This is a genomic window from Bacillus sp. EB106-02-03-XG38 (genome assembly GCF_058792175.1).
Window position 1 is genome coordinate 677,246 of record NZ_JBYTED010000003.1, and the last position, 113,790, is coordinate 791,035.

131 protein-coding genes, 3 riboswitches and 1 other annotated feature (1 of these 135 running past the window's edge) are annotated in these 113,790 nt (G+C 35.9%); of the genes, 89 read left to right on the plus strand and 42 right to left on the minus strand.

Annotated features, from left to right (window positions below; translation table 11 throughout):
• Positions 1-172: 172 nt before the first annotated feature.
• The 3 genes from rnz (at position 173) to sdaAA (ending at position 3,289) form a co-directional block, all read left to right on the plus strand.
• Entirely contained in the window at positions 173-1,096 is a 924-nt protein-coding gene (gene rnz, locus AC3WTI_RS18085; protein ID WP_087956884.1) for a ribonuclease Z, read from the plus strand.
• Between the two features lie 635 nt (positions 1,097-1,731).
• Positions 1,732-2,391 carry an L-serine ammonia-lyase, iron-sulfur-dependent subunit beta gene (gene sdaAB, locus AC3WTI_RS18090; RefSeq protein ID WP_087956883.1) on the plus strand — a complete coding sequence of 220 codons (660 nt, stop codon included), beginning with the start codon at positions 1,732-1,734 and terminating at the stop codon, positions 2,389-2,391.
• Between the two features lie 19 nt (positions 2,392-2,410).
• Entirely contained in the window at positions 2,411-3,289 is an 879-nt protein-coding gene (gene sdaAA / locus AC3WTI_RS18095) for an L-serine ammonia-lyase, iron-sulfur-dependent, subunit alpha (RefSeq protein WP_087956882.1), read from the plus strand.
• A 204-nt stretch (positions 3,290-3,493) separates the two neighbouring features.
• Here the strand turns inward: sdaAA and proI are convergent, their stop codons facing one another.
• Complete coding sequence (proI, locus tag AC3WTI_RS18100) at positions 3,494-4,333, minus strand: pyrroline-5-carboxylate reductase ProI (protein WP_087956881.1); 840 nt, start codon at positions 4,331-4,333, stop codon at positions 3,494-3,496.
• Between the two features lie 165 nt (positions 4,334-4,498).
• Here proI and AC3WTI_RS18105 point away from each other — a divergent pair, with 165 nt between their 5' ends.
• Together AC3WTI_RS18105 and AC3WTI_RS18110 are read left to right on the plus strand one after the other, a co-directional pair.
• Entirely contained in the window at positions 4,499-5,452 is a 954-nt protein-coding gene (locus tag AC3WTI_RS18105) for an MBL fold metallo-hydrolase (protein ID WP_087956880.1), read from the plus strand.
• 9 nt (positions 5,453-5,461) lie between these two features.
• The gene (locus AC3WTI_RS18110) at positions 5,462-6,256 is read left to right on the plus strand and encodes an SDR family oxidoreductase (protein ID WP_097841195.1); all 795 of its coding nucleotides are present in this window, start codon (positions 5,462-5,464) and stop codon (positions 6,254-6,256) included.
• Positions 6,257-6,286: 30 nt separating this feature from the next.
• Here AC3WTI_RS18110 and AC3WTI_RS18115 read toward each other — a convergent pair whose 3' ends face one another.
• Positions 6,287-6,472 carry a YqzH family protein gene (locus AC3WTI_RS18115; protein WP_001003210.1) on the minus strand — a complete coding sequence of 62 codons (186 nt, stop codon included), beginning with the start codon at positions 6,470-6,472 and terminating at the stop codon, positions 6,287-6,289.
• Positions 6,473-6,695: 223 nt separating this feature from the next.
• Here AC3WTI_RS18115 and argC point away from each other — a divergent pair, with 223 nt between their 5' ends.
• From argC to AC3WTI_RS18150, 7 genes are all read left to right on the plus strand, one after another.
• Complete coding sequence (gene argC, locus AC3WTI_RS18120; protein WP_087956878.1) at positions 6,696-7,733, plus strand: N-acetyl-gamma-glutamyl-phosphate reductase; 1,038 nt, start codon at positions 6,696-6,698, stop codon at positions 7,731-7,733.
• Between the two features lie 10 nt (positions 7,734-7,743).
• Positions 7,744-8,967 carry a bifunctional glutamate N-acetyltransferase/amino-acid acetyltransferase ArgJ gene (gene argJ, locus AC3WTI_RS18125; RefSeq protein WP_142305866.1) on the plus strand — a complete coding sequence of 408 codons (1,224 nt, stop codon included), beginning with the start codon at positions 7,744-7,746 and terminating at the stop codon, positions 8,965-8,967.
• Positions 8,968-8,978: 11 nt separating this feature from the next.
• A complete protein-coding gene (argB, locus tag AC3WTI_RS18130) occupies positions 8,979-9,746 on the plus strand; it encodes an acetylglutamate kinase (RefSeq protein ID WP_087956876.1) in 768 nt (255 codons plus the stop codon).
• Complete coding sequence (gene argD, locus AC3WTI_RS18135; RefSeq protein ID WP_087956875.1) at positions 9,743-10,903, plus strand: acetylornithine transaminase; 1,161 nt, start codon at positions 9,743-9,745, stop codon at positions 10,901-10,903. The genes argB and argD overlap by 4 nt, the downstream gene beginning before the upstream one ends.
• Positions 10,904-10,915: 12 nt before the next feature.
• Positions 10,916-11,866 carry an ornithine carbamoyltransferase gene (gene argF / locus AC3WTI_RS18140; RefSeq protein ID WP_087956874.1) on the plus strand — a complete coding sequence of 317 codons (951 nt, stop codon included), beginning with the start codon at positions 10,916-10,918 and terminating at the stop codon, positions 11,864-11,866.
• 177 nt (positions 11,867-12,043) lie between these two features.
• Complete coding sequence (locus AC3WTI_RS18145) at positions 12,044-12,604, plus strand: DUF2062 domain-containing protein (RefSeq protein WP_087956873.1); 561 nt, start codon at positions 12,044-12,046, stop codon at positions 12,602-12,604.
• Between the two features lie 58 nt (positions 12,605-12,662).
• Positions 12,663-12,869, plus strand: coding sequence for a hypothetical protein (locus AC3WTI_RS18150; RefSeq protein ID WP_087956872.1), 207 nt, complete (start codon positions 12,663-12,665; stop codon positions 12,867-12,869).
• A gap of 24 nt (positions 12,870-12,893) precedes the next feature.
• Here the strand turns inward: AC3WTI_RS18150 and AC3WTI_RS18155 are convergent, their stop codons facing one another.
• Positions 12,894-13,340: a MarR family winged helix-turn-helix transcriptional regulator gene (locus AC3WTI_RS18155; RefSeq protein WP_000445817.1), complete on the minus strand. Its 447-nt coding sequence runs from the start codon at positions 13,338-13,340 to the stop codon at positions 12,894-12,896.
• A gap of 72 nt (positions 13,341-13,412) precedes the next feature.
• The gene (locus AC3WTI_RS18160; protein ID WP_087956871.1) at positions 13,413-14,192 is read right to left on the minus strand and encodes a GDSL-type esterase/lipase family protein; all 780 of its coding nucleotides are present in this window, start codon (positions 14,190-14,192) and stop codon (positions 13,413-13,415) included.
• Between the two features lie 365 nt (positions 14,193-14,557).
• On the opposite strand from AC3WTI_RS18160, the gene cpdB reads away from it, so the two are divergent.
• Positions 14,558-16,951, plus strand: a complete 2,394-nt coding sequence (gene cpdB / locus AC3WTI_RS18165) for a bifunctional 2',3'-cyclic-nucleotide 2'-phosphodiesterase/3'-nucleotidase (protein WP_087956870.1) — start codon at positions 14,558-14,560, stop codon at positions 16,949-16,951.
• Between the two features lie 49 nt (positions 16,952-17,000).
• Here cpdB and nhaC read toward each other — a convergent pair whose 3' ends face one another.
• Positions 17,001-18,374, minus strand: a complete 1,374-nt coding sequence (gene nhaC / locus AC3WTI_RS18170; RefSeq protein WP_087956869.1) for a Na+/H+ antiporter NhaC — start codon at positions 18,372-18,374, stop codon at positions 17,001-17,003.
• Positions 18,375-18,651: 277 nt separating this feature from the next.
• Positions 18,652-18,872: a binding site (T-box leader), on the minus strand.
• Positions 18,873-19,012: 140 nt separating this feature from the next.
• On the opposite strand from nhaC, the gene AC3WTI_RS18175 reads away from it, so the two are divergent.
• From AC3WTI_RS18175 to AC3WTI_RS18210, 8 genes are all read left to right on the plus strand, one after another.
• Entirely contained in the window at positions 19,013-19,369 is a 357-nt protein-coding gene (locus AC3WTI_RS18175) for a hypothetical protein (protein WP_142286695.1), read from the plus strand.
• Positions 19,370-19,491: 122 nt separating this feature from the next.
• Entirely contained in the window at positions 19,492-20,880 is a 1,389-nt protein-coding gene (gene bioA / locus AC3WTI_RS18180) for an adenosylmethionine--8-amino-7-oxononanoate transaminase (protein ID WP_087956867.1), read from the plus strand.
• Complete coding sequence (bioD, locus tag AC3WTI_RS18185) at positions 20,880-21,608, plus strand: ATP-dependent dethiobiotin synthetase BioD (RefSeq protein WP_097841192.1); 729 nt, start codon at positions 20,880-20,882, stop codon at positions 21,606-21,608. Before bioA ends, bioD begins: the two co-directional genes overlap by 1 nt.
• The gene (bioF, locus tag AC3WTI_RS18190) at positions 21,574-22,761 is read left to right on the plus strand and encodes an 8-amino-7-oxononanoate synthase (RefSeq protein WP_097841191.1); all 1,188 of its coding nucleotides are present in this window, start codon (positions 21,574-21,576) and stop codon (positions 22,759-22,761) included. Before bioD ends, bioF begins: the two co-directional genes overlap by 35 nt.
• On the plus strand, positions 22,758-23,498 hold the full coding sequence (locus tag AC3WTI_RS18195) for an alpha/beta fold hydrolase (protein WP_087956864.1): 741 nt from the start codon (positions 22,758-22,760) through the stop codon (positions 23,496-23,498). Before bioF ends, AC3WTI_RS18195 begins: the two co-directional genes overlap by 4 nt.
• The gene (bioC, locus tag AC3WTI_RS18200; protein ID WP_097841190.1) at positions 23,464-24,273 is read left to right on the plus strand and encodes a malonyl-ACP O-methyltransferase BioC; all 810 of its coding nucleotides are present in this window, start codon (positions 23,464-23,466) and stop codon (positions 24,271-24,273) included. The genes AC3WTI_RS18195 and bioC overlap by 35 nt, the downstream gene beginning before the upstream one ends.
• 1 nt (position 24,274) lies before the next feature.
• Complete coding sequence (gene bioB / locus AC3WTI_RS18205; RefSeq protein ID WP_087956862.1) at positions 24,275-25,273, plus strand: biotin synthase; 999 nt, start codon at positions 24,275-24,277, stop codon at positions 25,271-25,273.
• A 179-nt stretch (positions 25,274-25,452) separates the two neighbouring features.
• The gene (locus tag AC3WTI_RS18210) at positions 25,453-25,773 is read left to right on the plus strand and encodes a hypothetical protein (protein ID WP_000549778.1); all 321 of its coding nucleotides are present in this window, start codon (positions 25,453-25,455) and stop codon (positions 25,771-25,773) included.
• A gap of 24 nt (positions 25,774-25,797) precedes the next feature.
• Here AC3WTI_RS18210 and ribH read toward each other — a convergent pair whose 3' ends face one another.
• From ribH to AC3WTI_RS18235, 5 genes are all read right to left on the minus strand, one after another.
• Positions 25,798-26,259, minus strand: coding sequence for a 6,7-dimethyl-8-ribityllumazine synthase (gene ribH / locus AC3WTI_RS18215; protein WP_000230900.1), 462 nt, complete (start codon positions 26,257-26,259; stop codon positions 25,798-25,800).
• 18 nt (positions 26,260-26,277) lie between these two features.
• Complete coding sequence (gene ribBA / locus AC3WTI_RS18220) at positions 26,278-27,471, minus strand: bifunctional 3,4-dihydroxy-2-butanone 4-phosphate synthase/GTP cyclohydrolase II (protein ID WP_087956861.1); 1,194 nt, start codon at positions 27,469-27,471, stop codon at positions 26,278-26,280.
• A gap of 12 nt (positions 27,472-27,483) precedes the next feature.
• A complete protein-coding gene (gene ribE / locus AC3WTI_RS18225) occupies positions 27,484-28,128 on the minus strand; it encodes a riboflavin synthase (protein WP_087956860.1) in 645 nt (214 codons plus the stop codon).
• Positions 28,110-29,222 carry a bifunctional diaminohydroxyphosphoribosylaminopyrimidine deaminase/5-amino-6-(5-phosphoribosylamino)uracil reductase RibD gene (gene ribD, locus AC3WTI_RS18230; protein WP_087956859.1) on the minus strand — a complete coding sequence of 371 codons (1,113 nt, stop codon included), beginning with the start codon at positions 29,220-29,222 and terminating at the stop codon, positions 28,110-28,112. Before ribD ends, ribE begins: the two co-directional genes overlap by 19 nt.
• Before the next feature lie 311 nt (positions 29,223-29,533).
• Positions 29,534-29,677: riboswitch (FMN riboswitch) on the minus strand.
• 189 nt (positions 29,678-29,866) lie between these two features.
• Positions 29,867-30,073: a CDGSH iron-sulfur domain-containing protein gene (locus AC3WTI_RS18235; RefSeq protein ID WP_001151582.1), complete on the minus strand. Its 207-nt coding sequence runs from the start codon at positions 30,071-30,073 to the stop codon at positions 29,867-29,869.
• Positions 30,074-30,212: 139 nt separating this feature from the next.
• Here AC3WTI_RS18235 and AC3WTI_RS18240 point away from each other — a divergent pair, with 139 nt between their 5' ends.
• On the plus strand, positions 30,213-30,458 hold the full coding sequence (locus AC3WTI_RS18240; protein ID WP_492304387.1) for a YqkC family protein: 246 nt from the start codon (positions 30,213-30,215) through the stop codon (positions 30,456-30,458).
• Between the two features lie 10 nt (positions 30,459-30,468).
• Here AC3WTI_RS18240 and AC3WTI_RS18245 read toward each other — a convergent pair whose 3' ends face one another.
• Positions 30,469-31,392 (minus strand): alpha/beta hydrolase, encoded by a 924-nt coding sequence (locus AC3WTI_RS18245; RefSeq protein ID WP_097841189.1) that lies wholly within the window; start codon positions 31,390-31,392, stop codon positions 30,469-30,471.
• Between the two features lie 81 nt (positions 31,393-31,473).
• On the opposite strand from AC3WTI_RS18245, the gene AC3WTI_RS18250 reads away from it, so the two are divergent.
• Both AC3WTI_RS18250 and AC3WTI_RS18255 read left to right on the plus strand, forming a co-directional pair.
• On the plus strand, positions 31,474-31,953 hold the full coding sequence (locus AC3WTI_RS18250; protein WP_087956857.1) for a GNAT family N-acetyltransferase: 480 nt from the start codon (positions 31,474-31,476) through the stop codon (positions 31,951-31,953).
• Between the two features lie 102 nt (positions 31,954-32,055).
• Positions 32,056-32,919, plus strand: a complete 864-nt coding sequence (locus AC3WTI_RS18255) for a LacI family DNA-binding transcriptional regulator (RefSeq protein ID WP_097841188.1) — start codon at positions 32,056-32,058, stop codon at positions 32,917-32,919.
• Positions 32,920-32,942: 23 nt separating this feature from the next.
• Here AC3WTI_RS18255 and AC3WTI_RS18260 read toward each other — a convergent pair whose 3' ends face one another.
• Positions 32,943-34,262, minus strand: a complete 1,320-nt coding sequence (locus AC3WTI_RS18260; protein WP_087956855.1) for a Na+/H+ antiporter family protein — start codon at positions 34,260-34,262, stop codon at positions 32,943-32,945.
• A gap of 182 nt (positions 34,263-34,444) precedes the next feature.
• Positions 34,445-35,443 (minus strand): alpha/beta fold hydrolase, encoded by a 999-nt coding sequence (locus tag AC3WTI_RS18265; RefSeq protein WP_087956854.1) that lies wholly within the window; start codon positions 35,441-35,443, stop codon positions 34,445-34,447.
• A 121-nt stretch (positions 35,444-35,564) separates the two neighbouring features.
• Between AC3WTI_RS18265 and AC3WTI_RS18270 the strand changes: the two genes are divergently transcribed.
• Entirely contained in the window at positions 35,565-36,017 is a 453-nt protein-coding gene (locus AC3WTI_RS18270; protein ID WP_087956853.1) for a ribbon-helix-helix domain-containing protein, read from the plus strand.
• A gap of 83 nt (positions 36,018-36,100) precedes the next feature.
• On the opposite strand, the gene AC3WTI_RS18275 is transcribed toward AC3WTI_RS18270, so the two are convergent.
• Positions 36,101-37,690: a bifunctional metallophosphatase/5'-nucleotidase gene (locus AC3WTI_RS18275; protein ID WP_097841187.1), complete on the minus strand. Its 1,590-nt coding sequence runs from the start codon at positions 37,688-37,690 to the stop codon at positions 36,101-36,103.
• Positions 37,691-37,891: 201 nt separating this feature from the next.
• On the opposite strand from AC3WTI_RS18275, the gene AC3WTI_RS18280 reads away from it, so the two are divergent.
• The 3 genes from AC3WTI_RS18280 (at position 37,892) to AC3WTI_RS18290 (ending at position 39,698) form a co-directional block, all read left to right on the plus strand.
• On the plus strand, positions 37,892-38,155 hold the full coding sequence (locus AC3WTI_RS18280; RefSeq protein ID WP_142286696.1) for a YqkE family protein: 264 nt from the start codon (positions 37,892-37,894) through the stop codon (positions 38,153-38,155).
• A 68-nt stretch (positions 38,156-38,223) separates the two neighbouring features.
• Positions 38,224-38,748: a GrpB family protein gene (locus tag AC3WTI_RS18285; protein WP_087956851.1), complete on the plus strand. Its 525-nt coding sequence runs from the start codon at positions 38,224-38,226 to the stop codon at positions 38,746-38,748.
• Between the two features lie 122 nt (positions 38,749-38,870).
• Positions 38,871-39,698, plus strand: a complete 828-nt coding sequence (locus AC3WTI_RS18290) for an aldo/keto reductase (RefSeq protein WP_087956850.1) — start codon at positions 38,871-38,873, stop codon at positions 39,696-39,698.
• 29 nt (positions 39,699-39,727) lie between these two features.
• Here the strand turns inward: AC3WTI_RS18290 and AC3WTI_RS18295 are convergent, their stop codons facing one another.
• The gene (locus tag AC3WTI_RS18295; protein ID WP_097841186.1) at positions 39,728-40,642 is read right to left on the minus strand and encodes an aldo/keto reductase; all 915 of its coding nucleotides are present in this window, start codon (positions 40,640-40,642) and stop codon (positions 39,728-39,730) included.
• A gap of 53 nt (positions 40,643-40,695) precedes the next feature.
• Entirely contained in the window at positions 40,696-40,824 is a 129-nt protein-coding gene (gene mciZ / locus AC3WTI_RS18300; RefSeq protein ID WP_087956848.1) for a Z-ring formation inhibitor MciZ, read from the minus strand.
• A 74-nt stretch (positions 40,825-40,898) separates the two neighbouring features.
• Between mciZ and AC3WTI_RS18305 the strand changes: the two genes are divergently transcribed.
• A complete protein-coding gene (locus tag AC3WTI_RS18305) occupies positions 40,899-41,438 on the plus strand; it encodes an NUDIX hydrolase (RefSeq protein ID WP_087956847.1) in 540 nt (179 codons plus the stop codon).
• A gap of 24 nt (positions 41,439-41,462) precedes the next feature.
• Here AC3WTI_RS18305 and AC3WTI_RS18310 read toward each other — a convergent pair whose 3' ends face one another.
• Positions 41,463-42,014, minus strand: a complete 552-nt coding sequence (locus AC3WTI_RS18310; protein WP_048530917.1) for a GNAT family N-acetyltransferase — start codon at positions 42,012-42,014, stop codon at positions 41,463-41,465.
• Between the two features lie 154 nt (positions 42,015-42,168).
• On the opposite strand from AC3WTI_RS18310, the gene spoIIM reads away from it, so the two are divergent.
• From spoIIM to corA, 9 genes are all read left to right on the plus strand, one after another.
• Positions 42,169-42,786 carry a stage II sporulation protein M gene (spoIIM, locus tag AC3WTI_RS18315; protein WP_229200852.1) on the plus strand — a complete coding sequence of 206 codons (618 nt, stop codon included), beginning with the start codon at positions 42,169-42,171 and terminating at the stop codon, positions 42,784-42,786.
• Between the two features lie 106 nt (positions 42,787-42,892).
• Entirely contained in the window at positions 42,893-43,348 is a 456-nt protein-coding gene (gene fur / locus AC3WTI_RS18320) for a ferric iron uptake transcriptional regulator (protein ID WP_000392655.1), read from the plus strand.
• Positions 43,349-43,451: 103 nt separating this feature from the next.
• Positions 43,452-43,682 carry a YqzK family protein gene (locus AC3WTI_RS18325; protein ID WP_001250432.1) on the plus strand — a complete coding sequence of 77 codons (231 nt, stop codon included), beginning with the start codon at positions 43,452-43,454 and terminating at the stop codon, positions 43,680-43,682.
• Between the two features lie 6 nt (positions 43,683-43,688).
• Positions 43,689-44,579 (plus strand): site-specific tyrosine recombinase XerD, encoded by an 891-nt coding sequence (xerD, locus tag AC3WTI_RS18330; protein WP_000390084.1) that lies wholly within the window; start codon positions 43,689-43,691, stop codon positions 44,577-44,579.
• A 144-nt stretch (positions 44,580-44,723) separates the two neighbouring features.
• On the plus strand, positions 44,724-45,467 hold the full coding sequence (locus AC3WTI_RS18335; RefSeq protein ID WP_002107764.1) for a FixH family protein: 744 nt from the start codon (positions 44,724-44,726) through the stop codon (positions 45,465-45,467).
• Between the two features lie 552 nt (positions 45,468-46,019).
• On the plus strand, positions 46,020-47,204 hold the full coding sequence (gene deoB, locus AC3WTI_RS18340) for a phosphopentomutase (protein WP_001046083.1): 1,185 nt from the start codon (positions 46,020-46,022) through the stop codon (positions 47,202-47,204).
• A 12-nt stretch (positions 47,205-47,216) separates the two neighbouring features.
• Positions 47,217-48,038 carry a purine-nucleoside phosphorylase gene (locus AC3WTI_RS18345; RefSeq protein ID WP_087956844.1) on the plus strand — a complete coding sequence of 274 codons (822 nt, stop codon included), beginning with the start codon at positions 47,217-47,219 and terminating at the stop codon, positions 48,036-48,038.
• 7 nt (positions 48,039-48,045) lie between these two features.
• Positions 48,046-49,350, plus strand: coding sequence for a pyrimidine-nucleoside phosphorylase (locus tag AC3WTI_RS18350; protein WP_087956843.1), 1,305 nt, complete (start codon positions 48,046-48,048; stop codon positions 49,348-49,350).
• A gap of 62 nt (positions 49,351-49,412) precedes the next feature.
• A complete protein-coding gene (gene corA, locus AC3WTI_RS18355; RefSeq protein ID WP_048531869.1) occupies positions 49,413-50,375 on the plus strand; it encodes a magnesium/cobalt transporter CorA in 963 nt (320 codons plus the stop codon).
• A 34-nt stretch (positions 50,376-50,409) separates the two neighbouring features.
• Here corA and AC3WTI_RS18360 read toward each other — a convergent pair whose 3' ends face one another.
• Positions 50,410-51,699, minus strand: coding sequence for an NCS2 family permease (locus tag AC3WTI_RS18360; protein WP_087956842.1), 1,290 nt, complete (start codon positions 51,697-51,699; stop codon positions 50,410-50,412).
• A gap of 134 nt (positions 51,700-51,833) precedes the next feature.
• Entirely contained in the window at positions 51,834-52,505 is a 672-nt protein-coding gene (locus tag AC3WTI_RS18365) for an SIMPL domain-containing protein (RefSeq protein ID WP_087956841.1), read from the minus strand.
• 159 nt (positions 52,506-52,664) lie between these two features.
• Between AC3WTI_RS18365 and AC3WTI_RS18370 the strand changes: the two genes are divergently transcribed.
• Positions 52,665-53,084, plus strand: coding sequence for a MarR family winged helix-turn-helix transcriptional regulator (locus tag AC3WTI_RS18370; protein WP_001003313.1), 420 nt, complete (start codon positions 52,665-52,667; stop codon positions 53,082-53,084).
• Positions 53,085-53,186: 102 nt separating this feature from the next.
• Positions 53,187-53,732, plus strand: a complete 546-nt coding sequence (locus tag AC3WTI_RS18375; protein ID WP_087956840.1) for a hypothetical protein — start codon at positions 53,187-53,189, stop codon at positions 53,730-53,732.
• A 24-nt stretch (positions 53,733-53,756) separates the two neighbouring features.
• Here AC3WTI_RS18375 and AC3WTI_RS18380 read toward each other — a convergent pair whose 3' ends face one another.
• The 4 genes from AC3WTI_RS18380 to AC3WTI_RS18395 are packed head-to-tail and all read right to left on the minus strand — an operon-like array spanning position 53,757 to position 57,154.
• Positions 53,757-54,821, minus strand: coding sequence for an ABC-2 transporter permease (locus tag AC3WTI_RS18380; protein ID WP_087956839.1), 1,065 nt, complete (start codon positions 54,819-54,821; stop codon positions 53,757-53,759).
• 12 nt (positions 54,822-54,833) lie between these two features.
• Complete coding sequence (locus tag AC3WTI_RS18385) at positions 54,834-55,898, minus strand: ABC transporter permease subunit (protein WP_097841185.1); 1,065 nt, start codon at positions 55,896-55,898, stop codon at positions 54,834-54,836.
• Complete coding sequence (locus AC3WTI_RS18390; RefSeq protein WP_071757338.1) at positions 55,888-56,769, minus strand: ABC transporter ATP-binding protein; 882 nt, start codon at positions 56,767-56,769, stop codon at positions 55,888-55,890. Before AC3WTI_RS18390 ends, AC3WTI_RS18385 begins: the two co-directional genes overlap by 11 nt.
• Complete coding sequence (locus AC3WTI_RS18395; protein ID WP_000548032.1) at positions 56,735-57,154, minus strand: GntR family transcriptional regulator; 420 nt, start codon at positions 57,152-57,154, stop codon at positions 56,735-56,737. Before AC3WTI_RS18395 ends, AC3WTI_RS18390 begins: the two co-directional genes overlap by 35 nt.
• Before the next feature lie 166 nt (positions 57,155-57,320).
• On the opposite strand from AC3WTI_RS18395, the gene dacF reads away from it, so the two are divergent.
• The 14 genes from dacF (at position 57,321) to AC3WTI_RS18465 (ending at position 67,940) form a co-directional block, all read left to right on the plus strand.
• The gene (gene dacF / locus AC3WTI_RS18400; RefSeq protein WP_097841184.1) at positions 57,321-58,511 is read left to right on the plus strand and encodes a serine-type D-Ala-D-Ala carboxypeptidase DacF; all 1,191 of its coding nucleotides are present in this window, start codon (positions 57,321-57,323) and stop codon (positions 58,509-58,511) included.
• Positions 58,512-58,682: 171 nt separating this feature from the next.
• The gene (spoIIAA, locus tag AC3WTI_RS18405; RefSeq protein ID WP_048530890.1) at positions 58,683-59,033 is read left to right on the plus strand and encodes an anti-sigma F factor antagonist; all 351 of its coding nucleotides are present in this window, start codon (positions 58,683-58,685) and stop codon (positions 59,031-59,033) included.
• Positions 59,034-59,474: an anti-sigma F factor gene (gene spoIIAB, locus AC3WTI_RS18410; protein WP_001243399.1), complete on the plus strand. Its 441-nt coding sequence runs from the start codon at positions 59,034-59,036 to the stop codon at positions 59,472-59,474.
• Between the two features lie 12 nt (positions 59,475-59,486).
• Positions 59,487-60,245, plus strand: a complete 759-nt coding sequence (sigF, locus tag AC3WTI_RS18415) for an RNA polymerase sporulation sigma factor SigF (RefSeq protein ID WP_000350734.1) — start codon at positions 59,487-59,489, stop codon at positions 60,243-60,245.
• Positions 60,246-60,380: 135 nt separating this feature from the next.
• Positions 60,381-61,907, plus strand: a complete 1,527-nt coding sequence (locus AC3WTI_RS18420; protein ID WP_097841183.1) for a sodium-dependent transporter — start codon at positions 60,381-60,383, stop codon at positions 61,905-61,907.
• Positions 61,907-62,005 carry a methionine/alanine import family NSS transporter small subunit gene (locus AC3WTI_RS18425; protein WP_087956835.1) on the plus strand — a complete coding sequence of 33 codons (99 nt, stop codon included), beginning with the start codon at positions 61,907-61,909 and terminating at the stop codon, positions 62,003-62,005. The genes AC3WTI_RS18420 and AC3WTI_RS18425 overlap by 1 nt, the downstream gene beginning before the upstream one ends.
• A gap of 115 nt (positions 62,006-62,120) precedes the next feature.
• Positions 62,121-62,741: a stage V sporulation protein SpoVAA gene (gene spoVAA, locus AC3WTI_RS18430; RefSeq protein ID WP_087956834.1), complete on the plus strand. Its 621-nt coding sequence runs from the start codon at positions 62,121-62,123 to the stop codon at positions 62,739-62,741.
• Positions 62,734-63,150: a stage V sporulation protein SpoVAB gene (spoVAB, locus tag AC3WTI_RS18435; RefSeq protein WP_000572939.1), complete on the plus strand. Its 417-nt coding sequence runs from the start codon at positions 62,734-62,736 to the stop codon at positions 63,148-63,150. Before spoVAA ends, spoVAB begins: the two co-directional genes overlap by 8 nt.
• 14 nt (positions 63,151-63,164) lie before the next feature.
• Positions 63,165-63,623, plus strand: a complete 459-nt coding sequence (gene spoVAC, locus AC3WTI_RS18440; protein WP_087956833.1) for a stage V sporulation protein AC — start codon at positions 63,165-63,167, stop codon at positions 63,621-63,623.
• A gap of 12 nt (positions 63,624-63,635) precedes the next feature.
• A complete protein-coding gene (spoVAD, locus tag AC3WTI_RS18445; protein WP_097841181.1) occupies positions 63,636-64,652 on the plus strand; it encodes a stage V sporulation protein AD in 1,017 nt (338 codons plus the stop codon).
• 3 nt (positions 64,653-64,655) lie between these two features.
• Positions 64,656-65,006, plus strand: coding sequence for a stage V sporulation protein AE (gene spoVAE, locus AC3WTI_RS18450; protein WP_087956831.1), 351 nt, complete (start codon positions 64,656-64,658; stop codon positions 65,004-65,006).
• Between the two features lie 5 nt (positions 65,007-65,011).
• Positions 65,012-65,581: a stage V sporulation protein SpoVABEA gene (gene spoVAEA, locus AC3WTI_RS18455; protein ID WP_048530877.1), complete on the plus strand. Its 570-nt coding sequence runs from the start codon at positions 65,012-65,014 to the stop codon at positions 65,579-65,581.
• Complete coding sequence (gene spoVAF / locus AC3WTI_RS18460) at positions 65,568-67,040, plus strand: spore germination protein SpoVAF (protein WP_087956830.1); 1,473 nt, start codon at positions 65,568-65,570, stop codon at positions 67,038-67,040. Before spoVAEA ends, spoVAF begins: the two co-directional genes overlap by 14 nt.
• Before the next feature lie 96 nt (positions 67,041-67,136).
• Entirely contained in the window at positions 67,137-67,940 is an 804-nt protein-coding gene (locus tag AC3WTI_RS18465; RefSeq protein ID WP_142286698.1) for a Cof-type HAD-IIB family hydrolase, read from the plus strand.
• A 30-nt stretch (positions 67,941-67,970) separates the two neighbouring features.
• Here the strand turns inward: AC3WTI_RS18465 and AC3WTI_RS18470 are convergent, their stop codons facing one another.
• Positions 67,971-68,837 carry a DUF1002 domain-containing protein gene (locus tag AC3WTI_RS18470; RefSeq protein ID WP_048530871.1) on the minus strand — a complete coding sequence of 289 codons (867 nt, stop codon included), beginning with the start codon at positions 68,835-68,837 and terminating at the stop codon, positions 67,971-67,973.
• A 187-nt stretch (positions 68,838-69,024) separates the two neighbouring features.
• On the opposite strand from AC3WTI_RS18470, the gene AC3WTI_RS18475 reads away from it, so the two are divergent.
• The 3 genes from AC3WTI_RS18475 to ribT all read left to right on the plus strand — a co-directional run bounded on the left by AC3WTI_RS18475 (position 69,025) and on the right by ribT (position 70,301).
• Entirely contained in the window at positions 69,025-69,462 is a 438-nt protein-coding gene (locus AC3WTI_RS18475) for a peptidylprolyl isomerase (protein WP_048530868.1), read from the plus strand.
• A gap of 220 nt (positions 69,463-69,682) precedes the next feature.
• The gene (locus tag AC3WTI_RS18480) at positions 69,683-69,865 is read left to right on the plus strand and encodes a hypothetical protein (RefSeq protein WP_087956828.1); all 183 of its coding nucleotides are present in this window, start codon (positions 69,683-69,685) and stop codon (positions 69,863-69,865) included.
• A 67-nt stretch (positions 69,866-69,932) separates the two neighbouring features.
• Positions 69,933-70,301, plus strand: coding sequence for a GNAT family N-acetyltransferase RibT (gene ribT / locus AC3WTI_RS18485; RefSeq protein WP_087956827.1), 369 nt, complete (start codon positions 69,933-69,935; stop codon positions 70,299-70,301).
• A gap of 20 nt (positions 70,302-70,321) precedes the next feature.
• Here ribT and AC3WTI_RS18490 read toward each other — a convergent pair whose 3' ends face one another.
• On the minus strand, positions 70,322-70,840 hold the full coding sequence (locus tag AC3WTI_RS18490; RefSeq protein WP_087956826.1) for a DUF309 domain-containing protein: 519 nt from the start codon (positions 70,838-70,840) through the stop codon (positions 70,322-70,324).
• Positions 70,841-70,937: 97 nt separating this feature from the next.
• Positions 70,938-71,033, minus strand: a complete 96-nt coding sequence (locus AC3WTI_RS18495; RefSeq protein ID WP_000510194.1) for a YjcZ family sporulation protein — start codon at positions 71,031-71,033, stop codon at positions 70,938-70,940.
• A 169-nt stretch (positions 71,034-71,202) separates the two neighbouring features.
• Here AC3WTI_RS18495 and AC3WTI_RS18500 point away from each other — a divergent pair, with 169 nt between their 5' ends.
• The 6 genes from AC3WTI_RS18500 (at position 71,203) to phnF (ending at position 76,463) form a co-directional block, all read left to right on the plus strand.
• Positions 71,203-71,946: a segregation/condensation protein A gene (locus tag AC3WTI_RS18500; RefSeq protein WP_048530863.1), complete on the plus strand. Its 744-nt coding sequence runs from the start codon at positions 71,203-71,205 to the stop codon at positions 71,944-71,946.
• 158 nt (positions 71,947-72,104) lie between these two features.
• Entirely contained in the window at positions 72,105-72,677 is a 573-nt protein-coding gene (scpB, locus tag AC3WTI_RS18505; protein WP_087956825.1) for a segregation/condensation protein ScpB, read from the plus strand.
• 78 nt (positions 72,678-72,755) lie between these two features.
• Complete coding sequence (locus tag AC3WTI_RS18510) at positions 72,756-73,658, plus strand: ComEC/Rec2 family competence protein (RefSeq protein ID WP_087956824.1); 903 nt, start codon at positions 72,756-72,758, stop codon at positions 73,656-73,658.
• Positions 73,659-73,866: 208 nt separating this feature from the next.
• Complete coding sequence (gene nagA / locus AC3WTI_RS18515; protein WP_016086448.1) at positions 73,867-75,009, plus strand: N-acetylglucosamine-6-phosphate deacetylase; 1,143 nt, start codon at positions 73,867-73,869, stop codon at positions 75,007-75,009.
• Between the two features lie 4 nt (positions 75,010-75,013).
• A complete protein-coding gene (gene nagB, locus AC3WTI_RS18520) occupies positions 75,014-75,802 on the plus strand; it encodes a glucosamine-6-phosphate deaminase (protein ID WP_048530857.1) in 789 nt (262 codons plus the stop codon).
• Positions 75,732-76,463 (plus strand): phosphonate metabolism transcriptional regulator PhnF, encoded by a 732-nt coding sequence (phnF, locus tag AC3WTI_RS18525; protein WP_002194085.1) that lies wholly within the window; start codon positions 75,732-75,734, stop codon positions 76,461-76,463. The genes nagB and phnF overlap by 71 nt, the downstream gene beginning before the upstream one ends.
• Positions 76,464-76,533: 70 nt before the next feature.
• Here the strand turns inward: phnF and AC3WTI_RS18530 are convergent, their stop codons facing one another.
• Positions 76,534-77,340, minus strand: coding sequence for a Cof-type HAD-IIB family hydrolase (locus tag AC3WTI_RS18530; protein ID WP_087956823.1), 807 nt, complete (start codon positions 77,338-77,340; stop codon positions 76,534-76,536).
• 165 nt (positions 77,341-77,505) lie between these two features.
• Here AC3WTI_RS18530 and glcT point away from each other — a divergent pair, with 165 nt between their 5' ends.
• From glcT to ptsP, 4 genes are all read left to right on the plus strand, one after another.
• The gene (glcT, locus tag AC3WTI_RS18535) at positions 77,506-78,354 is read left to right on the plus strand and encodes a glucose PTS transporter transcription antiterminator GlcT (RefSeq protein WP_048530854.1); all 849 of its coding nucleotides are present in this window, start codon (positions 77,506-77,508) and stop codon (positions 78,352-78,354) included.
• 339 nt (positions 78,355-78,693) lie between these two features.
• Entirely contained in the window at positions 78,694-80,757 is a 2,064-nt protein-coding gene (gene ptsG / locus AC3WTI_RS18540) for a PTS glucose transporter subunit IIABC (protein WP_087956822.1), read from the plus strand.
• A gap of 135 nt (positions 80,758-80,892) precedes the next feature.
• On the plus strand, positions 80,893-81,156 hold the full coding sequence (gene ptsH / locus AC3WTI_RS18545; protein WP_000411080.1) for a phosphocarrier protein HPr: 264 nt from the start codon (positions 80,893-80,895) through the stop codon (positions 81,154-81,156).
• Entirely contained in the window at positions 81,156-82,868 is a 1,713-nt protein-coding gene (ptsP, locus tag AC3WTI_RS18550; protein WP_000174207.1) for a phosphoenolpyruvate--protein phosphotransferase, read from the plus strand. Before ptsH ends, ptsP begins: the two co-directional genes overlap by 1 nt.
• A gap of 98 nt (positions 82,869-82,966) precedes the next feature.
• Here ptsP and AC3WTI_RS18555 read toward each other — a convergent pair whose 3' ends face one another.
• The 3 genes from AC3WTI_RS18555 to AC3WTI_RS18565 all read right to left on the minus strand — a co-directional run bounded on the left by AC3WTI_RS18555 (position 82,967) and on the right by AC3WTI_RS18565 (position 84,644).
• The gene (locus AC3WTI_RS18555; RefSeq protein WP_087956821.1) at positions 82,967-83,326 is read right to left on the minus strand and encodes a DUF3915 domain-containing protein; all 360 of its coding nucleotides are present in this window, start codon (positions 83,324-83,326) and stop codon (positions 82,967-82,969) included.
• A 196-nt stretch (positions 83,327-83,522) separates the two neighbouring features.
• Entirely contained in the window at positions 83,523-83,741 is a 219-nt protein-coding gene (locus AC3WTI_RS18560; RefSeq protein ID WP_000100487.1) for a hypothetical protein, read from the minus strand.
• Between the two features lie 285 nt (positions 83,742-84,026).
• Positions 84,027-84,644 (minus strand): nitroreductase family protein, encoded by a 618-nt coding sequence (locus AC3WTI_RS18565; protein ID WP_000180385.1) that lies wholly within the window; start codon positions 84,642-84,644, stop codon positions 84,027-84,029.
• Positions 84,645-84,975: 331 nt separating this feature from the next.
• Here AC3WTI_RS18565 and AC3WTI_RS18570 point away from each other — a divergent pair, with 331 nt between their 5' ends.
• From AC3WTI_RS18570 to AC3WTI_RS18585, 4 genes are all read left to right on the plus strand, one after another.
• Positions 84,976-86,268, plus strand: a complete 1,293-nt coding sequence (locus tag AC3WTI_RS18570) for a GGDEF domain-containing protein (RefSeq protein WP_142305864.1) — start codon at positions 84,976-84,978, stop codon at positions 86,266-86,268.
• Between the two features lie 90 nt (positions 86,269-86,358).
• Positions 86,359-87,495, plus strand: coding sequence for a serine hydrolase domain-containing protein (locus AC3WTI_RS18575; protein ID WP_142305863.1), 1,137 nt, complete (start codon positions 86,359-86,361; stop codon positions 87,493-87,495).
• Positions 87,496-87,499: 4 nt separating this feature from the next.
• Positions 87,500-88,378, plus strand: a complete 879-nt coding sequence (locus AC3WTI_RS18580; protein WP_087956819.1) for an NAD(P)-dependent oxidoreductase — start codon at positions 87,500-87,502, stop codon at positions 88,376-88,378.
• 5 nt (positions 88,379-88,383) lie between these two features.
• A complete protein-coding gene (locus AC3WTI_RS18585; RefSeq protein ID WP_087956818.1) occupies positions 88,384-88,716 on the plus strand; it encodes a DUF3909 family protein in 333 nt (110 codons plus the stop codon).
• A gap of 43 nt (positions 88,717-88,759) precedes the next feature.
• Here the strand turns inward: AC3WTI_RS18585 and AC3WTI_RS18590 are convergent, their stop codons facing one another.
• The 6 genes from AC3WTI_RS18590 to AC3WTI_RS18615 form a co-directional block, all read right to left on the minus strand.
• Positions 88,760-89,035, minus strand: a complete 276-nt coding sequence (locus AC3WTI_RS18590) for a hypothetical protein (RefSeq protein ID WP_087956817.1) — start codon at positions 89,033-89,035, stop codon at positions 88,760-88,762.
• A gap of 303 nt (positions 89,036-89,338) precedes the next feature.
• A complete protein-coding gene (locus AC3WTI_RS18595; protein WP_097841178.1) occupies positions 89,339-89,851 on the minus strand; it encodes a 1,2-dihydroxy-3-keto-5-methylthiopentene dioxygenase in 513 nt (170 codons plus the stop codon).
• Positions 89,829-90,467: a methylthioribulose 1-phosphate dehydratase gene (locus AC3WTI_RS18600; protein WP_097841177.1), complete on the minus strand. Its 639-nt coding sequence runs from the start codon at positions 90,465-90,467 to the stop codon at positions 89,829-89,831. The genes AC3WTI_RS18595 and AC3WTI_RS18600 overlap by 23 nt, the downstream gene beginning before the upstream one ends.
• Positions 90,464-91,123, minus strand: coding sequence for a 2-hydroxy-3-keto-5-methylthiopentenyl-1-phosphate phosphatase (locus tag AC3WTI_RS18605; RefSeq protein ID WP_087956814.1), 660 nt, complete (start codon positions 91,121-91,123; stop codon positions 90,464-90,466). Before AC3WTI_RS18605 ends, AC3WTI_RS18600 begins: the two co-directional genes overlap by 4 nt.
• Positions 91,120-92,364 (minus strand): 2,3-diketo-5-methylthiopentyl-1-phosphate enolase, encoded by a 1,245-nt coding sequence (mtnW, locus tag AC3WTI_RS18610; protein ID WP_087956813.1) that lies wholly within the window; start codon positions 92,362-92,364, stop codon positions 91,120-91,122. Before mtnW ends, AC3WTI_RS18605 begins: the two co-directional genes overlap by 4 nt.
• Positions 92,365-92,428: 64 nt before the next feature.
• Positions 92,429-92,534, minus strand: a riboswitch (SAM riboswitch).
• Positions 92,535-92,598: 64 nt separating this feature from the next.
• The gene (locus AC3WTI_RS18615; protein ID WP_097841176.1) at positions 92,599-93,777 is read right to left on the minus strand and encodes a pyridoxal phosphate-dependent aminotransferase; all 1,179 of its coding nucleotides are present in this window, start codon (positions 93,775-93,777) and stop codon (positions 92,599-92,601) included.
• A gap of 14 nt (positions 93,778-93,791) precedes the next feature.
• On the opposite strand from AC3WTI_RS18615, the gene AC3WTI_RS18620 reads away from it, so the two are divergent.
• The 4 genes from AC3WTI_RS18620 to AC3WTI_RS18635 all read left to right on the plus strand — a co-directional run bounded on the left by AC3WTI_RS18620 (position 93,792) and on the right by AC3WTI_RS18635 (position 97,406).
• Positions 93,792-94,655, plus strand: a complete 864-nt coding sequence (locus tag AC3WTI_RS18620) for a carbon-nitrogen family hydrolase (RefSeq protein WP_142286706.1) — start codon at positions 93,792-93,794, stop codon at positions 94,653-94,655.
• Between the two features lie 71 nt (positions 94,656-94,726).
• Positions 94,727-94,868: riboswitch (SAM riboswitch) on the plus strand.
• A 91-nt stretch (positions 94,869-94,959) separates the two neighbouring features.
• A complete protein-coding gene (gene mtnK, locus AC3WTI_RS18625; RefSeq protein WP_097841175.1) occupies positions 94,960-96,141 on the plus strand; it encodes an S-methyl-5-thioribose kinase in 1,182 nt (393 codons plus the stop codon).
• Positions 96,138-97,199 (plus strand): S-methyl-5-thioribose-1-phosphate isomerase, encoded by a 1,062-nt coding sequence (mtnA, locus tag AC3WTI_RS18630; protein ID WP_097841174.1) that lies wholly within the window; start codon positions 96,138-96,140, stop codon positions 97,197-97,199. Before mtnK ends, mtnA begins: the two co-directional genes overlap by 4 nt.
• 69 nt (positions 97,200-97,268) lie before the next feature.
• Positions 97,269-97,406 carry a YvrJ family protein gene (locus tag AC3WTI_RS18635; protein ID WP_000393345.1) on the plus strand — a complete coding sequence of 46 codons (138 nt, stop codon included), beginning with the start codon at positions 97,269-97,271 and terminating at the stop codon, positions 97,404-97,406.
• 54 nt (positions 97,407-97,460) lie between these two features.
• Here AC3WTI_RS18635 and AC3WTI_RS18640 read toward each other — a convergent pair whose 3' ends face one another.
• Positions 97,461-98,237 (minus strand): 3-hydroxybutyrate dehydrogenase, encoded by a 777-nt coding sequence (locus AC3WTI_RS18640; protein ID WP_097841173.1) that lies wholly within the window; start codon positions 98,235-98,237, stop codon positions 97,461-97,463.
• Between the two features lie 194 nt (positions 98,238-98,431).
• Between AC3WTI_RS18640 and AC3WTI_RS18645 the strand changes: the two genes are divergently transcribed.
• From AC3WTI_RS18645 to AC3WTI_RS18660, 4 genes are read left to right on the plus strand one after another with little or no spacing between them, the layout of a single operon-like run.
• Positions 98,432-98,764: a PadR family transcriptional regulator gene (locus AC3WTI_RS18645; RefSeq protein ID WP_063263329.1), complete on the plus strand. Its 333-nt coding sequence runs from the start codon at positions 98,432-98,434 to the stop codon at positions 98,762-98,764.
• Positions 98,764-99,531: a DUF1129 domain-containing protein gene (locus tag AC3WTI_RS18650; RefSeq protein ID WP_097841172.1), complete on the plus strand. Its 768-nt coding sequence runs from the start codon at positions 98,764-98,766 to the stop codon at positions 99,529-99,531. The genes AC3WTI_RS18645 and AC3WTI_RS18650 overlap by 1 nt, the downstream gene beginning before the upstream one ends.
• Positions 99,532-99,544: 13 nt before the next feature.
• On the plus strand, positions 99,545-100,306 hold the full coding sequence (locus AC3WTI_RS18655; RefSeq protein ID WP_097841171.1) for a DUF1129 domain-containing protein: 762 nt from the start codon (positions 99,545-99,547) through the stop codon (positions 100,304-100,306).
• Positions 100,307-100,358: 52 nt separating this feature from the next.
• Positions 100,359-100,658 (plus strand): DNA-binding protein, encoded by a 300-nt coding sequence (locus AC3WTI_RS18660; protein WP_087956805.1) that lies wholly within the window; start codon positions 100,359-100,361, stop codon positions 100,656-100,658.
• A gap of 15 nt (positions 100,659-100,673) precedes the next feature.
• Here AC3WTI_RS18660 and AC3WTI_RS18665 read toward each other — a convergent pair whose 3' ends face one another.
• Entirely contained in the window at positions 100,674-101,291 is a 618-nt protein-coding gene (locus AC3WTI_RS18665; RefSeq protein ID WP_087956804.1) for an ImmA/IrrE family metallo-endopeptidase, read from the minus strand.
• A gap of 160 nt (positions 101,292-101,451) precedes the next feature.
• Between AC3WTI_RS18665 and AC3WTI_RS18670 the strand changes: the two genes are divergently transcribed.
• From AC3WTI_RS18670 to AC3WTI_RS18680, 3 genes are all read left to right on the plus strand, one after another.
• Positions 101,452-101,745 carry a DUF3928 family protein gene (locus AC3WTI_RS18670; protein ID WP_097841170.1) on the plus strand — a complete coding sequence of 98 codons (294 nt, stop codon included), beginning with the start codon at positions 101,452-101,454 and terminating at the stop codon, positions 101,743-101,745.
• Between the two features lie 111 nt (positions 101,746-101,856).
• Positions 101,857-102,306 (plus strand): NUDIX hydrolase, encoded by a 450-nt coding sequence (locus AC3WTI_RS18675; RefSeq protein ID WP_142286701.1) that lies wholly within the window; start codon positions 101,857-101,859, stop codon positions 102,304-102,306.
• 139 nt (positions 102,307-102,445) lie between these two features.
• On the plus strand, positions 102,446-103,621 hold the full coding sequence (locus AC3WTI_RS18680) for an acetyl-CoA C-acetyltransferase (protein WP_002194058.1): 1,176 nt from the start codon (positions 102,446-102,448) through the stop codon (positions 103,619-103,621).
• A gap of 85 nt (positions 103,622-103,706) precedes the next feature.
• Here AC3WTI_RS18680 and AC3WTI_RS18685 read toward each other — a convergent pair whose 3' ends face one another.
• Entirely contained in the window at positions 103,707-104,432 is a 726-nt protein-coding gene (locus tag AC3WTI_RS18685; protein ID WP_087956802.1) for an AAA family ATPase, read from the minus strand.
• Positions 104,433-104,646: 214 nt separating this feature from the next.
• Between AC3WTI_RS18685 and AC3WTI_RS18690 the strand changes: the two genes are divergently transcribed.
• Complete coding sequence (locus tag AC3WTI_RS18690; protein ID WP_097841169.1) at positions 104,647-105,375, plus strand: DUF4184 family protein; 729 nt, start codon at positions 104,647-104,649, stop codon at positions 105,373-105,375.
• A gap of 36 nt (positions 105,376-105,411) precedes the next feature.
• Entirely contained in the window at positions 105,412-106,176 is a 765-nt protein-coding gene (locus tag AC3WTI_RS18695; RefSeq protein ID WP_097841168.1) for a hypothetical protein, read from the plus strand.
• 44 nt (positions 106,177-106,220) lie between these two features.
• Here the strand turns inward: AC3WTI_RS18695 and AC3WTI_RS18700 are convergent, their stop codons facing one another.
• Complete coding sequence (locus AC3WTI_RS18700) at positions 106,221-106,652, minus strand: DUF3997 domain-containing protein (protein WP_087956799.1); 432 nt, start codon at positions 106,650-106,652, stop codon at positions 106,221-106,223.
• A 132-nt stretch (positions 106,653-106,784) separates the two neighbouring features.
• Between AC3WTI_RS18700 and AC3WTI_RS18705 the strand changes: the two genes are divergently transcribed.
• The 3 genes from AC3WTI_RS18705 to AC3WTI_RS18715 all read left to right on the plus strand — a co-directional run bounded on the left by AC3WTI_RS18705 (position 106,785) and on the right by AC3WTI_RS18715 (position 108,071).
• The gene (locus AC3WTI_RS18705) at positions 106,785-107,240 is read left to right on the plus strand and encodes an RDD family protein (RefSeq protein WP_087956798.1); all 456 of its coding nucleotides are present in this window, start codon (positions 106,785-106,787) and stop codon (positions 107,238-107,240) included.
• Between the two features lie 158 nt (positions 107,241-107,398).
• Positions 107,399-107,497: a hypothetical protein gene (locus AC3WTI_RS18710; RefSeq protein WP_000145659.1), complete on the plus strand. Its 99-nt coding sequence runs from the start codon at positions 107,399-107,401 to the stop codon at positions 107,495-107,497.
• A 64-nt stretch (positions 107,498-107,561) separates the two neighbouring features.
• On the plus strand, positions 107,562-108,071 hold the full coding sequence (locus AC3WTI_RS18715; RefSeq protein WP_087956797.1) for an SDR family NAD(P)-dependent oxidoreductase: 510 nt from the start codon (positions 107,562-107,564) through the stop codon (positions 108,069-108,071).
• 65 nt (positions 108,072-108,136) lie between these two features.
• On the opposite strand, the gene AC3WTI_RS18720 is transcribed toward AC3WTI_RS18715, so the two are convergent.
• Positions 108,137-109,237: an ABC transporter ATP-binding protein gene (locus tag AC3WTI_RS18720; protein ID WP_087956796.1), complete on the minus strand. Its 1,101-nt coding sequence runs from the start codon at positions 109,235-109,237 to the stop codon at positions 108,137-108,139.
• A gap of 260 nt (positions 109,238-109,497) precedes the next feature.
• Here AC3WTI_RS18720 and malL point away from each other — a divergent pair, with 260 nt between their 5' ends.
• Positions 109,498-111,174, plus strand: coding sequence for an oligo-1,6-glucosidase (gene malL / locus AC3WTI_RS18725; protein ID WP_087956795.1), 1,677 nt, complete (start codon positions 109,498-109,500; stop codon positions 111,172-111,174).
• Positions 111,175-111,214: 40 nt separating this feature from the next.
• Here the strand turns inward: malL and AC3WTI_RS18730 are convergent, their stop codons facing one another.
• Positions 111,215-112,975: an alpha-glycosidase gene (locus AC3WTI_RS18730; protein WP_097841167.1), complete on the minus strand. Its 1,761-nt coding sequence runs from the start codon at positions 112,973-112,975 to the stop codon at positions 111,215-111,217.
• A gap of 323 nt (positions 112,976-113,298) precedes the next feature.
• Here AC3WTI_RS18730 and AC3WTI_RS18735 point away from each other — a divergent pair, with 323 nt between their 5' ends.
• Positions 113,299-113,790: the beginning of an extracellular solute-binding protein gene (locus AC3WTI_RS18735; protein WP_087956793.1), read on the plus strand. The gene runs 768 nt beyond the window's last position; the window shows 492 of its 1,260 coding nt (coding positions 1-492); its start codon is at positions 113,299-113,301; its stop codon lies off the right edge, out of view.

Consider the following 113,790-nt stretch of genomic DNA (forward strand, 5'->3'; position numbering starts at 1 on the left):
ACATGTAGTATAATCATTTTAACACAAAACACGAACGATAGCTAAGTTTTTTGAGTATAACGTTCGTGTTATATAGTTGTCTAGATGATTGGTTATGTAAATTCGATTTGCCATTTGAAATAACATTCCGTAAGATGAAAGGTAGATTATATAAAGAGCTGGAGGAAAGAAAGTGGAATTTGTATTTTTAGGAACTGGTGCAGGTGTTCCTTCGAAAGGAAGGAATGTTTCAGCAATTGCTTTGCAATTGTTAGAAGAACGAGGACAAACTTGGTTATTTGATTGTGGCGAGGCGACGCAACATCAAATATTACATACATCAGTACGCCCACGCCGCATTGAAAAAATATTTATTACGCATTTACATGGTGATCATATTTTTGGCTTGCCTGGTTTATTAGGAAGCCGTTCATTTCAAGGAGGGACTACACCTTTAACAGTGTACGGACCAAAAGGAATTAAACAATTTATTGAAGTGGCATTATCAGTAAGTACGACACATGTAAAATATCCACTTGAAATTGTTGAGATAACAGAAGAAGGTACTGTGTTTGAAGACAATGAATTTCATGTGGAAACGAAAAGATTGTCACATGGTATTGAATGTTTTGGGTATCGTATTACAGAGAAAGATATACAAGGTGCCCTTTTAGTTGATAAATTACTGGAGATGGGTGTGAAACCAGGTCCACTCTTTAAACGTTTAAAAGATGGAGAAGTAGTTGAATTAGAAAATGGAACGATACTAAACGGAAAAGATTTTATCGGCCCGCCTCAAAAGGGAAGAGTTATTACCATTTTAGGTGATACAAGATATTGTGAAGCGAGTAGAGAGCTAGCACAAGACGCTGACGTACTTGTTCATGAAGCAACTTTCGCGGCAGAAGATGAACAACAAGCGTATGATTATTTCCATTCCACATCTAAGCAAGCTGCGAGTATTGCACTTCAGGCAAATGCAAAACGTTTAATCTTGACTCATATTAGTTCTCGTTATCAAGGAGATACATATAAGGAATTATTGAAAGAGGCAAGAGAGTTATTTTCTAATACAGAAATAGCTACGGACTTGAAATCATTTCCAGTGGAAAGATAATAATGGTATGAAAAAATGGCGACAAGAGGTTGCCGTTTTTTTATTTCTAAAAAAAATTAAAAATAAAACTGTTATCATTTTATACTTATATGGGATGAAACAGAAAGTTTTAATGATATGAAGATATAGGATAAAAACGCATAGTAGCGATTATTTAGAAAAACTGTTATATAAGTCAGACGACATACGAGTAGTACAAATGGTAAAAACAAATCGTTATTCAGAACTTTTAAAATTCAATAAAAGTAAGCGTTTTATTAAAAACAAGCTATAATGAGGGCAGATTATAATTTATCCGCTAATTGCGGGCTAATAATCATTGGGATGGACAAAATCCCTACTAATTAAAGTTTCACTTGTTTATGCTATCCTTGTAAGTGGTTCTGTGTTAAACTGTGGGTTGCTACCAGACTTTATTGTGGATTAGCTTATATTATTTTTAAATGAAGGTAATGCGAAGTTTCTTATTTATTATGGTTACTAGTATTATTTCAGGATATATTGTTTCACTATTATTCAAAAACAATCCAATTCGTACAGCGGAATAAATTCGTAGTACAACTGGAAAAGCAACCGATTTGGTAGCTTAATAGAATAGTAAAAAATTTTTTCATAGAGGTTTAGGGGGAGTTATGATGAAGTATCGCTCAGTATTTGATATTATTGGTCCAGTTATGATTGGTCCATCAAGTTCACATACAGCAGGCGCAGCAAGAATGGGGCAAGTTGCTCGCCAGCTGTTTCGTCATGAACCAGAAAGAGTAAGCATTTCATTATATGGATCATTTGCAAAGACGTATCGTGGGCATGGTACAGATGTAGCACTGATCGGTGGGATATTAGGGTTTGAAACAGATGACTTACGTATTCCAGAGGCGCTAAACATAGCAAAAGAGCGCAAAATTGAAGTGGAATTCATTGAAGAAGATGCAAATGCACCTCACCCAAATACAGCGAGAATTCGTTTGTATAAAGGTGAAGAAGAAATTGAAGTTGTTGCTTGCTCAATTGGTGGCGGTAAAATTGAAGTTGTAGAATTAAACGGGTTCGATCTTCAGTTAACAGGCACGAGTCCAGCACTACTTATTGTAAATAACGATCGCTTCGGTGCTATTGCAGCAGTCGCTTCAATCCTTGCGAAACACGAGATTAACATTAGTACAATGAGTGTTTCTCGTAAAGAAAAAGGAAGAAGAGCACTGATGGTTATTGAAACAGATGAATTATTAGCAGATGAAGTGATTGAAGAAATAAACGCGCAACAAAATATTTGTCAAGTAACTATTATGGAATAATTGCAGGGGGGACAACACCATGTTTCGGAACGCAGCGGAACTAGTGGCGCAAGCTAAAGAACAAAATGTAAAAATCGCAGAAATTATGATTCAATGTGAAATGGACACAAGAAGTATTTCACGTGAAGAAGTAATTGCTGGTATGGAAAAGAACTTAGTCGTGATGGAGCAAGCAGTAGAACGTGGTATTCGCGGAGTAAAATCACCAACTGGTTTAACTGGTGGAGATGCTGTAAAAGTTCAAACGTATATGAATAGCGGAAAAGGCTTATCTGGAGATACAATTTTGGACGCAGTGAGTAAAGCTGTTGCAACAAATGAGGTAAACGCAGCGATGGGAATTATTTGTGCAACGCCAACAGCAGGATCTGCTGGAACAGTACCAGGTGTACTATTTGCACTAAGAGAAAAATTACAGCCTACACGTGAAGAAATGATTGAATTCTTATTTACAGCAGGAGCTTTCGGCATGGTTGTTGCAAATAACGCTTGTATTTCTGGTGCAGCGGGAGGATGCCAAGCTGAGGTTGGTTCAGCAAGTGGTATGGCAGCTGCAGCTGCAGTTGAAATGGCTGGTGGAACACAAGATCAAGCAGCTACAGCGATGGCAATTTCATTAAAGAACATGCTTGGTTTAGTATGCGATCCTGTTGCAGGGCTTGTAGAAGTACCTTGCGTAAAACGTAATGCAGCAGGAGCTGCAAATGCGATGATTTCAGCTGATTTAGCATTAGCTGGCGTAACGAGTACCATTCCATGTGATGAAGTAATTGAGGCAATGTTTAGAATCGGACAAACGATGCCAGTAGCACTTCGTGAAACAGCTGAAGGTGGACTTGCGGCAACACCGACTGGTCGCCGTCTGCAAGAAGAGATTTTTGGGAAGACTAATAACTAAACAATATATGTTTATAAAAAAACGGAGCTCAAGTAAGATTGAGCTCCGTTTTTTATCCCACTTTAATGGGCAGTAAGACCCCCACCTCAAAATTCAGCGAAAGCAAAGAATTTAGGTGGAGGTCGGGCTGCCCATAAAAGTCCGATTGGTTCAACTAATAATCAGTGGGGGATGAAGAAAACCCCCACTGATTAAAGTTTCACTTTATTTTTCTTTTGTTAGTTGTTCTAATGTTTTCCCAAGATTATGTGATCGTTGTGTAGCCTGTGTAATACAAGAAATAAGCGCTTGTTGAAATTGGTGTTCTTGTAATACTTCAATGCCCGCTTCGGTCGTTCCACCAGGAGAGGTAATTTCCTTTCGCAAAATAGACGGGTGTTTTTCACTTGCTTTTAGCATTTCAGCAGCACCAATCATCGTTTGAAGAATAAGTGACTTTGCAACATCTTCTTTTAAACCAATTTTTTTTGCAGCTTCTTCCATCGCTTCTACTACGTAATAAATATAAGCAGGCCCACTTCCAGATAATGCAGTGACAGCATGCATATCTTCTTCCTCCACAACAGAGACGAGACCAATCGTTTCAAATAAAGCTATGGCAGTTTGAATATGTTCCACTGTTGCATGTTTTGATGGTGAGATAGCAGTAGCTGATTTTAAAATAGCTGCAGATGTATTTGGCATTGCACGAATAATCGGAACGTCTTTTTGAAGTAGGTTTCTAATCGAATGAGTAGAAACGCCTGCTAATAACGAAATAATAAGTAGGTTATTATGTATGTCTTCTTTAAAAGGGGTAAGCGCTTCTGCAACATCCTTCGGTTTCATTGCTAGAAAAAGAATATTTGTATTAGTAAGTAGTTCTTTTTTATTGTGTGTACCTTTGACTCCGTATTTGTTATGTAGCTCCTGCAACCTTGTCTCGTTAGAGCGATTACTTACAGTAATTTGTTCGCCTTTTACAACATTTGCATGTAACAAGCCACCGATAATAGCTTCAGCAATAGAGCCTGCACCGAGAAAGGAAATGTTTTGAATAGACATGATGTTCCTCCTTTAAATTTGGTTAGAAATTCTTATAAATGTACATACATTCGTTTTTTTATAGGAAACACCTCTTTTTATCTGAAAATAATGACAAATATATATAGAAGTTGTAAACTGAAGAAGTATTCATTTTTGAACCGGAAAGAGACAGGGGGGCTAAGCATGACGGCGATTCACCGAATGGAGATTCCTGTGCCATTTGCAGTTGAAACTGTGAATGTGTTTTTAGTTGAGGGGGAGACGTTAACATTAATTGATACAGGGACGAATACAGAAGAGGCGAGAAATGCGTTAGAAAGGCAATTAGGTACATTAGGATATACGATAGAAGATATTGAAACAGTAGTCATTACGCATCATCATGCGGATCATTGTGGGCTTTTAAATATATTTTCTGAGAAGACGAACATTATTGGACATCCTTGGAACGAGCCTTGGATCACACAAAATCCAGAATTTTTAAAGTGGTATCATGAGTTTTTTAGAGAGACGGCTTTGCAATTTGGTGTTCCAGCAGCATTTTTGAAAGACGAGGCGTTATTGACGACAAAGACACTGAAATATTCTTGTAATAGATCATTAACGCATACTGTGAGAGAGGGCGATTGTATTGATTCAATGCCTGGATTTACAGTAATTGAAACACCAGGTCATGCTTCCACTCATATTTCATTATATAGAGAATCTGATGGAATACTAATTGGAGGGGATGCTCTCATTAGTCATATTTCTTCGAATCCAATATTAGAACCACCATATGAAGGACAAACAGAAAGGGCACGCCCGTTATTACAATATAATCAAACGTTAAAGCGTTTAAGTGAAATGAATATTTCACGCATTTTATCAGGACATGGAGAAGACGTTCTAAATGTGAAACAACTTATTGAAACGAGATTACAAAAGCAAGAAACACGTGCGTTTAAAGTGCTTGAGTTATTAAAGGAAAAACCAATGACAGCATTTGAAGTATGTGTAAAACTATTTCCGGTATTATATAAGGAGCAATTGCCACTTACTATTTCAGAAACTGTTGGACAATTAGACTTTTTAGCATATAATCAACAAGTGATGATTGATGAATCTTCGCAACAACTGATTTATTATGCAAAGTAGGTGACAGCAATGACGGGACGTTTACAAAATAAAGTAATCGTCATTACAGGTGCTTCTAGTGGAATTGGAGAGCAAGTTGCAATGCAAGTTGCAGAGCTGGGGGCGACTCCAGTATTAATGGCTAGAACAGAAGAGAAATTAAAAGCGTTAGCGGACAAAATTAAAGAAACTTATAATACGCCTTGCTATTATTATGTATTAGATGTAAGTGAAGAGACGGAAGTACAATCTGTTTTTTCAAAGGTATTACAAGAAGTAGGACGTATTGATATATTAGTAAACAATGCGGGATTTGGTATTTTTAAAACGTTTGAAGAGGCGTCAATGGATGAAGTGAAAGATATGTTCCAAGTAAATGTATTTGGATTAGTAGCTTGTACGAAAGCGGTACTACCTTATATGGTGAAAAGAAACGAAGGGCATATTATTAATATTGCTTCACTTGCTGGGAAAATTGCAACTCCGAAATCGAGTGCGTATGCAGCGACGAAACATGCAGTATTAGGATTTACGAATAGTTTACGCATGGAGTTGTCTAATACAAATATTTTCGTAACAGCGATTAATCCAGGTCCGATAGATACGAACTTTTTTGAAATAGCTGATCAATCCGGTACATATGTGAAAAATATGGGACGGTACATGTTAAAACCAACATATGTTGCAGAGCAAATCGTAAAATCGATGCAAACGAAAAAGCGTGAAGTAAACTTACCGAAGTGGATGGGCATTGGTCCAAAACTGTATGCACTATTCCCAGGTTTATTTGAGCGTGTTGCAGGCAAATCATTAAGTAAAAAATAGGAGATTTCCATATGGAAATCTCCTATTTTTTTATTTTCCAGTCACATAATCGTAAACGATATCCTCAACTGCCTCGTATACATCAATCTCAGTATTTGAATGAATTATCGTTTGAATATGTTTAATTAGCATTTCCTGATCCTCATTTGACATAGGATTACATTGATATTGTTGAAAACTTTTTATTATCATTTTCTCAATTAATTTCTCATTCATGTTTTCCCCGCCTATATATATACATGTATTGTTTCATTGTACTTGAAGTGGAATAAAAAAACTACTATACACTATTTGTGTATAAAAATTCGGTAGTGTAGATTGTTTTTCTAGTAAAATTAAGTTTTTTAAGTTTATAAAATTTATAAATATTTAATTGACTCTATAAATATACAATATTATAATCATACTTAATTTAAAGAATTGATATGAGGAGGAGCATATGAAAGTCGCGATTATTGGAGCAACTGGGTATGGAGGTATTGAGTTAATTCGGCTATTAGAGCAACATCCGTATTTTTCGATAGCATCTCTTCATTCTTTTTCGCAAGTTGGCGAGTGTATAACAAATGTATATCCGTATTTTCAAAATGTACTTGTTCATACGTTACAAGAAATTGATGCGGAGGAAATAGTGAAGGAAGCAGAAATTGTATTTTTGGCAACCCCGGCAGGAGTATCAGCAGAGCTAACTCCCAAATTGTTAGAAGTAGGTTTAAAAGTAATTGACCTATCTGGAGACTTTCGTATGAAAGATCCTTTCATATATGAACAGTGGTATAAAAAGGCGGCTGCAAAAGAAGAGATTCTTAGTGAAGCTGTATATGGGTTAAGTGAATGGAAAAGGTCTGAGATACAAAATGCAAATTTAATTGCAAACCCAGGATGTTTTGCTACAGCTGCATTATTAGCGGTATTACCGTTAGTTCGTAGCCGCATAATTGATGAAGATTCTATTATTATTGATGCGAAATCAGGAGTATCTGGAGCAGGCAAAACACCAACAACAACGACTCACTTTCCTGAGTTATATGATAACTTGCGTATTTATAAAGTGAATGAGCATCAACACGTTCCCGAGATTGAGCAAATGCTTGCGGAGTGGAATGGGGAAACGAAGCCAATCACGTTTAGTACACATTTAATACCGATATCACGGGGGATTATGGTTACACTTTATGCGAAAGTAAAACGAGAAATGAAAATAGGGAAACTTCAAAAATTATATGAAGAAACGTATGAACAATCGCCTTTCATTCGAATTCGTACGCAAGGAGAGTTTCCAAGTCCGAAAGAAGTGAGGGGCTCAAATTATTGTGATATGGGGATAGCTTACGATGAAAGAACAGGAAGAGTGACAGTCGTTTCTGTTATAGACAATATGATGAAAGGTGCGGCTGGGCAAGCGATTCAAAATGCAAATATAGTAGCGGGACTAGAAGAAACAACAGGTTTACAGTATATGCCGCTTTATTTATAAGGGGGACATGATGATTAAAGTAGAGTCTATTACAAAATTAGAAAATGGTTCAATTGTAACGCCAAAAGGCTTTTCGGCAATCGGTACTGCAAATGGTTTGAAAAAAGACAAAAAGGATTTAGGTGTAATCATTTGTGAAGTGCCAGCATCATGTGCCGCCGTTTATACAACGAATCAAATACAAGCAGCCCCGTTGCAAGTAACGAAAGATAGTATAACGGCTGAGGGGAAATTGCAGGCAATTATCGTCAATAGTGGAAATGCAAATGCTTGTACAGGAACGAAAGGGTTACAAGATGCTTACGAGATGCGCACATTAGGAGCGGAACATTTTGGAGTGAAAGAAAATTACGTTGCAGTAGCTTCAACAGGTGTAATTGGTGTTCCGCTGCCGATGGATATCATCCGAAAGGGAATTGCCACTCTTATCCCGACGAAGGAAGAAAGTGATGCTCATTCTTTTTCTGAAGCGATCTTAACGACGGATCTTATAACGAAAGAAACTTGCTATGAGATGATGATTGATGAGAAGAAAGTGACGATTGCTGGTGTTGCGAAAGGTTCAGGGATGATTCATCCAAATATGGCAACAATGCTAAGTTTTATTACGACAGATGCTCATATAGAGCATGATGTATTGCAAACAGCATTATCACAAATAACGAATCATACATTTAATCAAATTACCGTAGATGGAGATACTTCTACGAATGACATGGCCCTCGTTATGGCAAGTGGATTATCAGAAACGAAACCAATCAATATGGAACATACAGATTGGGAAACTTTCGTATTTGCTTTACAGAAGGTATGTGAAGATTTAGCAAAAAAAATTGCACAAGATGGTGAAGGTGCTACGAAGTTAATAGAAGTAAATGTGCTAGGAGCGAAAGCGAATGAAGAGGCAAAGAAAATTGCAAAGCAAATAGTAGGTTCGAGTCTTGTGAAAACAGCAATACATGGTGAAGATCCAAACTGGGGGCGAATTATTAGCAGTATTGGACAAAGTGAAGTCGCGATTAACTCAAATACAATTGATATTACTCTTCAATCGATCACTGTGTTAAAAAATAGTGAACCTCAAATATTTTCTGAAGAGGAAATGAAAAAGAAATTAAAAGAACATGAAATTATGATTAATGTGTATTTACATTTAGGAGAAGAGTCGGGATCAGCTTGGGGCTGTGACTTAAGCTATGATTATGTGAAAATAAACGCTTGTTATCGTACATAAGGAGAGGGAAGATGAGCGATTATATTGTAGTGAAATGCGGCGGTAGTATGTTGGACCAATTAAATGATGTGTTTTTTGATTGCATAAAGAAATTGCAACAGAAGTATAAAGTAGTGATTGTCCATGGCGGTGGCCCAGAAATTGATGCCCAATTAAAAGATTGTAACATCAAAGTAGAAAAAAGAGATGGATTACGAGTAACACCAAGAGAAGTTATGGATATTGTTCAAATGGTGCTATGCGGAAGTACGAATAAAAAGTTTGTAATGAAGTTGCAAAGGCATAATTTACTTGCGGTAGGTTGCTCAGGGTGTGATGGCAAGTTACTTCAAGTTCAACCTGTCAGCGAAGAAATAGGATATGTGGGAGAAGTAAGTTATGTCGAAACGGCCTTACTAAAAGGATTAATAAATATGAATTATATTCCTGTTATTGCTCCGGTCGGCATAAATGATAATGAGATTTATAACATAAATGCAGATACCGCCGCAGCTGGAATTGCGGCCGCATTATCTGCAAAAGAACTCATTTTTATTACAGATGTAGATGGGGTATTACATGAAGGGAAGTTAGTAAAGAAAGCCGACGAATTTGAGATTGTTAATTTTATAGAAAACGGTGTTATTACCGGTGGGATGATTCCGAAAGTACAGGCAGCACTAGCATCATTAAAAATGGGAGTGCAAAAGGTTAGTATCGTAAATGGGACGAAGGATTTTACCGAGGTTACAGGTGAGTGTATCGGAACGACGGTAACGAGGGGCGTGAGTATTGCATGACAAGTCATCTTTTTCAAACATATGGGAGAAGAAAGGTTGAGTTTGTAAAGGGAAAAGGAACGAAAGTCATTGATAATAACAGTAAGCAATATTTAGATTTCACATCAGGAATCGGTGTATGTAATTTAGGACATTGTCATCCTACGGTTATGAAAGCTGTACAAGAGCAACTGCATAAAATATGGCATATATCTAACCTGTTTAAAAACAGCTTACAAGAAGAAGTCGCATCATTATTAACAGAAAATATAGCATTAGATTATGTGTTTTTCTGTAATAGCGGGGCAGAGGCGAATGAAGCAGCTTTGAAGTTAGCCCGTAAGCATACTGAAAAATCCCTTGTCGTAACATGCGAGCAGTCTTTTCACGGTAGAACATTCGGAACGATGAGTGCGACGGGGCAAAATAAAGTGAAAGAGGGATTTGGTCCATTACTTCCATCTTTTTTACATATTCCTTTTAACGATATTAAGGCATTGGAAGAGGTAATGAATGAAGAAGTTGCGGCAGTAATGGTAGAAGTTATTCAAGGTGAGGGAGGAGTAGTACCTGCTAATCTAGCCTTTTTGAAAGAGATTGAAATATTATGTAAGAAGTCCGGTTCCCTATTTATTATAGATGAAGTACAAACTGGAATTGGAAGAACTGGGACATTATTTGCTTACGAACAAATGGGAATACATCCTCATATCGTTACTACCGCTAAGGCGCTTGGAAATGGCATTCCAGTTGGAGCAATGATTGGCCGGAAAGAACTTGGAACATCGCTTCCTGCAGGATCACACGGTTCAACGTTTGGTGGAAATTATATTGCAATGGCTGCAGCGAAAGAAGTATTGCAAATAACTAAGAAACCATCGTTTTTAAAAGAAGTAAAGGAAAAGGGCGAGTACGTATTACAGAAGTTGCAAGAGGAATTACGACATGTCGAATGTATTCAAAATATACGTGGTAAGGGGCTTATGATTGGAATTGAGTGTACGCATGAGGTTTCAAGTTTTATAGAACAACTAGAGAAAGAAGGGCTTCTTGTATTACAAGCAGGACCTAATGTGATAAGACTATTACCACCACTTATTGTAACGAATGAAGAGTTAGAACAGGCAGTATATATGATAAAAAAAGTAGTTTGTACAAAAAACGTATCAATCATATAAGGGGGAAATTCCATGTCAACTGTACAAGTACCGAAATTAAATACGAAGGATCTTTTAACATTAGAAGAATTAACACAAGAAGAAATTATTTCTTTAATTGAATTCGCTATATATTTAAAAAAGAATAAGCAGGAGCCTTTATTACAGGGCAAAATATTAGGGCTTATCTTTGATAAACATTCAACTCGTACTCGCGTATCTTTTGAAGCAGGAATGGTACAACTCGGAGGACATGGTATGTTTTTAAGTGGGAAAGAGATGCAAATTGGAAGAGGAGAGAGCGTTTCAGATACTGCAAAAGTATTATCTCATTATATTGACGGGATCATGATACGTACATTCTCACATGCTGATGTAGAAGAGCTTGCAAAAGAATCGAGCATACCTGTGATTAACGGTTTAACGGACGATCATCATCCTTGTCAAGCATTGGCAGACTTAATGACAATATATGAAGAAAAAAATACATTTAAAGGAATAAAATTGGCTTACGTAGGTGACGGAAATAATGTATGTCATTCATTGTTGTTAGCGAGTGCGAAAGTCGGAATGCATATGACTGTTGCAACGCCTGTAGGATATGAACCGAATGAAGAGATTGTAAAAAAAGCGTTAGCGATTGCCGAGCAAACAGGAGCTGAAATTGAAATTTTGCATAACCCTGAACTAGCGGTGAATGAAGCAGATTTCATTTATACTGATGTTTGGATGAGCATGGGGCAAGAGGGAGAAGAAGAGAAATATACTTTATTTCAACCTTACCAAATCAATAAAGAACTTGTTACGCATGCGAAGCAAACGTATCGTTTCTTACACTGTTTACCTGCCCATCGTGAAGAAGAAGTAACAGGCGAGATTATAGATGGACCACAGTCTATCGTCTTTGAGCAAGCTGGTAATCGATTACATGCGCAAAAAGCATTATTAGTAAGTTTATTTAAAAATGTAGAAGAGCTTTCTTAAATGATGTGCATCTCCAATTGTTACGTACAAATAACAATTGGAGATGCACTTTTTGTATTGAAATGTCATATGTATATTTAGTTAACCATTTTGATATCATTTATAATAAAAGAAGAAACTAAATTTGTTTTTCAGAGTGTGTAAGGACATACTACATATAAAAATATAGTTAAAGAGATGATGAATTTGAAAACAACTAAGAGAAGATATTCGCTTTTTCAGCGGATGTGGAGAATGGTAAAGTTTCAATATTATAAGTTGCTTCGATCGCCAGAAGGTGCAAAGAAAGTATCATTAGGTTTTGCAATTGGTTTTGGCTTGGAGATGTTGGTTATATATACGGCATCGCTCGTATATGTAATATTTTATCCAATCGTTCGATTAGTAAAGGGATCTTTTCCAGCTGCGGTGATTGGCAATATTATTGGAAAGATTTCGTTTCTACCAGTAGTTTTATTTCCACTTGCTTATGCATTAGGGAAAATGATTTATCCATTTCATGTACAGAAAATACATCATGAACCATTTACAATATCGGATTTGTTTTCAAGTCATATTTTTACGATATTGAAGGGGTTATTGCAGAGTGAAGTGTATGTATTAATCGGAATGACGATTTTAGGAGTTGTGTTTGGTGTAGTTTCATATTTCGTGGTGCATTATCTATACGAAAAGAACCGTAAGTTACGTTTGAAGAACAGAAAAAAAAGAGTGACAGAACCGCTCGTGCAAATATAAAGAGTGTCACACTCATTTTCTCCTTTGAATATGTTTAAGAAAAAGGGGGAGAGAATGAATGTATTATTATTACGTACCTCAAGTCTATCCATATGTAAATTATTATCCGGCTTATGATAGGAATAGACAATACGAATTATATCGACAACAACAAGTACAGCAATTATCACAAATACCACCGCAACAACCTACGCAAAATCAAAAACCATATTTAACGACATGGCCATATTCAAATGTATACTATGGTAATTATTACGAATCATAAAGCTGCTTCTATTTAGAAGCAGCTTTATGCGTTTGTTTTCAAAATTAAATTTTGAATGGTTTGAAGAGAGTGAATGAGCTTTTCACGTTCTTCCTCAGATAATGTTTGGAAATTTTCTTTTAATTTGTCTAAAATGAATTGTTGATACTGATTTACTAACAATTTCCCTTCAGCTGTTAGGGAAATTAAAATGACCCGTCGATCTTTTTCGCTATAATGACGCTCTATTAGTTCTTCTTGAATCAATTTGTTTAATAGAGGTGTCATGTTAGGCCTTGAAATCGCTAGCCGCTTGCCGATTTCGGAAACTGCTAATGTGCCATTTTCATGCAGAAGTAGCAATACTTGTGTATGTGATGGCGGCATATGTCTTTGAGAAGAAAATTCTCCAGGAAGCATAAATTTGCGATAAAAAAGAGGCACTAGCGAAAGAAGATGATCAACAATACGTTCCCACTCGCGTGATTCCATATAAAGGCCCCCTTCCACTCTCATTGTAACAAAAAAGACATGTTATAAAAATAGAATTGTTTCATGGAAATTTTAATATTTGTAGGCCAACACTTTTTTTGTAAATGAATCGGCAATAATCGTATAGCCTTTGTCATTAGGGTGTACTTGGTCAAAGAGTAATTCTTTCTTATCATTAGATATTAATTTGCGAATTGGTAAAACGATAGATGGTTGATTTGCTTTTGCAATGGAATAAACGGATTCATTCCAGCCGTCTAAAAACATATCTGCATAACTTGTGATGGAGTCATCGAGTTGTAACGGGTTATAGAGTTCAGAAAGAATGAGTAAAGCATCCGGATTTTCATCTCGAACTGTCTTTACAATACTTTTTACATCCGCTTCAAAATGAGCCTTTTCTTTATTTAACATTTTAATACCATCTATAACACCGACATCTCGATTTAAACGAAATAAATTATTTCCTCCAATATTAATTGTAATGATATTTGCCGCTCTAATTTTTTGTTTTACATCTTCTGATTGAACTTTTTTAACGAGACGATCTGTTGTAAGACCATTGATACCAAGGTTTTCTACTGTAATTGGTTTATGAATTTGTGATTCTATTTGTCTCGAGGCTAATTCAGCAAATCCCCCTTGTGTCGATCCATATCCTTTGGCAAGTGAATCACCTAGTACGAGATGATAAAAGGACTCGTTTGTTTGTTTATCAATCCAACTTGGAGTAGATGTTTTTTCAGTTTTTTCTTCAGGTTCATTTTGCTTTGTCTCATCGTTCTTTTCAAAATAAGAATAAGAAATGATTAGAAGGAGGAGACAAACAATTGTTAAGATGACTTTTTTCATAATTCATCCTCCTTGTAATTGGTAATTGTATCATATTCAGCAGTATTAGCAATGTAAGGGCATATTATATGTTTATGAAAAGTTTACAATAACTTTACAGAAAATTTGTAGAAGTATGTCAAAAAATATTGACGATATGAAAGGACATTATATATGATAATGTCAGATAAGGTAAAATTCTACATAGTGGGAGCTTTATCTCCCGTTAATTGCTAGTCTTCATCAATTGGTCGTTTAAGGGGACTAATCGTTAGCGCAGGATGAAATGAAAATCGTGTATCTAATAGAAGAAAAAAGGTATGTGGTTAGAGACTAATAGAAATTCATTTCATTATTCTTTGGTAATTGTATAAGGGGGATTTTTTGTGAAAAAGTCAAAAAAAATGCTAGCTGGAGCAACTCTTGCTATAGGTGTAATAGCGCCGCAAGTATTGCCAACAACAGCTCATGCGGATGAGCAAACTGGGGAGAGTACGGTTAACTTACGAATTCTAGAAACATCAGATATTCACGTTAACTTAATGAATTACGATTATTATCAAACGAAAACCGATAATAAAGTAGGTCTCGTACAAACGGCAACACTTGTTAATAAAGCACGTGAAGAAGCGAAGAACTCTGTGTTATTTGATGATGGGGATGCATTACAAGGGACACCGCTTGGAGATTATGTAGCGAATAAAATAAATGATCCGAAGAAGCCTGTGGATCCTAGTTATACACATCCATTGTATCGTTTAATGAATTTAATGAAGTATGACGTCATTTCTCTTGGGAATCATGAATTTAACTACGGTTTAGACTATTTAAACAAAGTAATTAGTAAAACAGAGTTCCCGGTTATTAACTCGAACGTCTACAAAGATGATAAAGATAATAATGAAGAGAACGACCAAAACTACTTTAAACCATATCATGTTTTTGAAAAAGAAGTAGAAGATGAATCAGGACAAAAACAAAAAGTGAAAATTGGCGTAATGGGATTTGTTCCACCTCAAGTTATGAACTGGGATAAAGCAAATTTAGAAGGAAAAGTGAAAGCGAAAGATATAGTTGAAACAGCGAAGAAAATGGTGCCAAAAATGAAAGCTGAAGGTGCAGATGTTATCGTTGCACTAGCACATTCTGGTGTTGATAAGAGTGGCTACAACGTAGGGATGGAAAATGCTTCGTATTATTTAACAGAAGTTCCTGGTGTAGATGCAGTATTAATGGGCCATTCACATACTGAAGTGAAGGATGTATTTAATGGTGTTCCAGTTGTAATGCCTGGTGTCTTTGGAAGTAACTTAGGTATTATTGATATGCAATTGAAAAAGGTAAATGGAAAATGGGAAGTACAAAAAGAGCAATCAAAGCCGCAACTTCGTCCGATTGCTGATAGTAAAGGGAACCCATTAGTAAAATCTGATGAAAAATTAGTTAATGAAATTAAAGATGATCATCAAGCGACAATTGATTATGTGAATACAGCTGTAGGAAAAACGACAGCACCAATTAATAGTTATTTCTCATTAGTACAAGATGATCCTTCTGTACAACTTGTGACAAATGCACAGAAATGGTATGTAGAAAAGTTATTTGCTGAAAATGGACAATATAGCAAATATAAAGGAATTCCAGTCTTATCTGCAGGAGCACCATTTAAAGCAGGTGGCCGAAACGGTGCTACATATTATACGGACATTCCAGCTGGAACGTTAGCAATTAAAAACGTTGCAGATTTATATGTATATCCAAATACGTTATATGCTGTAAAAGTAAATGGGGCACAAGTGAAAGAATGGCTTGAAATGTCTGCAGGTCAGTTTAATCAAATCGATCCAAAGAAAACAGAAGAACAGCCGTTAGTAAATATAGGCTATCCTACATATAACTTCGATATTTTAGATGGCTTAAAATACGAAATTGATGTAACACAACCGGCAAAATATGATAAAGATGGTAAAGTTGTAAATGCAAATACGAATCGTATTATAAATATGACGTATGAAGGTAAACCAGTAGCTGACAATCAAGAGTTCATCGTCGCTACAAATAACTATCGTGGAAGTAGCCAAACGTTCCCAGGTGTAAGTAAAGGGGAAGTTGTATACCAATCACAAGATGAAACGCGTCAAATCATTGTGAAGTATATGCAAGAAACACCAGTTATTGATCCAGCAGCAGATAAAAATTGGACGTTTAAACCAATTGTTGCGGAAAAATTAAATACAACATTCGATTCTTCACCAAATGCACAAAAGTATATAAAGAAAGATGGGAAAATATCATATGTTGGACCATCTGAAAATGAATTTGCTAAATATGCAATTGATATAACGAAGAAGAACGATGAGGGTAAAGAAACGGGTGGAGAGAATCCAACAACACCGCCAACAGGTGAAGGAAATAATGGAGGAAATCCAACAACACCACCAACAGGTGAAGGAAATAATGGAGAAAATCCAACGACACCACCAACAGGTGAAGGAAATAATGGAGGAAATCCAACGACACCACCAACAGGTGAAGGAAATAATGGAGAAAATCCAACGACACCACCAACAAATGAAGGTAATAATGGAAATAATGCAGGATCTGGACAAACTACGACGGGGAATGAAAGCTCAAAAGAAACAACAACTGTAAGTGAAAAGAAAGAAGAGCGTGATTTACCGAAAACAGGCACAAGTGTTGTTTCTACAATTGGGGCAGGTTTAGCGTTTGTTGGAGCGGGATTACTTCTGTTATTTAGAAGAAAGAAAGCTAATAGATAGTTGAGAAATATAAAAAGGATTACCGATTCAGGTAATCCTTTTTAGTATATTATGAAATTGTCACTGCTTTTTCTTTCTTCCATGAAAGGCCAAACCCAGTGAAACCAACAATAATTGTTAAGACTGGGCAAGCTAAACAGAAAATGGCGAATGGAAGGTAATCAAATGTCGGAACGCCAAGGACGTTCGATAAGAATACACCACTTACTCCCCATGGTACGAGCGGGTTAATAACTGTACCTGCATCTTCTAGTACGCGTGATAAATTTCTACGTTCTAAACCGACTTCATCGTATTTATTAGCAAATGCTTGTCCTGTTAAAACGATGGATAAGTATTGCTCCCCAAGTAAGAAGTTTACACCAATTGCAGTTGAAGCAGTAGAAATAATTAAGCGTGTGCTATTTTTAACGAAGCTAGAGATGATATTCATCAGCTGCGTAATAATACCCATTCCTTGTAATAATCCCCCCATACAAAGAGCTAGGAAAATAAGGGCAATCGACATCATCATACTTTGTAGACCACCGCGAGATAGTAAGCTATCAATGTCTTTTATACCAGTTTTAGAAACGTAGCCGTCTTGCATAATTTTCATTAAATCAGCTAAAGAAGTGCTAGGTTTAAAAATAAAGAGAATAATAATTCCTACTACAATTCCAGCAAGCAATGTTGGAACTGCTGGAACTTTTTTAAATGCGAATAGGAACAGTAATACAATTGGAATAAGTGTAACGATAGAAATCGTTGCGTTTTTTTCTAATGTGCTAATAAAGTTTGTAAAGTCAACGTCTCCACTCGTACCGCTTCCTAAAATGAAAAATGCGATAAAAGCAATAATGAAAGCTGGAACTGTTGTCCAAAGCATGTTACGAATATGCTCAAATAGATCTACACCTGTTACAGCAGGAGCTAAGTTTGTTGTATCAGATAAAGGAGACATTTTATCTCCAAAGAATGCACCAGAAATAATTGCACCAGCGATTAGAGCTGGATCGTATCCGAGAGCACTACCCATACCCATAAAGGCAAGTCCTACAGTTGCGGCAGTTGTAAAGGCACTACCGATACTTGTTCCAACGATCGCACAAACAACAAAAACAGTTGGAACGAAAATTTTAGGAGATACAAGCTGGAAGCCGTATACCATTAAAGTTGGGATTGTTCCAGCAGCGATCCAAACACTAATTAATACACCTACAAGTAAGAAAATAAAAATTGATGGAATACCAGCTGAAATACTACTAACCATTCCTTTTTCCATAGTAGACCAAGAGATTTTTTTCATAAATCCAAATGCTAATAAAAGTACGATACCAAATAAAATTGGGATGTGTGGTGAAACTTCTAATTGAATAACACTAAAGCCAATACAGAAAAAGATAAATAATGTTAATAGAACAGATTCAATTTTTGAAACCATTGTTTTTCCCTCCTAAGTAATCTAAAATAGCTCTTTTTTATATAAAATTCGCCAATATTGTTTATTTCCTTCTAAATTTTAGAATTTTGTGACAAATTACCGGTAATTGTTGATCCTTCAATATGATACGGAAATGATTGGATAAAAAAACGTCCCTGCATATAAATATGCAGGGACGAAGAAATCGCGGTACCACCCTAGCTTGTGAAATGAATGTATCACAAAATAAAGGGTCGTATGATATACGCTAATAAAATAAAAACGCCCCTGCAATATATGCAGGGACGAAAAATTCGCGGTACCACCCTAAATTGTGAAACAGTTTCGTTTCACCACTCTTTAGATATAACGGTCTATAACCGTCTTTCACTACTCCTTACGTTTCGCAAAAGAAGCTCTAGGGGGTAATTCATAATTCGCTCTGTACTGGTTCGCACCGACCACCAGCTCTCTGAAATCAGAAATCGAAATACTACTAAATCCTATCAATGCCGATTCATATGATGTTAGTTAAATTTTTATCATATATTCATCATACATGTCAATAAAAATGTGTAATATTTTTTTAGGGAAATAAAGGAGATAGGTTTTAACACCGAAAAATGTGCGTTATAATGAATTTGAAAGGGGAGGAAAGAGTGAAGAAAAAAATAATTCTTTTTACCACCTTACTAGTCATTGGCGGAAGTGCTGGAATTTACACGGCTTTTGCAGCTGAATCAGAGCAGGCAAAGCAAAAGCAAATGCAGCAGTCAGAAGTGAAGAAAGCGAAAGAAGCTGAAGAGAAGAAGTCGATGGAAAAAGTAGCTGAGAAACTAGGGGTTTCTACGGAAGGAAAAACAAAAGAAGAGGTTACGAAAGAAGTAAATACTGCGAGATTTGAGAAGCGCCATGATTTATTGATTGAACATGCAAAACAACTTGGAATTGATACAGAAGGAAAAAAAGATGAAGAGATTATTTTAGAAATTGGAAAGATACAACATGGAAAGTAGAACAACCTATCGTATGATAGGTTGTTCTTTTTTAAGAACTATTTGATTTAAAAATAATTGACAGTCATTTAGTTTTAATGTTAACTGTATTTATAAACTAGTTAACATTAGGGGTGACAATTGTGACTTTTAGTAAGAGTACGACTGACAAACCATCTTATACATATGAAGAATTATCGGAGAAAAACAAAGCCTATGTATGGCACCCATTTACACAAATGAAGGATTATTTAGAAGAAGATCCTGTCATTATTGAACGTGGAGAGGGAAGAAAGCTATACGATACAAATGGAAATGAATATTGGGACGGTGTTTCGTCTATTTGGTTAAATGTTCATGGGCATCAAGTACCGGAACTAGATGAGGCAATTCATAAACAATTAAATAAAATTGCCCATTCTACTATGCTAGGACTTGCTAACGTTCCATCTATTTTATTAGCAGAAAAAATAATTGAAGTTGTTCCAGAAGGTTTAAAGAAAGTATTTTATTCAGACTCTGGTTCTAGCGCTGTTGAAATTGCAATTAAGATGGCCTTTCAATATTGGCAGCATAAAGGAAAACCGAAGAAACAAAGATTTGTTACATTAAAAGAAGCGTATCATGGTGATACAATTGGAGCTGTTTCAGTAGGAGCAATAGACTTGTTTCACCAAGTGTATAGTTCACTTTTATTTGAAGCAATTAAAATGCCTTACCCATATACATATCGTTCTCCATATGGAAATAATAAGGAGGAAATTGTAAAAAAACATTTAGAAGAAATGGAAGAGTTGCTGAAAGACAAACATGAAGAAATTGCGGCGATTATTGTAGAACCTTTAATGCAAGGTGCTGGCGGTATGATTACAATGCCAAAAGGATACTTAAAAGGGCTACGTAATTTATGTACAAAATATAACGTTTTATTTATTACAGATGAGGTAGCGACTGGATTTGGGCGTACCGGGAAAATGTTTGCATGTGAACATGAAAATGTAACGCCGGACATTTTAACAGCCGGAAAAGGTTTAACGGGCGGATATTTACCAGTTGCAATCACTGTAACGACAAATGAAATTTATAATGCCTTTTTAGGGGGATATGAAGAACAAAAAACGTTTTTCCACGGTCATAGTTATACAGGGAATCCGTTAGGGTGTGCGGTAGCAATTGCGAATTTAGAACTATATGAGAAAACAAATTTAATAGAAGAAGTAGCACGTAAAACAGAATATGTGGCGACGCAATTAGAAGAACTCTTTGCATATAAACATGTAGGGGATATTCGTCAGTGCGGGTTAATGGTTGGAATTGAACTTGTGAAGAATAAGGGAACGAAAGAAGCGTTTGAATGGACAGAGAGAGTCGGTGTTCAAGTATGTAAGCGCTCAAGAGAGCTAGGCATGATCCTGCGACCGCTCGGTAATACGATTGTCTTTATGCCACCTCTTGCTTCTACAATTGATGAGATTGATGATATGTTACGTATTTTGTATAAAGCAATCTCGGATGTTACGGAGGGAGAATAATGAGCGGTTTTTTTATAACAGCAACGGATACTGAAGTGGGAAAAACTGTCGTTGCCGGTGCATTAGCAGGTGTATTTAGAGAATTGGGATATAACATTGGGGTATATAAACCGTTGCAAAGTGGACATGTTGCATCAAATCCAGAGGGAGATGCAGCAAGGTTAAAGGCATTATCAGGTGTACCGACAAAAGAAGATGAAATTTGTCCGTATTCTATTGAAGAGCCGCTTGCTCCGAGACTTGCCATGAAAAGAGCTGGAAGGACAGTAGTGTTAAAAGACATTATTCATCACTATAATGAACGATTAAAAGAGTTTAATAGTCTGCTTGTAGAAGGAGCAGGGGGATTAGCTGTTCCGTATACAGAGGACGCTTTAGTAATTGATTTCGCAAAAGAATTACAGCTTCCTCTTATTGTAGTAGCGCGTCCTACATTAGGAACAGTAAATCATACCGTTTTAACGGTTGCTTATGCAAAGGCACATGGTTTAACAGTAGCAGGTGTCATTTTATCTGGCTGCAAAGAATGCGAAATGGAAAGAGTGCAAGAAAATAAAGAAATGATTGAAGAGTTAAGTGGGGTACCAGTTTTAGGTTTATTACCATTCTTTGAAGGTGAGTTTACAAAAGAAGAAGTCTTGGAATCTGCTAAAGAATATATAATGATTTCAAAATTAGAGGAGCTTATCCGAAATGAATCAAACGTGGCGCACACATCTTCAATCTAAATTGCAACAATTAAAAGAGCAAGGGCAGTATCGCAATTTGCATGTAACAGAACAAGCAGAAGAGATATGGCTTATTCGAGATGAGAAAAGGATGCTAAATTTAGCGTCAAATAATTATTTAGGATTAGCTGGTGATGAAAGGTTAAAAGAAGCTGCTATAGCATGCACAAGAAAATATGGAACTGGGGCGACAGCATCAAGGCTCGTTGTAGGAAATTATTCACTGTATGAAGAGACTGAGAGAAGTATATGCGAGTGGAAAGGCACTGAAAAAGCCTTAGTTGTAAATAGTGGATATATCGCAAATGTTGGAGTGATTTCTTCATTAGCGAGTCGTCATGATATTGTGTTTAGTGACAAATTAAATCATGCAAGCATCGTTGATGGAATTATATTAAGTGGGGCAGATCATAAAAGATATCGTCATAATGATTTAGATCATTTAGAGAAATTGTTGCAAGTAGCGCCGTCGAAAAAGAAGAAAGTAATTGTAACGGATGCTGTTTTTAGTATGGATGGTGATACTGCGTATTTGAGGGAGTTAGTGGAGTTGAAAGAGAAATACGGGGCAATCATTATAGTTGATGAAGCACATGCGAGTGGAATATATGGAATGGATGGAGCAGGATTGTCCCATATAGAAAAAGATATTTCTCAAAAAATTGATATACATATGGGGACGTTTAGCAAGGCTTTAGGGTGTTATGGTGCGTATTTGACAGGCGAGGCAATTTATATAGAGTATTTACAAAATATGATGAGAAGCTTCATTTTTACTACTGCATTACCGCCAGGAACATTAGGAGCGGTACAAAAAGCAATTGAAATTGTAAAAGAAGATAAAGAAAGAAGAGAGAGGCTTATAGAGAATGGAGCATATTTTAGAAACCATTTACGAGCAGCTGGTTTTGATATTGGGAATAGCTCAACTCATATTGTACCGATTGTAGTCGGTTCAAATGAAACCGCTTTACGATTTAGTAAAAGGTTGCAAGAGGTAGGTATTGCAGCAATTGCAATTCGTCCACCAACGGTTCCAGTTAATAGTTCAAGGATCCGTTTTGCAGTTACGTCCCAACATACAATAGCTGATTTGAATTGGGCTATTCAGCATATTATACACATTGGTAAAGAAGAGGGGTTTTTAGTATGAAAGAGCTAAAGATTATTTTTATTCCTGGATGGGGAATGGAAGAAGCTGTTTGGACTTTAGTTCTGCCGTACTTTAAAGGGTATTCTGTTCAATATGTCAATTGGCGTAATGTGAAAGAACAAAGTGAATTCGCTGAGCGAATCATAGAGGTAGCAAAGGATGAAAATGTAATTTTAGTTGGATGGTCACTAGGGGCTTTAGCGGCAGTTCAAGCTCATAAAAAGATTAAGGCAAAAGGTATTGTATTAATTGGTGGTACTGCCAAATTCACAAATACGAGCGACTATACGAGTGGATGGAATGCTTTGCATGTAGAACGGCTGAAAAAGAATTTGGCGAGAAGGAAAGAAGATACGCTCAAGCGTTTTTATGAAAATATGTTTACGAAAGATGAGCTGAAAGAGAATAAAAGGTTTGAAGATATAATAAAACACTTTAAAGGTGATTGTATTCAGTCTTTACAAGTAGGTTTAGATTATTTAATAGAAACAGATATGAGAGAAGAACTGAAAGAAGTTAAAGTACCTATACTACTTATTCACGGAGAGCAGGATGTAATATGTCCATTGTCTGCAGCATATAGTATGGCTGAGAATGAGACTGCAACGCTCAAGGTAGTAAATGAGGCTGGACACGCATTATGTGTAACAGATTTTGAATATTGTGTAAATGAGATAATTCAATTTGTAGAGGGGATACGACATGATCAACAAAACGTTACTACAAAAACGGTTTAACGTGGCAGCTGTATCCTATGATCAATATGCAAATGTACAAAAAAAGATGGCACATTCATTACTTTCTACATTGAATCAGCGATATAATGCAAATGCATCGATACGTATTTTAGAACTTGGATGCGGGACAGGATATGTTACAGAGCAATTAGCAAACTTATTTCCGAAAGCGCATATTACAGCTATTGATTTTGCTGAAAGTATGATTGCAGTTGCGAAAGCTAGACAAAATGTGAACGATGTAACGTTTTACTGTGAGGATATCGAACGATTACGACTAGAAGAAACGTATGATGTCATTATTTCAAATGCCACATTTCAATGGCTAAATGATTTAAAACAAGTGGTAAGAAATTTATTTCAGCATCTAGCTATAGATGGGCTATTACTCTTTTCAACGTTTGGACAGGAAACATTTCAAGAATTGCATGCTTCGTTCCAGCGGGCGAAAGAAGAAAAAAATATACAAAATGAAACATCGATTGGGCAACGTTTTTATTCGAAAAATCAATTGCGCCATATTTGTGAGATAGAAACAGGGGATGTACATGTTTCTGAAACATGTTACATAGAGAGGTTTACAGAAGTTAGGGAGTTTCTACATTCTATTCGAAAAGTAGGAGCAACCAATAGTAATGAAGAATCATATTGTCAAAGTCCTTCACTCTTTCGTGCGATGCTTCGCATATACGAAAGAGACTTCACGGAAAATGAAGGGATAATGGCGACGTATCACGCTTTATTTATGCATATAACAAAAGAGGGGAAGAGATGAAATGAAACAAGTACAAACAAAAAGAGATTGGAAAAAACTTGCATATGACGTAGTAGAAGAGAAAATGATTACGAAAGAGGATGCAATAGCGATATTAGAAGCTGATGAGACAGAAGTTTTAGAAATTATGAATGCTGCTTACATCATTCGCTATCATCACTTTGGTAAGAAAGTAAAATTAAATATGATTATTAATACGAAATCTGGCTTATGTCCTGAAGATTGCGGATATTGTTCACAGTCTATTATTTCAGAAGCACCGATTGATAAATATGCATGGCTAACGCAGGAAAAGATTGTAGAAGGAGCGCATGAAGCAATTCGCCGTAAAGCGGGTACATATTGTATTGTGGCATCTGGTCGTCGTCCGACGGATAAAGAGGTGAATCACGTAATTGGGGCGGTGAAGGAAATTCGTGAAACGACAGATTTGAAGATTTGTTGTTGTTTAGGCTTCTTAAACGAAGATCAAGCAGGACGTTTAGCGGAAGCGGGTGTACATCGTTATAACCACAACTTAAATACACATGCGAATAATTACGAAAGCATTTGCTCCACTCATACGTATGACGATCGTGTTGATACAGTTCAAAAAGCGAAACAAGCGGGTATTTCACCATGCTCTGGTGCAATATTCGGAATGGGAGAAACAATAGAAGAGCGTGCTGAAATTGCATTCGAATTACAACGTATAGATGCAGATTCAATTCCATGTAATTTCCTTGTTGCTGTAAAGGGTACGCCGCTTGAAGGGCAAAAGGAGTTAACTCCAGTAGAATGTTTAAAAGTGCTGGCGATGATGCGCTTTGTAAACCCAACGAAAGAAATTCGTATTTCAGGAGGGCGTGAAATCAATTTACGTTCTGTACAACCAATGGGTTTATTTGCAGCAAACTCTATTTTTGTTGGAGACTACTTAACGACAGCGGGGCAAGAACCAACTGCAGACTGGGGTATGATTGAAGATTTAGGATTTGAGATTGAGGAATGTGCACTGTAAGTTAGAAAAAAGCAAACTTGTAAAAGAGTTTGCTTTTTTGTAAATAAAATGTAATAAATAGTTGTGAAAGTTTGATACTATTGGCTTTTGAGCGAAAAAAAGAATTTTGGTGGACGAATTTTCCAAGCGCCAATTGTACATAGTAAATATGTAATTTATATTGGGTTGGAGGATTTTACATGCACAAATATATATTAGCGATTATGACTTGTCTCATTTTACTAAAAGCGATAAGTGCTGATCCAGTTAAGGCCGCCGAAAATCCTGAACAAAAAGAAATGCAACAACGAATTGAACAACATTTTCGAACGAAAGCTGAACATTTTGGATTGAAAACAGAAGGAAAAGATTTAAAGGAAGTACGAAAAGAAATTACTATTATAGAAGAAGCGAAGAAAAGAGAGAATGTATGGAGAACAGCACAAACGCTTCGTATACAAACAGAAGGAAAAACAATGGACGAATTAATAAAAGATGTACGGAAAAAAGTAAAGAAATAAAAAAAGAGGCGACTGCCTCTTTTTTTATGCCCATTGTTTTGATAAGTGAGCCATTTCAATTGCAGCAACGGCGGATTCATAGCCTTTATTACCAGCTTTCGTGCCCGCACGTTCAATCGCTTGCTCGATTGTTTCAGTCGTTAATACACCGAAAATAACTGGGATGTCTGTTTGTAGTGATAAAGAGGCAACACCTTTTGCAACTTCATTACAAACGTAATCATAATGTGTTGTCGCGCCGCGAATGACAGTACCTAAAGTAATAACAGCATCATACTTCCCGCTATTCGCCATCTTTTTAGCGATTAAAGGAATTTCGAATGCGCCAGGCACCCAAGCAACATCAATATCAGTTTCTTCTACACCGTGACGCTTTAATCCGTCTAAAGCTCCGCCAAGTAACTTACTTGTAATAAATTCATTAAAACGTCCAACAACAACCCCAACTTTTAATCCTGTACCAACTAAATGACCTTCGAATACCATAATAAATCTCTCCTTTAATTATAAGTTTAGTAAATGTCCTAATTTGTTTACTTTCGTTTGTAAATACGTTTTATTTTCTTCTTTTGTTGGCATTTGCAATGGAACACGCTCGATTACTTCTAAATCATAACCTTGTAAGCCAGCAATTTTTCGCGGATTATTCGTTAATAATCGTAAATGTTGTAAACCTAAATCTTTCAAAATTTGAGCGCCGATACCATAATCACGCAAATCCGCTGGGAATCCAAGCTTTTCATTTGCTTCTACAGTATCGAACCCTTCTTCTTGTAACTTATAAGCGCGAAGCTTATTTAGAAGCCCAATACCTCGTCCTTCTTGTCTCATATAAAGAAGAACGCCTTTTCCTTCACGCTCAATTTGAGCAAGGGCAGCATGGAGTTGTGGTCCGCAATCACAGCGGCACGATCCAAATACATCTCCTGTTAAGCACTCTGAATGAACGCGTACAAGTACAGGCTCTCCTGTTGAAATATCACCTTTTACGAGTGCGATATGCTCTTTCGAGTCTAATGAATTAGAATAGCCAATTGCATGGAAAGTACCGAAATCTGTAGGTAATGTAATTTCCACTTCTCGCGTCACTAATGTTTCATGGTGGCGGCGATAAGCAATTAAATCTTCTATTGTAATCATTTTTATATCAAATTGTTTTGCACACTGTAGTAAATCAGGTACGCGTGCCATCGTACCGTCCTCATTAATAATTTCGCAAATGACGCCAGCTGGTTCCGCTCCGCAAAGCTGTGCTAAATCGACAGCAGCCTCTGTATGACCAGCACGGCGCAGGACACCGCCTTCTTTCGCAATTAATGGAAAGATATGTCCAGGACGATTGAAATCAGCACCTTTTGATGCAGGATTTAACAACTCTCGTATCGTAGTTGCACGTTCGTGAGCGCTAATCCCAGTTGTTGTAGAAACGTGATCAATGCTCACTGTAAATGCAGTATGATGCGAATCTGTATTATGAGCTACCATTGGTTCTAATTGTAGACGTTCTGCGTACTCTTCCGTAATTGGTACACAAACGAGGCCGCGCCCATGTGTAATCATAAAGTTAATTATTTCTGGCGTAATATACTCTGCTAAAGCGATAAAATCGCCTTCATTTTCACGGTTTTCATCATCACATACGATTACGACTTTCCCTTGTTTTAAATCTTCTAGAGCTTCTTCAATACGATGAAACATCATGCTTCCCCCTTATAAAAATCCGTTTTCTTGTAAAAAGCTTTCGGTCATTGAACCTGTTCGTTTTACAGGTTTAGAAATAAAGCGTTCGATATATTTACCAATCATGTCACACTCAATATTTACGATGTCACCAGCATTTTTTTCTCCGATAACAGATTCACTTACTGTGTGCGGGATGAGTGAGATTGTAATGGAAGATTCGTCTATATCAAATATTGTTAAACTCGTTCCATCAACAGCAACGGATCCTTTATGCAAACAATAGCGCAATAATTCATCAGCGATAGCTATTTTGTAATAGACGGCATTATAGTGTTGTTTTTTACTTACTATCGTTCCGATGCCATCAATATGTCCTGAAACGAAATGTCCACCGAATCGTCCATTTGCAGCCATTGCACGTTCTAAATTTACTTTACAGTGCGGTTTAAGCATTCGAAGTGACGTAGATTGCATCGTTTCAGGCATTGCATCCACGGTGAATGAAGTTGTTGTGAAACTCGTTACAGTTAAGCAAATACCGTTAACCGAGATACTATCACCTAAGTGAACATCGGATAAAATTGTATTTGCATGGATCATTAACTTCATTGCTTCTCCGCTTTGTTGCATGTTTGCAATCGTTCCTAATTCTTCTACAATTCCTGTAAACATTCCGTCACCTCATTTCGGGCATTCGCAACAATTTTTATATCATCGCCAATTTGTTTCATCTCTTGAATTTCCAAGGAAAGTGCATCTTGTAATGCTGTAAAACCATTTCCGCCAAATAAAGTAGGGGCATCTTTCCCGCCAATTAATTTGGGACTTATATAAGTTACAATTTCATTGAAATACTTTGTTTGTAGGAAGCTTGCATGAATCGATTGTCCTCCTTCAACGAATAGAGAAAGAATTTGCTTCTCTCCAAGTAAGAAAAGGAGGTCCTCAATTTCAATTTGCTTCGTTTTCATTTGGAATATCACTATATTTTCAGATTCATAAGAAGCTATTTTCTCTTTATTTACATCCTTACCGACAAAAATCCACGTCGGTGCTAAACCATCTGTTATGACATGAGAAGATGGTGGCGTTCGTAAATGGGTATCTAAAATAACGCGTATAGGATGTTTACCCCCGTTAGGAATTCTTGTTGTTAAATGTGGATTATCAGCTATAACTGTATTCACTCCAACGAGAATTGCATCATGTGTATGGCGATATTGGTGAACATCAGCTCGTGCTTCTTCTCCTGTAATCCACTTACTTTCACCAGTGACAGTCGCTGTTTTTCCGTCTAAGCTCATTGCTGTTTTTATTGTTACAAATGGACGTTTTGTTTTCATGTAGTGAAAAAAGTAGCGATTTAATAAAACTGCTTCCGCTTCAAGAACACCAGTCGTTACTTCGATGCCAGCTTCTTCTAATCTCCTTTTTCCATTACCAGAAACGAGCGGATTACAATCAAGAGTAGCAATTACAACGCGCTTAACTTCTTTTTTGATGAGCGATTCACAGCAAGGTGGTGTTTTTCCAAAATGGCTACACGGTTCAAGTGTTACATACACGGTAGCTCCTTTTGCTTTTTCACCAGCCATATGAAGAGCATGAACTTCTGCGTGTTCTTCACCAGCACGTAAATGAGCTCCCATACCGACGATGTTTCCGTCTTTTACAACAACAGCACCAACCATAGGATTGGGACTTGTTTGTCCGGAAGTTCCTTCTGCTAACTGCAGGGCAATCCTCATATATTCTTGATCTGTCATTCTCTTCACCTCTCCTGAAAAAATCAAAAAACCTCAAGGATTTTTAATATCCTTGAGGTTTGGGAGACGTGATTTCTAGAAATATAGTTCGAATACGAAAGTATAGGAAAGAAACCTAACGATGATTGATATTTAGGCATAAGGAAAAAACCTAGCAAAATATCAAATTTTTCAAGCGCTAGTCGTCTCTTTTTATTTCAGTATAGAAAGAAAAGTATACAAAATAAAACATATATATAGATTTGAATTGAATCTATAAAAATATGCATACTGAAATAAAAGTGTATTCGCTATATAAAATTACTAGAAAACATATCCTTCTCCCATCCAGACTATACTGTCGGCCCTAGAGTTTCACTAGATCCACCGTTTTCGAGTTGAAAACGGGTCACGGACTTAGAAGTTTGCACTTCATCACCGCCGGTTGGGAATTTCACCCGACCCCGAAGGATGTTGTTTGCTCAAATTATAGCACAAAAAAGAAAAAAGGCTAGTGAAAAATATTCGAATGTGAAGAATTGTGTGGAAATATAGGTAGCCTGGCATGGAGACAAAAGTATGAAAAATGTTGTAAGGAGAAGGGATGTAACGGAGTTGTAAAAAAGAAAAACATGCACAAAAAAATGTGCATGTCACATGTGAAATTATTCTGCTTCTGGTGCTCTAACAACAGATTCGAATTTACCTTTATGCGAAGCATCGCAATAAGGCATGTTTTTTGATAAACCACAACGGCATAAAGAAAATGCCGGTTTTGCTGGGAATACATTCCCTTGTGAATCAACTAATTCCACGTCCCCTGTAACGCGAAAAGAGCCATTATCATTTACTTTAATTTGTACTTTAGCCAACGCTATCCCTCCTTCCCAAACGCTTAATTTCATCATATAATCAAGAGAAGTACTTGACAATATCAAATGAGCACTTTCTTTGGGAGAGAAGAGAGTGTTATAATGTTTTTTATAACTGACTAGAGTAAGGTGACGAAAGATGGATAAACAATTACGTACATTACGAAATATTGCAAAGGAGCGCACATGGGCATCATTTTTGAATGATAATCATCCATATAGTTTGTTACACTGGTCCATTGCAGGTGTGGGACAAGAGTCAAAGGATGTTTGGTTACTGCAAGATGAGGTAACATTTCAAACGACAGAATTTCCAACGTTAGATGATGCAATGCAATGGATTTCTGAAAACATGGAACAAGTTACAGACGTTTTAGCGCAATAAAAAAACAGGCTTATGCAAGCCTGTTTTTTGTTTCTTTTACATATGAGTTTAAAAATTGATCAACGGCTGCTTCATATTCTTCTTTATTTTCGTTATAAGAGCAAGCGTGTGCACCGTGTTCTGCAATATAAAGTTGTTTATTGTTTTCCTTCGCTTCATATAGTGCTTTCGTCATATCAGCTAAAATATAATCATCATCTTTACTATGAATAAAGAGGACGGGATTGTTAATGTTTTTTATACAATCGATTGGTGAAACTTCACGAATCGTATAACCGTCACGCACTTTCAAAAAAGCATTTGCTAAAGGTAATAAAGGCCATTTCGGTAAATGGAATTCAACCTTTAAACGATGTTGTAATTGCCCGTAAAAATCAGAAAAAGGACAATCTGCAATATAGAAATCAGCACCATCTTCTACAAGTCCTGCGTATTGAAGAAGTGTTGCAGCTCCCATCGATTCACCATGAATACCGAGTGTTATATTTGTTCCAAAGCGACTTTTTAGCCAGTCAACTACGGATTTTAAATCATGTTTTTCATAGTAACCATAGCTTGTTGTTTTTCCGCCAGTTTTACCATGACGACGATGATCGTAAATAACGACATTATATCCTCTGTTTAAAAATAAGTTGGCATATTTTACAGAGTTCATTTTATTTACAGTTACACCGTGACAGAAAACCATAAATTTGCTGGAATGGCCAGCTGGAATGTAATATCCATGAAGATCATATCCGAATTGCGAAGGAATATGAATTTCTTCTTTATGAAGAGCATCAAAATCCTCTATACGAAAATGTTTTTTCGTTTCTCTTTCGAGTACTTCTTCCTCTGTTTTTTTCTTTAAGTACATCACTTTATTTGTAAAGAAAATCCCAAGGGCAGTTATTGCACCTAGTATAGTAAACAATGCTGCAAAAAAACGTTTCATACTTTACCTCATCCTCCAAATACCGTTACATGTGATACACTTACATTGTATCACAATGATAGAAAAGGGGAGAAATAGGAAATGGTGTATATACAAAAAATTACGCCATCGATGAAAGGAAAAATCCGAATGTTCATGTGTGAGAACTGGGGAAGTTCATTGATGGTTTCACGTGGGAAGGGGCATCAATTAGAAGAATTACCAGGATTTGTTGCGCTCTCAGATGAAAGAATAATTGGAATTATAACGTATGAAGTGACCGGAAATACGTGCGAAATTGTATCGTTAGATAGCTTTGAAGAAAGAAAAGGAATAGGGACAAAACTTGTAGATTGTGTATTAAAAATGGCAGAAGAAGAGCGGTGCGAGCAGGTTTGGCTCATTACAACGAATGATAATATGAATGCGTTACGTTTTTACCAAAAACGTAATTTTTTGATGACAAATTTATATGTGAATGCGGTGGAAGAGGCCCGAAAAATAAAGAAAGAAATCCCGCGTATTGGGTATGATAATATCCCGATTTTACATGAAATTCAATTGGAATATAGTTTAGTGTAATGATGTAACAATTTTCAGAAATATAAGTTATTAACCTTGACGAATATTGTAATTTAGGTTACCGTAAAATTGTAATCTATTACCATATTAAGGGGTGACGATGTGGCAACTATACGTGATGTTGCAAATTTGGCAGGTGTTTCAGTCGCAACCGTTTCACGAGTTATTAATGAAAAAGGATACGTCCATGAAGACACAGTAAAACAAGTAAAAGAAGCAATTGAGGAATTACGTTATAGGCCAAATAGTACAGCAAAGCCATTATTTAAAGAGAATTCAACGATAATTGCATTACTTGTAGATAATTTATATGACCCATCAAACATCACTTTGCTACATTGTATTGAGGAAATAGCATATAAAGAAGGATATCAAACCATTGTTTGTAATATAGAGAATAAAGATAGATACATACATATGTTGAAGGTAAATAACGTTGCAGGTGTTATTTTGACAAGATCCGTTTTTAAAAGTATAGGAGAAATGCCACTTCCGTTTGTTGTAATTGATGAAAAAAAATCCGATGCAAATTATTATGAAAGTGGACAAAGAGCGGTTTCTTTATTAAAGGAAAAAGGCTGTTACTTTCTTGCTTATTTCTGTGAGGGAGAAGATAGCGAAGAAATGGAAGAGCACGTATCAGGATTTCTAGACGCTGTTTGGGAGGAAGGAGTCTCTTATCGAGAAGTATGTGTACAAGGGTATACGAATAAACAGTTTATTACATTATTGCAAACTTATCCGTATATAGATGGAATTGTAACTTCAAGTGATAAGATTACTTTTGAGTTAATTCGGGCAGCAAAAAATTTAAATATATCTATACCGGATAAATTGAAAATTATTGGGCTGAACGGGAGTATAGATAGTGAGTGGGTAGGTCCGTCATTCCTGCAAATTGAAAGTTGTGTCGAAGAAAATGGGAAAATAGCGTTACAACAATTAAAGCGGAAAATAAAAAAGTAAAAGGTGCGTATAAAACGCACCTTTTATAATGTAATAGCGGCAATAAAGCCGAATATAAGTAATGGTATATTATAATGCAGAAAAGTTGGTACACATGTATCCCATATATGATGGTGTTGACCATCAGCATTTAAACCAGATGTTGGTCCAAGTGTACTATCTGATGCTGGAGATCCTGCATCGCCTAGTGCTCCGGCTGTACCGATAATTGCAATGGTGGCCATTGGACTAAATCCAAGCTGCATGCAAAGAGGGACAAAAATTGTTGTTAAAATAGGAATGGTTGAAAAGGATGAACCAATTCCCATCGTAACGAGAAGTCCAATCACAAGCATAAGGAATGCAGCGAGCGGTTTATTATTTCCAATTATATGTGCACTCGTTTGTACAAGAGATTCAACATGTCCTGTTTTTCGAAGGACAGCGCCAAATCCAGCGGCTGCGATCATAACAAAACCGATAAAGGACATCATGCGCATGCCACTTGTTAATATTGCATCTGCTTCTTTTAGAGGTAGACTACCACTTACTGATAAGACGATAATCCCCGCTAAAGCACCGAAAATCATTGATTCTGTTGCTAATTGAACAGTTAATGTAGCGATGATAGATAATAATCCGAAAGTAATGCTACGTTTTGTATAGGGAACGATTTCATTTACGGTAGTATGAATTTGTTCTGTTTCATACGTACGAGGTTTCCGGTACGTAATGAACACCGCTACACATAATCCGATAATCATACCGATTGCTGGAATAGTCATTGCTTTTGGAATAAGTGCGACATCAAATGTAAGACCGCTTTGCGCAGCATTTGTTTGCAATACGTCATGATAAATTTTTCCGAATCCTGCTGGAATCCACATATAAGGAGTAATCAATCCGAATGTAATAATACATGTAACAAGTCTACGATCCACTTTCAGCTCATTTAATACTTTTAAAAGTGCTGGAATTAAGATGGGGATGAAAGCGATATGAACAGGAATCACATTTTGTGAGAAACAAGCCATCGTTAAAATGATGAATAGAATAAGTATTTTAGAATAAACTTGTTTTTTCGTGTCTTGTTCATTGCCAATCCATTTTAATGCAGTTTGAATCATGGCATCTGGAAGTCCTGTTTTGGAAAGGGAAATAGCGAAACCGCCAAGCATTGCATAACTTAAAGCGATTGGAGCACTGTTTCCAAGACCAGTTGTAAAAGTGTTAATAGTTTCTGAAATACCGAGTCCGCCGATAATTCCGCCTGTTAAAGCTCCAACAATGATGGCGACAATGACCTGGACACGTAACAAACTAAGCAATAGCATAACTGCTACTGCGACGAGTACAGCATTCATAATAAATGTAATCTCCCCAAAATTTTATTGTGTTAAGGCAAGTAAATATGAAGCGCCTTGCTATATTTATCCCGCTTTAATGGGCAGTAAGACCCCCCCACTGATTAAAGTTTCACTTTATACATAGTTGCGACATATTATTATAAATTGTTTTCTATGAAATGTAAAAGAGCCTTTTATGACTAATGCTGAAAAGCTAGCTCTTGTTTAATGGATTGTAATGATTGAGTGAATAATTCGGGTTCTTCTAAATCGGGAGAATGTGCTGAATTTGGGAACCAAATCATCTTTTTTATGGGCGCTTCTATCACATCACAATATTCCTGAACGAGTGCATAAGGAGTTTGATAATCATAGCGACCAGAACAAAAATAAACCGGGATAGATAAACTTGAAATAGAAGAAAAGAAATCGATTGTTAGCATTTCTTCCCATAAAACGCCAGATTTTAAATTTCCTGCGAGAAACTTGAACCAATCTAATAGCGTATATTCGGGAGAAAAGAAGCCTTTTCGTATGAAAGAAAAGGAAGATCCATTTTGGATTGCTCCTCCGAATGTACCAAGCCACTTTCTTTGAATAATGAGACGTCTCGTATCTAAAAATGGTGGTTTTCCTAATTTTAAAAGAGAAGCTAATGCTTTTTTATGATCATGTTTTTTGGCAGAACGAATTAAATGCTGATATAGCAATTCTTCGTTTTGTTTCATATGTACAATCTGTCCAATACCGATGTAAGCCTCGATATACTGTGGATATTGATGTGCTATGTTAAGCCCAATAATGCTTCCCCAAGAATGACCAGCGAGAAATAGTTTCTGTTTATTGAACTTTTTAAGTACATATTGAATCACTTCTTTTGCGTCGGACACGAATTGTTCGATTGTAAAATTTGCTCCGAAATCTTTCATTGAAAAGGATTTACCTGCCCCGCGCTGATCCCAATTAATTACGATGAAGTGTTTCTCCAATTCTTTTTGAAAATGTCGAATAAATCCAATTTGTGCCATTCCCGGTCCGCCATGACAGCATAATAAAATAGGCTGCTCTACGTTTTGCCCGCGCATAAGGAGAGTTTGTTTTCGATCATTAATTATAACGCTTTCCATCGTAGCAATACTATTAGGAATGATTTGTTTATTTTCATTATAAAACTGTGGAGTATAGCTACGAAAAAGCATATTGAAAACCTCCTTTTCTGAAATCGTATGAATCGCACAGGCTATTCGTTTTGCATATACTGTTAGAAAATCATTGTAACATACCATACTAGTGTCATTTCAACACGGGAGGAGGGAAATTGTGACGATTGGAGAAATTATAGATTGTTTAAATAGACGTGAATCCATCGCTATTATAGCAAAACGTCTTGAAATAAGCCCGTATACATTATCGAAGAAACTAAGAGTGATTGGGTACGAATATGATGGGGAACAGAAGAAACGTATATTTGTAGGGGATGGAGAAGAACCACGTCACTTACAACTCCAAGAAGCGACAGCCCTTCAATATGCGACAATAGATTATCAATTATTAATTTATGAGCAATTACAAAGTATATATGAGTTATTAAGAAAGAGAGAAGAAGTAATTGCGCCTATTAAGAGTATAAGTACAGAGAAAAAGAAACGTACCTTTTCTATTAATAAAGAAATATTAGCAAAACTAGACGTTTTATCAGAATCGAAAGGAATTCAAAAATCTAAACTTGTAGAAGAGGCGCTACAACAATTTTTACAACAATATGATTTTTAATAACTAAAGAAAAGGATACTATGTTCATTGTAAGAACGAGTATCCTTTATAATAAAAAGCTGGACCGCATATTAGGGAACTACTTAATTTACCTTTTGAATTCTTCCATCAATAACGGGCTGAATTGGTTCTTTTAATTGTTTTACGTAATCGACTAGTGCTTCAAAGTCGTTTGGACCAGTTTCTGCATTTTTCCCATTTTTAAATGATACGAATCCGTCACCGCCAGAAGCTAAGAAGGCATTTGCAACTACGCTATACGTTTTAGATGGAGATAATTCTTCTCCGTTTGTTAAACGTATATTTGTAACTTTTTCACCGTTTGGCTTATTGGCATCCCACGTATATTGAATACCTGAAATTTGAAGCATGCGCGTCGTACCTTTTTGCCACTGTTGATTTAAAATGTCTCGAATATCTTGGCCTGTTAAATCTACTTTAATTAATTGGTTTCCGAAAGGTTGAATGCCGTATAATTCGCCCCATGTAATATCGCCAGCATCTAAGTCATTTCGAATGCCACCAGGGTTCATAAGTGCGATTTGAGCTTGCATCGTTTGACGCTGTGCATCAGCAATTACATTCCCAAGAGTAGATTCACCAGCATCATTTTGTTTACGGTCAATAGCTGCTGTGGATTTACCTACCACTTCATTTACAAGTGGTGCGATTTTTTCTTTATATTGATCTATTTTTTGTTTTACTTGTTTATCAGGTTCCACACCTTCGTGATATGTTGTAATGACTTCAGCCTTTTTCTTTACAATATCTTTTGTTTTACGATCAATTGTTACATCTACGTCTGAGAAAGCTGTTCCGTAAGAGTTCGCTTGGACGATTAGTTTATTATTTACAGTACCATTTACATACGTGTGACTATGTCCACCGAAAATAACATCAACTTCCGGATCTGTTTCATTTGCAATTCGAGTAAGGTCGCCATTTGTCACGCCAGACTCATCAGTTGTTCCGCCAACATGGGCAAGGACGACGATGGATTTAACACCGAGACGCTTTAATTGTTGCGTTGATTTATTAATTGCTTCTACTTCGTCAGTGATCTGTACATTTTTAAGCATAGTAGGCATCACCACATTTGGTGTATCAGTTGTAACAACGCCAATGAATCCTACAGGAACACCATCTACCATTTTTACAGTAAATGGTGGTAAAAATAAGCGGCCAGTTGATTTGTTATAGAAGTTTGCAGCGACATAAGGGAAGTTTGCACCTTTGAAATTGCCTGTTTTCTCATGATATCCACCGTAAATGAGACGTTTCATTTCATCAATACCTTCATCGAACTCGTGATTTCCGATTGTACCAACATCAAATTTTAAGTCATTTAAAAATTCAATCGTTGGTTCGTCTTGTAATAACGCTGAAACTGGTGGACTAGCTCCGACAATATCGCCAGCATGTACGAGAAGTGTATTCGGGTTTTGCTGTTTACGTTCTTTTAAATAAGTAGCTAAGTAATCAGCGCCACCAGCTTCTTTGTTATTAATTTTTTTAACAGTATCTAGTTGTCCATGGAAATCATTAATACCAAGCATTTGTACGTCTATGTAGCGGTTTTGTTCAGCTGGAGTCTGGGATGGGGGAGCGGCAAATACGGTTGAAAAAGTAATGGTGCTTAAAATGGCAACAGCAGGAATGATTTTTTTCCACATAATTGTTTTCTCCTTTTTTTATAATCTGACATCATACGACATAATTTTAATAGATTCATAGGATTATATCTATATAAAAATTTAGTTTTTTCGAAAAATTAACATATTTACAAAAGGTGAGTAATAGAGTAAAGAACCTTTTTTATTGTCGAGTTCATTGTGTATCTACTATAATGGAGAAAAAAGTAAAAGGTGAGTAGTATGAAGAAAAAGAAACAAAGACAAATGCAAAGACAATCGCAAGTGAATAAACAAGAGAAAGAGTCGCTTACATTAGGTGATCAATTAAATGATTCACTCATGCAGCAATTAAAGAATAAGAAGAAAGAATTGCAAGTGAGAGAAGAAGAAAAAGAGGCAGCTGAACTGGAAAGAAAGCGCCAAGAACAAAAAGAACGTGAAAAGAATAAATCATTTGAAGAACTGTTAAGTGAAAGTAGCCTTACTTGGAAAGACTTTAAATAATACAAAAAATGATCAGTGAATAGCACTGATCATTTTTTTGACGAGCTTGTAAGAAAAGGGGAGTTTACATGAGAAAAATTGTAGTTGTTCCGCATGAAAATCATTGGAACGAAAAATTTCACATGGAGGCCGAAAGATTAAAAGCGGCGATGCCAGAAAATGTGAAAGTACATCATATTGGAAGTACGTCGGTGCCAGGACTAGCAGCGAAACCAATTATAGATATGATTATGGAAGTAGAGAGTATCGATAGAGTAGATAGGTGGAATGAACGTTTTATAGAGCTTGGCTATATCGCAAAAGGGGAAAATGGTATTTCAAGACGTCGTTATTTTATTCATGGAACTGAGGAAAAACGCTCGTATCACTTACACGTGTTTGAAAGAGGAAATCCTGAAATAGTAAGGCATTTAGCATTTCGTGATTATATGATGGCTCATTGTGAAGAAGCTGAGGCATATGCAACCTTAAAGAAAGAATTAGCTGAAAAGTATACATATGATGGTACGTTATATTCGGAAGGGAAAACTGAGTTTGTACGTAATGTTGATGAAAAAGCGAAAGAATGGAGAGAAGGAAATGCAAATAATTGAGTTCACGTTTTAGTGAATAAAATTATTATGTAAACTGTACATATGTTTTGACTTTTTGGTTGAATCTTGTTCAAATAAAGTGGTGGCTTATAAAAAAATGTAAGAATGAAAGGGAGACGACTGTGCACATTCCAACAACTACACTTCATAATGGCGTAAAAATGCCGATGATCGGTCTAGGTGTTTATAAAGCGAAAGAAGGCGACGAAGTAAAACAAGCAGTAAAAACAGCGTTAGAAGTTGGATACCGTTCGATTGATACAGCAACTGTATATGAAAATGAAAGCGGTGTCGGAGAGGCGGTTCGTGAATCAGGGATTTCGAGAGAAGACATATTTATTACAACGAAAGTTTGGAACGACGATCAAGGATACGAGGAAACACTTGCGGCGTTTGAAAAAAGCTTAAAGAAATTACAAATGGACTATGTAGATTTATATTTAATACATTGGCCAATAAGAGGGAAGTATGTCGATACGTACCGAGCGTTAGAAAAACTGTATGAAGAAGGTAAAGTGCGTGCAATTGGTGTTTCTAATTTTCATAAACATCACTTAGAACTATTATTACCAAATTGTAAGGTGAAGCCGATGGTAAACCAAGTGGAACTTCATCCGATGTTAGCGCAATTTGAATTGCGTAATTTCTGTCAAGGTGAGCAAATTCAAATGGAGGCATGGAGCCCATTAATGAGGGGCGGGGAAGTATTCGAGCACCCGATTATTCAGGCCATTGCTACTAAATATGATAAAACACCTGCGCAAGTTATATTAAGATGGGATATTCAAAGTGGGGTAGTGACGATTCCTAAATCTGTTACACCATCTCGCATTAAGGAGAATTTTACTATCTTTGATTTTTCACTAACGGAAGAAGAGATGACTCAAATTAATACGTTAAATCGTAATTTACATGTAGGAACGAATCCTGATAAATATGATACGCTATAAAAAGACGCTACCAGTATGGTAGCGTCTTTTTAACGGTGTAAAGCGTAGGTATCACATTTAGCAATTTGCTGAATGTGTATATATTCTGCTGCTGTTAGCTCTACTTGTGTACTAGCCTGTACATTTTCTTGCAATTGCTTAATAGAGCTTGCACCAGGTATAACAGCTGCAACAGTTTCGCTATGTAAGCAATATTGAATAGCTGTTCCTGTTAAGGATTTTTCTTTTGTTATTTCTTTTACACCCGAGAGTGTCGCATATAATTCATCGTAAGAATAAGAAAGGTAATCCTTTTCTTTTACCCTTTCTATCTTTCTTGCATTATTGTCAGTTAAAATTCCTTTTGCAAGTGGCCCACGAGCAATGACGCTAATTTGATGTTCGTTTAGAAGTGGGAACCATTCTTCGGGGCGACGATTTAAAAGGCTATATTCCATAAGTACACTAATGATATTTGAACGTTTTGCATACTCACGGATGACATTTGGACGTATAGAAGAAATACCGTAATGACGAATGATACCTTCTTTTTTTAATTCTTCAAAGGCTTCAATTGTTTCATCTATAGGATCTTCAATCGTCCCGCCATGAAGTTGATATAAATCAATATAATCGATTTGAAGTCTACGTAAACTTTCTTTCACTTCAGCTTTTATGTAATTTTTAGAAGGATCCCAAGACCAGCCGTTTTTTTCCTCTGTCCATCGATTTCCAACCTTCGTTGTAAGAACAATTTGATCTCGTTTCCCTTTTAATGCTTTTCCAACAAATTCTTCGTTTAATCCATAATCATATAAATCCGCTGTATCAAAAAAATTGATTCCTAAATCAATTGCTTCATCGATAATACGCATAGCTTCTGCTTCAGATGTACCGAGAGACATACAGCCAAGTCCCATTTCTGTCACAAATAAATCTGAGTTTCCTAATTGACGTTTTTTCATAAGTCAACCTCCTTACTCTTATTGTACGAAAGGGAAAAGAGGTTGACAAACTTTTACTTTTTACTAGCTGAAATCCACTCTTGTACAGTTGTATACTCTTTGCCATATTGTTTTAGCTTATGGCGAATTTGCCATGCTTTTCCGACTAAAGTGACGCGATTTGGTAAAATATAAACTTTCATTTCTATCACGCTCCTTTCAATGTGGTAAAATGTATGAGGAAAGAATAGGAAATAGAACAGGGAGATGAAGTAGTATGAGTAATCTTGCGGAGAGAACAGTAAAAACTGAACCGATTTTTGATGGTAGAGTTATAAAAGTTCGTGTTGATGATGTAGTATTACCAAATGGAGCAATGAGTAAACGTGAAATTGTAAATCACCCTGGTGCAGTTGCTATTATTGCTATTACTGATGAGGGGAAAATCGTGCTTGTTGAGCAGTATCGTAAAGCGCTTGAAAAGGCGATTATAGAAATTCCGGCCGGCAAGTTAGAACCTGGTGAAAAACCTGAGGTGACAGCAGTTCGTGAATTAGAAGAGGAAACGGGATATGTATGTGAAAATATGGAGCTTATTACTTCTTTCTATACATCTCCAGGATTTGCAGATGAAATTTTATATGTATATAAAGCGACAGGTTTGACGAAGAAAGAAAATAAAGCTGCGTTAGATGAAGATGAGTTTGTGGAATTGATGGAAGTATCGTTAGAAGAAGCGATTACGCTTATGGAAGATCTTCGTATTCATGATGCGAAGACGATGTTCGCAGTACAATATTTACAACTACAAAAATAAACACTCGCCAAAGGCGAGTGTTTTTTAATTGATTTTTGCGTATACGCGTGCATCACGTAAGCTACCATCTGGAGCTATGAAATCATTTTCCATTGTACCTTCTAGAATGAATTCTAAACGTTCTGCTAGGTTACATGCATTTGTATTTGTTGCATCAACACGAATTTCAACTCTTCTAGCACTTAGCTTATCAAAGGCAAATTGAATAGCGCCTTTAATGGCTTCAGTCATATAGCCTTGTTTCGTATAAGCGCTATGCAGCCAGAAGTGAAGTGAAAACTTTGGAATATCCCAGTTTTCAGGTTTGAGCGTTATAGCTCCGATGAATGTACCCGATACTTTATCGTATAAGTGAAAATCAAGTGTTTCACGAAGTAAAAACTGTCCGTGAGCGTTACGAACGATTTCTTCAGCACTTTCTTCTGTTTCAGCGTTAATTGGCATCCACGGTACTAAGTCTTCTAGAGAAGCTTGGATTGCTTCATATACTTCTGCACCATCACCTGGAAATGGCTTACGAACTTGTAAGCGTTCAGTTTGAAATAATGTTGGAAAATCTAATAATAATGGTTTCAAGAGAAATCCCTCCTATTCTCTACTTTTAGTTTAGCAAAGTAGAGCGGAATTTCAATGTTAATTCGTCATACTTTTTTCTTTCTTTCATACATTTTTAGTAAGAGTGTGAACGGAGGGAAGGAAAATGTGGAGAAAAACTTGGCAAGACCGTGTAATGTCTCACATACAGGAAAACTCTTCATTATATATATTTAACGCTGTTTTATTATTGATGGGAGTCATATTTGGGGCCATACTGGTAAATAGTCTACAATTAAATCAAAAACAAGATTTATCATTTTATTTACAGCGCTTTTTTGGACAAGTTTCTAAAGGAGAATTTGCTATTGCAAGCGAAATGTTTCGAGAAAGTTACTTTTCGCAATTAAAATACATTGGATTTATTTGGATTTTGGGGATTTCAATTATTGGATTGCCACTTATTTTTATTTTATTGTTTGTAAAAGGAGTAGTCGTTGGATTTACAGTTGGTTTTTTAGTAAGTCAGCACGGATGGAATGGATTATTATTAGCATTTGTTTCTGTATTGCCGCAAAATCTCATTATTATTCCAGTATTTCTCGTTATGACAACAATTGCAGCCAGTTTTTCTTTACGCATGATTAGGCACCAATTTATACGGAAAATAACCGAGCCGCTATTACCATTATTAATTCGTTATACATGCTTCTTTCTTATCATTGGAGCGGTGCTAGCTCTTGCTTCTAGTGTAGAAGCTTATGCATCACCAGTTTTAATGAAAGAAGTCGTTGAGGCTATTAATAAACAATAAATACTTTATGAGAATAATTATCAATTTGTTTTCATTGTTTTTCTTTTGACAGAAGCCCTTCTTCTGATATAATGGTGTAAGAGTGGCGAGGAGGGAGTAGTACCGAATGGAAGAAAGAATTGAACGAATTAAGAAGCAATTACATGCAGCGAGCTACAAGTTAACACCGCAACGTGAAGCAACAGTTCGTGTGCTGCTAGAAAATGAAGAAGATCATTTAAGCGCAGAAGATGTTTACCTCCTTGTAAAAGAAAAGTCGCCAGAGATCGGATTAGCAACCGTCTATCGAACTTTAGAACTATTATCTGAGTTAAAAGTTGTCGATAAGATTAACTTCGGAGACGGTGTTTCACGCTATGACTTACGCCAAGAAGGTGCGCAGCGTTTCCACCATCATTTGATTTGTACACAATGTGGTGCTGTACAAGAAATACAAGAAGATTTACTTGGTGAAGTGGAAAGGAAAGTAGAACATGACTGGAGCTTTAAGGTGAAGGATCATCGTTTAACATTCCATGGGATTTGTAAAAATTGTCAAGAAAATGAAACGGATGAAAAATAACCTTTTCCTATTTAACTAGGAAGAGGTTTTTTATTTGAATAAGGTATAAATTGGTGAAAGCTTGGCATATGTTGTAATAACTTATATTTTGGAGGAATTTACAATGCGCCGAGCTTTAAAATTAACTTTTGATGGGATAAAAGTATTTTTATTATTTACAAGTTGTACGATTTTGTTTTATTTCGCTATACTATGGATAAATGAAGAATATGAAAGCTATCATCGTTATGAAAAGCCAAAAGAAGAGACAGTAGAAAAAGTATCAGGGAATGAAGAGCCGGCAAAGGATGCTTTCGTAAATAGAATGATGTTTTTCTATGAAAATGGGGAGTAGTGTAGATTGGAAGATCAATTAAAAGATTTTATTCATTATATGGTTGTCGAAAAAGGGCTAGCGAAAAATACAGTAGTATCTTATGAACGTGATTTGAAAAGTTATGTAAAGTATTTGCAAAATGTAGAACAAGCGAAAAGCTTTCATGAAGTGACACGCTTACACATTGTTAATTTTCTGCAGCACTTAAAAGAAAATGGAAAATCTTCGAAAACATTAGCACGTCATATTGCATCGATTCGTTCGTTCCATCAATTTTTACTTCGTGAACGAGCGGTAGAGCACGATCCATCCGTACATATTGAGACGCCTCAAGGAGAACGGAAATTACCGAAAGTATTATCAGTTGATGAAGTAGAAGCGTTACTTCAGACACCAAAAATGACGAGTGCTTTTGGGGTTCGTGATAAAGCAATGCTAGAGTTACTGTATGCAACAGGACTTCGTGTTTCGGAATTAATTGCCTTAAATTTAGAAGATGTACATTTAACGATGGGATTCGTTCGTTGCATAGGGAAAGGGAATAAAGAAAGAATTATTCCACTAGGAAGTTTAGCGACGGAAGCGATTCAAAAGTATATTGAAAAGGGAAGAAGAGAATTGATGGGTAAAAAAGTAGTAGATGCACTCTTTTTAAACCATCATGGCAATCGATTATCAAGACAAGGTTTTTGGAAAATTTTAAAACGATTAGCGAAAGAAGCAAATATTGAAAAAGAGCTTACACCTCATACGTTGCGCCATTCTTTTGCTACGCATTTATTAGAAAATGGAGCAGACTTGCGTGCTGTGCAAGAAATGCTTGGACATGCAGATATTTCAACGACACAAATTTATACGCATGTTTCAAAAACTAGATTAAAAGATGTATATAAACAGTTTCATCCAAGAGCATAGTTACTATGCTCTTTTTTTCATAGATTCAAAAGGCTATAGTATTTCACAGAAACTTCACAAACATTTCGTACATTGTTTTCAGCAGAAGACTAGAATATTACAATGTATTTCCTCTATACTAAATAAGGTATGAAGGAGGAAATGATGATGAAAAAACTTATTATGACTTTATTTATCGCGATGCTAGCATTGGCTGGCTGTAATACAAACAAAGAAGAACCGAAAAAAGAACAGAAACTGGAAGCTGTAAAAGTAGCAGTTCAAACAAATCCGAAAGAAATTAAACCTGGTGAAAAAACAGAAGTACAAGCACTTGTTACACAAGGAAAAGAAAAAGTAACGGATGCTGATGATGTAAAGTTTGAAATTTGGAAAGCTGGCGATGAAAAGCACGAGATGTTAGATGGTAAGCATAAAGGAAAAGGTGTTTATGCTGTCGAGAAAACGTTCGAGACGGATGGAGTATACCATATTATCGCTCACACAAATGCACGTGAAATGCATGTTATGCCAGAAGTAAAAGTGGCTGTAGGGAATGCGAAAGTAGAAGATGCGAAAAAAGAAAATAGTGATCACGGCGCAGGGCATGGCGATCATAAAAGCGATACAATGATTCACCTTATGGCTGGTGACATAAAAGCAAATGCTGAATCAACAATGAAAGTTCACTTAAAGCAAAAAGAAGAAGCGTTAACTGGTGCTGAAGTCCAACTTGAGATTTGGAAAGATGGTGTTGAAAAACACGAATTCATTCCAGCGAAAGAAGGAAATAAAGGAGAGTATGAAACGAAACATACTTTCAAAGAAAACGGTTCTTACAAAGTGAAAGTTCACGTTAAAAAAGGTGAACTGCATGAACATAAAGAAGAAACAGTAGAAGTAAAATAAAAAGTAGCTCTTTAGAGCTACTTTTTATTTTTATCTCGTTATTTGCGGGGAGATTAAAAGTTCATTTTATCCCGCTTTAATGGGCAGTAAGACCCCCACCTCAAAATTGAGCGAAAGCAAAGAAATTAGGTGGGGGGCGGGCTGCCCATTAAAGTCCGATTGGTGAGGGCTAATAATCAGTGGGGATGAAGAAAACCCCCACTGATTAAAGTTTCACTTTATATGAATAAATAAATCGCAAAATCATTAGCACTTCTTTGCATAATGGATTACAATAGAAGTGTGAAGAAAATGAGAAATTCTACGAAAATGTATTAAAAAGAAAGCGTAAACATGTTATGATATCAGTATCAGATGTCTGACATCTGACTTAGAAAAAACTAGAAATGTTTTTGAGTCGTTTCAAAGTAAACGAAATAGGTTAGAAAATCATTTAAAGAAGTACTGTTTGATAATGAGAACGAAAGATAATTCTTATGGAGAACAGTTTCACTTTATAGCGTTTTGAACATACTACAAGAAGTAGAGCTGAACTTATAGGAGGTCGCAGTTATGAATAAATATAAACGTATATTCCTAGTCGTAATGGATTCTGTTGGAATCGGTGAAGCACCAGATGCTGAGCAATTTGGTGATTTAGGATCTGACACAATTGGTCACATTGCTGAACATATGAATGGGTTACAAATGCCTAACATGGTGAAATTAGGTCTTGGTAACATTCGTGAAATGAAAGGTATCTCTAAAGTAGAAAAACCACTTGGATATTATACAAAAATGCAAGAGAAATCTACTGGTAAAGATACAATGACAGGTCACTGGGAAATCATGGGCCTTTACATTGATACACCATTCCAAGTATTCCCTGAAGGATTCCCGAAAGAATTACTTGATGAATTAGAAGAAAAAACAGGCCGTAAAATTATTGGTAATAAACCAGCTTCTGGAACTGAAATTCTTGATGAGCTTGGTCAAGAACAAATGGAAACAGGTTCTTTAATCGTTTACACTTCTGCTGATAGCGTTCTGCAAATTGCAGCACACGAAGAAGTAGTGCCGCTTGATGAATTATATAAAATTTGTAAAATTGCACGTGAATTAACGTTAGATGAGAAGTACATGGTAGGCCGTGTTATCGCTCGTCCATTCGTTGGTGAGCCTGGCAACTTTACTCGTACACCGAACCGTCATGACTATGCATTAAAACCATTCGGCCGTACAGTAATGAATGAATTAAAAGATAGTGACTACGATGTGATTGCTATCGGTAAAATCTCTGACATCTATGATGGTGAAGGGGTTACTGAATCGCTTCGTACGAAGTCGAACATGGATGGAATGGATAAGCTTGTAGATACATTAAATATGGACTTTACAGGTCTTAGCTTCTTAAACTTAGTTGACTTTGATGCACTATTTGGTCACCGTCGTGATCCACAAGGATACGGAGAAGCATTGCAGGAATATGATGCACGCCTTCCAGAAGTATTCGAAAAACTAAAAGAAGATGATTTATTATTAATTACAGCAGACCACGGTAACGATCCAGTTCACCACGGTACTGACCATACACGTGAATATGTACCGTTATTAGCATATAGCCCAAGCATGAAAGAAGGCGGACAAGAGTTACCACTTCGTCAAACATTTGCTGATATTGGTGCAACTGTAGCGGAGAACTTCGGTGTGAAAATGCCAGAATACGGAACAAGCTTCTTAAACGAGCTAAAGAAATAGGGGGATAAACAAATGAATCGTGAACTTATTACAAAATCAGCTTCATACTTACAAGAAAAATTTCAAGAGACACCACAAGTAGGGCTAATCCTTGGATCTGGACTAGGTGTATTAGCAGATGAAATCGAGAACGCAGTAACAGTACCTTACAGTGAAATCCCTGAATTCCCAGTATCAACTGTAGAAGGTCATGCAGGCCAACTAGTATTCGGTACACTTCAAGGTGTAACAGTAGTAGCAATGCAAGGACGTTTCCACTTCTATGAAGGATACGACATGCAAAAAGTAACATTCCCAGTTCGTGTTATGAAGGAACTAGGTGTAGAAACAGTTGTTGTAACAAATGCAGCTGGTGGTGTAAATACATCATTCGAACCAGGCGATCTTATGTTAATTTCAGATCACATTAACTTCATGGGTACAAACCCATTAATCGGACCAAATGATTCTGAAATGGGTGTACGTTTCCCTGATATGTCTACATCATATACAGTAGAGCTTCGCGAAATGGCGAAACAAGTTGCAGCGGACTTAAATATTAAAGTACAAGAAGGTGTATACGTTGGAATGACAGGTCCTGTATACGAAACACCTGCTGAAATTCGTATGCTTCGTACACTTGGCGGAGATGCAGTTGGTATGTCAACAGTACCTGAAGTAATTGTAGCGCGTCATGCTGGTATGAAAGTACTTGGTATTTCTTGTATTTCAAATATGGCAGCTGGTATTCTAGATCAACCGCTTCACCACGATGAAGTAATCGAAACGACAGAACGTGTTAAAGCTAATTTCTTAGCATTAGTAAAAGCAATCGTAAAACAAATGAAGGGGTGACCTCACAATGAGAATGGTGGACCTAATTGCAAAAAAACGTGACGGACATGCATTAACGACAGAAGAAATTAATTTTATTGTTGAAGGATATACGAATGGTGATATTCCTGATTATCAAGTAAGTTCACTTGCAATGGCAATTTTCTTCCAAGATATGAACGATCAAGAACGTGCTGATTTAACGATGGCAATGGTAAATAGCGGTGATACAATCGACTTATCAGCTATTGAAGGAGTAAAAGTAGATAAGCACTCAACAGGTGGCGTTGGTGATACAACAACACTTGTGTTAGGTCCATTAGTAGCCGCTTTAGGTGTACCGGTTGCAAAAATGTCTGGACGTGGTCTAGGACATACTGGTGGTACAATCGATAAATTAGAAGCAGTTCCAGGATTCCATGTTGAAATCGAAAATGCTGAGTTTATGCGTCTTGTGAATGAAAATAAAATCGCAGTTATTGGTCAAAGTGGAAACTTAACACCTGCGGATAAAAAATTGTATGCACTTCGTGATGTAACAGCAACAGTAAACTCAATTCCGCTTATTGCAAGCTCCATTATGAGTAAAAAAATTGCTGCTGGTGCAGATGCAATTGTTCTTGATGTAAAAACTGGAGCAGGTGCATTTATGAAAACAGATGAAGATGCAAAACGTTTAGCAGAAGCAATGGTGCGCATTGGTAATAACGTTGGCCGTAATACGATGGCTGTTATTTCTGATATGAGTCAACCACTTGGTGAGGCGATTGGTAATGCACTTGAAGTACAAGAAGCAATTGATACATTACAAGGTAAAGGACCAAAAGATTTAGAAGAGTTGTGTTTAACGCTTGGAAGTCAAATGGTATACCTTGCTGGACAAGCTTCATCTTTAGAAGATGCACGTGAGAAATTAATTGAAGTAATGAACAACGGTAAAGCGCTAGAATCATTTAAAACGTTCTTATCAGCGCAAGGCGGCGATGCATCTGTTGTTGATGATCCTTCTAAATTACCACAAGCACAGTTTAAAATTGAAGTAGAAGCGAAGGAAGACGGTTATGTATCAGAAATCGTTGCAGATGAAATCGGAACAGCAGCAATGCTTTTAGGAGCAGGACGTGCGACGAAGGAATCTGAAATTGATTTAGCGGTTGGCTTAATGCTTCGCAAAAAAGTAGGGGACAACGTGAAAAAAGGTGAATCCCTTGTTACCATCTACGCAAACCGTGAAAATGTGGAAGATGTAAAAGCAAAAATTTATGAGAACATGAAGATCTCTAAAGAGCATGTAGATGCACCAACATTAGTGCACGGCATCGTTACTGAATAATAAAGAAGGGCCAGGGAGTATTTCTCCTTGGCTTTTTTTGCTATTTTTTGTTTATAATAATAATGGGTGAAATTATGATTAGAATTTGTGCAATAACAAAAGCAGATGAAGTATTATATGATGTTTCGTTAGAGGAAACAAAGAAAGACCATATTGTATGGTATTGGCTAGATTTATATAAGCCAACGAAAGAAGAGTATACATACATTTTGCAAGATCATTTTAAGTTCCATCCCCTTGCAATTGAAGACTGTATAGAATATGTACAGAGGCCAAAAGTTGATTTTTATGATGGATATAACTTTTTAGTTCTTCATGCATTTGGTGAGGATGGATTAGAACCGCATGAGATCGATTTATTTATTAGTGATCGTTATATTGTTTCTTTCCACTTTTCTCATAACAATGCAATCGAAAGAGTATGGAAAACGCTTGGAGAAAAGAAGCGTATTAAAAATAGTCCTTTGCATGTAGCGCATACTATTATTGATCAAATTGTGGATGATTATTTTGCGCCTGTATATTACATTGAGGATCATTTAAATGCAATTGATGATAATTTAACGGGTGAGACAGCAGGAAGTGTACTAGAAGAAGTATTTGATATACGTGCAGATTTATCGAAGCTAAGGCGTACAATTATTCCGATGCGTGATTTATTGTATCGTATATTAAATTCGACTCGTTTTTACGGTATAAGTGATCATGAAATTTACTTTAAAGATATACATGATCATTTACTTAAGCTGACAGAAATGATTGAAGCAAGCCGAGAGTTAACGGCAGATATTCGGGATAGCTATTTTTCATTAAACTCACATCATATGAATAACATTATGAAAACACTAACTGTTTTCTCGACTATTTTCATGCCATTAACGTTTATTGCGGGAGTATACGGAATGAACTTTACGCATATGCCAGAGCTTGGTGGACAGTATAGTTATTTTATTTGTCTACTTATCATGGCACTAATTGGCGGCGGCATGATGGCTTGGTTTTATAAAAAAGGATGGTTTAAGTAAAAAAACACCGAGGAAAACTCCTCGGTGTTTTTACTTAACCAATAGCGTGTAATACGAACATGGCTAAGAATAAGCATGTAATGATATACATGGACGGTGCGACTTCTTTACGCTTTCCAAGAGCAACTTTTAAGATAGGATAAGCGATAAATCCGAACGCAATGCCATCAGCGATACTATATGTGAGCGGGATCATGACGATAATTAAGAACGCTGGAAACCCTTCTGAAAAATCGTTCAGAGGAATTTGTTGAATGCTTGTAATCATCAGGCCGCCAATAATAATTAAGATTGGTGCAATGGCACTATCAGGAATTAGTTTGACAAACGGAAGTGCAAACAGTGATGCAAAGAATAACAATCCTGTAACGATAGACGTCAGACCTGTCTTTCCGCCTGCAGTAATACCTGCGGCACTCTCTACTGTTGATACGGTAGGGCTTGTGCCAAATAGACCACATGTCATTGCTGAAATTGCATTGGCTTGGTAAGCACGTGGGAATTTACGGTCATCTTCTAATAAACCGTGTAGAAGTCCCATGTTCTCAAAAATAAGCACCATGCTTAAGGAGAATGTTGCAATCCAAAATGGTAAGGAAGAAAGTTTGCCAAATGACATAGCTCCAAACACATCGCCGTAACTCGCAAATGAGAATGAACTATTTCCGATTTGACTTGTATCAACAAGACCAAATAGCCATGCAATACCAGTTCCTATTGCAATCGTCCATAAAAAGTTTCCACGTACATTACGAATAAATAATACAAGTGCAACGATAAGAGTAAGCACAGTCGCGAGAACGACAGGGTTACTTAATTTACCCATTGCAACAGCCGTATTTGGATTCGAAACGACTAAACCACCTTTTTGCAATCCGATAAATGCTAAAAATAATCCGATGCCGACAGTGATAGCTTCCTTTAATGACTTTGGAATCGATACTGAAAGCACGCGAGCGATTGGTGTAAACGCAGCAATTGCAAAAATAATACCAGAGATGAAGACAGCTGCTAATGCTTCCTGCCAAGATAATCCGAGCGTATGCACAGCAGTGTACGTGAAGAATGCATTTACACCCATACCAGGGACAAGAATAGCAGGTGCATTTGCCCAAAATGCCATGAGCAGACATCCGACAAATGAACTGAAAACAGTTGCTAAAATTCCAGCTTCAAGAGGAATGCCAGCATCGGATAAAATTGACGCATTTACAATCATAATATATACAATCGTGAAAAATGACGTAACTCCAGCTAAAACTTCTTGTTTTGGTGATGTTTCGTGTAAACCTAATTTAAATGTTCTTTCAAGTATTCCTTTCATGTTAAACCTTCTTTTTCATATCCCTCTCCCACCCGTGATATCTCTTTCGTAAGAGCTCACCGTCCTTTATTATATCAGAACATCATGTTTTTACAACAAGGAAAATGATAACGTTTACTTATAAATAAGATTATTTATAAATACGTAAAAATCGCCCGTATTGTTGAAATGATTTCTAATTCTCCCGATTGAATGGGTGGAGCTGCTTGTGCATGTAAAGTAGCAAAGGACGCAACTTCTCGTGGTAATTGAGCAGATTCTTCAACGAATGAGAGTGGAACAGGATTAATATTTAAATTGTATGTACTCGCAATAGCACGAGCTTTTTCTACCGCTTGTTGCAGAGCTTGAATGAGTGCTTGCTCGTAATATTTATTTGGGTGAGATATTCGAAAGCGTAGGCCTTTTGCTAAGTTTGCTCCATTTGAAACGGCTATATCATATACTTCCCCTGCTTTTTGTACATTTAAAACGGTAATTTCATACAAATGCTCCACACGATACCCTTGTAATAACGCTTTATCATTTACATATTCGTACTGAGGCGTAATCGTATATGAAATGGTTTCTATATTTTTTTCGGCAATCCCTAGCTGTTTCAGTGCATCTAATAATTGTTTAGACTGCACTGCATTCTCCTCTTGTGCCTGTTTTACATTTTTATGATCTGTACGAATACCAATTGTTAAGATAACAACATTTGGTTTTGCTTTTACAACACCCTCACCTTGCACAGTAATGGTAGCTTCTTTACCAGTATTTGCTGTACGTACGTTGTGTAAATAAGGATTCATTCCACCTTGCATTTTCCATCACCATCCTTATTTATATGTATATGTGTGAACAAAAAAGAAATTTGTATGAAAAAGTTACATAAATGGGAATGTTAGAGAAAGAAAGCATATACAACGAGGGTATTTATAGATTATAATATGTGTAAATATGATAAAAAAGGGACGAGGCTAGTGAACGAAAAAAGAGAAACACTGATTTTAGAGTTATCCGGATCATTTCGAAAGATGATACGTTTATTACAAAATGATATTAATACACGTTTTGCAGAACATATGCCATACAATGAATTTTCTGTATTACGCGCGTTATTTTTAAACAGTCCACAGATGGCTTCTCAAATTGCGAGTGAAGTAAACGTAACCTCCAGTCATATTACAGCTGTTACTGATCGTCTCGTACGAAAAGGGTTTGTAGAAAGAAAGCGTTCAAATTCAGACCGTCGTATCGTGTACTTAGAAATTACAGAACACGGAAGAGAAGTAACTGAAAAACTTGAAGCTGTGCGTAAAGAATATTATAAAGAGAGATTTAAAGGTTGGAGCGACCAAGAGATCGAAATGGTATTAGAGTTATTTGGCCGCGTATTATAATAAATGAGGATAGGAAGCGAAAGCTTTCCTATCCTTTTTCTTTTGAATAAAAACATTTTGAAACTCCAATACTTTAATTAAAAAGAATCGGAGTGAAAATTTATGAAACGTATTTGTACGCTTTTCATTATGATTGGAAGTTTTTTCTGCTTTAATCAATTCGTGGATGCCGCTACGCCCCTTCAAGTCGTTCAAAAAGAATTACAACATATTTCAAATAAGCAACCTGTTTTATATTCAAAACTATGGATTCGCTCAATGCAGAACGCTATTTTATTTCATCATAGTGATAACATTCGACATGAAGATACGATCAGTAATGTTACCAAGTCTTCTCTTGTAAAAGTAAAACAACTGCCACTTCAAAAAGCATCACAGTATATCCCGAGATTATCGCAATATATTTCTAAGTTTGAGGCTGAGAATGTGCAAGTGTATTATGTCGCAGCTCGTTATGAAGTAAAAAAAGAAAATCCGTATCAGTTAAATGGCATGAATTATTTTATGCAAGTGTTTATTCAGCAAGGGGGAGAATGGAGAATTGCTGAAAGCGTAGTTGCTCCAACAGATCAAATTGTAGCAAATGGTGACGGGTTTGGAACGAAGCAAGAAAAAGAGTATGGGAAAAGAAGAGAGAATGTGAAATAACCTCCTCATCGAGAGGAGGTTATTTTATTTGAAATTCCAAGAGACTTTCCATTTTAATATTTTTGGTAGGAAGAAATAGATAATTAAACTAGTAACTAAAAATCCGATGTAAAAGCTAGACAATGACTGTGCGCGACTTAGCATTAAACCTCCGACGGCCCCACCAAAGAAAATTGCACAAGCTAAAACTACTTTTTGTAATTTTGGATATAATAAGTAGTTACCATTTCGCTCATTGACTGAACGGGCATATAAATATATCCCGAATGGTAATAAAAGAATAATATGCGCAATAGGTCCAATCAATGTTTTTGCCGGTGGAATCTTTGTAAAATTGGGCTCGTTATGACGTACTCCATTTTGATCAGTATAAGCGCTTTGTGGATCATAATTAAAGTTAATAGTAAAATCTTCTGCTGGACCAGAAATACGTATGTTTTCCATAACATCATGTATACGGCCATTCTTCTCGTGAAAGTCGACATTCGAGTGAACAGCGATGACTCCTGATATAAGTGATGGAAGCAAAGCAGGGAAGATTAATATAACTGCAGTGAGAAATCCTTGCGAGATAATATTCCCAGTTATTGTTCCTACGCATAATGCAAGTGTATAAATAGCGATTAATACAATTAACATATACATAAAGTAACTATGAAACGGAGAAAATACTTGATATTTATTATGAAAAGTCAACCTTTTCATAATAGCCAATAGCCCCCAGTTTAAAATGACAACAGCGGCGATATTACAGATTCCAAACAACCACTTTGTTATATAGAGGTGTGAACGTTTAAAGGGCATAGACCATAACAAGTCACTAGCGTTATTTTGTCTTTCCCATCCAATTAGCGTACAAGCTAGCAAGATAAGTACGCTACCTAACAGCATGACAGGATCTAGAAGTGTTAAATCAAAGTGATAATGATATACAGAGTTCCATTTTTTATTGTCAATTAGAAATTGTTGCTGTTGAATAGAAGTCATATAGTATTTATATGACAAAGTATAGAAGCTGACGAGCCAAAATAACCATACAACATATTTACTTTGTTGATATGTTCTTAGCCACAGTGCTTTTTGAAACATAGGATCTCTCCTTTAAAAAACTTTATAATTTGTTAGGCGTGATAATACAACATAAGTAATGATTCCAGCGAGAAACAAACTGATATAGTAGTTAGGTAAGAAAAAAAATTGATTGATTTTATAGCCACCTAGTAATGCAAAGTAAATGCTGGTCACCCATATCCATATTTTTATATGTTTTTGGAAAATAAATATCTTTTGATTATTTTCATTTGGTGACCGCATATATAAATATGTCCCAAGTAATAAATAAAATATTGTATAGAAAATAGGGACTAACATTGATTTGGCTGAATAATATACGTGAGATGCTGGATTTCTTAAAGTAGTTGGATCGTTGTCCCTCTTCCGAGAATCTGGCTGATAGTTATAATCAATAGAAAAGCGATATATTGGTACAACTATATTTGTTTTTTGATTGATTTCATATAGTTGTTGATCTAATTTATTATTTTTAGTATCGGTAGCCTCTAAATGGTTTAGCGTAAAAGTGTACACTAGTGGAATAAATGTAAGCCCCATTAGTAGCCATGGAATGCAAAAAATGACCTGTGAAACAATACTTCCAGTAAAAGTACCGATACATAGAGCAGCTGTATAGACTGCAACATAAGAAACTATCGCATAAAGAAAGTATCGGTGAAATGGACTAAATGATTGATAATCAAAATGGATGGTTGTTCTATAAATAACATACATAATAATCCAATTTATAAGTAACGAGCTCACAATACAGAAGGAACCGAAAGCCCATTTAGATAAGAAAACATTTTTTCTTTTAAATGGCATCGTCATAAGTAGTGTATTAGATTGGTTGCTACGTTCCCATCCTATCAATAAGCAGGCTAAAGCGATGATAAGAACAGTTAACCAAAAACTATTACCATCTCGTGCAGAAAAGGTATAAAAATAATAATACAGTTCCCCTTTTTCTTGTAATTCGTAATATTTATCGAGTTCCATCTGAGCACTTCTATAGTATCCGAGAGATAGAAGATAAAGCGAACTAAAGAAGAATAGTAACGCAGCATATTTCCCGCGCTTCCAATTCCATATCCACAACGCCTTATGAAACATACCCATCCTCCTCCAGTGTCGTAACGAAGACATCTTCAAGTGACATTGTTAATTCTTCAATGAGTATAGGTTGTTCTTTATAAAACTTCTCTAGTGTTGTAGCCACATTTCCCTCAATTAAGATTGTATATACTTTTCCTGTTTGATTTAATATTTTGATATTGCTTAAGTTTTCTAGCTTTTGAGGTAATGAACGTTCGTAAGCTACTTGTATTTTTGCAAATCGTGATTTTGCATCGTCTAGTGATGTAATAGACGAGATAGTATGGCCTTTTAATATAATAATTGTATCTGCAATTTGTTCTACTTCATCTAAATGGTGAGTGGAGATGAAAATGGTAATCTCTTTTTCTGCAACTTCTCCAACGAGAAACTGTAAAATTTGTCTTTTCACGATAGGGTCAAGTCCGTTTGTTGGTTCATCTAAAATGATATATTCTGCTTTTGTAGAAACGGCTAAAATGATGGCAAGTAGTGCTTTCATGCCTTTTGAATAACTACGAATTCGTTTGTTTGGTAAGTTAAAACGTTCTAACAGTTCATAGAAATATGCTTCATCAAATGCGTTATAAACTTCTTTATAAAACTTTACAATTTCTTTTACCGTATATCCGTTCAGTATGTTAGTAGAATCAGGGACATATACGATTTTTTGCTTTATTTCAGGACACTGATGAATGTTTGTATCTTCATATGTAACAGTCCCTGCATCAGGGTCTAAAATGCCGACCATCGTTCGTAATAAAGTTGTTTTCCCCGCACCGTTTCTTCCGAGTAATCCGATAATACTTCCTCTTTGTAATGTAAAAGAAACATCATCTAAAATCGTTTGATTATCAATCGTTTTCTTCAAGCTTGTCACTTTCAGCATCCGCATTTCCTCCAATCTCTTTGTAGTATGAGTCTATCCAATCATGAATTTTATCTTTCGTAACACCAAGATAAGAGGCCTCTAATAGTAATTGATGAAATTGCTTTTCAACCATAGCGATTTTCCTTTCGTCTAATGTTGGGGTGATCGATTGGGATACAAATGTTCCTTTCCCTCGTAATGTTTCAATAATCCCTTGTCGCTCTAATTCTTGATACGCTTTACTCACTGTATTTGGATTTATAACGAGTAAAGAAGCGAGTTCGCGTACAGAAGGTAGTTTGTCACTTGGAGCTAACATGTTTTTCAATACGAGTTCTTTTATATTTTGAACAATTTGTTCCCATATCGGAGTGTTGCTTCTTGGATCAAGTTGAATATGCAAGAGCAATGTCTCCTTTCTGGTATGTATTAAGTGTACTACTCTATGTAATACACTTAATACAATATAGTTGATGAATGTATTTGTCAACTTAAAATATTAGAAAAATATGGTATTAAAAAATAATAAATTGGGAAAAATAGGTCTGATATAGAATGGAGGGTTAGTCATGAAGCGAGTTTTTGGAATAATTGTTTGTTTCATGTTATTGCTTTCTGGTACTTCAGTTAGTTTCGCACAATCTGAGAAGACGAAGCAGGAGAAAACAGAAGAAACAACGCCGAAGTTAGCGGAACAAGCGTCATCAGCAATTGTAATTGAACAAGATACAGGTAAAGTTTTGTTTGATAAAAATCCAAATGAGAAGTTACCACCTGCTAGTATGACGAAGATTATGACAATGCTATTAATTATGGAACAAGTTGAAAAAGGAAAACTAAAACTGACCGATAAAGTTAGAGCAAGTGAGCATGCGGCTTCAATGGGTGGATCACAAATCTTTTTAGAGCCTGGAGAAGAGATGACTGTAAATGAAATGCTAAAGGGGATTGCAATCGCATCAGGAAATGATGCGTCTGTTGCAGTAGCGGAGCATATCGCTGGTTCAGAAGAAGGTTTTGTAAATATGATGAACAAAAAAGCGAAAGACTTAGGACTGAAAAATACTCATTTTCAAAATCCAACAGGTCTTCCGGCTAAAGACCATTATTCTACAGCGAACGATATGGCTATAATGGCGAAAGAATTGATGAAATACCCACTTATTCGCAAATACACAGGTAAATACGAAGACTATTTACGTGAAGATACGGATAAGAAATTTTGGCTCGTTAATACGAATAAGTTAGTACGTTTTTATCCGGGAGTAGATGGTGTGAAAACGGGCTTTACGACAGAAGCGAAATATTGTTTAACAGCATCGGCTGAAAAGAATGGGATGCGTGTTATTTCAGTTGTTATGGGAGCACCTACATCGAAAGAACGGAACAATCAAGTAACGAAGCTTCTTGACTACGCATTTGGTCAATATATGACAAAGAAATTGTATACACGAGGCGAAAAAATTAAGACTGTCCAAGTAGGAAAAGGGAAAAAAGAAAAAGTAGATTTAGTTGCGTCAGACAATGTGTCTCTTCTTATGAAGAAGGGCGAAAATATGGACAAAGTAAAGCAAGAAGTTATTGCTGAAAAGAAAGTGAAAGCGCCAATTAAAAAGGGCGATGCACTTGGTACACTTGTTATTAAAAAAGATAAAGATGTTTTACTAAAACAAACAATTGTAGCAAAAGAAGATGTTGCTGCAGCGAGCTGGTGGGAGTTATTTAAAAGAAGTTTTGGGATGTTTTCAACATCAAAATAGCGGCAAATATTTTGCCGCTTTTCTATTCGTATGTAAGTAAATAATTGCTGAATGGTTTCACTTTATGGCGAAATAGTTCTTCTTTTGTCAGTAAGAAGGATTCTTATGTTGTATCACGAAAATCTTTATGTATGTAAAATGAGTAAAGTTTGAGCATAAGGAGGAAATCGTGTGAGTCTTTCCATGCAATTAGAAGTAAAACGTGACGTCCTATGTGTGAGACTAGCGGGTGAATTAGATCATCATACTGCTGAAGAGTTGCGAACGAAAGTAACAGATATGATTGAGACACGTGGTGTTCATCATATTGTTTTGAGCCTAGAGAACTTATCGTTTATGGATAGTTCTGGTTTAGGGGTTATATTAGGCCGATATAAGCATGTAAAGGGATTAGGTGGAGAAATGGTTGTTTGTGCAATTTCACCGCCTGTTAAACGTTTATTTGAAATGTCGGGCTTATTTAAAATTGTTCGTTTAGAAGAAAGTGAAGCGCATGCGCTCGCGACGTTGGGGGTGGCATAAATGAGAAATGAAATGAACCTTCAATTTTCAGCATTAAGTCAAAATGAATCGTTCGCTCGTGTTACGGTAGCTGCTTTCATTGCGCAACTAGACCCAACGATGGAAGAACTTACAGAGATTAAAACAGTTGTGTCAGAAGCAGTTACAAATGCAATTATTCATGGGTACGAAGGAAATGCAGAAGGTGTTGTTTATATTTCTGTAATTTTGGAAGAAGCAATGGTGAAACTCACGATTCGAGATGAAGGGATTGGCATCTTTGATTTAGATGAAGCGAGACAACCCCTTTTTACAACTAAACCTGAATTAGAGCGTTCCGGAATGGGATTTACTATCATGGAAAATTTTATGGATGAAGTAGAAGTTATTTCAAACGAATCTTTCGGGACAACAATCCATTTGACAAAATACTTATCAAATAGTAACGCTCTATGCAATTAAGGAGAATAGCCTATGGACATAGAGGTCAAAAATGAGAAGAAGAAACCTCAGTTAAAGGACCACGAGCTAAAAGCGTTAATTCAACAAAGTCAAGATGGAGATCAACAAGCGAGAGATACAATCGTTCAAAGTAATATGCGTCTCGTATGGTCGGTTGTGCAGCGTTTTCTTAATCGAGGATACGAACCAGACGATTTATTTCAAATTGGATGTATTGGGCTCTTAAAATCGGTAGATAAATTTGATTTATCTTTCGACGTGAAATTTTCAACATATGCAGTTCCAATGATAATTGGGGAAATACAGCGATTTTTACGTGATGATGGATCAGTGAAAGTAAGTAGATCTTTAAAAGAAACAGGAAATAAAATTCGGAAGATGAGAGACGAGCTTTCGAAAGAATTCGGAAGGGCTCCAACGATTAATGAAGTAGCTGAAGCGTTAGAACTAACGCCAGAGGAAGTCGTTCTTGCACAAGAAGCGAGTCGTGCTCCTTCATCCATACACGAAACGGTGTATGAAAACGACGGGGATCCAATCACTATTTTAGATCAAATTGCTGATCAATCTGAAACGAAATGGTTTGATAAAATTGCTTTAAAAGAAGCAATTAGAGAACTAGATGAGCGAGAGCGTTTAATTGTGTATTTACGCTACTATAAAGATCAAACCCAATCAGAAGTAGCAGAGCGCATAGGTATTTCGCAAGTACAAGTTTCAAGACTTGAAAAGAAAATATTAAAACAGATGAAAGATCGAATAGATGAATAGCTATCTATTCGATCTTTTTTTGAATCTAATAGAAGGAGATTATAAACTTTCGTAAAAATTAACAGAATATATTGATAATTTAGTAAATTTAAAATATAATCCAATTATGAACTTGTCACAAAGGGGGAAGGAAATATGGAAACGAGGCAACAATGGGGAACGAGGGCTGGATTTATTTTCGCAGCGGTCGGCTCTGCCGTTGGATTAGGAAACATATGGCGTTTTCCTTATACAGCGTATGAAAATGGAGGAGGCGCATTCTTTTTACCGTACTTATTCGCATTATTAACGACGGGTATTTCATTATTGGCGTTTGAATTTGCTCTTGGGCATCGTCATCGTGGTTCCGCGCCACTTACGTTCTACCGTATTAGTCCACGTGCTGAATTCATCGGCTGGTGGCAAATGTGTGTAACGTTTATCGTTTCAACATATTATGCAGTAATTATTGCTTGGTCTATTTCATATACGTATTTTGCGATTACTGGAGCATGGGGGAAAGACACGCAATCATTTTTATTTAAAGAGTACTTACATGTTGCAGATAAGCCAGGGCAGTTTGGAGGGCTCGTACCGGAAGTATTAATTCCATTAGCTCTTGTTTGGATAATTGTGCTTGGCGTTGCATTCAAAGGAGTAAAAAAAGGAATTGAAGTTGTGAACCGTATTTTCATTCCATTACTAGTTGTTATGTTCCTTATTATCGTAGTTCGTGCGGTAACGATGGAAGGTGCGATGCAAGGATTAGATGCATTCTTTAAACCAGATTGGAGTCGTATTTTTGATGGGAAGGTATGGCTTGCTGCTTACGGCCAAATTTTCTTTAGCTTATCTTTAGCATTTGGAATTATGATTACGTATTCTAGTTATTTACCAAAAAATTCGGATACAACAAATAACGCTTTTATTACTGGTTTTGCAAACTCAGGTTTTGAATTATTAGCAGGGATTGGGGTCTTTGCAGCTCTTGGATTTATGGCAAACAATATGGGAGTACCGGTTGATAAAGTAGCAAGTGCTGGTGTAGGACTTGCGTTCGTAGTGTTCCCGCAAATTATTAATGAATTACCGATGTCACCGTTATTTGGCGTATTATTCTTCTTATCATTAACGGTTGCTGGAATTACATCTCTCATTTCACTTGCAGAAGTATGTTTCGCTGCTGTATCTGAAAAGTTTAGCTTAAGCCGCCAAAAAACAATTGGTATTATGGGGACGCTTCTCGTACTCGTTTCTCTTGTTTTTGCAACACGTGGCGGGCTTATGTTCCTAGATGTTGTTGATTATTTCGCTAATAACTTCGGATTAATTTCAATTGCATTAGTAGAAGTAGTTACAATAGGGCTCATTTTACGCCGTTTACCAGTTTACCAAAATCATGCAAACTTCGTATCTGATATTAAATTAGGCACGTTTTGGAGAGTAAGTTTACTCGTTATAACTCCGCTTATGTTAGGATACATGTTAATTGATGGTACAATCCAAAATATTCAAAAGAACTACGGAGATTATCCAACGGAGTTTGTCGTAACGTATGGTTGGTCAATTGCAGCAGCGTTCTTAATCGTTGCGCTAATCATTAGTCTAAAGAAATGGAATTCACAAATACATTCAGATTCTGCTAAGCTTGAAAAAGAATGGAAAGATCGGGGTGTTTCATAATGAGTGGATCAGCGATTATGATGATGGTTATTGGTATTGTAGTCATTTGGGGAGGACTCGCATTAAGTATTGCAAATTTATTTAGGAAAAAGGCATAAACAAAAAAACATCTGTACCGAAATGGTACAGATTTTTTTTGTGAAAAAATTGTATTAGAAAAAAATTCAATAACCATACTACAACTACGAGGAAGAGTGAAGAGGTGAATGGAAATTGGAACAAACAATTTATATTAAAATGCGTAATCGATTAAAAGTTTCTCCTACGTATGAAGTAAAGCTGGGTGATGTTGCTCAACTTGCGGGAGATGCTCTTGTAGTTCAGTCGTTACAGGATGAGATAGTTTACAAAATAACAGCGCATGATAAGACGCACGTTGTAATTGATGTTATGAAAATAATTGAGATTATTCAAAGGAAAGCGGCCGATATACAAATTAATTTACTCGGTTCTGGACAAACTCTTGTTGAAATTATATATGAAAAAAAGAAAGTACATCCGATTTTCTTCGGACTTGTATGGTTGTTACTTTTCATTGGAGCGGCTCTTGCGATCATTTATTTTCATGAAGATGTAAGTATGCAACAAGTGCACCAACGTTTATATTACATGATTACGGGAGAATTTAAGGCGCAGCCACTTTTATTTCAAATTCCGTATTCATTAGGTCTTGGGTTAGGTATGGTCTTATTTTTTAATCATGTATTTCAAAAGCGAATTAATGAAGAGCCGAGTCCGTTAGAAGTGGAGATGTTCCAATACCAGCAATCACTTGACCAATATGTAATTGTTCATGAAAACAAGGACAATATGAAACAACTTGCCGATGATTGAGTCTGGATTTGTTATTTTAATTGGTTTAGCGGGAGGAATTGCAGTAGGTAGCGGATATGTCGCGTTTTTAGCTGTACTTGGTATAATCCCCCGGCTAGCTCAATTAACGAGAAGTGGGAAGCACATTCAATATTTTGAGTGGGCCGTTATTGCAGGTACTTTAACAGGAGCTTGGTGTAGTTTGAAAAACATTACATTTCAAACATCGCAATATTGGCTTGTTATATTAGGTATATTTTGTGGTACATTCATTGGAATGCTTGCAGCCGCATTAACAGAAGTGTTAAATGTTCTACCTATTTTAGCGAAACGAGTAGGGGTAGAGGGGAAAATTGTTGTTTTGCTCGTTGCTCTTGTACTTGGAAAAGTAATAGGCTCGTTGTTTCACTGGATTTATTTCGTAAAGTAGGAGGCAATATATAAATGACAGGGCGAAAATTAAAGGATGATTACGTAAATAAAGTGAAGGAGTACCATCCGAAACCAAATTATTTCATAAATTGTGTTAAAGCATTTCTTGTAGGTGGACTCATTTGTACAATCGGGGAAGTATTGATGAAATTTTATATACATTATTTTCATTTTAGTGAACAAGAGGCAGGAAATCCTACGGTTGCCACTCTTGTATTATTGTCAGCGATTTTAACAGGTTGTGGTGTATATGATAAAATTGGTCAATTTGCTGGAGCTGGATCGGCCGTACCCGTTACGGGATTTGCGAATTCTATGGCGAGCGCTGCGCTAGAACATAAGAGTGAAGGAATTGTGCTTGGGATTGCTACAAATATGTTTAAGTTAGCGGGAAGTGTTATCGTTTTTGGGGTCGTTGGGGCATACGTTATTGGGTTAATAAGATATACTTTTAACATTTTTATGTCTTAAAGGAGGGCTAGTATGAGGTTGACTGGAAAACAAACGTGGGTATTTCAAAATGATATTTATGTGAATGCAACCGGTACTGCTGTCGGTCCGAAAGAAGCTGAAGGCCCTCTTGGAAAGGATTTTGATATTTCATATGATGATTTACATTGCGGAGAGGAGAACTGGGAACTTGCTGAACGGAGATTAATGTCAGATTCAATTCAGCAAGTTGTGCAAAAAGGAAATATAGAACCATCACAAATTGATTTCTTTTTAGCGGGTGATTTATTAAATCAAACAGTGACAGCAAATTATGTTGCGCGTAAGTGGGGGATTCCCTTTTTAGGGATGTTCAGCGCTTGTGCGACTTCAATGGAGACTTTAGCAGTTGGGTCCGCCTTTATAGATGGTGGTTTCGCAAATCGTGTTTTAGCGACGGTAAGTAGTCATAATGCAACGGCTGAAAGGCAGTTCCGTTATCCAACCGAGTATGGGGGCCAAAAACCAGGAACAGCAAATTCCACTGTTACAGGTGCGGGATCCATATTAATTAGTAAAGAAAAAAGTGCTATTAAAATTACGGCAGCTACGATTGGAAAAGTGCAAGATTTAGGAATTGCGAATCCTTTAGATATGGGTTCAGCGATGGCGCCAGCTGCTGCTCATACAATTCAGCAACACTTTGAAGATTTGAAGAGAAGTGCCGATGATTATGACTTGATTGTTACCGGTGATTTATCAGCTATTGGTACACCAATTGCAAAACAACTGTTGCTGGAAGACGGTTATGATCTTGGGCATATATATAATGATTGTGGATTAATGATTTATGATTCTGATCAAGAAGAAGTATTTGCCGGTGGTAGTGGCTGTGCTTGTTCAGCTGTTGTCACATATGGTCATTTATTAAGAGAGATGCAAAAAGGGAACTTACAACGAATTTTTGTCGTCGCTACTGGCGCGTTATTAAGTCCGATGATGATGCAGCAGAAAGAAACAATTCCAACCATTGCGCATGGTGTCGTATTTGAGAGAGTGAAGGGGGAGTGAATTGTGGATTTTATATATGCATTTCTTGTAGGAGGCGCTATTTGTGTAATTGGACAATTATTATTAGATTTCGCAAAGTTAACACCAGCCCATTTAATGGCTACCTTTGTAGTTATAGGAGCAGTGTTAGATGGCTTTGGATTATATGATAAGCTCATAAAGTTTGCTGGTGCTGGTGCGACAGTTCCTATTACAAGTTTTGGACATTCACTATTACACGGAGCAATGCATGCGGCAGAAAAACACGGATATATAGGGATTGGTATGGGTATGTTTAGTTTAACGTCTGCCGGCATTTCAGCAGCGATATTATTTTCATTTTTTGTAGCACTTATATGTAAACCGAAAGGATAAATCAAATGAGACGAAGGGTTATTTTGGTCACAGATGGAGATGAATATGCAAAGCGAACAATTGAGCTTTTAACGAAGGAATTTGGGGGAAGGTGTATTTCGGCATCACAAAGTAATCCAACCAAATTGACAGGGAAGAAAGTTGTTGAGCTTATTATGCAAACGCCATATGACCCTGTATTTGTCATGTTTGATGACAGCGGATTTATTGGAGAAGGATCCGGTGAAAAAGCTTTAAAATATGTAGCTACGCATAAGCAAATTGATGTACTTGGGATTTTGGCGGTAGCGTCAAATACACATCATTGGGAATGGGCACGCGTAGATGTAAATGTAGATCGAAACGGGAACTTAACCGAATATGGTGTGGATAAATTCGGGCTTCCAGATGGTGAAATTGGCAGAATTAGCGGAGATACAATTTATTGTTTAGACGATTTGAATGTTCCTGTCATCGTTGGAATTGGTGATATTGGTAAGATGTGTGGAAATGATGAATGGGAGAGAGGATCACCAATTACTAAAAAAGCAATTCAGTTAATTTTGGAAAGGAGTGGATTTTATGACGAAGCCTAAAAAAGTGGATATCCCAATTTCATCTTTCATAAGTGATAATGAAAATTACTTAAAGCAAACAGCTGGACTGGGTGTTACATACGATGTTGGCATTCGTAAATTTCAAATTTTAAATAAAGAAATTGGTGTGTTGTTTGTAAATGGACTTTGTGATACGAATTATATTATCCCTATTTTAGAAGAAGCGGTGGATACAAATGAAATAAGGGATGTAGAAGAAGATACAGTGAAGCTTCTAGAGAATCGTTTAATTCATCAACAAGTAAGTAAAGTGAAAACGATGGATGAGGTAATGCTCCAAGTATTATCAGGACTCATCATTATATTTGTGGAAGGTGAAACGGAAGCGTTCGCAATAGATGTTCGTAGTTATCCTGGCCGGACACCGACAGAACCAGATACAGAAAAGGTAGTGCGTGGTGCAAGGGATGGATTTGTTGAAAATATCGTTGTAAATACAGCGTTAATTCGTAGAAGAATACGTGACCCACGTCTTCGAAATGAAATGATTCGAGTAGGAGATAGATCGCAGACAGATATTTGTATTACATATGTACAAGATGTTGCAAATCCTGATTTAATAAAGATTATAAAACAAGAATTAAATAACATCGATGTCGATGGAATTACGATGGCTGATAAAACAGTGGAAGAATTTGTTGTAAAGCAAAGCTATAACCCATTCCCACTTATTCGATATACAGAAAGACCAGATGTAGCAGCAAATCATTTATTAGAAGGACATGTGTTAGTACTAGTGGATACATCACCGAGCGCTATGATTACTCCAACAACATATTTCCACCATTTACAGCACGCAGAAGAGTTTAGACAAAATCCAGCTGTTGGGACATTTTTACGCTGGGTACGCTTTTTAGGTGTCTTATTCTCCTTATTTTTACTACCGTTTTGGTTAGTGTTTGTATTTGATCCAACTCTTTTACCAGAAAATCTTGCTTTCATCGGACCGACTAAGATGACGCATTTACCAATTCTATTACAGGTGTTAATGGCAGAGGTCGGACTTGAGTTTCTAAGGATGGCGGCCATTCATACTCCAACGCCGTTATCGTCTGCAGCAGGATTAATTTCCGCCATATTAATTGGTCAAATAGCAATCGATGTAGGTTTGTTTGTACCAGAAGTTATTTTGTATGTTGCGGTTTCTATGATCGGTGCATATGCAACACCGAGTTATGAATTAGGACTCGGAAATAAGGTTGGAAAATTGTTTGTTATTATTTTGACAGGTCTCTTCCATGAGATGGGATTTGTAATTGGTATGACGATATTGATTTTATTTTTAACGTCTATCAAAAGTTTACAAACACCATACTTATGGCCGTTTTTACCATTTGATTGGGGCGCATTAACAAAAATTCTACTCCGTCCGACGATGTCTAGTTTAAAAGTACGACCAAGTATCGTAAGACCTCAAAATGTAAAAAGACAAAAATAAACGGGATTATACACCCGTTTATTTTTTTAGCAAAAATTTATTGTTTTTTAACAAAAATCAAACATTTTTTGTGTACACTTAGAGTAGATATTGTGTATGGAAGGGGAAGAGGACATGATTAAATTATTTGTAAGTGATTTAGATGATACGCTTGTTTACAATGTGAATCATATGCAAAAAGAAGATGAACGTGCACTTTGTTGGTTAGCTGAGAAAGGGACAAATATTTGTTTTGCTTCTGGCCGCTTTACTCATCGAATTGATGAAGTCGTAAATAGGTTCGCATTCCCGTATTACACAACTAGTTTAAATGGAGCGACAATGTTACTGCCGGATGGGAAAATATTTCATGAATCAAGTTTTGAAGATGGGATTGCCCAGGAAATATATCGATATATCCATAAAAAAGGACTAGCAGATATTGTTTGTGCAAATGAGCAACGGTATACAAAAAGAAAGAATGAACATCATCATAATTTTGAAACGTATATGGGTGTGCATATTGCTGAGATAGAAGCATTAGAAGAGGAATTTGGGAAGACTGTACATCCTGCGAAATTGTTTGTTTTTGGGGAAGAAGAGACAATTACAGCATTAGATCAAGAATTACGAGATACATTTCAGAGTGAAGCGGAAGTTTTTATGTCTGGTAAACGTTATGTTGACATTATGCCAAGGGGAGTAAGTAAAGGAAATGCTTTAAGGCGACTAATGGAACATTTGCAAATTGAAGCAAATGAAGTTGCATGTATTGGAGATTCTTTCAATGATATTTCTATGTTTGAAGTAACCCCGCATTCTTTTACTCTCCATCATGCTCATCCATATGTGAAGGAGAAGGCAAATCATATTGTTCGTTCGGTCGAAGAAGCTGTTATGAAATTGCCGTTACTTGTATAAAAAAGAAGCTCGCTACTAGCGAGCTTCTTTTTATTTGAATAACGATTTAACAAAATCAATGATACTTGAGAAGAAATCTTTCACTTTATCTAGGAAACCTTGCCCTTCTTCAGATCCTAAAAAGGCAGAAACGTGTTCTTTTGCTTTATTTAACTGACTGCCAACTTGATTCCAATCGATATTAAGATTTTTCATTTTATCAAATAGCGCAACTAAGTTATCTAACTGTTCATCTGTTAATGTAATACCAAGTTGATCTGCAATTTTTTTAATTAATGAACGTAAATCTTCAGTCGTTTTTGGCTGCTCTTTGGCAATCTCTTCTTTAATTTTTGCAACAAGTTGAACTGCTTTTTCTTCACCAATTTTATCACCAAGCTCGGCTGTTTGCACCATTTCTTCATTGGCTACTTTTTTTACTTCCTCGGGAATTGCTTTGTTCGATGTTGTTTCATAGGCTTTCATTAAACCTGTTAAAGCAGCGGTTCCTGAAACTTTAAAAGGTGCAGTAATTTGAATTTCTGCATCTTTCACACCTGCTGTAATAAGTGCGTTTGTGTACATTGCATCTGTTATCGAATTAATGTTTTTTGAACGTACAATAAGGCCAGAACCTGGCTTTGTATATGTGATCATAGAAGAGGAAATTGCTCTCGTACCAATTTGCGCTTTTGGAACAATCCCTTCTAGAAATTTATGTTCTTCCGCATTAGACACAGTAATGATTGTAGCATCTTTCGGTGCTTTCATTTCTTTTAACAGATCTTGTTTTTGTTGTTCAGACAAGTTTTCTCCTAGTGTAACAATTGATTCTCCTTCGATGATGTCTGCAAACGAAGCTGTTGGCATCATAAATACCGTTACAGCTAATAGCAGAGCTAGTAATTTCGTTTTCACGAAAAATCGCTCCCTTTCTCTTTCTAAAATTTTCGGGCAACACAGTTATTATAGTATATATTTCTTATTTGTCACCTAGCTTTTTCCACATTTCAAAAAAGAAGTATGTAGATTGTCGGATTCTTTTTGTTTCTAGTCATGAATGTGGTAATATAGTGCTGAGATAGTTGAAAGGAGACATATACGTATGAAAACTTTAGGATACATATTAATGGAAAATGGTGAAAAAATCGATTTAGAATTTTTCCCAGAAGAGGCACCAAAAACAGTAGAAAACTTTAAAAAACTAGCAGAGCAAGGATTTTATGACGGTGTGACATTCCACCGCGTTATTCCTGGCTTCGTAAGCCAAGGTGGAGATCCAACAGGAACAGGTGCAGGTGGCCCAGGTTACTCTATCCCATGTGAAACTGATGGAAATCCTCATAGACACCTTGTAGGATCACTTTCTATGGCTCATGCTGGCCGTAACACAGGTGGTAGCCAATTCTTTATCGTTCATGAGCCACAACCGCATTTAGATGGTGTACATACTGTATTCGGTAAAGCAACAAGCGGTATTGAAGCAGTATTAAACATGCGTCAAGGTGATGTAATGAAAGAAGTTAAAGTTTGGGAAGAATAAGGTAATGAGAAAAGAGAGCGATTGCTCTCTTTTTTGTTTTTTTAATAGGAATGTGTATGTCAATAACAGTACATGATACAAGTAGTACTGTTATTGCAGTGAAAATATGTTGCTTATGAGAACAAAAAATTAACAAATTACATAGAATACATTAGATTACATGTTTCAATAAATATTTTTTATTACATTCATTTTGCTAGAATTCATTTGCTCTCATGAGATGAATCGTGAAGTGATAATGAGTGGTGGATGTTTCTTTTCGCTTTCATATAACAGTGTTTTTTCTTTTATCTACTTAGGAAAAATAGTACTGAAACATATATTTGACTTTCTTCTTTTTGCTTTGTATGATTATCAAGTTGTTTTAAGCCCTTCTCACTCTGTTGAAAATATTGTAAAATGAATGTGATATGAAAAGAGTGGTTGAGGGGATTAATAGTTTGTAACTTTTGTAAGAAGGGATAAGGGTTATGTTAATTCGTTTTAAAAAAAGTTATGAAAAGATTGCAATGGGGCTTCTTTCATTTATGCCAACGGAAAAAGATGTGAAAACATTACAATTGACTATGAAAGATTATGAAGCAAAGGATGATTGGCAATTGTATTTGTGGAAACAAAATGAAGATTTTGTTGGGATAATGGGGATTGTAAAAAAAGACAATCAAGTTTTGGAAATTCAGCATTTGAGTGTGAACCCATCTCACCGTCATATGGGTATTGGGACGAAGATGGTACAAGAGTTAAAGAGTAAATTTCTTGAGTTTACAATTTGTGGAAATGAGCAAACGGCAAGTTTTTGCAAAAAGTGTAAAGAGCTTGAACAAAATATACATTCGTGAAAGCAGAGATAAGTAGTTTATTATCTCTGCTTTCTTTTTTGTAATTGTTCATTTCGTTCAGCAATGACCTCTGTTCGATCACGTAATGTGTGCTTATGTATGATATATTCACTAGAAGTAGCATTTACATCTTTCCAAGGGAGGTTTTGTTTCTGACATAATTCCATGCAGTGCTGCTCTAATGCTGTATCTGATAATGGTAAAAATAACGGTGTAAAACCTTCTTCTTTCTGTATAGATTGCAATCTATCCTTGAGTAAGAATAGAAGTTGTGTGGCATGTATTCCTAAACGTTGTAAAGGTGCACTGTTTTTTTCTAAAATTGTTATGGCGCTTTTCATCATCTTCTCTGAACCATTCCAGTTAGAGCGTCTTTGATGATATAAAGAAACTGCAATTTGAATGAGGCCGACTAAGTAATTGTCACGATTCCCTCTTGGTTTTTCTTTCCAATATTCTTCTAGTATTTCGTGGCATTCAAAATAATCATGATCTCCGTGAAAATGAATTAAAAATTGTATGTATTCGGTAGGATACATTTTCTTCACCTCTGTTTAACGGTTATAAATACAAGTGTATCATAGAAATATGAACAATAAACGACTAGGGAGTTTTCCCTAGCCGTTATTGTTCATATTAGCAGAAGCAAGCTGCCCCTACAATAATTAGTAAAATAAACAATACAACAAGTAATGCGAACCCACCGCTAAAACCGCAATCAACGTGACCCATAGTTTTTTGACCTCCTACATTGTTCTTACTACACTGTTATCATATGAAGTGGTGGGCATGATGACATAGGCATCGGTCTATTTTTAATTAAATTTCTTAAAAAGGTTGGATAGAACATGAGTATGCTCTATACTTATGTTGTTATAGAAAAAATGTGGTGGGATGCTTTGTGCAGTATAATTTTAAAGTAGAGGCTTTTGAAGGGCCTTTAGATTTATTGTTACATTTAATACATCGTTATGAAATTGACATATATAATATTCCTGTAGCGGAAATTACAGAGCAATATTTATCTTATGTTCACACGATGAAAGAACTACAATTAGATGTTGCAAGTGAGTATTTAGTAATGGCTGCAACGTTATTACAAATTAAAAGTAAAATGTTGTTGCCGAAACATGAAGAAGATGTACTTGATAACGGTGATGACTTTATAGATGATCCTCGTCAAGAATTGATGGAGAGGTTAATTGAATATAAGAAATATAAGCAAGTTGCTACTGAACTAAAAGAAAGAGAACAAGAAAGAGCACAGCTATATACACGTCCGCCAATTGATTTTACATCGTTGCAACAAGAAGAGGAGACGAACTTACCTCTTGATGTTACGTTATATGATATGCTAGCGGCGTTTCAAAAATTAATGCGCCGAAAAAAAGCAAAGAAACCTGTAACAACACGTATTACTCGTCAAGAAATACCAATTGAACAGCGCATGACTGATATTTTAAAGCAGTTAGAAATACAAGGTGGTCGTCAAAGTTTTTATGATTTATTTGTTGATGATGAACGAGAAATAATGGTTGTAACATTTTTAGCGGTTCTTGAGCTGATGAAAAATCAACAAATCATAATTGAACAAGAACATAATTTTGACGAAATTTTCGTATCAAGCTCTATTAAATCAGCATAGATCTAGTATGGAAAATGGGATAGATATATTATATCTCATGCTAAGTTTGAATGTATCGTTTGGAACAAGAGAAAAAATATTGAACCGAACGCATTGATTGTGATTCGGTTTTTTGATGTGTATTTTTATGGAGAAAATAGGAGGAAGGAGCTCGTAAAATGGATAGAACAGAACAGAAATCAATCATTGAAGGGCTTTTATTTGTTTCTGGAGATGAAGGGATTTATCCAGAACAAATAGCGAAAGTCCTTGAAATTGAAGGAAACGAAGTAATCGATATTTTAGAAGAAATGCAAACAGAATGTGAAAGTGCACATCGCGGTTTGCAAATTGTACAGTATGCAAAAGTATATCGTTTTGCTACAAAGAAAGAACATGCGTCGTATTATCAAAAATTAATAGACATCCCAACAGCTGCTTCACTCTCTCAGGCTGCTTTAGAAACGTTAGCGATTGTTGCATACCGTCAACCAATCACAAGAACAGAAATGGAAGAGATTAGAGGGGTAAAAACCGATAAGGCGTTACAAACGTTAGTTTCACACTTGCTTATAAAAGAAATGGGAAGAGCAGAAGGACCTGGGCGTCCTATTTTATATGGAACAACGAAAGAATTTTTGGACACGTTTGGATTGAAAACATTAGATGATTTACCTCCGCTTTCTGAAGAAAACGAACAAATGAATGAAGCGGATTTATTCTTCGGTTCTTTACAAGAAATATCGAAATAAAAGCTTAGCATTTTGCTAAGCTTTTTTTGTATATCAATTATATACCGTGCCATACTAATTGAAAAAAGGAGACGAGTTATGAAAGGTATGCGAAGTATTTTATTGTTAGTTTCTGTTTTGTTATGCTTTTCTTTAAATAGTACATCGGCCAAAAGGTATATGATGTCTATTCATACTGCGTCTCCAATACATATGCAGCGGCAACATTTTGGTAAAATGAAAGTGAGTTTCTTAAAAGTAGGGCAAGGTGATGCAACACTTATTATATTGCCAAATGGACAAACGATGTTAATTGATGGGGGACCTTATGAAGCTGGTGAGGTTATCATCCAAAAACTAATTGAAAAAGGGATTAATCATTTAGATGCTATCGTCAGTACTCATCCAGATATGGATCATATAGGAGGACTCATTCCGATTGTAGAGCAAATGCCGGTTTCACTTATATTAGATAGCGGAAAAACATATAGTTCTTTTACTTATCATACGTATCGGAATCATATTAAAAAAAGAGGGATTCCTTTCGTTTCAGTAAAAGAAGGACAATACATCCCGCTAGATCCGCATGTTTCCATACAGGTATTAAATAATGGGAAATCAAAAGATGAAAATAATGAATCTTCAATTGTGTTAAAGGTACGATACGGAAAAGCAGATTTTTTATTAATGGGTGATGCGGATGTGCGGACGGAAACTGAAATATTAAAGCAATTTGATGTACATGCAGATGTTTTAAAGGTGGGACATCACGGCTCCTATACTTCAACAAGTGAAATGTTTCTAAAGAAGGTAGAACCACAGTTCGCGATTCTTTCATATGGGAGCAAAAATCCGTATGGACATCCGCACCAAAGTGTAGTGAGACGATTAAAACAGCATGGTATAATGATGTATGGAACTAATAGACGTACAGTAGAAATGGAAACAGACGGCGAACATATTACAATCGGGTCTAGCGGATTAATGCCATTACTTAAGTGATTTATACGATAGATGCTATTGTTCCTTTTTGAAAAAAATGAATAACATATATTATAATTGCGAGAGATGTACTAAGCTTCCTTTTTGTTAAACAAAGAGGAAATTTCATTCGAATGTATAGACAACTACTCGTGCATATATTAAGATGGAATTAGGCGAATAAGGTAATAATAACAAGTAGGTATTTCATGGGAAAGGATCGATGAAAATGAAAACGCAAGTTGTCATCAATGCCAAAATTTATACAGGTCAAGAAGTAGTGGAAAACGGATTTATTCGTTACGCAGAAACAATTAAAGAAATTGGTTTGATGGCTCAATATGTATCACAAGAAAATGAAGCGGTTTTAGATGCAGCAGGGAAAATTGTGATTCCAGGTATGATTGATGTTCATATTCATGGTGGATACGATATTGATGCGATGGATGCAAATAGCGATGGGTTAGTAACTCTAGGTAAAGAAATGTTAAAAGAAGGAGTTACAACTTACTTCCCAACAACAATGACACAAGCTCCAGAAGCAATCGAAGCGGCATTACATGCTGCGAAGGAAGCGAAAGAAAAAGGAGCACATTTCGAATACATTCACTTAGAAGGACCGTATGTTTCAAAAAAACGTGCAGGTGCACAACCACTTGAACATATTGTTCCTGCGAATATTGAACAATTTAAACAATGGCAGGAAGCAAGTGGGAATTTAATTAAATTAGTAACATATGCACCTGAAGAAGAAGGTGCGTTAGAGTTTGAGCAGTACCTTGCTGAAACTGGTGTTGTTGGCACAATGGGACATACAGATGCAATTGATGCACAACTAAAAAATAGAAACATTACACATGCAACGCACTTATACAATCAAATGCGTGGATTACATCACCGTGAACCAGGAGTTGTTGGTCATGTGTTATTAAATCCAGATGTAATGGTTGAAGTAATTACAGATGGTATTCACATTCACCCTGATATGGTGAAATTAGCATATAAATTAAAAGGCCCGAAAAAAGTAAGTGTTATTACTGACGCAATGCGTGCAAAAGGTCTTGAAGATGGATTATATGAGCTTGGCGGACAGCCAGTACATGTAAAAGATGGTAGTGCACGATTAGAAGATGGAACGTTAGCTGGTAGTATTCTAAAAATGGATCAAGCTTTCCGAAATGTAATTGAATTTACAGGTTGTTCAATCGAAGATGCAGTACTAATGACATCAGTTAACCAGGCAGAAGAGTTTGGATTAAATAATAAAGGTGCGTTAGCGGTAGGAAAAGATGCAGACTTTGTTGTGATGAATGAAGATTTACATGTATATGATACAGTTCGTTTAGGAATTCATATGAAGGAAGGGAAGTAATTAAATGAATATTCTTGTTGTAAAAACTCCAGAAGAACTAGCAGAAGCAGGTTATAAATTAATTGAAGAAGTTGTAAAAACAAAAGAAAATCCAACATTAGGAATGGCTACAGGAAGCTCTCCATTAGGTATTTATGCAGAAATGCGAAAAAATAAACTTGATACAAGCCGTGTAACCACTGTAAACTTAGATGAGTACGTAAATTTACCACATGAAGATAAAAACAGCTATCATTATTTCATGCAAGAACAGTTGTTTGATCATCTTCCATTTAAACAAACTTATGTACCAAACGGGATGGCAAGTGATTTAGAGGAAGAGTGCAAACGTTATGAGGGCATTCTAGCTGCTAACCCAGTTGACCTACAGATTCTTGGAATCGGTGAAAACGGTCACATCGGATTTAACGAGCCAGGAACACCGTTTAATTCTCCAACAAACATTGTTGAATTAACAGAATCTACACGCCAAGCAAACCTTCGCTTCTTCGAGAAAGAAGAAGATGTGCCAACTCATGCAATTACAATGGGAATTGGAAGTATTATGAAAGCGAAACAAATTCTACTTGTTGCTATGGGTGCTAAAAAGGCAGAAGCTGTTAAAGAATTATTGCAAGGTGAATATAGTGAAGCGTGTCCTGCTACAGTTTTACAACGTCATCCGAATGTAACCGTAATCGCTGATCAAGAAGCTCTATCTTTATGCAGTGAGGCGATTGCTGATGAACATCGACAAGTATTCACCATTTCCGATCTATTATCAGATTCAAGAGTGGGTGAAACAGCTAATTGAGGACGGCGAATGGAAGCCGGGAGATAAAATCCCATCTGAGAATGAACTTTGCGATAAGTTCGAAGTGAGTCGTATGACAATCAGACAGGCGATTAATAATTTAGTGGAACAAGGTTATTTATATCGGAAACGTGGAATCGGTACGTTTGTCCAACTTCCGAAAGTGGAACAAAAATTGCAAGGAATGACGGGATTCACAGAAGACATGATTTCTCGTGGGATGAACCCAAGTAGTCAATTATTAAGTTTCCGCCTCGTTCCAGCTACTGCGAAAATAGCAGACCGGCTGAGAATACAGGAGGGAGAGTCGGTTTATGAAGTGAGGCGTATTCGCTTAGCTGATGATGAACCGATTGCTTTTGAGACGACATATTTGTCGCCAGCTCTTGTAAAAGATATTAACGAAGAAATATTGCAACAATCTTTATATGAACATTTAGAGAAAAAACTGGGCTTTAAACTTGTTAGCGCTACTCAATCAATTGAAGCTTCAATTGCAACGGATAATGAAGCTGAACATCTGCATATTCCTAAAAAGGCGCCAGTACTTGTAATGCGTCAATGGTCATATTCAGAAGGTGAAGTACCGTTAGAGTACGTGAAATGTATTTATCGTGGAGATCGTTATAAATTTATTACAAACATCGCACGTAACAAATAATATATTTCAGTTTGTGAAGTACAGTAAATGTCAAATTGTTTAACATGTAAAGAAAAAATACGACTCATCCTTACAAGGAGTGAGTCGTATTTTTATTATGAGCAATTACGTGGTTAACAGCATCTTTAACTGTATTTACTACATAGTGAGCGTGTTCTTTTACTGCGTCATCAGCTTGAGACATAGCAAAACTGTGAGGAGTTAAAGAAAACATCGGAATATCATTATAAGAATCGCCTATGCAAGCAATTTCCTCTGGTTGTAATTGAAACTCTTTTAATAAAACAGAAATAGCAGAACCTTTACTAATATTAGGTGGCATTACATCTAAACATTGTTCTGCTGAAATGAAGGTACTAACTTTTCCATGGAATTTTTCATCAATTTTTTTCTGAAGAAGTTGTAAACTTTCCTTTGTTCCGCCGACTGAGATTTTATTTGGGAAAATAGTATCATCAATCTTTTCTAATAGATGCGGTTCTTCAACGGAAGTCATCGTTACTTGTTGTTCAAGTTCATGAATAAACGGTGTTTTCTCTTCAATGTAATAATTATGTTCATCACTTACATAACGAAAATAAGGATCTTCATTTGTCATTGCTAATAGATCAGGTAGAATACTCGAATCGAATGTTGCCGATAGTAGTTGCTTGTTTTCGTTCGTGTATACGAAAACACCATTTACGCTAATACGGTGGAAATTTGTATTTACAGCTTTCATTAAGTCTGCAATTTCATTATCTAGTCGGCCGGAAGCGAAACAAAGAATAACATTTTGATTAGCAAGACTGCGAAGTGCTGCAATATCCTGTTCGTCAATTAATCCTCCGTGTTGCATCATTGTACCATCGATATCACTTACAAACATTTTAATCATATTGTTATCTCCTTTCTATGTACAGTTGCTCTTACATTATACGCATCATATATAAACATGTCTAAAAAATGAATTTTTATGAAATGGTAGATGTTTTACATTGACGACAAAGAAGAATATTCTGTAACATAAAAGCAGGCTATTTAAGTACGAGGGTGGTGTTATATGAGTAATTATCTAGAAATTAAAAAAGTTTTAAATAATAATGTCATCATTGCTAGCCATCCTGAACATGAGGAAGTAGTAGTGATTGGTAAAGGAATTGGTTTTGGGAAAAAAGCAAAAGACGTATTGGAGCAAGAACAAATTGAAAAAATGTTTGTTTTAAAAAATGAACGTGACCGTGAACAATACAAACTGTTAGTGCCACATGTGAGTGAAAAATTAATTGAATTAATGAATGATATTATGTTCTATATTCAAGAAAAAGCAAAATCACCATTGAATGAACATATTCATATCGCTTTAACAGATCATATTTCTTTTGCGATTAAGCGGTTAAAACAAGGACTTACCATTGATAATCCTTTTTTAGTTGAAACGAAAATGCTCTATCCAGAGGAATATGAAATTGCTGAAGGTGTTGTAGACCTTTTAAATTCCCGTTTGCAAATTACATTGCCAGAAGGAGAAGTTGGGTTTATTGCACTCCATATTTACAGTTCACTTACAAATTCAGATTTATCTTCAGTTAATCAAAACTCCCGTCTCATTGCACAGCTTGTATCTTTAATTGAGACAAACTTACAAATTACATTAGACCAAGAAAGTATCCACTATTTGCGCCTTATCCGTCATTTGCAATATGCTATTGAACGGGTGAAAAAAGGGGAGAAAGTAGAGGAATCACAAAGTTTTGCTGATTTATTAAAGGCGGAATATCCCGTCTGTTATAATTTAGCTTGGAAGCTAGTTAAGGTCATGCAAAAAGAATTGCAACTTCCTGTTTATGAAGCAGAAAGCATATATTTAACGATGCATTTGCAGCGCTTAGTGAAAGCAGAGCATGTGTAAAAAGACATATATTTTTGTCTAAAATGAAAACGTTAAAAAAAATGATTGAATCGCTTACAATAGTTATGTATAATAACTATTGCAAAGTTATACAAATTTCGACAAACACATTAAGGTAAATAACGAAAACGTTTGCCTTAATTATAGTGAACTTATACGTAAACCTATTTTTGACACGTGTTACTGATTCGATCAGGCATGAGTGGAGAAAAGTAAGGAATGTAAGCTTGAGAAAGGGATATACTACCCTTTGTATAGCTATCGTTCTATCTTTTTTTCCTCATGTCTTTTTGGCGTTTGTCGGAAGGTATCAATATAGATAAGAGAGGAAGGGTTTCCATGTTTAAGAAGATCTTTGGTGTTCTTCAAAAAGTCGGAAAAGCGTTAATGCTTCCAGTAGCGATTTTACCGGCAGCAGGTATTTTACTTGGATTTGGTAATGCATTTCAAAATCCACAGTTAACAAATGTTATTCCTGCTTTAAAAGCAGATTGGTTCGTAATGGTAGCAAAAATTATGGAACAATCTGGTGATATTATTTTCGCTAACCTTGCATTATTATTCGCAGTTGGGGTAGCAATTGGTTTAGCTGGTGGAGACGGAGTAGCTGGTTTAGCAGCATTCGTCGGTTACTTAATTATGAACAAAACGATGAGTGTGTTCTTAGAAGTAGATAAGCTAGTGAAAGTAACAAGTTCTGGAGCAGACCCAGTAAAAATTGGATTTGCAGATCCAGCATATGCAAACGTATTAGGAATTCCAACGCTACAAACGGGAGTATTTGGTGGTATTATCGTCGGTATAGTGGCGGCATATTGCTACAATAAATACTTCAATATTGAATTACCATCATACTTAGGTTTCTTCGCAGGTAAGCGTTTCGTACCGATCGCAACTGCAACATTCTCTTTAGTAGTAGGTATCATCATGTGCTTCGTTTGGCCATACATTCAAGGTGGCTTAAATACGTTCTCACATCAAATGATTGATGCAAATAGAACGATAGCAGCATTCATATTCGGTTTAATTGAACGCTCATTAATTCCATTTGGATTACATCACATTTTCTATTCACCGTTCTGGTTCGAATTCGGTCAGTATACAAATGCAGCTGGCGAATTAATCCGTGGTGACCAAAAAATCTTTATGGCACAGTTAAAAGACGGTGTAGAATTAACAGCAGGTACATTTACAACTGGTAAGTATCCGTTCATGATGTTCGGTCTTCCAGCAGCAGCATTAGCAATGTACCACGAAGCACGTCCAGAAAATAAAAAATTAGCAGCTGGGATTTTAGGTTCTGCTGCATTAACATCTTTCTTAACAGGTATTACAGAACCACTTGAATTTTCATTCTTATTCGTAGCACCAGTATTATTCGGAATTCACGCCGTATTCGCTGGTCTATCATTTATGACAATGCAAATTTTAGGTGTTAAAATTGGTATGACATTCTCTGGTGGTTTAATCGACTTTATGCTATTCGGTGTACTACCAGGCCGTACAGCATGGTGGTGGGTAATTATTGTTGGTCTTGTACTAGCAGTTATTTACTACTTCGGATTCCGCTTTGCAATCCGTAAATGGAATTTAAAAACACCTGGTCGTGAAGTAGCAAATGCGAATGACGGCGCAGGAAAAGCAGAAGCTGGTGAACTTCCACGTGAAGTATTAGTTGCACTTGGTGGTAAAGAAAACATTGCTTCTTTAGATGCTTGTATTACTCGTTTACGTGTTCAAGTTAACGAACAAAAGAATGTAAACAAAGATCGCTTAAAAGAGCTTGGGGCAGCTGGTGTACTTGAAGTTGGAAATAATATTCAAGCTATTTTCGGACCGAAATCTGACACGTTAAAATCACAAATTCATGATATTATGTCAGGTCGTACACCTCATGTTGAAAAAGAAGAGCCTGTAAAAGTAGAAGAAGCTCCTAAAAAAGTTGATGAAAACGAAACAATCGTTTCACCAATTGAAGGGAAAATCTTACCGATTACAGAAGTACCTGATCAAGTATTCTCAGGGAAAATGATGGGAGACGGATTTGCAATTGAGCCAACAGAAGGAACAGTAGTTTCTCCAGTTAACGGTGAGATCGTTAACGTATTCCCTACAAAGCATGCGATTGGTATTCAATCTGAAGGCGGAAAAGAAATTTTAATCCACTTCGGTATTGATACAGTAAAATTAAATGGTGAAGGTTTTGAAGCACTTGTAGCACAAGGCGACAAAGTGAAACAAGGACAACCATTATTAAAAGTAGACCTTGCATTTGTAAAAGAAAATGCACCATCTATCATTACACCAATTGTCTTTACGAATTTACAACAAGGGCAGCAAGTCGAATTGAAAAAAGATGGAAATGTTAAGAAGGGCGAAAACGCTATTATTGACATTCAGTAGGAATTTGACGCAAAATGTTTATAATTATAATAGGCGATGTGGTTGACCGAACATCGCCTATTATATACAATAGATGATGTAGTACTCACGTCTATACAACTAAAAAAAACTGTAATTTAAAGGAGATAAATTATCATGGAAAAAATCTTTAAAGTAACTAGCGATTCAGGAATTCATGCTCGTCCAGCAACTCTACTTGTAAACACTGCAAGCAAATTTGGTTCTGACATTAACTTAGAGTATAACGGAAAGAACGTTAACTTAAAATCAATCATGGGCGTTATGTCTTTAGGCATTCAACAAAACGCAGAAATTAAAATCACTGCAAATGGTGATGATGCAGCTCAAGCACTAGCAGCTATCGAAGAAACTATGAAAAACGAAGGATTAGGAGAATAATGACTCTTAACATTCAAGGGATCGCTGCATCAAGTGGGATTGCTATTGCAAAGGCTTTCAGACTTGAGAATCCTGAATTTAACATCGAAAAGAAATCAATTACAAACGAAGCTGCAGAAATTGCACGCTTAGATGCTGCGCTTGAGAAAGCAAAAACTGAATTAGAAGCTATTAAGGACCACGCTTTTGCTGAGCTAGGTGCTGACAAAGCTGCGATCTTTGAAGCACATTTATTAGTGTTAAATGATCCAGAACTAGTAAACCCAGTAAAAGATAAAGTAAATAGTGAAAAAGTAAATGCTGAATTCGCAATGGATGAAGTTGCATCAATGTTTATTTCTATGTTTGAAAACATGGATAACGAATATATGAAAGAACGTGCTGCGGACATTCGTGACGTAACAAAACGTGTTCTTGCACATTTACTAGGCATTAACTTCTCAAATCCAGGTACAATTTCTGAAGAAGTAATCATCATTGCTGAAGATTTAACACCATCTGATACAGCACAGTTAAACCGTAAGTATGCAAAAGGTTTTACAACTGATATTGGTGGACGTACATCTCACTCTGCAATTATGGCTCGTTCTATGGAAATTCCAGCTGTTGTTGGTACGAAAGTTGTTATGGAGAAAATCCAAAACGGCGATATCGTAATCATCGACGGTTTAGATGGAGAAGTAATTGTAAATCCATCAGAAGAAACTCTTCGCTCGTTTGAAGAAAAGAAAGCGAAATTTGAAGAGCAAAAAGCTGAATGGGCAAAATTAAAAGACCAAGCTACTGTAACAAGCGATGGACATCACGTTGAGCTTGTTGCAAATATCGGAACACCAAATGATGTACAAGGTATTATCGATAATGGCGGAGAAGGCGTTGGTTTATACCGTACAGAATTCTTATACATGGGCCGTGACAATCTTCCAACAGAAGAAGAACAGTTCGAAGCGTATAAAGCAGTTCTTGAAGGTGTAAAAGAAGGTCAACCTGTTGTTGTTCGTACACTTGACATCGGTGGAGATAAAGAGCTTCCATACTTACATTTACCAAAAGAAATGAACCCATTCTTAGGATACCGTGCAATTCGCTTATGTCTTGATGAGCAAGATGTGTTCCGTACACAACTTCGTGCATTACTTCGTGCTAGCGTATACGGTAACTTAAAAATTATGTTCCCAATGATTGCAACTCTTGATGAGTTCCGTCAAGCGAAAGCGATCTTGTTAGAAGAGAAAGCGAAACTTGTAGAAGCGGGTACAACTGTTTCTGATTCTATTGAAGTGGGTATGATGGTTGAAATCCCAGCTTCAGCAGTATTAGCAGATCAATTCGCAAAAGAAGTTGATTTCTTCTCTATCGGAACAAATGATTTAATCCAATACACAATGGCTGCAGACCGTATGAACGAACAAGTATCTTACTTATACCAACCATATAACCCATCTATTTTACGTCTTGTAAAAATGGTTATCGATGCTGCTCATAAAGAAGGCAAATGGGCTGGTATGTGTGGTGAGATGGCGGGAGATTCACTTGCTATCCCATTATTATTAGGATTAGGTTTAGATGAATTCAGTATGAGTGCAACATCTATTCTTCCTGCAAGAACACAACTAAGCAAGTTGTCAAAAGCAGAAATGGAAACATTAGCAGAAAAAGCATTAATGATGTCAACTGCTGAAGAAGTTGTTGAACTAGTTAAAAGCATATAAGTAATAAAAAAACCTGAGTCGATTTGAAATCGGTCTCAGGTTTTTTTCTATGAGAAAAGTAAATCTTGTTTTCTTACTATAGAGGATAAGGAACAGAACTAGATAGCGATAGCAACGATATCAGTTGGGCATACACGTAAAATACCAGTAAAAGTATTTCGGTTTTGATTGTTCTTATCGTCTTTATTGTTATCTTTGTCGTCTTTGTTATTACGAGCTAAAGCAGAGAAAAGAGCAACACCGTTAGCGAAACCTTCAAAAATTACATTGTTGAATGTTCCGTTACCTCTAATGCTTAAAAGAGAAAGCTCTGTTCCAACTGAAATGCTAGCAAGTACGTTACATACAGCTGGTTGTTGTGGCTTAACTACTTCTTTCTCTTTCTCACGACGGTCACACTCTCTTTCATGATGATGACAGTCTCTAAAGTTATCACAGCATCCAAATGATCCAAACATAATCCTCATCACCCCCTTCACACTTATAATCTATGTAAGTTCGGTAGTCAGTGACTGGACAGAGAGTGGAATTTTTTCTAGGGGAATTTCTCATTTTAAATGACTAGCTGGGTGTTTACTACGGGATGATGTTTAAAATGGGATAGATATCACAAAAAAATGTAAAGACCACCGAAATGAATGAAATAGGTAGCCTTTACACTTTTTTGCTTTTATATAAAACGATGATATATACAGGAAGAGCTAGGAGTAGTGGTACGATGGATCGTGCAGTATGTTTTTCTGATTCTAATTGGAACGCTTCTTCTTTAGGAAATTGTAATACTGAAATGTTTGCAGCATCGCCAATAAAATATAGAAGCAGTACAGTTACTATGTAACATAAAAGTGCAATAAAGCTTCCGTATGAACTCAATGAAAATCCCTCTCTTGTTATCTATTTGTTATCATTGTATCATAATTGTAACAAAAACACACGGTTATATTTCGATACTTTAACAAAATTCGACATGAAACGTCATTTATACATATGAAAATAGCATAAATTTTACTATTTTTTTATGTGTAGATGTCGAATCGTACATTGTAATATTACGGATGTGTGACAGAAGAAAAAAAACGAAGGTAATGAAATTACCTTCGTTTCTTTTTTATTATTGGTAGGCAGTAAGCCCCTCATATTGATTAAAGTTTCACTTTATTATTTTGCCCATTCACTCACTTGCTCTACGCTCATTCGTGGTGCAGGGTGACCTTTTAAAGTTGATTCACCAATTGTAATAAGCATAATTGGTACGTAGCGAGATGAAACATTGAACTCTTCTGTAAGTGCTTGTGGATTGAATCCACCAATAGCGCAAGTATCCCAGCCAGTTGCTTTAGCTGCAAGCATAAGTTGCATTGCTGCTAAAGATGCATTTGAAAAGGCTGCATCTCTTGGAAATTGCTCACGAGCATATGCAGACTCAATATTTTTAGCTAAGCGCTCTTTTGCTTCTTCTTTCATAAATCCTTGTTCTACAATTGGGCCATAAACTGGTTCAACGTTTTTATAAGCTTCTAAATCACCTAAAATAGCGACTACAGCAGAAGCATCAAGAATTTGTTGCTGGTTATAAGCAATTGGATGTAATCGTTTCTGTACATCTTCACCTTGGAATACAAGGAATTTCCAGTGCTGCAAGTTCCAAGCAGAAGGTGCTTGAGCAGCTCCCTTTAAAATTTCGTGTAACTCTGTAGATGAAATTTCTTTCTCTGGGTTGAATGCACGTGTAGATGTGCGTTCATATAGAACATTAAAAAAGTTATCGTTTGTCATTATATATCCTCCAAATTACATATCAAATAATGAAAAAATACATGTAATATATTCTACTTACATTTCGTAAGTTGTCGAATTTAAGAATATAATATATTTATTTTAATTGTCAAGTTTTAAAGCGGAAGCTAGGGCATTCATACAAACGATACAATTCCTATATTCATACACTAAAAAAGGAATTTATAGAGTGAAAAAGAAAAGAGAACATTCTCAATTAGCTTGTTAACATGGATCCCTCACTCATTAAGGTTTTTAGAGAACAGTCTTTTATAAAATGTTTGTGAGGAATTCAGTAGAACAAGATATATGAAGTGAGTGAAGACTAGTGATGAACATACTACATTTTTTATTAGAGAATACGGTTTTCCAAAATGTATTACAAGATCTTCAGTTAAATGTCCTTTATATAGAAAATGGATGTACACATCAACAAACGATAGAAAATATCCATCCTAAATGTATGTTTATAGCAAATAGTTTTGAAGAAGGAGAATTGTTGTTTCAGAGGACTAAGCCACATATTGTAATTATGTATGTAACGGATTTTTCTCAAATAAAATATATAAAGAATATGTATAATCCACAGAGTACGTTTATTGTCATTTGGGATCAACAAATATCAAGTGAGTTTACAGATGTGCTTACGTTAGGGATACGTAATATTGTAGTAGCACCTGTTACTCCACAGATGGTGTTAGAGGAAGTGAATAAAAGTTTGTATCAGCTTTCTTTAGTGCGACAAGTAAGTTTGCAACAAGAACTACTTCAAACGATGTTTGATTTTCGAAACGATCTATTATTCATAGTAGAAGACGATGAGATTGTTGATTGTAATACAAATTTTTTAGAGTTTTTCGGATATGAAAATTTGTTTGCCTATCGTGAGCAACATTTAGTATTTGCTGAACATTTTATTAGAGAAAATGGATACTATTCAACAACTCATGATATAACATGGTTAGATGATACATTATCATATGATAGAAGAATTAAGATGTCCAACTATGAAGGGGAAGTGTCAACTTTTTTATTGCGTGCGACACCATTGCCAGAAGATTTATCAAGATTTATTGTGAAGTGTACAGAGATTACAGAATTAGATGAAATCTATCAAGAACAAGAAAGGCTCGCTATGATAGATTCATTAACAGAGATTTATAATCGTTTGAAGTTCCAACAAATACTAGAGTCAGAATGGGATAATGCGATGCGTAATAATGAAAACATAGCACTTATTTTATTTGATATAGATAATTTTAAAGCAGTAAATGACACGTATGGCCATGATTTTGGTGACTTAGCATTAATTCAGCTTGCAGAGCTCATGAAATCTAAAGTGGAGGAGCAACATGTATTTGCTAGGTGGGGTGGAGAAGAATTTATTATTTTAGTAACGAATACCGTAGAAAAAGAAGCATTTCAGGTTGCGGAATCATTACGATTTTTCATTGAAACAAAGCAATTCTCAGGAATCTCGAAATTAACAGCGAGTTTTGGAGTTGCATTATATGAAAAAGGGATTACAAGAGAAGAGTTAATGCAACGAGCGGACATTGCATTGTATGAAGCGAAAAAAAATGGGAAAAATCAAGTGTGCGTATATAGAAAAGAAAAAAAGTGATTTTTCGCAACAAATTGTTGCGATTTTTTTTTATTGTTCGATAATAGAATGTGAGGGGGAATTTGAACGAAGGAATTATGGAGGAGCAACATGATAAAGAAAATAATGACGATGGCTTCGCTGTCCGCTGTAGTTTGTGGTGGAGTATACTATTTTTTCTATAATCCCAATATAAAGGAAAGTATCATATTAACAACTAAGGTGAACCCTACTATTGAATCAGAGGTACAAGAGAATATAGAAAAAAAAGAAGGACAGCAAATTGATTATGCTAGTATATCTCAAAAGTTAGATCAATATTTAATAGGAAAGCAATTTAATGGAACGGTTTTAGTAACAGATAAAGAGCATGTTATATTAAATAAAGGATATGGGTATGCTGATGTTCAAAATAAGATAGAGAATACGCCCCAAACAAAATATCGTATCGGTTCTATTACGAAAACAGTTGTGGCTACATCTATTTTACAGCTGCAGGATCAAGGGAAGCTAAATATTCAAGATAATGTAAATAAATATATTCCCTCTTTTCCAGTAGATAAAAATATTACTTTATATCATTTGTTAACACACACATCAGGTTTACCAGAAAGCGGAAAAGGGAAAGTGAATGCCGCTTCTCGTCTAAACTTAGTAAATTGGATTGGAAGCCAAAAATTAGAATTTCCACCAGGGACAGGTTGGAGATATACAGATTATAATTATATGGTGCTTGCCTATATTATAGAAAGCATATCAAAAAAGCCTTTAGGAGATTACATAAAAGAAAATATATTTACTAAAGCGGAAATGCATGAATCTGGTATGGGAAATATGGCTCAGGGAGATCCGCATTTTACTAAAGGATATGTAAAGAAAGAGAATGTACTTGAACCTGCACAAAAATTATTAATGGACTGGTTATACGGATGCGGTGAGATGTATACGACAGTTGGTGATATGAAGAAGTTAGACGAAGCGATTATAAATGGGAAACTTCTTTCTGAACAAAGTATACAAGCGATGTTTTCACCTTCAACAGAACGAAAGTATGCATTTAGTTTTTACATATATCCGGATTATTTTCATAATCATGGTGTACTATCTGGTTGGAACACTTTCAATAATTTTAATAAAGAAAAAGGCACTTTTGTTATTTTATTTTCAAATGTGAAAAATAGTATAGATGATGATTTTAATAATGAGTTTCGAAAGATGGTAAATGATTTATTAGAACGAAGGGGATGAGAAAATGGAACGTAAAAATGTATCAATAGGTTTCATCGGTATTGGTGTTATGGGAAAAAGTATGGTGCGTCATTTAATGCAAGGCGGTCATACAGTATATGTATATAATAGAACAAAATCGAAAACAGACTCTTTAGTGCAAGATGGTGCAAACTGGTGTGATACACCGAAAGAGTTAGTAAAGCAAGTTGATGTTGTAATGACTATGGTTGGATATCCACATGATGTAGAAGAAGTGTACTTTGGGATAGATGGAATTTTGGAGAATGCAAATGAAGGCACGATAGCAATTGATTTCACGACATCTACACCAACATTGGCAAAACGTATTAATGAAACTGGTAAAAGTAAGAATATATATACGTTAGATGCACCTGTATCTGGGGGAGACGTTGGTGCGAAAGAAGCAAGACTCGCAATTATGGTCGGTGGAGAGAAAGAAATATATGAAAAATGTTTACCGTTATTTGAAAAACTAGGAACAAATATTCAGTTGCAAGGGCCAGCTGGAAGTGGACAACATACAAAAATGTGCAATCAAATTGCGATTGCTTCTAATATGATTGGAGTATGTGAGGCTGTTGCTTATGCGAAAAAGGCTGGATTAGATCCTGATAAAGTATTAGAGAGTATTTCAACCGGAGCAGCAGGTAGCTGGTCATTGAGTAATTTAGCTCCTCGAATGTTAAAGGGAGATTTTGAACCAGGTTTTTATGTAAAGCATTTTATGAAAGATATGAAGATTGCTTTAGATGAGGCTGAAAAATTGCAATTACCAGTACCAGGTTTAAGTTTGGCGAAGGAATTGTATGAAGAGCTAATAAAAGATGGGGAAGAGAATAGCGGAACACAAGTGTTATACAAAAAATACATAAGGGGGTAAATGAAATGGATCTTCAAAAATTTGATGAGATGATTGATGCTGTGCAACGAGCAACTTGTATACAGATTAATCAAAAACAAAAAGAAGCTTTTAAACAAAAATATGATTTTGAACCGGAATTCGAATATGGAAGAGATGAAAATGGGCATTACGTTATTCGAACTTCAAAAAAGATGCTGGAAGAAATGGAGTTTTACTTGGCATTGAAATATGATCGAGATGGAGTTGATCTTTATATGCAAGCAGAGATTGACGATATATGTTACGTATCTGTTAGCTATAGTGAAGACGCCTTGCATTTACAAGAATTGTTTCAATTTCTAGAAGAAAATAAATAAAAGTCCTCATGTGAGGACTTTTGTTTATTTAGGTATATTAAAATTATAAGCTAGAAGCACGGCGGCATCGTTCAATTGGGAATGGAATAACTTGCGCGATGTGATTCGGGCCAAATTGTTTTGTACGAGCATGGCGTATTATATAAAATGCACAGAGAATTGAAACTGGAATAGCACCGAACAAACCAAAAAATAAAGCGCTTACACAAGATGCGACAAAACCTAAAACACCAACCTCTAACTCTTCCATAATAGCTCCTAAAATAACAGGAAGTGCTCCACATGTAACCCCTAGTATAAGTGCGATAAGTAAACTCATGATTCTCCCCCTCTGTTTGCCATATTCTTTTCCTTCTTATTTAATTGTAGTATATCATACATAAAACAGAATTTTCAGAAAAAATTCAAAAAAAGTTCAATAAATGTTCGAAAAGTGTTAAAAATTCACTTGAAAAATAGAAGGAGAGATTGTTTTGAAATAGAAGGACTCATATGTTTGAGAAAATAAAAATCAGGCTTATTTCATTTTTGAAATAAGCCTGTTCCATAGGAGGATGTATATATGTAGAGTGAATAAAAGGTTGGAAAAGGGGATCCAAGTCCTTCTATTCAACTAACTACCTTAATAGATTGGAACCCAGCCTTCAGTTGTAACAAAAATACGAATAGCTACAACTTGACGATCATCTTGCAAGGTAAAATAATGTCTTGCATTTTCAGGAACAGATATGAGATCGCCTGGCTCAAGTTCAACGTCAAAGAACTTTCCATCTTTTCCTTCAATGGCAAAGATGCCATGACCACTAACAATAAAGCGGACTTCATCATCAGTATGATGGTGTTCTTTTTGGAAATTAATTAATAATTCGTCAAGGTTAGGTGTGCTATTTGAAAGTGAAATTACGTCATGTGCTTTATAACCTCGGCGCGCTGAAACATCAGCGATTTCTTTTGAGAACACAGCTAATATTTCAGCTTTGTTTTCATCTGTTAAAGAATAGTTTTCATTTAAATGAGTAGGAAGTTTAGAAATGTTCCATTTCTCATATAAAACGCCTTCCTCTTGTAGAAATTTACATACTTCCACTTCATTTTCAATGCGAGTATTTACTTCATGAATACGAATTTGCGCCATTAGAAACGCCTCCTTGAATTGATAATAGTTTTATATGAAATTGGAATAAAAACTCATAAGCTTCTAATCTTTTCTTTGCATCAAAGCTATCTCGGCCCCATACGGTAATACCATGGTTACGGATTAATATTGCTCCCGAATCGCCTTGTATATACTTTCGGAAGTTTTCACCAAGCGTTGGGATATGAGCATGGTTTTCGATAATAGGAATGTTAATTATTGCGCCTTCTTCCCAAATATCGAGAGCTTTAATAATTTCTTGATTTTGAAGGGTGACTGCATCACTATATAAATTTGTGATGACATTATTATCAGTTGTATGAACATGAAGTACGCATCCGGCATTCGTATTGTTATAAATATGTGTATGCAATATTGTTTCTGCTGAAGGACGTAACTCAGTCTCTAATACGGGAACCCCTAGATGATCTACTAATAGAAAATCATCTGGAGTAGTTTTTGTTTTATCTTTACCACTTGCTGTAATGAGAAAAGTGAGTGGTTCATGACTAACCTTTATAGAAATATTACCACTCGTTGCAGGAAACCAATTTCGTATTGTTAATTCTTTTTTAATCTCGCTTAAGTCATACCATTGACGAAAAAGTTGTTTCATAATTTCACCTCCAACAAATGTTTTAATGCATATTGAACATCGTGAAATGTTTCAAAAGGTGTATAAGCGATATGATTCTCTTCACACTTTTTAATAAGGAAGTCGCGAGCAAATACTTTATCTGCTTGTTTCGCAGCTTGTAAATCAGTAATGGAATCTCCAATTACAATATGGAAGTCATTCGTATCACTTAATTTACGGATTAAAGATGATTTGCATAATCCGCAATGGTTTTGACAGTGATGATCACAAGGGTGAGGCCATTTAACGGTAATGTATTCACTTGAAAAATCAGTTTCATTACAGTAAATGTGTTCTTTTGGAATGATTCCTTGTAAGAGTGGGTAGACGAAGAAATCCATTCCACCTGATATAACATAAAAAGAAATGTTATTCTCATTTACAAATTGTATAAATTCATGAAAACCACTACGGATTTCAGCAGTCTCTATTAAAAATTGAATAATATCATCGTGTAGATTAGTAGGTATTAATTGAAATAATTGAGAAACACCTTCTTGAATAGATAGCTCTTGTGATAATATTTTATTCTTTACTTCTTCAGCTTCTGGTGGTGCGAATTTTTCCATAATGGACATAATGTTATCATTATTTGTAATCGTGCCATCGAAATCACAAAATACTTGAATACTCATAATTTCACCTCATGAGAGGGATTTCCCCATATTTGTAGTGCACTATGCAAATTTATGTCATCTACTTCATTGAGAGGTATATTTTGCAAAGTAGCATCAATCGCAGTACGGAAAGCTTTACCGCCGCCCTGCGCCCCATTCGGATGTCCGTGTATCCCGCCGCCAGCGTTAATCACAACATCTTTACCAAAATCTCGTACGATAAAGGGAACGAAACCAGGGTGAATACCAGCAGATGGAACAGAAAAACTTTTCTTGAAAAATGCGTCATCTTCAGTTAAATATTTTGAGATAGCAAGAGCTTCTTCTTTTTCTAGCGCAACACTCCCGTATGGAGATGGGAATAATGAAAAGTCAGCGCCAGCGTAACGTAGTAGCTTGCCGAGTAATAATGGAGATGAAACTCCATATAACTTGGATGCTGAGTAAGCGCCACTTACAGCAGGGTGTGCCATAATAGGAACTGGGATTTCATCATCTTCTGCAAGTGATTGTAGTACATCTAGTCCGTAAGCAAATACGTTAAACAATAGAATATCAGCACCAGCTTGCACTGCACGTTTCGCATTTTCTTTTAAATCAAAAGTTCGTCCTGTTAAATTTACGGCATATAACGTTTTATGCCCGTACGTTTCATATACAGATTGTAAAACTTCTTTTCCAGATGTAATGCGTTTCGTAAGAGGTGTTAATGTATTCTCAAATAATATCTCATCATCTTTTACGATATCTACACCACCATTTGCTTGATCGCGTAATTGTGTTTTTAAATACCCAATATTTCGTCCAATCATCCCTTTAAAAATACTCATTAAAAGAGGACGCTCATGTACTTGTAAAAGGTTTCGAATACCATCTATGCCGAACTTTGGGCCAGGAAAATGTTTTTTTAACTCGTCTGAAAAAGTTAAATCAATTAATTTCACTTCGCCATCAAGTGATAGTTTTCCGAATGTAGTTGTTAAAATTGCTGGTAAATCTGGACTGAAATTTAATAATGGATATTCGATTTTAATAATCCCGCGTTTTACTTTTTTACGTAAATACAAATTTGTATGTTCGTGTTCAGCTAATTCCTCAACATGAATGACGTTGCCTTTATGCTGTTTTAATTGTTCTTGCAATAAATGTGGCAAATGAGTCCAAGAGCCAATTGTTAAACCGAGTGCAATTTGCTCGGCCTTTTTTTCTAAGTTATGTGAATCATCATGGATTAAATATGTCGCTATAATTCCGCTCATTGTTATACCCTCCTAGTTAAATAAAAAAACCTCTCAGCTAAGGAGAGGTTTTTTTACAACCAGCTCCTTATCTGTCAGCGTAATGCTGCGAGAATTAGCACCGTGTCTACAATTGTAGATCGGTTGCCGGGTTTCGTCGGGCTCGTCCCTCCACCTGCTCTTGATAAGAAGTATTTAGAAATGTTTAAATTTTTAAGATAACTGAATTTTGTCAGATATTTTTCATGTTGTCAATTACTTTTTGAAAAAATTTAATTTATCAATTCGAGTAATGGCTTCTCGTAATCTATCTTCTGTATGCAAGAGACCAACGCGGACATACCCTTCGCCATGCTCACCAAATCCAACACCAGGAGCAACTGCAACGTGTGCTTTTTCTAGTAAAATATTAGAAAATTGCTCAGAGGTATATCCTTTCGGAACAGGAAGCCATGCAAAAAATGAGCCCGTTGGAATGTCAACATTCCAACCGATTGCATGACAAGCTTCTATAAGAGCATTCCTGCGAGATTCATAGCGATTAACAAGTTCTACGACGCAAGATTGCGAGCTTAAGAGCGCTTCGCGTGCTGCATCTTGAACGGCACCAAAAATACTAACATACATATGATCTTGTAATAAGTTAATGGTTTCAATGACACTTTCATTCCCTACTGCAAAAGCGATACGCCATCCAGCCATATTGAAAGTTTTCGATAGAGTATAAATTTCAATTCCTGTATCTTTGGCACCGTCTGCTTGTAAGAAACTCACGGGCTTTTGACCATCAAATCCAATAGCGCCGTAAGCAAAATCATGAACAACTAATATATTATGTTCATTAGCAAAATCAATGGTTTCTTCAAAGAATTCTTTTGATGCAGTAGCACCAGTAGGATTATTTGGGTAGTTTAAAAACATTAACTTTGCACGCTCAGCGGTAGAGTCATCAATTTTTGTATAATCTGGTAAAAAATTATTTTCTGCAAGTAGTGGCATTGTTTCAAATTGTGCTTTTGCTAAAGCAACACCTGATAAATAATCTGGATAGCCTGGATCGGGAACGAGAATCGTATCACCAGGGTTTGTAAAGCAAACTGGTAATTCTACTAATCCAGCTTTTCCGCCAAACAAAATAGCAACTTCTGTTTTTGGATTTACTACTACATCATATTCACGTTGATAGAATGTTGCCACGGCTTCTTTTAAACTTTCATGTCCGCGAAATGGCGGATATTTATGATGAATGGTCTTTTCTGCAGCATCTTGTAAAGCTTTTACGATATGCTGCGGTGTTGGTTGATCTGGATTACCTTGACCTAGATTAATAACATCGTGACCCGCTGCTACGACTTTGTTAACTTTTGCAACAAGTGAAGCGAAAAATTGTGTTGGCAATGATGTTACTATCTCAGAAGGTTGAAATAATTTCATACTTTCCACCTCTTTTGAAAGTTGTTACAATTCTAGTGACAAATGATATAATCTTTCCAGTATTTTGTAAAGAAAAAATTAAGAATGGGGCTGACAAAATGAAAGTCGCATGTATTCAAATGGATATTGTCTTTGGTGATGTAGAAAAAAATATTGAGAATGCTAAAAATAAAATAAGCGAAGCGATGAAAGAAAGACCAGATGTTATTGTCTTACCAGAATTATGGACAACAGGATATGATTTAACGAGACTCTCTGAAATTGCAGATAGGGATGGATTAGAAACGAAAGAAAAGCTGAAAGAATGGTCGAAACAATATGGTGTACATATTGTCGGTGGTTCTATTGCGAAGCAAACAGAGCAAGGGGTTACAAATACAATGTATGTGGTAACGAATAAAGGAGAACTAGTCAATGAATATAGTAAAGTGCATTTATTTCAGCTGATGGATGAACATAAATATTTAATAGCTGGAAATAGTACAGGTGAATTTAAGTTAGATGATGTAGAGTGCGCCGGCACAATTTGTTATGATATTCGTTTTCCAGAATGGATGCGCGTTCATACTGCTAAAGGGGCAAAAGTTTTATTTGTTGTAGCAGAATGGCCATTAGTTCGTTTAGCACATTGGCGTTTACTATTGCAAGCAAGAGCAATTGAGAATCAATGTTATGTTGTAGCATGTAATAGGGCAGGAAAGGATCCGAATAATGAGTTTGCCGGTCACTCTTTAATTGTCGATCCTTGGGGAGAAGTTGTTGTAGAAGCGAATGAAGAAGAATCCATTTTATTTGGAGAGCTTCATTTTGAGAAAATTAAAGAAGTACGCAAAGGAATTCCAGTTTTTGCAGATCGTCGTCCAGAATTATACAAATAAAATGTTGACAAGTGATTTTTATTCTTGGTATAGTCTTCAACATAAAGCTAAAAATTCAAAAAATTATACAACTCTTATCAAGAGCAGGTGGAGGGATTTGGCCCGATGAAGCCCAGCAACCGACCGTAATACCATTGTGAAATGGGGCGTTTATTTACGCCAAAAGGCACGGTGCTAATTCCAGCAGAAAGTATACTTTCTGGCAGATAAGAGGGGAGAAGATAAACTTCAAACCTCTTTCTTAGTGGAAAGAGGTTTTTCTGTGTTAGAAAAACCTCTGAATTAAAAAAAGGGGGAGAAGACAATGGGATATTATTCATTAACTGAAACGACAGCCATACAATATGCGAAAGAACACGGTTATTTTGAAAAGAAAGCAAATGTAGTTTGTTATGAAATTGGAGATGGAAATTTAAATTACGTGTTCAAATTAGATGATGGAGAGAGGTCAATTATATTAAAACAAGCATTGCCATATGCGAAAGTAGTTGGTGAGAGCTGGCCATTGTCTATAAAAAGAGCGACGATTGAAAGTAAAGCATTACAAATTTTTGCGAAATATGTGCCAGACTATGTGCCGGTAGTGTATAGCCATGATGAAAAGTTAGCCGTAATAGTAATAGAAGACTTATCAAGGTTAACAATTACAAGAAGAGGATTAATAGACGGGGAGGAGTACCCACTTTTATCCCAACATATTGGTCGTTTTCTAGCGCATGTTTTGTTTTATACATCAGATTTCGGATTAGAGTCAGAAGAGAAAAGAGTGCTAGAAGGTACATTTGTAAACCCAGATCTTTGCAAAATTACAGAGGATTTAGTGTTTACAGATCCGTTCGGTCATTACGATACGAATGATTATGAGCCAGAGTTACAACTAGCGGTTGATGAATTGTGGAGTGATAAAACTTTAAAGTTAAAAGTCGCACAGTATAAATATAAATTTTTAACGAGAAAAGAAGCGCTTATTCATGGTGATTTACATACTGGTAGTATTTTTTCATCGCCTTCTGAAACGAAAGTGATTGATCCGGAATTTGCAACATATGGCCCATTTGGATTTGATCTTGGTCAATTTATTGCCAATTTATTATTAAATGCGTTATCACGTGAAGAGGAAAAAAGAAATGTGCTATTTTTCCATGTTGAGAAAACATGGAGTTATTTTGTAGAAGCTTTTACGAAGTTATGGATTGGAGAAGGTGTAGAAGCATATACGAAAGAGAAACAATGGTTGCCGATTATTTTGCAAAATATTTTTACGGATGCCGTTGGATTCGCTGGATGTGAGCTTATCCGCAGAACAATTGGATTAGCGCATGTAGCGGATTTAGATGAAATAGCGAATAAAGAAACGAGAATTCAAGCGAAGAAACAAGCGCTATCTTTAGGTAAAGAACTAATAAAATATGAATCTAAGAACGCTGATATTCAACTGTTCCGAACATTATTTCAACAGACAGTTTCTGGAGGGGTAAAAGCATGAGTACAATTGTTACTATTCCGAGGTCTGTCAGTTGGAAAGGTGATGCCATTGCAGTATTAAATCAAACAAAGTTACCGCATAGTACAGAATACAAAACATTAACGACGATTGAAGAGGTATGGAAAAGTATTGTTATGCTAGAAGTACGAGGAGCACCTGCAATTGGAATTGTAGCTGCATTTGGCTTGGCACTTGCATCAAAAAAATATACTGCTTTACATATTGAAGAATTTCAAAAGAAGTTTAATAGAGATTGTAATTATTTAGGAACGTCGCGCCCGACAGCAGTCAATTTATTTTGGGCAATCGATCGCATGAGAGAATCGATTCGAGAAATTACTACAATAAAAGAAGCACAAAAAATATTAGAAGAAGAAGCGCTTCGCATTCAACAAGAAGATGAAGCGGTATGCCGGAGTATTGGAGAACATGCATTATCATGTTTTAAAGACGGTGATAACATTTTAACAATTTGTAACGCTGGCAGTATCGCAACTGCTAGATATGGTACTGCATTAGCGCCGTTTTATATTGGGAAAGAAAAAGGTGTACGGTTACATGCGTATGCGTGTGAAACGAGACCGGTTTTACAAGGCGGGCGTTTAACGACTTGGGAATTGAAACAGGCCAATATTGATGTAACTCTTATTACAGATAATACAGCAGCGCATGCTATTCAAACGAAGGAAATAAACGCGATTATTGTAGGAGCGGACCGAATTGTCGCAAATGGAGATACGGCAAATAAAATCGGAACAATGAATTTAGCAATATTAGCAAAGTATTTCGATATCCCGTTCTACGTTGCAGCTCCGCTATCGACATTTGATATTACGAAACAAACAGGCGCTGAAATAGTTATTGAAGAAAGAGACGAAACAGAAGTTACGAAAATTTTTGGGAAACAAGTGGCACCAATTGGAACTACTGTTTATAATCCTGCATTTGACGTAACACTAAACGAATTAATTACAGGTATTATTACTGAGAAAGGTATTATACGAGGAAATTATAAACAGGAAATTGCATCATTATTTGAAAGACAAGCTAATACATAATGGCTTGTCTTTTTTTATGCCTAAATGTTTTCTTTTCTCTTATTTATATAATGAAAGGAGGCGTAAAAGATGGAAGAGTGGATCAGGATGGTAGGTAATGTAGGATTTCCGATTGTTGTAACATTATATTTACTCCACCGTATCGAAAGTAAATTAGATGGGGTAATTGTTGCAATCGAAAAACTCCCTAAACAATTACTAAAGTAGGAAGGTCCTAGCGATAAAAAATAAAGTTTGCTCTTCGTGAGCAAACTTTATTTTTTATTGAGCAGTATAACCACCATCGATAACGACAGCTTGACCTGTTATACCTTTCGCTTTTTCGCTCGCTAAAAATATAGCATAATCCGCGATTTCTTGTACTTGTAATAAGCGTTTTTGTGGTACAAGTGGATAAATGACATCCTCTAAAACATTTTCAAGTGGTACGTTTCGTGTCGTAGCTAAATCTTGTAGTTGATTACGTACGAGAGGGGTATCGACATAACCAGGACAAAGGGCGTTAACGGTAATTCCATGAGTAGCACCTTCTAAAGCGGCAACTTTTGTTAATCCAATTACGCCATGTTTTGCGCTATTGTAGGCGGATTTCCCTGCAAATCCAACGAGACCATTAATGGAGGCGACATTAATAATACGACCATACATTTGCTTTTTCATGATCGGGAAAGCATGCTTCATTGCGATAAAAGGGGCGATTTGCATAATTTTAATAAGTAATTCGAACTTTTCAGTTGGAAAATCTTCAATTGGTGAAACGTGTTGCATCCCTGCGTTGTTAATTAATATATGTAATGAACCGAAATGATTAACTGTTTGAGATATTGCAGCTGTAATTTCTTCTTCAGATGTAACATCACATTTCAAACCAATAGCTTGGTAGCCTTCTTTTTGTAATTGTTCAGCAGCTTCTTTTGCCCGTTCTTCAAGACGATCGGTAATAACAACTTTTGCACCTTCTTTTGCAAAAGCATTTCCCATTTCATAACCAATACCACTTGCAGCGCCTGTTAAAAAAACAACTCGATTTGTAACCATGATGAAAAACATCCCTTCCTAATAAAGTTCTCATATTGCTCTATTTAGAGGGGGGATATTAAAAATCCTGCAAAGATTTGGAAAAAATTATTAGCTATCTTGTTTTGCAAAATAGTCTCTGCTATACTATTTTGTAAAGCAAGATACTTACGCTTATCTATCTTGTAAAACAAGATAGTGGGAGGATTTGAATTATGTCGACAAGTCAAATGCTGAAAGGAATTTTAGAAGGATGCTTACTTGCTATTATTTCTGAAGGTGAAATATACGGTTATGAAATGAGTGAAAAGCTAGCAAAGTATGGCTTTACAATGGCGAGTGAGGGAAGTATTTATCCGTTATTAATACGAATGCAAAAGGAAGGATTAATAACAAGTGTAATGAAGGAATCTCCATCTGGTCCAAAGCGAAAATATTATACATTAACAGAAAAAGGCGAGGAAGCACTTAATGAATTTATGGATCGCTGGGAAGCGATGCAAAGTAGTGTAGAGCGTCTACTTGAAGGGAAGGGGAGTAAAAAATAATGCTATCAAGTGAAGCACGAAAGTTTTTATTAGATATGAGATTATTTTTAACGGCAAAGGGTGTGAAAGAAAGCGATATTGAAAATTTTATAGAAGATGCAGAACTTCATTTAATAGAAGGTGAGAGTGATGGGAAAAGTGTAGAAGATGTTTTCGGAAGCTCACCGAAAGAATATGCAAATGAACTTGTAAAAGTAATGGAAAAGGATAGACAGGAAACGTGGAAGCAAATTGGTTTTACAGTAATGAATATCGTATCGTTTTGGATTATTGCTTCTATTCTAATAGTGAATAACGGATTATTACAGATGTCACTTATTCAGTGCGTTGGGTATAGTTTGTCATTGATTTTAGTTGTTATGGGTCCTAATTTTCTACTTCGTAAAATGACCTTCGTAACAAGCTTTACAAAAACGTGGTTTTCTATGTGGTTTTTAGTTATGATAGCGCCAATGTTTTTAATGGGAGTTATTACGGTACTAGATGTGATATATCCTACAAAAATGTTTATATTCACTCAAATGCAAAGTTATTTATTAGCTGGTGGTATTTTTATCATTACAGTAGCGGTAAATATGTATTTTGATGGATGGTTTAAAAACTTATATTTAATTATTCCACTTTCGATTATGTTACTGTTTAAAACATTTACATCAGAAGATCTCGTGCCAATGTTATTTCAAATTATATGTTTATACGGAAGTTTGTTTATTTTAATTTTCCTTGAAATTATGATGAAGACGAATAGAAGAGAAGCGGTTAAATGAGGGAGGGATTATCATGCAAATTTCTAAAGAGGGTGAAAAGTTTTTAATCGATACGAAAGTATATTTAATAACAAAAGGAATGAAAGAAGAAGATGTTGATGCTTTTATAGAAGATGCAGAGCTTCATTTAATAGAAGGTGAGAAAGAGGGAAAGACGGTAAGTGATATATTCGGTGATTCACCAAAAGAATATGCGGAAGAATTAGCGAAAGAGATGGAAAAGGATAAAGGCGGGAGTATAAAAAGTATTTTAGGAATGATTATTGGTATTGGCGGGTATTGGATATTAACTCATATTTTATTTAATAATCCAAATCAGCAATTTACACTAACGAATATACAGTTAATTGGCTATCCTATCGTCTTAATCATTACAATTATTGGAACCATTGTTGCGTTTAGAATGTCTTCTTTTAAAAATAAATTTGTAGCGTTCGGGATTATTTACATAATAGTAATGGTTCCCATTTTATTATTAGTATTATTGATGTTTGTTGATAAATGGTACGGTACACCTATTTTGCAATTGTCGACAATGCAAACATATATATTAGCGGCAAGTATCTTTTTATTACTTTTCGTTGGAGAAGTATATGTCCTTGGTTGGATGGGGGTTTTGATACTAATTGTTCCTTTAGCGATTATGTTTATATTTAAAGGATTAGAAGAAAAAAATGTATTTTGGGGAATTGCAAAGATATTACTTATGTATGGAAGTATATATGGATTAATGAGATGGTCTTTAAAAATTGAAGAGAGAAAAAGTGTAAGTTAGTTTTATATTACTAGTGAACGAACTGGATTTTTTATTAAGGGGGGGAACAAACATGCAAAGTATATTTCTAGGTATATTGTCTACTATATTTTTAGGTTTAACGATTTTGGGGCTATATAATACCTTTTCGAAAAAGGTACACGATGATTATTTCGATACTTTATTAGATGGCACATCGGGTTATGTTTTGTTCTCCGGTTTAATAGGAAAAGGGCTGCTTTGGATATGCAAAAAATTATTTCCAAAGAAATATTATATAGGGATTTTTAGAGGGATTACGTTTATATTTAGTTGCTTATTTTTATTTCTAGCAGCCGGGCTTTGGTTTATAGATTGGAATAAGTTGTTTTAAACAGTAACAAGATTGTTACTGTTTTTTTCTTTGTAATAAAGAACTTTGTAAAGAGAGTGCTTTTTGTTCGTTCGTTAATAGGGATTGAATATGGACATTTTCAGGACGAGGTACGATAGGATACATAAGATTTGTTGGAGAAGGATGGTGCTCTGAGCCAGTTGGGGAATGAGGATCTGCGTGAGTAAGTTTTCCGTGAACACGTCTTGTAAATAAAATATGACCTATTTCGTGAGCGAGTGTATATATATTTTTCATAGGAGCAGCTGAATTTGTTAACACGATATAACCAGTAAGTTGCTGTTGTTTTGCTAAAGAGTAAGCGCAGGCAATTACGGCTGTTTCTTTGAAATAATCACTGCCAATATAACAAATGTAAAGGTCGCATTCAGGAGCTTCATTTACACACGTTTGGAAAAAGGATGATAATTTTTCCTGACTTTGAATAGAGTTTTTATAACTAATTTCACGGTCAGAAAAACGGAAAAGTTCATTTAAAATAATTACTTCTTTAATTTGAAATGTAATCGGGTGCCAGATTGACTCTGCAACTGCTAAATCTTTTGCGATACGGTCATCAGAAATATTGGCGCCTGGAGTAATGCAAATACATATATTGACGTATGGATCCATAAGGAACACCTCAACTGAAAAAATTCTTCCTATAATATATGTTGGGAAAAGACCCTATGTATGGATAAAAGCCTTGTTTATTACAAGTCGAAAAAAATTCATAGTTCTTTAACGTAGTGTGACCATCTTTTTGATATAGTAAAGAAAAGGGGGAGAATATATGTATACATTAAAAATCGTTTCAGACAGAGAAGCTCTTTATCAATTTGCAAGTTATGTAAGAGTGGTACAAGGGGTTGGAGATGTATATGTAGAGGTGGGAGAACCTTTATATGAACATCCGTTGATGAAGTTTTATGTACATATTAAGCTGGAGGAAACGTATGAGCAACAGAAAGCGTTACAAGAAATAGCAAGGTTAGTAGAATTAGGGCGTTTTACATACGTCCATTATCGTAATGATGAAATTGAAGAAGCTTTTGAAGCTGTAAAATATGAAAGTTTTAAGAAATAGAAATGGAAAAAAAGGAAGCGAAAACTTCCTTTTTTTTCTTGGAAATTACATCAACAAAAGGAGAAAAATTTTGTTATGATAAGGGAGGGTGAGGAAAGGAGAGTTTACATATTGGGGTATATTGAAGAGTTACGCAAAGTCGTTGGGACAAGGCCACTTATTCTCGTTGGATCAGCAATCATTATATTAAATGATAATCAAGAAGTATTGCTTCAATATCGTTCAGATACATATGATTGGGGTGTACCTGGCGGCGCGATGGAACTAGGAGAAACGACAGAAGAAACTGCTCGTAGAGAGTTATTCGAAGAGACGGGCTTACAAGCAAAAATTATGCAATTTCTTGGTGTCCTTTCAGGAAAAGAAGTATATTTCCGTTATCCTAATGGGGATGAAATTTTTAATGTCATTCATCTGTATCAGGGGCATCATGTGAGTGGAGAATTGAGGCTTGATCATGAGGGATTGAAGCTTCAATATTTTCCGGTAGATAAGTTACCAAAATTAAATGAAACGACAGAGAAAATTTTACAAAAATTTTTATACGCATTGACAGAATAGAAGGGTAATTCCTTCTATTTTTATTATATTAAATATTTTGATTTTTTAGTATGTTTATAGTATGATAGTTGTAGACATACATCTTATGGAATTTCACCTAAAAACTGACTAGGGTACATAAGAGAGGGGCAAGTGCAAAATGCATAATGTTGTTATTACAGCTGCAGTTCGTTCACCAATTGGAACTTTTGGGGGAGCGCTAAAAAATGTAACGCCAGTAGAATTAGCTGTTCCTGTACTTCAGGAAGCTGTAAAACGAGGCGGGGTAGAACCACACGAAGTTGATGAAGTGATTTTAGGTCATTGTATTCAAAGAACTGATGAAGCAAATACGGCAAGAACAGCTGCATTAGCGGCAGGATTTCCTGACACAGTTACAGGATATACAATCCAACGCCAATGTTCTTCAGGTATGCAAGCAATTATGTCAGCTGCAATGCAAATTCAATTAGGTGTAAGTGATGTTGTAATTGCAGGTGGAGTAGAAGCAATGAGTTCAAGCCCTTATGCATTGAAACAACACCGCTGGGGACAACGCCTACAGCACGGAGAAATTCGTGATACGGTGTGGGAAGTGTTAGAAGATCCGATTCATCATATTATGATGGGGGAAACAGCGGAAAATTTAGTTGAACAATATGAAATTACAAGAGAGGAACAAGATGAAGTTGCTCTTCGCAGTCATACATTGGCACTGAAGGCAATCGAGTCTGGATACTTTGACGATCAAATTGTTCCTATTACAATAAAAGAACGTAGAAAAGAAGTAGTATTTTCAAAGGATGAACATCCACGTGCTGATATTACAGCAGAAAAATTAGCAGGATTAAAACCAGCTTTCCGTAAAGACGGCTCAGTTACTGCAGGGAATGCATCTGGCCTGAATGACGGAAGTGCGGTTCTAGTATTAATGAGCGAAGAAAAAGCGAAAGAAAAAGGCTTACAACCGTTAGCTAGAATTGTTGGATATTCAGTAGCTGGAGTAGATCCGAAAATTATGGGTATCGGACCAGCACCAGCAATCCGTAAAGGATTAGAAAAAGTAGATTGGTCATTAGAAGATGCAGATTTACTGGAAATTAATGAAGCTTTCGCTGCGCAATACTTAGCTGTAGAGAAAGAATTAGGTCTGGATCGTGAAAAAGTGAATGTAAACGGTAGTGGTGTAGGACTTGGACATCCAATCGGTTGTACAGGAGCTCGTATCACTGTAAGTTTAATTCATGAATTGAAGAGACGTGGATTAGAAAAAGGGATTGCCTCTCTATGCGTCGGCGGCGGTATTGGGGTAGCACTATTTATAGAAGCACTATAAAAAGAAGCAGCAATCGCTGCTTCTTTTTTTAACGAATTTACCGAAAGAATTCTTCTTCCTCAAACCTTGCTAAATAGTGAATAGTTCACGAATCAAATAAATGATGAAATAATCGATCACGATTTTCAAAGAAAAGTTTTGTCGTTTGGTAATGCTCTGTTTCTTCTAAGGCGGATTCGTGAATTCCTTCTTGTGTTAAAGAATATATAGTGGATTCAGGATAAGCCATTAAAATAGGAGAATGCGTCGCGATAACAAATTGTGAACCTTGTTCCGCTAGTTCATGCATTCGAATAAGCATGGAAAGTTGTCTCATTGGTGATAAAGCAGCCTCAGGCTCATCTAAAATGTATAAACCTTGTCCTGAAAAACGATTCATAAATAATGAAAAGAATGATTCACCATGGGATTGTTCGTGAAGTGAAACACCGCCATAAGATTTTATAGCATCTATTTCATCAATATAAGAAGCAACGTTATAAAATGATTCAGCGCGAAGAAAGAAACCGTCGTTTGGTGTATTGAAACTTTTTGAAATACGAAGGTATTCATGTAAAGATGAATGTGAATCGTTTGTACTAAAGCGGAAGTTCTTCGTTCCACCTTCTGCATTAAATCCTAAAGCGATAGCAATTGCTTCGAGTAATGTTGATTTACCTGTTCCATTTTCTCCAATAATGAATGTTACATTTGGGTGGAAAGCTAGTGAGTGTAATGTTCGGATAGCCGGTAAACAGTAAGGATATGCGGAAAAACTAGGGATACTTTCTTTTTTTAATGTGACATTTTTTAAAAAGGGTACGTCAATCAATATATAAACCTCAATTCATAACGGATTTTGATTCTAAAAAAGTAGCAAATACCATTGTTAATGGCACATGAGTCCTTCTTATTTTCTGAATATTTTATGTGGATTATATCATGTAAACTATCATATTCCAATGTGAAAATAAATATTGCATGTAGATTATTCATGTCGTTATGATAGTATGTAATCTATTGTAATTATAAAAAGGAGTTAAAACATGCCGTTTACATTTGCGCATCCAGCAGCAGTCCTTCCTTTTGTGAAAAAGCAGTCCAAATATATTTCAGTAACGGCTCTTATATTAGGGAGTATGGCGCCTGACTTTGAATATTTTTTACACTTTAGACCGTATGGTGTTATTGGCCATACATGGCTTGGGTTCTTGTATTTAAATTTACCACTTGTATTTCTGCTCGCATATATATATCATTACATTTTAAAAAAGCCGTTTATAACACATTTACCTAAACCGTTTGCTGGCTACTATACATATGCAGTAGATGAGAGGTGGGGGCTTCATACATGGAAGGATTTCTTTGTATTTTGCTATTCTGCTTTATTTGGTATGCTCACGCATGTCGTTTGGGATGCGTTTACTCATCATACGGGCTACTTCGTTATGAAGATACCCTTTTTACAAAGAGAATTACATAGTATTCCAGTGTATAAATATATGCAACACGGGAGTACATTTGTTGGTTTATTATTACTAGTATACGTACTATGGAAGTATAAAGATGAAACAGGGAAAGATATTATGATAGCTTCAGAAAAAAGGAAGTATTGGATTGCGGCAATCATTATGGCAGCTCTTATATTTGTCGTTCACGCGTTCGTAGATCCCTATTTTCATATTTTCCAAATAGGAGGTATAATAGTATCTGGACTGACAAGTTCGTTTTGTGGACTTCTCATTGTTTCTATAGTTTACAAAGCAAAGGACTAATTAATATTAATGAATGATAGTGTTAGGAGAAATTATATGATGAAAGCATGGAAAAATATTTTTGTTTTATGTAGTTTTCTTCTTATGTTAAGTGGCTGCTTCCATCAAGAAGAAAAGAAAGTTGAACCGAAGAAGAAAGAATCTATTCCTGAAACAAAAGAATACGGCGGGCGTGAGCTGAAAAAAGTGGGACAAAAAGTGAAAGAAACAGGTTGGGGTACTTTTAAGTTAGAGCAGATTTATACGGTGAATCAAACATTTGAAGTAGCACCAATGAAAATTCACGTACAAGGTGTGAAAGTAATCTCTTTATCACAGATGAGTGAAGGTGCAAAAAATACATTAAAAGTATATACGGCATTAACTCCTGAAGAAGTAAAGCGTAGATTAGGAGATAAAGTAAGTCAAGAAGATGCGGAGTTATATGCATCGCTAAGTGGAACAGAGATTAGTGATACGATTCGTTACGTTGAAATTACATATAAGGTGGAAAATACCGGGAATAAAAATATGCAATTTTTCTCTATGAATGATGTTGCTATTAATGATAAGCAACATTTTAAAGTAGCAACTCAAAACTTTTTATATGATGAAGATACGCTCGTTGGTACAAAAAATGTATCAAGGGAAGACTACAAGCCTGGTGAAACGAGAGATGGTATTATCGGCCTAATACTTGATGATGGAAAAGAAAAGGTAAAGGATATTAAATTTACAACAGATAATGTAATCGCAGCAGATACAGAAACGCAAGATGTTGTAAAAGAGCCACAAACTTTTAACATCTCATTTTCTGAGTAAGTTTTTTTAATATATGTGAGAAAAAACAGTCAGCACTTAAAATACTATGCTGACTGTTTTTTCTGTTCTTTTATGTATGAATCTACACTTTGAAAAGGCACCTTAATTTTAAACGCATCTTTTTGTTCATTAAATTGCTTTTCATTATAGGGGCCAAAACGTTTATTATGCTTTACGTCAATAATCCAATAATGCTCACTTTTTTTATTTGCAATTGCTCCGTCAGGGTTATTCGGATCTGACTTTTCCTCAGTTTGTTTTGCGATAATGTATTTATCATCCCAGGCTATGTCTGTAACTTTTGCAGGAATGTATTGTGTGGCATAGACAGCATCTTGAGATGGGAAAAGTTCAAATGCATTTCCAGAAGTACGTATGAGTTCGTATTCATCGTTAATCGTATAAGTTATATGATTTGTATTTCCAGCACAACCGGCTAATAGAAATGCGACGAATAGGATTATCCATTTTTTCAATATGGGAACCTCCTTTACAATGCTGTTGTAACACATTGTACAAGAAAAGTAAGCGAAACGCTAGTTTACAATGTTTTTTAGAAGTGGTACGATGAGACGGGTAAAGAAGGATATGAAGGAGTCGACATAAAAATGAAGTTAAAGATGCATCGTCCAGCGCTTGTAATGAACCGCATAGGTGCTTCCCTAATTGACATGTTTTTAATCTCGGTTATGTATGGTGCAGTAGTAGCTATTATGACTGGAAATTATAGTGCTATTTTTGATCGCTTTAATATTAGTTTTGGTGATTATAGATATGATCTCGCAGTAGTTTTTATATTAATGGCGATATATTTTATTTTGGTACCCTTTATTTGGAACGGTGTTACACTTGGTAAAAAGGTAACGAGAATAAAATTAATTTCATTGAAGAGTGAAAAGTTAACAATACAAACATTAACGATACGATTTTTTGTATTGCTATTACCGAACATATTGCTACTTGGAATTCCAATATTATGTAACGTATATATGATGTTATTCCGCAAAGATAATTGTGGTTTTCAGGATTTAATTGCAAAAACGAAAGTAATAAGTCTTGTATAAGGAAAAAAGACCTTTTTATACATAAAATAAGAAGGTCTTTTTTTATTATATAAATACAATTTATGTAATAATATCATTTTCGGTTTAAATAGATTGAAAATTAAGAAAATGTTATAATGATGAAAATAATATCTTTATATAATAGGGGGGAATTTGAAATGACTGGAGGTAGTGTAATCTTTTGGGGGATTTTAATTTTCATCGGTTTAGTTTTCGATCAGCGTAATAGTAGGAAAAAAGAAGGAGTAAAAAAGTAATCGCTTACAAATAAAAGAGCAACTTTTCTTGCTTGCAGACTAATCTCATAAAGCAGTATACTGAATAACGGTAAGACTTATAGAAGGGGTAATGAAAATGAAGCTTGCAGGAAAAGTTGCCATCGTAACTGGCGGTGGCATCGGTATTGGACGTAATACAGCTCTTTTGTTGGCTAAACAAGGCGCAAAAGTAATTGTGACGGACATTGATCAAGAAAGTGGACAAGCAACAGTAGAGGAAATTACGAATCTAGGCGGAGAAGCACTTTTTGTATCCTATGATATGGACAAGCAAGGAGATTGGCAACGCGTAATCAGCATTACTTTGCATGCATTTAGTCGCATTGATATGCTTTTTCAAAATGCTGGTTTATATAAAATAGATTCTATTTTTTCACGCCAACAAGAGAACGATTCCAATGTACTTTGTATTAATGACGTATGGATAGAGATAAAACAATTAACGTCATCTTTTATGAAACAGCAAGAAGAAGTGGTGCTGAGTGACTTACCGATTTTCGGTATTATTGGCACGAAAGGACAATCATTTCATACAGTAGAAACCCTCGTATAATAATGAAAACCGCCCTCAAAATATGTGGACGGTTTTTTTGTATATGATATAGGAAAAATTACTTTTTAACGAATACGTTGTTCAGTTTGGCTATCAAAGAAATGTGCTTTATTCATATCAAAGGCTAGTTTAATTTGGTCACCAGGTGAAAATGTATGTCTTGCATCAACACGTGCTGCAAAATCTTGATCTCCCAGTTTCATATATAAAATAGATTCAGCACCTAACAATTCAGCAACTTCGATTTTTGTTGTAAAGGCAGTAGGTTGTGAAGCTTCTAAAAATAATAGTTCATCATGAATGTCTTCAGGACGAATACCTAAAACAATCTCTTTATTTACATAGCCTTGTTCACGTAACATCTTCATTTTTCCTTCAGTTACTTTAATTTTTATTGTATTGTCTATAACGAAATCGGTTTCAGTTAATTTACCACGGAAGAAATTCATCGCTGGAGAGCCGATAAATCCACCAACGAAAATATTTTCAGGTGTTTCATATACTTCTTTTGGAGTTCCAATTTGTTGAATCTTTCCGTCCTTCATAACAACGAGACGAGAAGCCATTGTCATTGCTTCAGTTTGATCATGTGTTACATAGATTGTTGTCGTTCCAAGGCGATGGTGTAGCTTAGAAATTTCTGAGCGCATTGCAACACGTAATTTAGCGTCTAAGTTAGATAAAGGCTCATCCATTAAGAACACTTTCGCGTCTCGAACAATTGCTCTCCCTAATGCAACACGTTGACGTTGTCCGCCGGATAATGCTTTCGGTTTTCTATCTAAATATTGTTCCAGTCCTAAAATTTTTGCTGCATCTTTCACACGACGATCGATTTCATCTTTTGGTATTTTTCTAAGTTTTAATCCAAATGCCATATTATCATACACACTCATATGTGGATATAGAGCATAGTTTTGGAAGACCATTGCGATATCGCGATCTTTTGGAGGGACATCATTCATTAGCTTACCATCAATTGAAAACTCTCCTTTTGAAATATCTTCAAGTCCAGCAACCATTCGTAATGTTGTAGATTTTCCGCATCCAGAAGGACCGACAAATACGATAAACTCTTTATCTTGAATGTGTAAATTGAAGTCTGTTACAGCTGTTACGTTATTATCATATATTTTATAAATGTTTTCTAATTTCAGTTCTGCCATGGTATTTCCTCCTAGAAATAATTATGCAAACGTTTTCTTTGAGTTCATTATAAACTAATAGATTCAAAAAATAAACAAAAAAATAAAACGTTTTCATACATGAGAGGGATATTAGTAATTTTCGTATTTTTTCTTAGAAAAATAGGAATAAAAGTTGTAAGCGCTATTTTAAATTAAGATAGAATCTGTTATCATTCATTAATGAAAACGTTTGCGCCTTAAAAAAGAAAATCGAATTATGAATGAAATGGGGTAGCATAATGGAAAAACAGTGGTGGAAAGAAAGTGTAGTATATCAAATTTATCCTCGTAGCTTTATGGATAGTAACGGTGATGGTATTGGAGATCTTCGTGGTATTATTTCAAAGCTAGATTACTTAAAAGAATTAGGGATTGATGTAATCTGGTTATCGCCAGTCTATGAATCTCCAAATGACGATAATGGTTATGATATAAGTGATTATTGTAAAATTATGAATGAGTTCGGAACAATGGAAGATTGGGATGAGCTATTACATGAAATGCATGAACGTAATATGAAACTTATGATGGACCTAGTTGTGAATCATACTTCTGATGAACATAATTGGTTTATTGAGTCACGTAAATCAAAAGATAATAAATATAGAGATTACTATATGTGGCGTCCTGGAAAAGAAGGAAAAGAGCCGAATAACTGGGGAGCAGCTTTTAGTGGATCGGCATGGCAGTATGATGAAATGACAGATGAATATTATTTACATCTGTTTTCTAAAAAACAGCCAGATTTAAATTGGGATAATGAAAAAGTAAGACAAGATGTTTATGAAATGATGAAGTTTTGGCTAGAGAAAGGAATTGATGGCTTCCGTATGGATGTTATTAATTTTATTTCTAAAGAAGAGGGATTGCCAGCTGTTGAAACAGAAGAAGAGGGATATGTTTCAGGTCATAAGCACTTTATGAATGGTCCAAACATTCATAAATATTTACATGAAATGAATGAAGAAGTATTGTCTCATTATGATATTATGACGGTTGGTGAAATGCCTGGTGTAACGACAGAAGAAGCGAAATTGTATACAGGGGAAGAACGAAAAGAACTGCAGATGGTATTCCAATTTGAACATATGGATTTAGATTCTGGAGAAGGCGGAAAATGGGATGTAAAACCATGTTCACTCCTTACTTTAAAAGAGAATTTAACGAAGTGGCAAAAAGCGTTAGAGCATACGGGCTGGAATAGTCTGTATTGGAATAACCATGATCAGCCGCGCGTTGTATCTCGTTTTGGGAATGATGAAACGTATCGCATTGAATCTGCGAAAATGTTAGCAACGGTGCTTCATATGATGAAAGGGACACCGTATATTTATCAAGGAGAAGAAATCGGAATGACGAATGTTCGATTCGAATCGATTGATGAATATCGAGATATTGAAACATTAAATATGTATAAGGAAAAAGTTATAGAGCGCGGTGAAGATATAGAGAAAGTGATGCAGTCTATCTATATAAAAGGGCGAGATAATGCTAGAACACCGATGCAGTGGGATGATGAAGATCATGCTGGATTCACAACAGGTGAGCCTTGGATTACGGTAAATCCTAATTATAAAGAAATCAATGTGAAACAAGCGATTCAAAATAAAGATTCAATTTTTTATTACTATAAAAAATTAATTGAGTTACGTAAAAATAATGAGATTATTGTGTATGGATCATATGATTTAATATTAGAGAATAATCCTTCTATTTTTGCATACGTAAGAACATATGGAGAAGAAAAACTTGTTGTTATTGCAAACTTTACTGCGGAAGAATGTGTGTTTGAATTACCTGAGGACATTAGTTATAGTGATGCAGAGTTACTCATACACAATTACGACGTAGTGAGTGGGTCGATAGAAAACATGACATTACGTCCGTATGAAGCAATGGTATTTAAATTGAAATAAGAAAAAATCCTTATACCACTTCGGTATAAGGATTTTTTGATTACCATTTTAATATGGAGAATCCATATGGAGGAAGTGTAACTTGTAACACACTTGCTTCCGCTGAAAATTCTTCGTTTGTATAAATGTTAATGATTTTCTTTCCGGTAACATGGAGAGGGAGTAAAGCTGTAATGTCACTGTTAGTCGGATTTAAAACGAAAAAGATTGTTTCATCTTCATACGTTTTCGTATAAGAAATATAATTATGTTCATCATTTGCTTCAATGAATTGGAAAGTACCATGTCCTCCAAATGCTTTATATTGCTTTCGTAATGAAATTAATGTTTGTACATGTGTAAATAATGTATGATCTTGTTCTTTCGTATCCCAAACCATACATTTGCGGCAAGCGGGGTCCATACCACCGTCCATACCAATTTCGTCTCCGTAATAAATACAAGGGGAACCGATGAAAGAAAGGTGGAATACATAAAGTAACTTTAATTTATTTTTATCTCCGTTGCATGTTGTCAATATTCTTGGTGTATCGTGGCTGTCTAATAAATGAAATGCTGCTTCATTTACATTCATAGAGTAGGAATGTAGAGATTCTGTAATTTGTTTCATAAATTCATTTGCCTTAATGGAATCGTTAGCAAAGTAAGACAGTAGAGCATTTGTAACGGGATAGCTCATTACAGCATCAAATTGATCTCCTTGTAGCCATGGAAGTGCATCGTGCCAAATTTCTCCTAAGATATATACTTCAGAATTTAATGCCTTTATCTGACTTCGGAATTCTCTCCAAAAGCTATGGTCGACTTCATTTGCTACATCAAGGCGCCAACCGTCTATGTTGAACTCTCTTACCCAATAACGCCCTACTTCAAGTAAATACTCTTTTACATCAGGGTGTGCTGTATTTAATTTAGGCATAAATGGTGTAAATGCGAAAGTATCATAATTTGGAAGTGGCTCAGTTCGAATTGGGAACTCATGAATATGGAACCATTCTTTATATACTGACTGCTCACCATTTTTTAGTACATCTTGAAATTTATCGAAAAAGTATCCGCTATGATTAAATACGGCATCGAGCATTACTTTTATACCATGTGTATGACATGCCTGAACGAGTTCTTTGAACGTTTCTTTTGTGCCAAATTGTGGATCGATTTCCATGTAGTCAATTGTGTCATATTTATGATTGGAATGTGCTTTGAAAATAGGGGTGAAATATATTCCTGAAATTCCAAGCTTCACAAGGTAATCAAGGTTTTGAATAATACCAGCAAAATCTCCCCCGAAAAAATTAGTTGGAGTTGGCTCAGCGCTACCCCAAGGAAGGGTGTTTTCTGGATTTAGTGCACGATCTCCATTAGCGAACCGTTCCGGGAAAATTTGATACCAAACAGTATCTTTAATCCAGGAAGGTGCTTTGAATACATCATGTGCATGAATAAATGGGAAACAAAAAAAGTTACCAACGTCATCATTTGGAATGTTGGAAAAAAATCCTCGCTCTGCATAAATAAATGTTTCTGTCTCCGCTTGTAATTCAAATCCATAACGTAAGCGCTTAAATTTTGGTTCGATGGAAATAGACCAAAAATCAAACAATGCAGTAGAACCGGTTTTTTTCATCGGTGTACTTGATGTAATCCATTTCCCGTCTTTCCAATCATAAGGATCACCATAAATAAGAGTGGTGCTTTGAACATCATCTTTTTTCGTACGTATTCGGATGTGAATCGTTTTTTCATCGTAAGCGTATGCATAATTATCTTTTGGCCTATGATAAATGGCTTCTTTGAGCATATAGAAAATCCCCCTTTAATATCTCTAAACATATTGTTCCCTTACGTATAATAATAAAGCATATGTCGCAAACGATTGCTTTTTACATAGCTTTAATATTGCTTATAAGAGTAGTATTCATTTCATATAAAGTCAATGTATAAGGAGTGTAGTAATAATATTTAAAAATTAATATTTGCAAAATGAATAAAAGAATGTATAATGATAGACAAATAGCGCAAACGTTTTCATAGATTGAGATATTGTTTGTGCTTCTATTAAACCATTAAATGCAAACGTTTTCAATTAGTAAGGTACATATACAATTTAGGGAGGTTTTTGGGATGAAGAAAGCATTATCATTATTAACGGTTTCAGCATTATCAATTGGTATGTTATCTGCATGTGGACCGAAAGATTCAGGGAAAAAAGAAGAAAGTAAAGCAAAGAAAGATTACGATCTTCTCGTTTGGGAAGATGATAAAAAAGGTGTTGGTTTAGAACCAGCCGTGAAAAGCTTTGAGGAAAAATATAAAGTAAAAGTAAAAGTTGTTGAAATGCAAATGACAGATCAAGTGAAGAAGTTACGTCTTGATGGACCAGCGGGGACTGGACCAGACGTTGTAACATTGCCACATGATCAAATCGGAAACGCAGTAACAGAAGGTTTACTTTCTGAAGTGAAGGCTGATGATGCTGTAAAGAGTAAATTCACTGACTCATCAATAGCAGCGCAGACATATAACGGAAAATTATACGGTTTACCAAAAGCAATTGAGACACCAATCTTTATTTACAATAAAAAATTAATGCCAAAAGCACCAGAAACGATGGAC

Coding starts and splice junctions, on each gene's coding strand:
- AC3WTI_RS18565 (WP_000180385.1), bottom strand. CDS start 84,644: ATGACAAACGATAACTTTTTTAATGTTCTATATGAACGCACATCTACA.
- argJ (WP_142305866.1), top strand. CDS start 7,744: ATGATTAAAGTAGAGTCTATTACAAAATTAGAAAATGGTTCAATTGTA.
- AC3WTI_RS18280 (WP_142286696.1), top strand. CDS start 37,892: ATGAAGAAAAAGAAACAAAGACAAATGCAAAGACAATCGCAAGTGAAT.
- AC3WTI_RS18665 (WP_087956804.1), bottom strand. CDS start 101,291: ATGGATCCATACGTCAATATATGTATTTGCATTACTCCAGGCGCCAAT.
- argF (WP_087956874.1), top strand. CDS start 10,916: ATGTCAACTGTACAAGTACCGAAATTAAATACGAAGGATCTTTTAACA.
- mtnW (WP_087956813.1), bottom strand. CDS start 92,364: ATGAGCGGAATTATAGCGACATATTTAATCCATGATGATTCACATAAC.
- argD (WP_087956875.1), top strand. CDS start 9,743: ATGACAAGTCATCTTTTTCAAACATATGGGAGAAGAAAGGTTGAGTTT.
- ribBA (WP_087956861.1), bottom strand. CDS start 27,471: ATGTTTCATCGTATTGAAGAAGCTCTAGAAGATTTAAAACAAGGGAAA.
- sdaAA (WP_087956882.1), top strand. CDS start 2,411: ATGTTTCGGAACGCAGCGGAACTAGTGGCGCAAGCTAAAGAACAAAAT.
- AC3WTI_RS18705 (WP_087956798.1), top strand. CDS start 106,785: ATGAAGTTAAAGATGCATCGTCCAGCGCTTGTAATGAACCGCATAGGT.
- AC3WTI_RS18380 (WP_087956839.1), bottom strand. CDS start 54,821: ATGTTTCAAAAAGCACTGTGGCTAAGAACATATCAACAAAGTAAATAT.
- AC3WTI_RS18160 (WP_087956871.1), bottom strand. CDS start 14,192: ATGAAAAAAGTCATCTTAACAATTGTTTGTCTCCTCCTTCTAATCATT.
- AC3WTI_RS18575 (WP_142305863.1), top strand. CDS start 86,359: ATGATAAAGAAAATAATGACGATGGCTTCGCTGTCCGCTGTAGTTTGT.
- ribE (WP_087956860.1), bottom strand. CDS start 28,128: ATGTTTACAGGAATTGTAGAAGAATTAGGAACGATTGCAAACATGCAA.
- bioB (WP_087956862.1), top strand. CDS start 24,275: ATGAAACAAGTACAAACAAAAAGAGATTGGAAAAAACTTGCATATGAC.
- AC3WTI_RS18690 (WP_097841169.1), top strand. CDS start 104,647: ATGCCGTTTACATTTGCGCATCCAGCAGCAGTCCTTCCTTTTGTGAAA.
- AC3WTI_RS18530 (WP_087956823.1), bottom strand. CDS start 77,340: ATGATTAAAATGTTTGTAAGTGATATCGATGGTACAATGATGCAACAC.
- AC3WTI_RS18670 (WP_097841170.1), top strand. CDS start 101,452: ATGTATACATTAAAAATCGTTTCAGACAGAGAAGCTCTTTATCAATTT.
- AC3WTI_RS18345 (WP_087956844.1), top strand. CDS start 47,217: ATGAATCGTGAACTTATTACAAAATCAGCTTCATACTTACAAGAAAAA.
- AC3WTI_RS18150 (WP_087956872.1), top strand. CDS start 12,663: ATGTATTATTATTACGTACCTCAAGTCTATCCATATGTAAATTATTAT.
- nagA (WP_016086448.1), top strand. CDS start 73,867: ATGAAAACGCAAGTTGTCATCAATGCCAAAATTTATACAGGTCAAGAA.
- AC3WTI_RS18680 (WP_002194058.1), top strand. CDS start 102,446: ATGCATAATGTTGTTATTACAGCTGCAGTTCGTTCACCAATTGGAACT.
- scpB (WP_087956825.1), top strand. CDS start 72,105: ATGGATAGAACAGAACAGAAATCAATCATTGAAGGGCTTTTATTTGTT.
- malL (WP_087956795.1), top strand. CDS start 109,498: ATGGAAAAACAGTGGTGGAAAGAAAGTGTAGTATATCAAATTTATCCT.
- argC (WP_087956878.1), top strand. CDS start 6,696: ATGAAAGTCGCGATTATTGGAGCAACTGGGTATGGAGGTATTGAGTTA.
- AC3WTI_RS18615 (WP_097841176.1), bottom strand. CDS start 93,777: ATGAAATTATTTCAACCTTCTGAGATAGTAACATCATTGCCAACACAA.
- glcT (WP_048530854.1), top strand. CDS start 77,506: ATGAGTAATTATCTAGAAATTAAAAAAGTTTTAAATAATAATGTCATC.
- AC3WTI_RS18580 (WP_087956819.1), top strand. CDS start 87,500: ATGGAACGTAAAAATGTATCAATAGGTTTCATCGGTATTGGTGTTATG.
- AC3WTI_RS18350 (WP_087956843.1), top strand. CDS start 48,046: ATGAGAATGGTGGACCTAATTGCAAAAAAACGTGACGGACATGCATTA.
- AC3WTI_RS18145 (WP_087956873.1), top strand. CDS start 12,044: ATGATGAATTTGAAAACAACTAAGAGAAGATATTCGCTTTTTCAGCGG.
- AC3WTI_RS18490 (WP_087956826.1), bottom strand. CDS start 70,840: ATGTATCCTACCGAATACATACAATTTTTAATTCATTTTCACGGAGAT.
- AC3WTI_RS18325 (WP_001250432.1), top strand. CDS start 43,452: ATGCGCCGAGCTTTAAAATTAACTTTTGATGGGATAAAAGTATTTTTA.
- AC3WTI_RS18105 (WP_087956880.1), top strand. CDS start 4,499: ATGACGGCGATTCACCGAATGGAGATTCCTGTGCCATTTGCAGTTGAA.
- AC3WTI_RS18250 (WP_087956857.1), top strand. CDS start 31,474: ATGGTGTATATACAAAAAATTACGCCATCGATGAAAGGAAAAATCCGA.
- AC3WTI_RS18425 (WP_087956835.1), top strand. CDS start 61,907: ATGAGTGGATCAGCGATTATGATGATGGTTATTGGTATTGTAGTCATT.
- spoVAEA (WP_048530877.1), top strand. CDS start 65,012: ATGAGACGAAGGGTTATTTTGGTCACAGATGGAGATGAATATGCAAAG.
- AC3WTI_RS18115 (WP_001003210.1), bottom strand. CDS start 6,472: ATGAATGAGAAATTAATTGAGAAAATGATAATAAAAAGTTTTCAACAA.
- proI (WP_087956881.1), bottom strand. CDS start 4,333: ATGTCTATTCAAAACATTTCCTTTCTCGGTGCAGGCTCTATTGCTGAA.
- AC3WTI_RS18650 (WP_097841172.1), top strand. CDS start 98,764: ATGCTATCAAGTGAAGCACGAAAGTTTTTATTAGATATGAGATTATTT.
- AC3WTI_RS18195 (WP_087956864.1), top strand. CDS start 22,758: ATGAAAGAGCTAAAGATTATTTTTATTCCTGGATGGGGAATGGAAGAA.
- AC3WTI_RS18305 (WP_087956847.1), top strand. CDS start 40,899: ATGAGTAATCTTGCGGAGAGAACAGTAAAAACTGAACCGATTTTTGAT.
- AC3WTI_RS18645 (WP_063263329.1), top strand. CDS start 98,432: ATGTCGACAAGTCAAATGCTGAAAGGAATTTTAGAAGGATGCTTACTT.
- AC3WTI_RS18635 (WP_000393345.1), top strand. CDS start 97,269: ATGGAAGAGTGGATCAGGATGGTAGGTAATGTAGGATTTCCGATTGTT.
- ptsH (WP_000411080.1), top strand. CDS start 80,893: ATGGAAAAAATCTTTAAAGTAACTAGCGATTCAGGAATTCATGCTCGT.
- ribD (WP_087956859.1), bottom strand. CDS start 29,222: ATGACAGATCAAGAATATATGAGGATTGCCCTGCAGTTAGCAGAAGGA.
- AC3WTI_RS18420 (WP_097841183.1), top strand. CDS start 60,381: ATGGAAACGAGGCAACAATGGGGAACGAGGGCTGGATTTATTTTCGCA.
- AC3WTI_RS18210 (WP_000549778.1), top strand. CDS start 25,453: ATGCACAAATATATATTAGCGATTATGACTTGTCTCATTTTACTAAAA.
- AC3WTI_RS18600 (WP_097841177.1), bottom strand. CDS start 90,467: ATGAAACAACTTTTTCGTCAATGGTATGACTTAAGCGAGATTAAAAAA.
- AC3WTI_RS18265 (WP_087956854.1), bottom strand. CDS start 35,443: ATGCTTTTTCGTAGCTATACTCCACAGTTTTATAATGAAAATAAACAA.
- AC3WTI_RS18495 (WP_000510194.1), bottom strand. CDS start 71,033: ATGGGTCACGTTGATTGCGGTTTTAGCGGTGGGTTCGCATTACTTGTT.
- mtnA (WP_097841174.1), top strand. CDS start 96,138: ATGAGTACAATTGTTACTATTCCGAGGTCTGTCAGTTGGAAAGGTGAT.
- AC3WTI_RS18155 (WP_000445817.1), bottom strand. CDS start 13,340: ATGGAATCACGCGAGTGGGAACGTATTGTTGATCATCTTCTTTCGCTA.
- AC3WTI_RS18375 (WP_087956840.1), top strand. CDS start 53,187: ATGAAACGTATTTGTACGCTTTTCATTATGATTGGAAGTTTTTTCTGC.
- AC3WTI_RS18585 (WP_087956818.1), top strand. CDS start 88,384: ATGGATCTTCAAAAATTTGATGAGATGATTGATGCTGTGCAACGAGCA.
- AC3WTI_RS18605 (WP_087956814.1), bottom strand. CDS start 91,123: ATGAGTATTCAAGTATTTTGTGATTTCGATGGCACGATTACAAATAAT.
- spoIIM (WP_229200852.1), top strand. CDS start 42,169: ATGTCTCACATACAGGAAAACTCTTCATTATATATATTTAACGCTGTT.
- ptsG (WP_087956822.1), top strand. CDS start 78,694: ATGTTTAAGAAGATCTTTGGTGTTCTTCAAAAAGTCGGAAAAGCGTTA.
- spoIIAB (WP_001243399.1), top strand. CDS start 59,034: ATGAGAAATGAAATGAACCTTCAATTTTCAGCATTAAGTCAAAATGAA.
- AC3WTI_RS18335 (WP_002107764.1), top strand. CDS start 44,724: ATGATGAAAAAACTTATTATGACTTTATTTATCGCGATGCTAGCATTG.
- AC3WTI_RS18660 (WP_087956805.1), top strand. CDS start 100,359: ATGCAAAGTATATTTCTAGGTATATTGTCTACTATATTTTTAGGTTTA.
- AC3WTI_RS18510 (WP_087956824.1), top strand. CDS start 72,756: ATGAAAGGTATGCGAAGTATTTTATTGTTAGTTTCTGTTTTGTTATGC.
- AC3WTI_RS18285 (WP_087956851.1), top strand. CDS start 38,224: ATGAGAAAAATTGTAGTTGTTCCGCATGAAAATCATTGGAACGAAAAA.
- nagB (WP_048530857.1), top strand. CDS start 75,014: ATGAATATTCTTGTTGTAAAAACTCCAGAAGAACTAGCAGAAGCAGGT.
- nhaC (WP_087956869.1), bottom strand. CDS start 18,374: ATGGTTTCAAAAATTGAATCTGTTCTATTAACATTATTTATCTTTTTC.
- ribH (WP_000230900.1), bottom strand. CDS start 26,259: ATGGTATTCGAAGGTCATTTAGTTGGTACAGGATTAAAAGTTGGGGTT.
- AC3WTI_RS18555 (WP_087956821.1), bottom strand. CDS start 83,326: ATGTTTGGATCATTTGGATGCTGTGATAACTTTAGAGACTGTCATCAT.
- AC3WTI_RS18295 (WP_097841186.1), bottom strand. CDS start 40,642: ATGAAAAAACGTCAATTAGGAAACTCAGATTTATTTGTGACAGAAATG.
- bioD (WP_097841192.1), top strand. CDS start 20,880: ATGAGCGGTTTTTTTATAACAGCAACGGATACTGAAGTGGGAAAAACT.
- AC3WTI_RS18385 (WP_097841185.1), bottom strand. CDS start 55,898: ATGTTTCATAAGGCGTTGTGGATATGGAATTGGAAGCGCGGGAAATAT.
- sigF (WP_000350734.1), top strand. CDS start 59,487: ATGGACATAGAGGTCAAAAATGAGAAGAAGAAACCTCAGTTAAAGGAC.
- AC3WTI_RS18590 (WP_087956817.1), bottom strand. CDS start 89,035: ATGAGTTTACTTATCGCACTTATACTAGGGGTTACATGTGGAGCACTT.
- AC3WTI_RS18480 (WP_087956828.1), top strand. CDS start 69,683: ATGAATCGTGAAGTGATAATGAGTGGTGGATGTTTCTTTTCGCTTTCA.
- AC3WTI_RS18365 (WP_087956841.1), bottom strand. CDS start 52,505: ATGCAAGGTGGAATGAATCCTTATTTACACAACGTACGTACAGCAAAT.
- ribT (WP_087956827.1), top strand. CDS start 69,933: ATGTTAATTCGTTTTAAAAAAAGTTATGAAAAGATTGCAATGGGGCTT.
- sdaAB (WP_087956883.1), top strand. CDS start 1,732: ATGAAGTATCGCTCAGTATTTGATATTATTGGTCCAGTTATGATTGGT.
- AC3WTI_RS18640 (WP_097841173.1), bottom strand. CDS start 98,237: ATGGTTACAAATCGAGTTGTTTTTTTAACAGGCGCTGCAAGTGGTATT.
- AC3WTI_RS18695 (WP_097841168.1), top strand. CDS start 105,412: ATGATGAAAGCATGGAAAAATATTTTTGTTTTATGTAGTTTTCTTCTT.
- AC3WTI_RS18110 (WP_097841195.1), top strand. CDS start 5,462: ATGACGGGACGTTTACAAAATAAAGTAATCGTCATTACAGGTGCTTCT.
- phnF (WP_002194085.1), top strand. CDS start 75,732: ATGAACATCGACAAGTATTCACCATTTCCGATCTATTATCAGATTCAA.
- bioF (WP_097841191.1), top strand. CDS start 21,574: ATGAATCAAACGTGGCGCACACATCTTCAATCTAAATTGCAACAATTA.
- AC3WTI_RS18570 (WP_142305864.1), top strand. CDS start 84,976: ATGAACATACTACATTTTTTATTAGAGAATACGGTTTTCCAAAATGTA.
- AC3WTI_RS18465 (WP_142286698.1), top strand. CDS start 67,137: ATGGAAGGGGAAGAGGACATGATTAAATTATTTGTAAGTGATTTAGAT.
- AC3WTI_RS18655 (WP_097841171.1), top strand. CDS start 99,545: ATGCAAATTTCTAAAGAGGGTGAAAAGTTTTTAATCGATACGAAAGTA.
- spoVAF (WP_087956830.1), top strand. CDS start 65,568: ATGACGAAGCCTAAAAAAGTGGATATCCCAATTTCATCTTTCATAAGT.
- mtnK (WP_097841175.1), top strand. CDS start 94,960: ATGGGATATTATTCATTAACTGAAACGACAGCCATACAATATGCGAAA.
- argB (WP_087956876.1), top strand. CDS start 8,979: ATGAGCGATTATATTGTAGTGAAATGCGGCGGTAGTATGTTGGACCAA.
- spoVAD (WP_097841181.1), top strand. CDS start 63,636: ATGAGGTTGACTGGAAAACAAACGTGGGTATTTCAAAATGATATTTAT.
- spoVAB (WP_000572939.1), top strand. CDS start 62,734: ATGATTGAGTCTGGATTTGTTATTTTAATTGGTTTAGCGGGAGGAATT.
- AC3WTI_RS18730 (WP_097841167.1), bottom strand. CDS start 112,975: ATGCTCAAAGAAGCCATTTATCATAGGCCAAAAGATAATTATGCATAC.
- dacF (WP_097841184.1), top strand. CDS start 57,321: ATGAAGCGAGTTTTTGGAATAATTGTTTGTTTCATGTTATTGCTTTCT.
- bioC (WP_097841190.1), top strand. CDS start 23,464: ATGATCAACAAAACGTTACTACAAAAACGGTTTAACGTGGCAGCTGTA.
- deoB (WP_001046083.1), top strand. CDS start 46,020: ATGAATAAATATAAACGTATATTCCTAGTCGTAATGGATTCTGTTGGA.
- mciZ (WP_087956848.1), bottom strand. CDS start 40,824: ATGAAAGTTTATATTTTACCAAATCGCGTCACTTTAGTCGGAAAAGCA.
- AC3WTI_RS18245 (WP_097841189.1), bottom strand. CDS start 31,392: ATGAAACGTTTTTTTGCAGCATTGTTTACTATACTAGGTGCAATAACT.
- AC3WTI_RS18260 (WP_087956855.1), bottom strand. CDS start 34,262: ATGAATGCTGTACTCGTCGCAGTAGCAGTTATGCTATTGCTTAGTTTG.
- spoVAC (WP_087956833.1), top strand. CDS start 63,165: ATGACAGGGCGAAAATTAAAGGATGATTACGTAAATAAAGTGAAGGAG.
- AC3WTI_RS18595 (WP_097841178.1), bottom strand. CDS start 89,851: ATGGCGCAAATTCGTATTCATGAAGTAAATACTCGCATTGAAAATGAA.
- AC3WTI_RS18360 (WP_087956842.1), bottom strand. CDS start 51,699: ATGAAAGGAATACTTGAAAGAACATTTAAATTAGGTTTACACGAAACA.
- ptsP (WP_000174207.1), top strand. CDS start 81,156: ATGACTCTTAACATTCAAGGGATCGCTGCATCAAGTGGGATTGCTATT.
- AC3WTI_RS18720 (WP_087956796.1), bottom strand. CDS start 109,237: ATGGCAGAACTGAAATTAGAAAACATTTATAAAATATATGATAATAAC.
- AC3WTI_RS18240 (WP_492304387.1), top strand. CDS start 30,213: ATGGATAAACAATTACGTACATTACGAAATATTGCAAAGGAGCGCACA.
- AC3WTI_RS18475 (WP_048530868.1), top strand. CDS start 69,025: ATGAAAACTTTAGGATACATATTAATGGAAAATGGTGAAAAAATCGAT.
- corA (WP_048531869.1), top strand. CDS start 49,413: ATGGGTGAAATTATGATTAGAATTTGTGCAATAACAAAAGCAGATGAA.
- AC3WTI_RS18390 (WP_071757338.1), bottom strand. CDS start 56,769: ATGCTGAAAGTGACAAGCTTGAAGAAAACGATTGATAATCAAACGATT.
- AC3WTI_RS18710 (WP_000145659.1), top strand. CDS start 107,399: ATGACTGGAGGTAGTGTAATCTTTTGGGGGATTTTAATTTTCATCGGT.
- fur (WP_000392655.1), top strand. CDS start 42,893: ATGGAAGAAAGAATTGAACGAATTAAGAAGCAATTACATGCAGCGAGC.
- AC3WTI_RS18275 (WP_097841187.1), bottom strand. CDS start 37,690: ATGTGGAAAAAAATCATTCCTGCTGTTGCCATTTTAAGCACCATTACT.